Source organism: Kitasatospora sp. NPDC005751, from assembly GCF_040630835.1.
Classification (GTDB): Bacteria; Actinomycetota; Actinomycetes; order Streptomycetales; family Streptomycetaceae; genus Kitasatospora.
In genome coordinates this window covers 57,672-173,014 of sequence record NZ_JBEXYC010000002.1, presented here as the reverse complement: position 1 = coordinate 173,014, position 115,343 = coordinate 57,672, and the positions used below count along the sequence as shown (strand labels likewise).

The following is a 115,343-nucleotide window of genomic DNA, read 5'->3' as shown; positions in this document are numbered from 1 at the left end:
TCGGGATGTTCGGCCTGTTCCTGTTCCTCACCTACTACCTCCAGGTGATCAAGCACTTCTCGCCGGTGATGTCCGGCGTCTCCTTCCTGCCGATGACGGCCGCCATCGTGATCAGTTCGACCGGGTTCGCGGCCCGGCTGATGACCAGGGTGCCCTCGCGCAACCTGATCGGGCCCGGGCTGCTGCTGGCCGCGGCCGCGATGGCCTGGCTGACCCAGATGAAGGTGGACAGTCCGTGGGCCGGCATGGTGCTCCCCGCCGAGCTGCTGCTCGGCTTCGGGATGGGCCTGGTGTTCATGCCGGCGATGAGCCTGGCCACCCTGGGCGTCGCCCCGAACGAGGCCGGCGCCGCGTCGGCCACCATCAACTCGGCCCAGCAGGTGGGCGGTTCCGTCGGTACGGCGCTGCTGAACACGATCGCGGCCAGTGCCACCGCGACGTACCTGGCCACCCGGATCGCAGGAAATCCCCAGGTCCAGGCCCAGGGCGCGGTGCACGGGTACGTGATCGCGACCTGGGTGGCGATGGGCATCCTGCTGGCGGCGGCGCTGATCGCCTTCCTGATGATCAACCACCGCCCGGCACCCGGCGAGGCCACCGGGGAGACCGTGTCCGGGGCGGGCGCGCAGGCCGGCGCGACGGCCACCGCGGGGGCGGCGGCGCCGAGCCACCGGCAGCGCGCCCGATGAGCCGCGGCCCCGGTACCCGCGTCGACTGAAACATGCCCCGAGGTCCCGCAGTCGACCTCCGGCGCCTCCCCGCTCCCGGCCACCCCGGGAGCGGGGAGGCGCCGCCGTGCCGGGGGCGCCGGACCCGGGGTGACGCCTCGGGACCGACCGGCCCCGGGCCGCCGAGCGGAGGATTTCTCATCCGGTTCCCAGCCGGACATCACAGCCCTCCCAGCTCCCTGGGCCATAGTCGGACGGTACTCGCACCGACATCCAGGTCAGGAGGACCAGGCATGGGCCAGCACCGTCGCCTTCAGCCCCGACGCCGGCTTCTGGCCCCCACCCTCCTCACCCTGCTCTCGGTGCTCACCGTGGCGGCCGTCGTCACGGGCGCGCACGGCGTGACCTCGGAGGTGACGGCGGCGGGCAGCCCGACGGTGACCGCCCCGGCGGCCGCCACGTCGTCCCCCTCGCCCGCGCCCTCGTCCTCTGCCTCGGCGCCGGACGCGGCGGCGCACGCGGCGGCCCCGGCCACCACCGGGGCGCCCACGGACGGGGCCGGCGGCGAGGCCACCACCGACCAGGCCGCCGCCGAGGCGCCCACCGGCCCGGCCACCGCCGCCGTCGCCGTCCCGGGCCCGCTCGGCACCACCGCGGTGGCCCCGGCCACGCCCGAATCCGCCACCGTGGGAGCCCTGTTCAGCGGCAAGGTCACGGCGGGCGAGCACTTCTGCACCGCCAGCGTGCTGCACAGCACCACCAAGAACCTGCTGATCACCGCCGCCCACTGCCTCGACAGCGCCGCCGGCGTCACCTTCGTCCCCGGCTACCGCGACGGCGCCGCCCCCTACGGCACCTGGCGGGTCACCGCGATCCACACCACCACCGGCTGGTCGCGGGACGGCGACCAGGACGAGGACTTCGCCGTCCTGGAGACCGCGTCCGACGGCGGCCGCCGGATCGAGGACGTGGTCGGCGCCAACCAGCTCGGCACCGACGAGCCCTTCGGCGTCACCGTCCGCCTCTACGGGTACCCGAGCGGCACCGAGGCGCCGCTCCTGTGCGGCAACACCACCGGCCGCCAGGGCCCCTACCAGCGCGTCGTCGACTGCCCCGGCTACCCCGGCGGCACCAGCGGCGGCCCGTGGATCAGCACCACCACCGGCCATGTGGTCGGCGTCATCGGCGGCTACCAGGAGGGCGGCGACAGCCCCGACACCTCCTACAGCGCCGCCTTCGACCACACCGTGGCGGCCCTCTACGAGGAGGCGGTGGACGCGGCCTCCTGAGCCCGGCCCGGACAGCGGTTCGAACAGCGTTCTTCACATGAAACACTCTCCGTCGACGAAACCGACACACCCGGAGAGCCCCAACCGTGACCACCTCCCGCACCACCGCCCTGACGATCGCGGCGACGGCCCTGGCCCTCGCCACCGTGGCGGGGTGCAACGACGACACCGGGTCGGCCGCCCAGCCGGCCCCGACCTCCGCCGCGGCCTCCGCTTCCCCGACGGCCTCCCCGACGGCCACCGCCTTCTCGCCGGCCACCACCGCCCCGGCGCCCGCGAATTCGGCCGCCACCGCGTCCGCGAGCCCGGCCGCCGAGGGTGCCTTCGACCCCGAGCAGGCCCTGGCCGCGGCCGACAAGTCGCCCTACGCGGTCTCGGTGGTCATGATCACCGAGAGTGGCGGGGTGGCGCTGTCGACCATGAAGGGCCGCAGCAACCTCAACGGCGTCTGGACCGGCCGGATGGAGATGCGCACCACCGCGCCCGGTGTCGCCGAGCCGATCCTCTGGATCGAGAGCCTGACGACGGCCGACGCCAGCTACCTGCGCGACCTGTCCACGCCGGGTGACGAGTGGGCCAAGATGCCGCGCTCCACCGACAACGCGGTCGTCGACTACACCGACTACGCCAAGCTGCTGCTGGCCGCCGGCCCCGGTGCGCGCAAGGGCATGGAGACGCGTGACGGTGTCGCCGTCTACCACCTCACCGGCCACATCAGCACCGAACAGCTGAGCACCGTCGACCCGCGGACGTACAAGTCGCTGAAGGCGAAGGGCACCACCGGCTTCGACTTCGACCAGTGGATCGACCGCGCGGGCCGCACCCGCTACGCCGAGCAGCAGGTCGAGATGAAGGGCGTGAAGGCGGTCAACAAGGTCACCTTCTCCGACTTCGGCCCGGCCGAGACCTTCGCCGCCCCGGTGGCCGGCTGACCGCGAGCCGCCCGGAGCGCCGGGGCCGCCGTCCTTCCCGGGCGGCGGCCCCGGTCATGCCGCCCGCCCCGCCGCCGACATGACGAAGGCCCAGATCCGTGGATGAACTCCACTGATCTGGGCCTCTGTTGCACTTCTCGCGAAGTGCCCCCGGCAGGATTCGAACCTGCGCACCCGCCTCCGGAGGGCGGTGCTCTATCCCCTGAGCTACGGGGGCCTGCTTGGTGCTGTCGTCGCGTTCGCTTCGACGTGGAGAACATTACCAGGCCCGGGGCGTGGTCCGTGCACGGGTTTCCACCACCGGCCCGGCGGCGGGGAGCGGAGCTCGGCCGGAGGGGGAGCGGAAGTCCGGAAAGGCCGGACGGGGCGGCGGGCGCGCCGATACCCTCGGTGAGGTGTCGGGAGTGTCCGGGCGGGTCCTCGTGGTGGACGACAGCGAGGTGATCCGTCAGCTGATCAGGGTCAACCTGGAGCTGGAAGGCTTCGAGGTGGTGACCGCCGCCGACGGCGCCGAGTGCCTGGAGGTGGTCCGCCGGGTGCGGCCGGACGTGGTGACGCTGGACGTCGTGATGCCGCGGCTGGACGGCCTGCGGACGGCGGCCCGGCTGCGGGCGGCGCCGGTGACCAGCGGGCTGCCGATCGCGATCGTCAGCGCCTGCACGCCGGCCGACCTCGACCTCGGGGAGGCGGTCGGGGTGGACGGCTACCTGGGCAAGCCCTTCGACCCCGCCGATCTGGTGGCGCTGGTGTGGCGGCTGATGGCGCGGGCGGCGAGGCCGGACGGGTTTCGCCCTGAGCGAACAGAGCGCACGGATCGCGGCTGAGCACGGCGCGCGGGCGTCTCAACCGGCAAACCGGGTGGCGAGCGGGTACCCCGTCTCGCCTACGCTTGGCGTCGTGACCCCCGCAGAGCTTTCCCAGGCAGTCCAGGCCGCAGTGAGCGCCGCCGTCGAGGCGGGCGAGCTGGCCGTCGCCGTGCCCGAGCACGTGACGGTCGAGCGACCCAAGAACAGGGACCACGGCGACTACGCGACGAACGTGGCCCTCCAGCTCGCGAAGTCGGCCGGTCGGCCGCCGCGAGCCGTGGCCGACCTGGTGGCCGCCCGCCTGCGTGAACTGCCCGGGGTCGCCAAGGTCGACATCGCCGGGCCGGGCTTCCTGAACATCACGCTCGACGCCGCCACCCAGGGCGCGCTGGCGCGGAGCATCGTCGAGGCGGGCGAGTCCTACGGCCGCAACGAGGCGCTCAAGGGCCTGAAGATCAACCTGGAGTTCGTCTCCGCCAACCCGACCGGCCCGATCCACATCGGCGGCGTCCGCTGGGCCGCCGTCGGCGACTCGCTCGCCCGGGTGCTGCGGGCCACCGGCGCCGACGTCACCACCGAGTACTACCTGAACGACGCCGGCGTGCAGATCTCCAAGTTCGCCGGCTCGCTGAAGGCCGCCGCCAACGGGCAGCCCGTGCCGGCCGACGGCTACGTCGGCGAGTACATCGTCGACATCGCCAAGGCGATCGTGGACGGCGTCCCCGGCGTGCTCGACCTGCCCGAGGGCGAGCAGTTGGAGGTGTTCCGCACCGAGGGCCTCAAGCTCATGGTCGCCGAGATCCAGCGCTCGATGGAGGAGTTCGGCACCCACTTCGACGTCTGGTTCTCGGAGAAGTCGCTGCACGACTCCGGCGCCGTCGAGAAGGCCATCGAGCGGCTGCGCGAGCAGGGCCACGTCTTCGACCGGGACGGCGCGATCTGGCTGCGCACCACCGACTTCGGCGACGACAAGGACCGCGTCCTGGTCAAGGCCGACGGCGAGACCACCTACTTCGCCGCCGACGCCGCCTACTACCTCTCCAAGCGCGACCGCGGCTCCGAGGTCTCCGTCTACATGCTGGGCGCGGACCACCACGGCTACGTCAACCGCCTCAAGGCCATCTCGGCCTGCGCGGGCGACGACATGGACCGCAACATCGAGGTCAAGATCGGCCAGTTCGTGAAGATGCTTCGCGACGGCGAAGAGGTCCGCATGTCCAAGCGGGCCGGAAACATCATCACCATCGACGACGTGGTCGACTGGATCGGCGTGGACGCCGCCCGGTACACCCTGGCGCGCTCCTCCACCGACTCCACGATCACGCTCGACATCAACGTGCTGACCAGCCAGACCAACGAGAACCCGGTCTACTACGTCCAGTACGCGCACACCCGGATGTGCGGCGTCGCCCGCAAGGCCGCGGAGCTCGGCGTCGACAAGGGCCCGGCCGGGGACTTCAAACCCGAGCTGCTCGCCACCCAGTGGGAGAACGACGTCCTCGGCGCCCTCGGTGAGTTCCCGCGGATCCTGGCCACGGCCGGCGAGCTGCGCGAGCCGCACCGGGTCGCGCGCTACCTGGAGGACCTCGCGGGCAAGTACCACCGCCTGTACGAGAACTGCATGTTCCTGCCCAAGGGTGACGAAGAGCTCAACGACACGCACCGGGCCCGGCTGTGGCTGGTCGAGGCCACCCGCACGGTCATGGCCAACGGCCTCACGCTCCTGGGCGTGACGGCGCCCGAGCGGATGTAGGACCACCCCCAAGCGCACAGCGGGGGCGGCGGACGGTCAACGAGGACCGTCGCCGCCCCTCGCCATAAGCCAAGGAAGTAAGCAGAGATGAGCCGCTCCGCACACCCCGCAGGCCCCCGGCACGGCGACGTGCTGACCGAGGGCCACTACCAGGCGCCGCCGAGCGACCTGAACGCGCTCGACCCCAAGGTCTGGTCGAAGACCGTCGCCCGCGGTGCGGACGGCGTGGTCACCGTCGGCGGCCTCGACGTCAAGCGGCTCGCCGCCGAGTTCGGCACCCCGGCCTACGTCATGGACGAGGACGACTTCCGGGCCCGGGCCCGCGCCTGGCGCGAGGCCTTCGGCACCGGCGCGGACGTCTACTACGCGGGCAAGGCCTTCCTCTCCAAGGCGGTCGTGCGCTGGCTCCACGAGGAGGGCCTCAACCTCGACGTGTGCAGCGTCGGCGAACTGGCCGTGGCGCTGGCCGCCGGGATGCCGCCGGAGCGGATCGCGCTGCACGGCAACAACAAGTCGGTGGACGAGCTCGAACACGCGGTGAAGACCGGCGTCGGCCACATCGTGCTCGACTCCTACGAGGAGATCGAGCGGCTGGCCGCGATCGCCGGCCGGCAGGGCGTGCGCCAGCCGGTGCTGATCCGGGTCACGGTCGGCGTCGAGGCGCACACCCACGAGTTCATCGCCACCGCCCACGAGGACCAGAAGTTCGGGCTCTCGCTGAACGGGGGCGCGGCGGCCGAGGCGGTCCGCCGGGTGCTCGGCCACCCCGGCCTGGAGCTGCGCGGCATCCACTCGCACATCGGCTCGCAGATCTTCGACACGGCCGGCTTCGAGGTCGCCGCCCGCCGGGTGGTCGGCCTGCTCGCCGAGATCCGCGACGAACACGGCGTCGAGCTGCCCGAGATCGACCTCGGCGGCGGCCTCGGCATCGCGTACACCAGCGAGGACGACCCGCGCGAGCCGGCCGAGATCGCCGCCGCGCTGGCCGACATCGTCCGCCGCGAGTGCGCCGCCGCGAACCTGAGCGCCCCCCGGCTCTCCGTCGAGCCCGGCCGCGCGATCGTCGGCCCGACCGCCTTCACGCTGTACGAGGTCGGCACGATCAAGCCGCTGGAGGGTCTGCGCACCTACGTCAGCGTGGACGGCGGCATGTCGGACAACATCCGCACGGCGCTCTACGACGCCGAGTACTCGGTGGCCCTGGTGTCGCGCGCCAGCGCCGCCGAGCCGATGTTGGTCCGGGTGGTCGGCAAGCACTGCGAGTCCGGCGACATCGTCGTCCGGGACGCCTTCCTGCCGGCCGACCTGGCCCCGGGCGACCTGATCGCGGTGCCCGCCACCGGTGCCTACTGCCGCTCGATGGCGAGCAACTACAACCACGCCCTGAAGCCCCCCGTGCTGGCCGTCAAGGACGGTGCGGCCCGGGTGATCGTCCGGCGCGAGACGGAGGAGGATCTCCTGCGTCTCGATATCGGATGACGAAATTCTTGTCTCAGATCATGGAACGACCGTAGATCCGTACGGAAAGTCCCGGAGACTGGTACAGACCGAAGATCCGGCGGATCCCCGAAATACCGCCGGAAACCGAAGCACGAAGAATGCAGAGCGGAGTCGGATGATGCGTACGCGGCCGCTGAAGGTGGCGTTGCTGGGCTGTGGTGTGGTGGGCTCCGAGGTGGCGCGCATCATGACGACGGACGCCGCCGACCTCGCCGCGCGCATCGGCGCGCCGGTCGAGCTCGCCGGCATCGCGGTCCGCCGGGCCGGGCGGGTGCGCCCGGGCGTGCCGGAGCACCTGATCACGACGGATGCCGAGGCCCTGGTCAACCGGGGCGACATCGATGTGGTGATCGAGGTGGTGGGTGGCATCGAGCCCTCCAAACACCTCCTCCTGTCGGCGTTCCGCAACGGCGCCTCGGTGGTCAGCGCCAACAAGGCGCTGCTCGCCAAGGACGGCACCGAGCTGCACGCCGCGGCCGCCGAGGCCGGGGTGGACCTGTACTACGAGGCCGCGGTGGCCGGCGCGATCCCGCTGATCCGCCCGCTGCGCGAGTCCCTGGCCGGGGACAAGGTCAACCGGGTGCTCGGGATCGTCAACGGCACCACCAACTTCATCCTCGACAAGATGGACAGCACCGGCGCCGGCTACTCGGAGGCGCTGGAGGAGGCCACCGCGCTCGGTTACGCGGAGGCGGACCCGACGGCCGACGTGGAGGGCTTCGACGCGGCCGCCAAGGCCGCGATCCTGGCCGGCATCGCGTTCCACACCAAGGTCACCGCGGCGGACGTCTACCGCGAGGGCCTGACCGAGGTGACCGCCGCCGACATCGCCTCCGCCAAGCAGATGGGCTGCGTCGTCAAGCTGCTGGCGATCTGCGAGCGGGCGGCCGACGGCGCGTCCGTCACCGCGCGGGTCCACCCCGCGATGATCCCGCTCACGCACCCGCTGGCCTCGGTCCGCGAGGCGTACAACGCGGTGTTCGTGGAGGCCGAGGCGGCCGGCCGGCTGATGTTCTACGGCCCGGGCGCGGGCGGCGCGCCGACCGCCTCGGCGGTCCTCGGCGACCTCGTCGCGGTCTGCCGCAACAAGCTCGCCGGCGCCACCGGCCCCGGCGACTCGGTGTACACCCGGCTGCCGGCCAAGCCGATGGACGAGGTCGTCACCCGGTACCACGTCAGCCTCGATGTGGACGACCGCGCGGGCGTGCTCGCCCAGGTGGCGTCCGTCTTCGCCGAGCACGGGGTCTCCATCGACACCGTGCGCCAGCAGGGCCGCGACGGCGACGCCTCGCTCGTCGTCGTCACCCACCGTGCCACCGACGCCGCCCTGTCGGCGACGGTCGACAAGCTCCGCGCGCTGTACAGCGTGCGGGACGTGGCCAGCATCATGCGGGTCGAAGGGGAGTAGGAAGAGCCATGAACGCCGTGATCGCCAGAGGCGCGCACACCCACCAGTGGCGCGGGCTGATCGAGGAGTACCGTGACCGCCTGCCGGTCAGCGACACCACGCCCGTGGTCACCCTGCTGGAGGGCGGCACGCCGCTGGTGCCCGCCCAGGTGCTCTCCGAGCGCACCGGCTGCGAGGTCTACCTCAAGGTCGAGGGTGCCAACCCCACCGGGTCCTTCAAGGACCGCGGTATGACGATGGCCATCTCCAAGGCCAAGGAGGACGGCGCCCAGGCCGTCATCTGCGCCTCCACCGGCAACACCTCGGCCTCCGCCGCCGCCTACGCGGTGCGCGCCGGGATGGTGTCGGCGGTACTGGTGCCGCAGGGCAAGATCGCGCTCGGCAAGATGGGCCAGGCGCTGGTCCACGGCGCCAAGATCCTTCAGGTGGACGGGAACTTCGACGACTGCCTCACCCTTGCGCGTGAACTGTCCGAGAAGTACCCGGTGGCGCTGGTCAACTCGGTGAACCCGGTGCGGATCGAGGGCCAGAAGACCGCCGCCTTCGAGATCGTGGACATGCTCGGCGACGCGCCGGACATCCACGTGCTCCCGGTCGGCAACGCGGGCAACATCACCGCGTACTGGAAGGGCTACCGCGAGTACGCCGCCGACGGACTGTCCACCCGGACGCCGCGCATGTGGGGCTTCCAGGCCTCCGGTTCGGCCCCGATCGTGGACGGCGCCCCGGTGCTCAAGCCGCAGACCATCGCCACCGCGATCCGGATCGGCAACCCCGCCTCCTGGGACTACGCGCTCGCCGCGCGGGACGAGTCGGGCGGCCTCATCGACAAGGTGACGGACCGTCAGATCCTCTCCGCCTACCGGCTGTTGGCCGCGCAGGAGGGTGTCTTCGTGGAGCCCGCCTCGGCCGCCTCGGTGGCCGGCCTGCTGGCCAAGGCGGAGGCCGGCCTGGTCGACCCGGGCCAGCGGATCGTCTGCACGGTGACCGGCAACGGCCTCAAGGACCCGGACTGGGCGGTGGCCGGCGCGCCGCAGCCGCAGATCGTCCCGATCGACCCCGAGGCCGCCGCCCAGCGCCTCGGCCTGCTCGACTGACCGGAAGCCGTCCGACCGGAACCCGCTTGACCTGGCCGAATCACCGCCCCCGGACCAGGATCCGCCCAGCCGACCCGCCTTGAGCCGAGGGGGCACGTCGACGCCGTAGGGGCGGGAGAAGCGAGGACACTCCGAGCCGAACCCGCCCCGAGCCGACCCCGCCCCGAGCCGACCCCGCCCCGAGCCGAAGGGGCGCGCCGGTGCCGAAAGGGAGAAGCGAGGACGCCCCGAGGAACGAGGGGCGTTGGAGCGCCGACCGTCGGCACCGGGTCAAGCGCCCCGGAGGCGAGCGGGCGAGGACACTGGGCGCCGACCGTCGGCACCGGGGCCGAGCGCCCCGGAGGCGAGCGGGCGAGTAAGCAGTGGGCCGACCCCCCCTTTCGGGGGGCGGCCCACAGCCGTTCTCGGCTGACACTTTTGTGTCAATTCAGCCACGTATTCCGCTGCCATTCCGGCACGTATTCCGGCCAGAAACGGCAACACACCAGATCGAAGGCCCACGGGGTGTACCACTGTGGAACCTCTCTTCGATACTCTGGGTTCGGCCGTGTGGCACATGCCCCGGGTCCGACCCCTCCAGGGGTCGCGACGACGGCTGTGACCGCCCACCCCGATCGGGGCCCGCGGCCCCCTCCCACCCTCGCACCGACGCGCTTCGCGCCGCCCGATTTCCCCAGGAGAGTCCACCGCATGGCCGGTCCTGCGTTCCGTGCCGCCGCCGTCCGGGTCCGGGTTCCCGCGACCAGCGCCAATCTCGGCCCGGGCTTCGACGCCTTCGGACTCGCGCTGGGTCTGTACGACGACGTGGTCGTCCGGGTCGCCGACTCCGGGCTCACCGTCGACATCGCCGGTGAGGGCGCCGAGACGCTCGCCCGGGACGAGCGCCACCTGGTGGTGCGCGCGATGCGCGCCGCCTTCGACCGGCTCGGCGGCCAGCCGCGCGGCCTCGAAGTGGTCTGCGCCAATCGGATACCGCACGGCCGTGGCCTGGGCTCCTCCTCCGCCGCGATCTGCGCCGGCATCGTGGCCGCCCGTGCCGTCACCATCGGCGGCCCGTCCGCGCTGGACGACGACGCGCTGGTGGCCCTCGCCTCCGAGCTGGAGGGCCACCCCGACAACGTCGCGGCCTGCCTGCGCGGCAACTTCACGGTGGCCTGGACGGACGAGGAGTCGGCCAAGGCCGTCACCCTGGAGCCGTCCGACCGGGTCGTCCCGGTGGTCTTCGTCCCGGCGACCGAGGTGCTCACCGAGACCGCCCGCGGTCTGCTGCCCCGGACCGTCCCGCTGGCCGACGCCGCCGTCAACGCCGGCCGTGCCGCGCTGCTGGTCGAGGCGCTGACCCGCCGGCCCGAGCTGCTGCTCGCCGCGACCGAGGACCGGCTGCACCAGGACTACCGGGCCTCGGCGATGCCGGACAGCGCCGCCCTGGTGGGCGCGCTGCGCGCGGAGGGCATCCCCGCGGTGATCTCCGGCGCCGGCCCGACCGTACTCGCGCTCACCGACGAGGCGGGCGCCGACAAGGTGCTGGCCTTCGCCGAGGACGCAGGTCAGGGCGGTGCGGTGTTCGCCGCACACCGTCTGGAGCTCGACCGGGCCGGGGCCTCGGTGCTCCCGCTCGACGGCTGAGCACCGGTCCGGCGGCCCGGATCCGGCCGTGTCCGGGCCGGACCGTCCGGACACGATTGGCAAGCGCAAGGCTGGGGAATGTCTGAGGGGGTCGGTAGTGTTAACCTCATTGCTGCACCAGGTGCCCTCCGGGGCTCGGTGCGCCGCGTCCCGATCCCAGCACTCCGCCCAGGCGGAGTCCCGGCGATGTACGGGACGACGATTCTCCGGGAGCCCACCGCAGCGCGTACGCAGCCTGCCTGCGCGACTTGCGGCCGCATCCCGAAGCCGTGACGGCACCTGACTCCCACCCGCGGCCTCCCACCTTGAGGCAAGGACGGGCGGAGCGCGGGCCACCGTCACGCGACGGGGGCCCGGGATTCGCAGGCAGCGTGGGGGTACCACCCGGCCATGGCCGGCTGGGGGAGGGTCGGCATGCGACCGTCCCACCGCGCCCATCAGCACCACCGTGCATCACGCACCGCACCTCGCAGCTCTCCTCCGACTGGCTACCCGCCATCCGGGGGATCACCGCCTCGGACCGACGCAGTCGAGCGTTGGTCAGGACAGCACAACCGGTCGCCGAGCCAGACAGGCCGACGTCCGCTCCAGGGAAGGACCCTTAGTGAGCGACACCACCGATCTGATGGGCGCGCGCCCGGACGCCGAGGCGTCGGACGCAGCCGCCGCCCCCGCGGCCCCGGCCCGGCGCCGTCGCACCGCTGCCGCGGGCCTGGACGGCCTCGTCCTGGCCGAGCTGCAGAAGCTCGCCTCGACGCTCGGTATCAGCGGCACGGGACGCCTGCGCAAGAGCCAGCTGATCGAGGCCATCAAGGAGAAGAGCGGCGGGGACCCGCTGCTCGCCGCCGGTGCCGCTCCCGCCGCCGCTCCGGCCGCCAAGCGCACCGCCGCCAAGGCCGGCTCCGCCGAGCCGGCGGAGAAGCCCGCCCGCCGGACCAAGGCCGCCCAGGCCGAGGCCCCGGCCGCCGACGAGCAGGCCCAGATCGACATCCCGGTCCAGGCCGCCGCCGAGACCGCCGCGCCGGCCCGTGCCGAGCGCACCCGCCGCCGGGCCACCTCGGCCGCCGGCGCGCCGACCGCCGACGCGGTCGCCGAGGCGCCCGCCGCCGTCGCCACCGAGGCCAAGCAGGCCGAGGCCCGCCCGGCCGAGGCCCGCGGCTTCGAGGGCCGCGAGGAGGGTCGTACCGAGACCCGCCGGGACCGCCGGGACCGCCGCGACCGCCGTGAGGGCGGCGAGCGCGAGGGTCGCCAGGAGGGCGGCGACGCCCAGGCCGGCCAGGACGCCGACTCCCGCGAGTCGCGCCGTGACCGCCGCAACCGCCGGGACCGGGCCGACCGCCAGGGCGGCCAGGGTCAGGGCCAGGGTGGCCAGGGCCAGCAGCAGGGCGGTCAGGGCGAGAGCCAGCCGAGCCGCCAGAGCGGTGGCCAGCAGGCCCAGCCGCAGGCGCAGCAGGGCGGCTACGACGACGACGAGTTCGGCGACGGCCGTCGCGGCCGCCGCGGCCGCTACCGTGACCGCCGGGGCCGCGGCACCCGCCGCGAGGGCTTCGAGGTCGGCCCCGCCGAGCCGCAGGTCGGCGACGACGACGTGCTGATCCCGGTCGCGGGCATCCTCGACATCCTCGACAACTACGCGTTCGTCCGGACCTCCGGCTACCTGCCGGGCCAGAACGACGTCTACGTGTCGCTCGCCCAGGTCCGCAAGAACGGCCTGCGCAAGGGTGACGCCATCACCGGCGCGGTGCGCCAGCCGCGCGACGGCGAGCGCCGCGAGAAGTTCAACGCCATGGTGCGGCTGGACTCCGTCAACGGCATGGACCCGGAGAGCGGCCGCGGCCGTCCCGAGTTCAACAAGCTGACCCCGCTCTACCCGCAGGACCGACTGCGCCTGGAGACCGACCCGGGCATCCTGACCACCCGGATCATCGACCTGGTGTCGCCGATCGGCAAGGGCCAGCGCGGTCTGATCGTCGCACCGCCGAAGACCGGTAAGACGATGGTGCTGCAGGCGGTCGCCAACGCGATCACCCACAACAACCCCGAGTGCCACCTGATGGTCGTCCTGGTGGACGAGCGTCCGGAAGAGGTCACCGACATGCAGCGGTCGGTGAAGGGCGAGGTCATCTCCTCGACCTTCGACCGCCCGGCGGAGGACCACACCACCGTCGCGGAGCTGGCCATCGAGCGCGCCAAGCGTCTGGTGGAGCTGGGCCACGACGTGGTGATCCTGCTGGACTCGATCACCCGCCTGGGCCGCGCCTACAACCTGGCGGCGCCGGCCTCCGGCCGCATCCTGTCCGGTGGTGTCGACTCGACCGCGCTGTACCCGCCGAAGAAGTTCTTCGGTGCCGCGCGCAACATCGAGAACGGCGGCTCGCTGACGATCCTGGCCACCGCGCTGGTCGAGACCGGCTCGCGGATGGACGAGGTCATCTTCGAGGAGTTCAAGGGCACCGGCAACATGGAGCTCAAGCTCGACCGGAAGCTCTCGGACAAGCGCATCTTCCCGGCCGTCGACGTCGACGCCTCCAGCACCCGCAAGGAGGAGATCCTGCTGGGCAGCGAGGAGTTGGCCATCGTCTGGAAGCTCCGCCGGGTGCTGCACGCGCTCGACTCGCAGCAGGCGATCGAGCTGCTGCTGGACAAGATGAAGCAGACCAAGAGCAACGCCGAGTTCCTCATGCAGATCGCCAAGACGACCCCCGGGTCCGGCGACTGACCGCTGCCGAGCGGCTCGTGAGCACAGAACCCTGGTCCGCGCGAGCGGGCCAGGGTTCTCTGCTTGTTCCAGAGTTGGGACATTTGGAACCCTATGGATCATGTTGTCCGATTTACTCTGGACCGTATGGCCGACCACAAGAGGATCCCGAGCCGCCGCCGCACGGTCCTGCGGGTGGCCGCGTGCGCGTTCGCCGCGCTCGTCGTCCTCGGCGCCGGTGCGGCCGGGTACGCGTACTTCAAGCTGAACGGCAACATCAAGAGCGTCGACATCGACGCCCGGCTGGGCACGGCCCGGCCGCCGTCCGCCACCGACGGCTCGTTCAACGTCCTCGTCCTGGGCTCGGATTCGCGGGCCGGCGGGAACGGCGCGCTGGCCGGCGGGGACACCGGCGACACCGCCCGTTCGGACACCGCGATGGTGGTGCACGTCGACCAGGGCCACACCCGGGCCGACGTGGTCTCCATACCCAGGGACACCCTGGTCACCCGCCCCGACTGCACGGACGGCAAGGGCAAGACCGCCGCCGGCGCCAAGCGGGCGATGTACAACAGCGCGTACGAGACCGGTGGCGCCGCGTGCGCGGTCAAGACCACCGAAGTGCTGACCGGCCTGCGGATGGACCACTACATCGAGATCGACTTCGCCGGCTTCGCCCGGGTCGTCGACGCGCTGGGCGGGGCCACCGTGACCACCACCGTCCCGATCGACGACAAGGACAGCGGGCTGAACCTCGCGGCCGGCGAGCACCACCTCGACGGGCAGCAGGCGCTGGCCTTCGTCCGGACCAGGCACGGCGTCGGCGACGGCAGCGACCTCGGCCGGATCGAGCTGCAGAAGCAGATGGTGAAGTCGCTGCTCGGCCAGGCCGGCGGGATCGGGCTGTTCGGCAACCCGGTCAAGCTCTGGTCGGTCGGCGACACCCTGACCCGCAGCATCACCACCGACTCGGCGCTGGCCTCGGTGAACTCGCTGGTGGGGCTGGCCGAGGAACTCAAGGGCATCGGCCCCGACCAGCTCTCGATGGTCACCCTGCCGGTGGTGACGGCGCCCGGCGACGCCAACCGGGTGGTCGCCCAGCAGCCCCGGGCCGACCAGCTCTGGGCGGCTCTGAAGGCCGACCAGCCGCTCCCGCAGGCCGTCCTGGCCGAGCAGCCGCAGAACCCCGCCCAGGCCACCCCGGCGGCCCCCACGGCGGCCCCCCAGGCCTCCGGCAGGGCCTCCGCGCAGCCCGCCGCGGGTACCGCGGCGAGCCCCTCGCCGCGGCGCTGACCCGCCCGCCGACCGGCCGGCGGGCGGGCGCATGGCCGCCCCGTCGGTCCCGTCGGCCGGGCCCGGAATATCCCGGAACGCGACCCGGTTTGGGAAGAAGCGACCGGTCCTGGCAGACTGGTACGTCGGTCCCGGTTCACGTGCGGCATTCAAGCCGCCGACCCGGTGCCCTCCCGAACCTAGGAGATCCCCTTGAAGCCCAACGTTCACCCCGAGTACGTGGTCACCCATGTGACCTGCACCTGCGGCGCCGAGTTCACCACCCGCTCGACCGAGACCAGTGGCGAGATCCGCGCCGAGGTCTGCTCGCAGTGCCACCCGTTCTACACCGGCAAGCAGAAGATCCTCGACACCGGTGGCCGCGTGGCCCGCTTCGAGGCCCGCTTCGGCAAGCAGCACAGCGCGAAGGCCTAGCGCTCCCTCGGCGCCGGTTTCCGGTGCCCCCGTACTCGTTCCGGGGGCGCTGGAGACCGGCGCCGTTCGCGTCCCACGACTCGTCCGTGTCATCCCTCCACCGGTTCCCAGGGAAGAAGGCCCCTTCATGTTCGAGGCAGTCGAAGAGCTCCTCGTCGAGCACGCCGACCTCGAAACGAGGCTGGCCGACCCCTCCGTCCACGCCGACCAGGCCAACGCGCGCAAGCTCGCCAAGCGGTACGCCGAGCTGACGCCGATCACCCGGGTCTACCGGGCCTGGCGCCAGGCCGGCGAGGACATCGAGGCAGCGCGCGAACTCGCCGCCGAAGAGCCGGAGTTCCTCGCCGAGGTGAAGGACTCCGAGGCCCGGCGCGAGGAGCTGACCGAGGAGCTGCGCCTGCTGCTCGTCCCGCGTGACCCGAACGACGACAAGGACGTCATCCTGGAGATCAAGGCGGGTGAGGGCGGCGAGGAGTCGGCGCTCTTCGCCGGCGACCTGCTCCGGATGTACCTGCGCTTCGCCGAGCGGATCGGCTGGAAGACCGAGATCATCGACGCCAACGAGTCCGACCTCGGCGGCTACAAGGACGTCTCGGTGGCCGTGAAGACCAGGGGCAGCACCGAGCCCGGCCAGGGCGTCTGGGCCAAGCTGAAGTACGAGGGCGGCGTCCACCGCGTGCAGCGCGTCCCCGCCACCGAGTCGCAGGGCCGCATCCACACCTCCGCGGCCGGCGTGCTGGTCACCCCCGAGGCCGAGGAGGTCGAGGTCGAGATCGTGGCCAACGACCTGCGGATCGACGTCTACCGTTCGTCCGGTCCCGGCGGGCAGTCCGTCAACACCACCGACTCGGCGGTCCGGATCACCCACCTCCCGACCGGTATCGTGGCGTCCTGCCAGAACGAGAAGAGCCAGCTGCAGAACAAGGAGCAGGCGATGCGCATCCTGCGTTCGCGGCTGCTGGCCGCCGCGCAGGAGGAGGCCGAGCGGGAGGCCTCGGACGCGCGTCGCAGCCAGGTCCGCACGGTGGACCGCTCCGAGCGCATCCGCACCTACAACTACCCCGAGAACCGCATCTCGGACCACCGCACGGGCTTCAAGTCCTACAACCTGGACCAGGTCCTGGACGGCGAGCTGAACGCGGTGATCCAGTCCTGCGTGGACACGGACGCCGAGGCCAAGCTCGCCGCGGCCCAGCAGAACTGAGACCGGCCCCCGGGCCCGAATGCACCAGAGAAGCCGCAGCGCAGAAACAAGAGGTCGTTCGTGAACCTGCTGCTTGCCGAGGTGGCCCAGGCCACCCAGCGGTTGGCCGCGGCCGGCGTGCCGTCGCCGCGCTTCGACGCGGAGGAGCTGGCCGCGCACGTCCACAGCGTGAAGCGCAGCCAGCTGCACACGGTGAAGGACGCGGACTTCGACGCCCGGTACTGGGAGGCCGTCTCCCGCCGCGAGGCGCGTGAACCGCTGCAGCACATCACCGGCCGCGCGTTCTTCCGCTACCTGGAGCTGGCGGTCGGCCCGGGCGTCTTCGTGCCCCGCCCGGAGACCGAGTCGGTCGTGGAGTGGGCCATAGACGCCGTCCGCGACATGGACGTCGCCGAGCCGCTGGTGGTCGACCTCTGCTCCGGCTCGGGGGCCATCGCGCTCGCCCTCGCCCAGGAGCTGCCGCGCTCCACGGTGCACGCCTTCGAGCTGGACGAGGGTGCGCTGCGGTACACCCGGCGCAACATCGAGGCCAGCTCCGACCGGGCCCGGGTCACCCTGCACGCCGGCGACGCCACCAAGGCCTTCGAGGACGACCGTTCCTGGGACGGCCGCTTCGACCTGGTGATCTCCAACCCGCCGTACATCCCGCTCACCGAGTGGGAGTACGTCGCCCCCGAGGCCCGCGACCACGATCCGCAGATGTCGCTGTTCTCCGGCGAGGACGGGCTGGACACCATCCGCGGCATCGAGCGGGTCGCCGCCCGCCTGCTGCGCCCGGGCGGCGCCGTGGTGATCGAGCACGCCGACACCCAGGGCGGCCAGGTGCCGTGGATCTTCAACGAGGAAGGCGGTTGGACGGACACCGCCGACCACCGCGACCTCAACAACCGGCCCCGCTTCACGACGGCCCGAAGGGTCTCGCTGTGAACACCCGGTGCACCACCACCGGGCGCGGAGCCGCGCTGTGAACGCCGTCATGAGTCATCTCGGAAGGGGACCGCACCGATGAGCCGCCGCTACGACTGTGCCGATGCCGGAGACCGCGCCACCGGTCTGCGCGAGGCCGCCTCGGCCATCCGCCGCGGCGAAATCGTCGTGCTGCCCACCGACACCCTGTACGGGGTCGGCGCCGACGCCTTCTCGCCGGAGGCCGTCGCCGCACTGCTGGCCGCCAAGGGCCGGGGCCGCAACATGCCCTCGCCCGTCCTGGTGGGCTCGCCGACCACCCTGCACGGACTCGTCACGGACTTCTCCGAGCAGGCCTGGGAGCTCGTCGACGCCTTCTGGCCGGGCGGGCTGACCCTGGTCGCCAAGCACCAGCCCTCGCTGCGCTGGGACCTCGGCGAGACCCGCGGCACGGTCGCCGTCCGGATGCCGCTGCACCCGGTCGCGATCGAGCTGCTGAACGCCACCGGCCCGCTCGCCGTCTCCAGCGCCAACCTGACCGGCGGCCCGTCCCCCGCCACCTGCGACGAGGCCCAGCAGCAGCTCGGCGACGCGATCTCCGTCTACCTGGACGGCGGCCGGGCCGACCACGCCGTCGCCTCCTCCATCGTCGACGTCACGGGCAAGGTCCCGGTCCTGCTGCGGGCCGGCGCGATCAGCGCCGAGCAGCTGAGGGAGGTCGTCCCCGACCTGGAGGCCGGCAGTTGACGACCGCCTCCCTCCACTCCGGGCCCGGCATATCGCCGTACCTGAGCGTGGGCCCCAGGCCGCTGGACCACTTCCGCATCCTGTTCGTCTGCACCGGGAACATCTGCCGCTCGCCGATCGCCGAGCGGCTCACCCGGCGTGAACTGGACACCCGGCTCAGCCCCCGGGTGGCCGGCCGGATCCTGGTGGAGAGCGCCGGCACCTGGGGCCACGTGGGCGCGCCGATGGAGGACCACGCCGCCACGGTGCTGGACGAGTACGGCGCCGACAGCGGCGGCTTCGCCGGCCGCGAGCTGCTCGACGAGCACGTGGTCGAGGCCGACCTGGTGCTCACCGCGACCCTGGACCACCGCGCCCAGGTGATCTCGATGGGTCACGAGGCGGGGCTGCGCACCTTCACCCTGAAGGAGTTCACCCGCCTGGTCCGGACGATAGACCCGGGCACCCTGCCCGATCCGCGCCGCGGCGCCGACGTCACCGAGCGGGCCCGCGCCCTGGTCCGGGCCGCGGCCGCGCTGCGCGGCTGGCTGCTCGCCGCCAGCCCGGAGTCCGACGAGGTCCACGACCCGTACGGCGCGCCGATCGGCATGTTCCGCAACTGCGGCGAGGAGATATTCGACGCGGTGGACCCGGTGGTCACCGCCCTCACCGGCATGCCCTCCCCGCGCTCCGTGCGGTGAGCCGCCGCCGGCCCCCGGGCCGGCGCCGCCCGGGCGGGTGCATCGGGTCCGCGTCGGCAGGCCGCGGGCGGGGCCCGGTCCTACGCTGGAGGCACCTGCCCGACGCTGCCCGGGAGCTCCGCCATGACCGTCACCGATGCCGCGACCGGTTCCTCCGAGACGACGGGGCGGTGGGCGTCCGAAGCGCTGCGCCGGGCCGACCCGCAGCTGGCCGATCTGCTGGCCGCCGAGGCCGAGCGCCGCGCCGAGACGATCCAGCTGCTGGCGGGGGAGAACCTCACCGATCCGGCCGTCCTGGCCGCCCTGGGCGGCCCGCTGATCGACAAGTACGCCGAGGGCTACCCCGGACGGCGCCACCACACCGGCTGCGCCCTGGCGGACGCCGCCGAGCTGCTGGCGATCGACCGGGCCCGTCAGCTGTTCGCCGCCCCGCACGCCAACGTCCAGCCCCGCTCGGCCACTTCGGCGATGCTGGCGGCGTACGCCGCGCTGCTGCGCCCCGGTGACGTGGTGCTGGCGATGTCGCTGGAGCACGGCGGCCACCTGAGCTGCGGCTCGCGCGCCAACTTCTCGGGCCGCTGGTTCGAGTTCATCGGCTACGGGGTGCGCGAGGACGACGGCCTGATCGACCTCGACCAGGTCCGCGAGCTCGCCCGCCGGCACCGGCCGAAGGCCATCGTGGCCGGCTCGATCTCCCACCCCCGGCACCCCGACTGGGCGGCCTTCCGGGCGATCGCCGAAGAGGTGGACGCCTATCTGATCGCCTCGGTCGCCCAGACCACCGGCCTGGTCGCGGCCGGTGTGGCGCCGTCCCCGCTGCCGTACGCGGACGTCACCGTGGCCGCCACCCACAAGCTGCTCCGCGGCCCGCGCGGCGGCCTGCTGCTCTCCACCGCCGAGCTGGCCGAGCGGATCGACCGGGCGGTCTTCCCGTTCAGCCAGGGCGGCGCCGCGATGAACGAGGTGGCCGGCAAGGCCGTCGCCTTCGCCCGGGCGGGCACCCCCGAGTACCGCGCCTACGCCCACCGCACGGTCGCGGGGGCGCGGGTGCTGGCGGCGGGGCTCGCGGAGGCCGGGATGCGCCCGTTGACCGGCGGTACCGACACCCATCTGGTGACGGCCGACGTCCGACCGCTCGGGGTCAGCGGCGCCGAGGCCGAGCGCCGCTGCGCCGCCGCCGGTCTGCTGCTCGGCAAGTGCGCGCTGCCGTACGACTCCGCGCCGCCGTCCGAGGCCTCCGGGATCCGGCTCGGCAGCGGGACCGTCACCACCCAGGGCATGGGGGAGGCCGAGCTGGCCGAGATCGCCGCACTGGTCGGTCGCCTGCTCGTCGAGGGCACGGACGTCCGGATCGGGGCCCGGGTCCGTGAGCTGGCGGGCGCCTTCGCCGCCCCGGGCCGGGGGGCGTCGCACTCTCCTACCCGGTAGGGCGAACCGCGATGCACGCGCCGGGCGTCCGACTCAATAAGGTGTGTGCCGTGGCGACGCACCTCGAACCCCGGACAGGCACGGGAGTACCTTCGGTACCGACCCGTCGGACAGTGACGCAGGAGGCCAGTGGTGCGTGAGTATCTGCTGGTGCTGTTCTGCACTGCGGCCGTCACCTATCTGCTGACCGGCCCGGTCCGGAAGTTCGCGATCGCGGCCGGCGCGATGCCGCCGGTCCGCGCCCGTGACGTGCACCGCGAGCCCACGCCCCGGCTGGGCGGCATCGCCATGTTCGGCGGGCTCTGCGCGGGCATCCTGGTCGCCTCCCAACTGGACAACCTCAGCAAGGTGTTCTCGCAGGGCACCGACATCCGCGCGCTGCTCTCCGGCGCCGGGATCATGTGGCTGCTCGGCGTGCTGGACGACAAGTGGGGCGTGGACGCCCTGGTCAAGCTGGGCGGTCAGATGATCGCCGCCGGCGTGATGGTCTGGCAGGGCGTCACCGTGATCACCCTGCCGGTGCCCGGCGTCGGCGCGGTCGCGGTCAGCCCCACCCAGGGCATGGTCATCTCGGTCACCATGGTCGTCGTCATGGTCAACGCGGTGAACTTCATCGACGGCCTGGACGGTCTGGCCGGCGGCATGGTCTGCATCGCCGCGATGGCGTTCTTCCTCTACTCGTACCGGCTCTGGTACGGCTACACGATCACCGACGCGGCGCCCGCCGTGCTGTTCAGCGTGCTGCTGATCGGGATGTGCCTGGGCTTCCTGGCGCACAACCTGCACCCGGCGCGGATCTTCATGGGCGACTCCGGCTCGATGATGCTCGGCCTGATGCTGGCCGTCGCCGCGATCTCCATCACCGGCCGGGTCGACCCGGACCTCATCACCAGCGAGACCGGTTCGCAGACCGCCACCGTGCACGCCCTGGTCCCGATCTACATCCCGCTGCTGCTGCCGCTGACCGTCATCGCGCTGCCGCTGGCCGACCTGCTGCTCGCCGTGGTGCGCCGCACCTGGGCCGGCCAGTCGCCGTTCGCCGCGGACAAGCGGCACCTGCACCACCGGCTCCTCCAGGTCGGCCACTCGCACAGCCGGGCCGTCCTGATCATGTACTTCTGGGCCGCGCTGATCGCCTTCGGCACCGTGGCCTTCTCGGTCACCAACACCGGACGCACGGTCGCCCTCACGCTGGCCGGGCTCTGCCTGGTCGGCCTGGTGGTGCTGCTCACCCCGCGCTTCCGCCCGCGCGCGCCGCGGGCCGTGCAGGCCTTCGTGCCGCCGCGCTACCGGCGCCGCAAGCCGGTCCGCGCCGCCGCACCGGTCTCCGAGGGCGAGGCCCCGGCCGCCGCGGCCGCCTCGGAGCCGATGGCCGAGCTCTCCGCGAAGGACAAGGAGCTTCTCGGCGGCCTGGGCAAAGGGGGCTCGTCGGCGGTCGGCGGCCGGGGTCACGGCAGCGGTCGCGGCCACTAGTCCGAACGGCGGGTCCGACACCTGACACGTCGTCAAGGTGGTTCACCCGTACGGAGGCACCCCTGGGCCGTCAGTGTGACAGGTGCCACACAATCATGGTAAAGCTCTCATCAAATAGTTTGTGATACCGTTCACGAGTACCGAGAACACGCCGAAAGACCTGACAGGTGGAGGACTTCCGTCCCCGGTCGGTCTCCCTCGACGGACTCGCCGCAGAGCGGCCGGTCCACGGCGGTCCCTTGGTCGGTACCACCACCACGTTCTGTGCCCGTCCCCCTGCCACATCGACATGCCGCCGGAGCTGCCGACATGCCGTCCAACGACGCCCGGATCCTCCGAGGCGCCGCGATCCCCACTGCGGTCGCCGGAGTCATCGCCATGGCGATCTCATTCGCCGTCGCAGGTGGCAAGGGACTGCTCGGCGCCTTCTTCGGCGCGCTGCTGGTGGTGGCGTTCTTCAGCTTCGGCCAGGTCGCCCTCGACCGGCTGACCAGGTCGAACCCGCAGATGATGATGGCTGCGGGGCTGCTCGTCTACACCACGCAGATCCTGCTGGTCGGCATCGTCCTCGCGGTCTTCAAGAACACCGAACTCTTCAACCGGCAGGCGTTCGCCTTCACCCTGCTGGGCTGCGCCCTGATCTGGACGGGCTTCCAGGTGCGCGGCGCGCTCAAGGCCAAGACCTTCTACGTCGAGGCCGACGCCTCCGAAAACAAGGGCGACAAGCCCTCGGACTCGGGGCGTCAACAGTGACGAGGCCCGGCTGTCCCCCCAACGAGGGGGGCAGTGTTTATGCCGCACTGACGGACTGCTATCGTCCGTCGCAACAACGGAGTACGGGAAGAGGCCAGGTCTGTCCGCACGATGGACGGATCGCCCCCCGGATCCTTGCAGTCTTCGATGATCCCGCTGTGGTGCAGCGCACCGCCGTGCGGGATCGGCGAGAAACCCATCAAGTTCCAGTGCCGCACCGTGGCCTCGGGCCACGCCGACACACCGAGGTTGCCGTAACCATGCGTCACGACGAAGGAGTCCGTGGTGAGTGCTGAACTCACGTCTTCGCTCGCCTCAGGCAGTTGCCACTTCGGGGACGCTGGCTGCGGCTTCCCGGCCCCGGGCCTGAACGAGTTCCAGTTCGAGCCGATCTTCACGATCGGCAGCGTCGAGTTCAACAAGCCGATGCTGCTGTCGATCATCGTCTCGCTGCTGGTGGTCGTCTTCTTCTGGGCCGCCTTCGCCAAGCCGCGCCTGGTCCCGGGCAAGCTGCAGCTGGTCGGTGAGATCGGCTACGACTTCGTCAAGCGGTCCATCGTGCTGGAGACGATCGGCAAGAAGGGCGAGAAGTACGTCCCGATGCTCGTCTCGATGTTCTTCTTCATCTGGCTGATGAACATCATGTCGATCATCCCGTTCGCCCAGTTCCCGGTGACGGCCGCGATCGCCTTCCCGGCAGCCCTGGCCGGCGTCGTGTGGATCACCTACATGACGCTGACCTTCAAGAAGCACGGCTTCGTCGGCGGCTTCAAGAACCTCTGCTGGCCCTCGGGTATCCCCGGCTGGGTCATGTTCATCCTGGTGCCGATCGAGTTCTTCTCGAACATCTTCGTGCGTCCGTTCACGCTCGCGGTCCGAGCCTTCGCGAACATGTTCGCCGGCCACCTGCTGATCGTGATGTTCTCCATCGCCTCCTGGTACCTGCTCAGCCCGACCCTGGGCGCGCTCTACGGCTCGGCGTCGTTCATCGTCGCCGTCGCGCTGACCGCCTTCGAGCTGCTGGTCCAGTTCCTGCAGGCCTACATCTTCGTGATGCTGGCCAGCAGCTACATCGCCGGTGCCCTCGAAGAGGCGCACTGAGCCAGGGGGCCTCGGCCCCTCTCTGAACCAACCTCCCGGATCGCCCGGTGGCCAATCACCACCGGTTCACCACCCTGCAAAGGACAACTGCAATGAGCTTCCTCGCTGAGGGCACTGTCTACGGTTCCGTCGCTTCCATCGGCTACGGCCTGGCCGCGATTGGCCCCGGCATCGGCGTCGGTCTCATCTTCGGTAACGGTGTCCAGGCCATGGCCCGTCAGCCCGAGGCCGCCGGCCTCATCCGCTCCAACATGTTCATCGGCTTCGCGCTGACCGAGGCGCTCGCCCTCATCGGCATCGTCATGCCGTTCGTCTTCGGCAACAAGTAATCCCGCCGTAGACCCTTTCGAGGAAGGTCCAGATATGACCATCGCGGCTCAGTTCGCGGCTGAGGAGAAGATGAATCCTCTCCTCCCCGCGTGGCCCGAGATCATCATCGGCCTGCTCTGCTTCTTCATCGTCTTCGGTCTGCTCGGCAAGAAGCTCCTCCCCAGCATCGAGAAGGTGCTGTCGGAGCGTCGGGACGCCATCGAGGGCGGCATGGAGCGCGCCGAGGCCGCTCAGGCCGAGGCCCAGGCCCTGCTTGAGCAGTACCGCGCCGAGCTCGCCGAGGCACGTCACGAGGCTGCCCGCATCGTCGAGCAGGCTCGCGAGCAGGGCGCTGCCCAGCTCACCGAGATGCGCGAGGAGGGCCAGCGTCAGCGCGAGGCCATCGTCGCCGCCGGCCACGCGCAGATCGAGGCCGACAAGAAGCAGGCGACCACCGCCCTGCGCCAGGACGTGGGTTCGCTCGCTTCGCAGCTGGCCTCCCGCATCGTGGGCGAGTCCCTTGAGGACCACACGCGGCAGAGCGGCGTGATCGACCGGTTCCTGGACGAGCTGGAGGCCAAGGCCACCGTTGCTCCGGGTGCGGCCAAGTGATCGGCGCTAGCCGCGAGGCCCTCGCCGCCGGGCGGCAGAACCTCGAAGCCCTGACCGACTCCACCTCGGTGGACGCGGTCAGGGTCGCCGAGGAGCTCACCGCCGTCACGGTCCTCCTGGACCGTGAGGTGTCGCTGCGCCGCGTCCTGACCGACCCGTCCCGGTCCGGCCAGGACAAGGCCCAGCTGGTCTCCTCGCTGCTGACCGGGCAGGTCTCCGGCGAGACCATCGACCTGGTCTCCGGCCTGGTCCGCTCCCGCTGGTCGGGGTCGCGCGACCTGGTCGACTCGGTCGAGGAGCTGGCCGCGTACGCCGAGGTCATCGCCGCCGACAAGGCCGGTGTCCTGGACGACGTCGAGGACGAGCTGTTCCGGTTCGGCCGGGTGGTGAACGGCTCCACCGAGCTGCGCTCCGCGCTGACCGAGCCCAAGGCCGGCGCCGTCGCCAAGGCCGAGCTGATCAAGAAGCTGCTCGGTGGCCGCGCCAACGCGGGCACCGTCCGGCTGGTCACCGCCCTGGTGAACCACCCGCGTGGCCGTAGCCTGGAGCAGGGCCTCGAGTCCTACTCGAGGCTCGCCGCCGCACGGCGCGGGCGCGTGGTGGCCCTGGTCACCACCGCGGTGCCGCTGTCCGACAGCCAGAAGGATCGCCTGGAAGGCGCTCTCGGCCGGCTGTACAGCCGCCGGGTCCACCTGAACATCGACGTCGACCCCGAGGTCGTCGGCGGTGTCCGGGTCCAGATCGGCGACGAGATCATCGACGGCACCGTGTCGAGCCGCCTCGAAGGCGCTCGCCAGTCGCTCGAAGGCTGAGCACCGAAGAACATCCGACCCTCGGTCGGGAACCGGCTCCACCGGAGCCGGCAAATCGTACGGCCGGTTCGAGAGACCCGGCCGAGAGTCGAATACTTGCGGCCCTCAATGGCGGGCCGAGGATCGCAAACTAGGAGAGCAGGGAAGCCTGATGGCGGAGCTTACGATCCGTCCGGAGGAAATCCGGGACGCGCTGGCCGACTTTGTCCAGTCGTACCAGCCGGACGCCGCCTCGCGTGAAGAGGTCGGCACGGTCACTGACGCGGCGGACGGCATCGCCCATGTCGAGGGTCTGCCCTCGGTCATGGCGAACGAGCTGCTGAAGTTCGAGGACGGCACGCTCGGCCTCGCGCTGAACCTCGACACCCGTGAGATCGGTGTCGTCATCCTCGGTGAGTTCGGCGGCATCGAGGAGGGCCAGACGGTGCGCCGCACCGGCGAGGTCCTCTCCGTGCCGGTCGGCGACGGCTACCTCGGCCGCGTCGTGGATCCGCTGGGCAACGCGATCGACGGTCTGGGCGACATCGCCTCCACCGGCCGTCGCGCCCTGGAGCTGCAGGCCCCCGGCGTCATGGTCCGCAAGTCGGTCCACGAGCCGATGCAGACCGGTATCAAGGCCATCGACGCGATGACCCCGATCGGCCGCGGCCAGCGTCAGCTGATCATCGGCGACCGCCAGACCGGCAAGACCGCGGTGGCGATCGACACGATCATCAACCAGCGCGACAACTGGCGCTCGGGCGACCCGAAGAAGCAGGTCCGCTGCATCTACGTCGCCGTGGGCCAGAAGGGCTCCACCATCGCGTCCGTGCGTGGCGCCCTGGAGGAGGCCGGCGCGCTGGAGTACACCACGATCGTGGCTGCTCCCGCCTCCGACCCGGCCGGCTTCAAGTACCTCGCCCCGTACACCGGTTCGGCCATCGGCCAGGAGTGGATGTACGACGGCAAGCACGTCCTCATCATCTTCGACGACCTGTCGAAGCAGGCCGAGGCGTACCGCTCCGTGTCGCTGCTGCTCCGTCGTCCGCCGGGCCGCGAGGCCTACCCGGGTGACGTCTTCTACCTGCACTCCCGCCTGCTGGAGCGCTGCGCGAAGCTCTCCGACGAGCTGGGCGCCGGCTCGATGACCGGTCTGCCGATCATCGAGACCAAGGCCAACGACGTCTCGGCGTACATCCCGACCAACGTCATCTCGATCACCGACGGCCAGTGCTTCCTGGAGTCCGACCTGTTCAACGCCGGCATCCGCCCGGCCGTGAACGTCGGTATCTCGGTCTCCCGCGTCGGTGGTTCGGCCCAGATCAAGGCCATGAAGTCGGTCGCCGGCCGTCTGCGTCTGGACCTCGCCCAGTACCGTGAGCTGGAGGCCTTCGCCGGCTTCGGTTCCGACCTGGACGCGGCCTCCAAGGCCCAGCTGGAGCGCGGTGCGCGCATGGTCGAGCTGCTCAAGCAGGGCCAGTACCAGCCGTTCCCGGTCGAGGAGCAGGTCGTCTCCATCTGGGCCGGCACCACCGGCAAGCTGGACGACGTCCCGGTCGCGGAGATCCGCCGCTTCGAGCGCGAGTTCCTGGACCACCTGCGCCTTCAGCACAAGAACCTGCTGGCCGGCATCGTCGAGACCTCCAAGCTGGAGGACGGCACCATCGACGCGCTGACCTCCGCGATCGAGGCCTTCAAGCAGGGCTACACCACGGCTGACGGCAAGCTGCTCTCCGAGCAGGCCTGAGTCCGGTAGCGAGGGAAAGGACGTAACGACCCATGGGAGCACAGCTTCGGGTCTACAAGCGCCGGATCCGCTCTGTCACCGCGACGAAGAAGATCACCAAGGCGATGGAGATGATCTCCGCGGCGCGCATCGGTAAGGCGCAGCGCGCGGTGGCCGCCTCCACTCCGTACGCCGATGAGCTCACCCGGGCGGTGACGGCGGTGGCCACCCGGTCCAACGCCAAGCACCCGCTCACCAGCGAGAACCCGGCCGCCACGCGCGCCGCGGTACTGCTGATCACGGCGGACCGCGGTCTGGCGGGCGGCTACTCGTCCAACGCCATCAAGGCCTCGCTGGTGCTCGCCGAGCGCCTGCGCGGCGAGGGCAAGGACGTGGTGACGTACGTCGTCGGCCGCAAGGGCGTCTCGTACTACAGCTTCCGTGACCTCGCGGTCGCGGAGTCGTGGACGGGCTTCTCGGACAAGCCGACGTACGGCGACGCCAAGGCGGTCTCGGCCGCTCTGATCTCGGCCTTCACGGCCGAGACGGACGGTGTCGACGAGGTCCACGTGATCTCGACGCGGTTCGAGTCGATGCTGACCCAGACCGCGGTGGACGCCCGGCTGCTGCCGCTGAAGCTCGACGAGGTCGAGCTCAGCGACGAGTCGAAGGCCACGCACGAGATCTTCCCGCTGTACGACTTCGAGCCGTCGGCGGAGGGCGTCCTCGACGCACTGCTGCCGCGGTACGTCGAGAGCCGGATCTACAACGCCCTGCTGCAGTCCGCCGCATCGGAGCACGCCGCTCGCCGGCGCGCGATGAAGAGCGCGACGGACAACGCCGGAGAGCTCATCAAGTCGCTTACGCGGCTTGCCAACTCGGCCCGTCAGGCCGAGATCACCCAGGAAATCAGCGAGATCGTCGGCGGTGCCAACGCCCTCGCCGACGCTAGCCGCGGGAGCGAATGAGAATGACCACCACTGTTGAGCCGACCACGGCGACGGGCCGCGTCGCGCGGGTCATCGGCCCGGTCGTCGACGTGGAGTTCCCCGTCGACGCGATTCCGGAGATGTTCAACGCCCTGCACGTCGAGGTGGACAACCCCGACGGCTCGGGCAAGAAGGTCCTGACCCTCGAGGTCGCGCAGCACCTCGGCGACGGCATGGTCCGCGGCATCTCGATGCAGCCGACCGACGGCCTGGTCCGTGGCGCGCAGGTCTCCGACACCGGCTCCGCCATCTCGGTGCCGGTCGGCCAGATCACCAAGGGCAAGGTCTTCAACGCCCTCGGTGAGGTGCTGAACGTCGACAAGGCCGAGTTCGAGGCCGAGGTCAAGGTCCGCTGGCCGATCCACCGCAAGGCGCCGGCCTTCAAGGACCTCGAGTCCAAGACCGAGATGTTCGAGACCGGCATCAAGGTCATCGACCTGCTCACCCCGTACGTCACCGGTGGCAAGATCGGCCTGTTCGGTGGTGCCGGTGTCGGCAAGACCGTTCTGATCCAGGAGATGATCTACCGCGTCGCCGAGAACTTCGGTGGTGTGTCGGTCTTCGCCGGCGTCGGCGAGCGCACTCGTGAGGGCAACGACCTCATCCACGAGATGGTGGACTCGGGCGTTCTGGACAAGACCGCGCTGGTCTTCGGCCAGATGGACGAGCCGCCGGGCACCCGTCTTCGCGTCGCGCTCTCCGCGCTGACCATGGCGGAGTACTTCCGTGACGTCGAGAAGCAGGACGTGCTCCTCTTCATCGACAACATCTTCCGGTTCACCCAGGCCGGTTCCGAGGTGTCGACCCTGCTCGGCCGGATGCCCTCCGCGGTGGGTTACCAGCCGAACCTGGCCGACGAGATGGGCCTCCTCCAGGAGCGCATCACCTCGACCCGCGGTCACTCGATCACCTCGATGCAGGCGATCTACGTCCCCGCGGACGACCTGACCGACCCGGCCCCGGCCACCACCTTCGCCCACCTGGACGCGACGACCGTTCTGTCGCGCCCGATCTCGGAGAAGGGCATCTACCCGGCCGTCGACCCGCTGGACTCCACGTCCCGCATCCTCGACCCGCGGTACATCGCGCAGACCCACTACGAGACGGCCATCCGTATCAAGGGGATCCTGCAGAAGTACAAGGACCTCCAGGACATCATCGCCATCCTCGGTATGGACGAGCTGTCGGAGGAGGACAAGATCACGGTCCACCGTGCCCGTCGCATCGAGCGCTTCCTCTCGCAGAACACCTACGTGGCGAAGCAGTTCACCGGCGTCGACGGTTCGACCGTGCCGCTGTCGGAGACCATCGAGGCCTTCAACGCGATCGCGGACGGCAAGTACGACTCCGTCCCCGAGCAGGCCTTCTTCATGTGCGGTGGCATCGAGGACCTCGAGAAGAACGCCGCCGAGCTCGCGAAGAAGTAGTCGCGTCCGGTAGCAGCCGAGTGTGATCGTGAGGGGTGGGCCCCAGCCCTGGGACCCACCCCTCACGTCGCACCGGCTGTGATTCCGGTCAAATCCGTGCCGCCGGTTTCATGCCGGGGGCGCGGGCCCGTTATTCTTACCGAAACTCCCGAGTAATCGGGGGTTGCATGAGCCTAGGAGCCCACGTTGGCTGAGCTGCACGTCGAGCTGGTCGCAGCCGACCGCAAGGTGTGGTCCGGTGCGGCCACCATCGTCGTCGCCCGTACGGCCTCCGGTGACACCGGCATCATGCCGGGGCACACCCCGGTGCTGAGCGTGCTGGAGACCGGTCCGGTCACCATCCGCACCGTGGACGGCGGCACCGTGATCGCCGCTGTGCACGGCGGCTTCATCTCCTTCGCCGACAACAAGCTGTCTCTGCTCGCGGAGATCGCCGAGCTGGCGGACGAGATCGACGTCGCGCGCGCCGAGCGTGCACTGGAGAAGGCACAGTCGGACCTGGACGAGCACGCCGAGCGACGCGCCGAGGTGCGTCTGTTCGCGGCGCGCGGTCTCAAGGCCCACGCCTGAGTGCGCAGGACCCTCGCTTAGCGGGGTCGACCGACGGTCCCGGGGACGCGCGAGCGTGACCCCGGGACTGTCGTCTCAGTTGGTAGGTCAACGCGGTCGCCTGATACGACCGATACGGGGAACGCGGGTAGCGAGGAGGTAGGTGAGCATGGTCCTCGCCCTTGTGGTGTGCGCGGCGGTCGTTGCGCTGGGTGTGATCGGCCTGGTGGCGTTCGCGGTACGGCGCCGTGTGATCCAGCGGGTCGGCGGAACGTTCGACTGCAGTTACCGGCTCAAAATGCCCGCCGACGCCTCGACGCAGCCCGACCTCGACGAGAACGGCAAACCCACCTCGGCCCCGGTCCCCCAGACCGATGGCAAGGGGTGGGTTTTTGGTATCGGGCGCTACAGCGGTGACTCGATCGAGTGGTTCCGGGTCTTCTCGTACGCCCCGCGCCCGCGCCGGGTGCTCCCCCGCCGCGAGATCGAGGTGCTCGGCCGGCGCTACCCCGAGGGCCAGGAGGAGCTGGCGCTGCTCTCCGGCTCGGTCGTGCTGCGCTGCCTGCACAACGGCGCCCCGCTGGAGCTGGCGATGAGCGACGACGCCCTGACCGGCTTCCTCGCCTGGCTCGAAGCCGCCCCGCCCGGGCAGAGGGTGAACGTCGCGTAGCGACGACACGCTCGGGTTGGGGGCACCTCCCGGCCGGAGGCTGGGGGAGGGTGAACGTCGCGTAGCGACGACACGCTCGGGTTGGGGGCACCTCCCGGCCGGAGGCTGGGGGAGAGTGAACGTCGCGTAGCGACGAGCCCCTCGGGCCGGGGGTTAACGCGGCCTAACCCGGCTCGCTAGGCTGGGCTGCATGGTCAATCTGACGCGCATCTACACCCGTACCGGCGACGACGGCACCACCGCGCTCGGTGACATGAGCCGCACCACCAAGACCGACCCGCGCCTGATCGCGTACGCCGACACCAACGAGGCCAACGCCGCGATCGGCGTGGCGATCGCCGCCGGAGGCCTCGCCGAGGACGTCACCGCGGTGCTCGTCCGGGTGCAGAACGACCTCTTCGACGTCGGCGCGGACCTGGCCACCCCGGTGGTGGAGGACCCGAAGTACCCGCCGCTGCGGGTGCTGCAGTCCTACATCGACAAGCTGGAGTCGGACTGCGACCACTACCTGGAGTCGCTGGAGAAGCTGCGCAGCTTCATCCTCCCCGGCGGCACCGTCGGCGCGGCCCACCTGCACCTGGCCTGCACGGTGGTGCGGCGGGCCGAGCGGGCCACCTGGGCGGCGATCGAGGAGCACGGGGACACCGTGAACCCGCTGACCGCCAAGTACCTCAACCGGCTGTCCGACCTGCTGTTCATCCTGGCCCGGGCGGCCAACAAGGAGCGTGGCGACGTGCTCTGGGTGCCGGGCGAGAACCGCTGAGCCGACCGCCCCGCCGGTCGGCGGGGCGGTCGGGCGTCCGGCGGCGGGCCGCTACTGCTGCTGGGGGATCTTCCAGCCGACCACGTGCCCGTCCTCGACGATCGCGCCGGCCGGCGCCTCCTTGGGCCAGAGCGAGTAGCAGCCGGCCACGATCACGTTGATCCCGGCCGCCATGCCCAGCCGCAGGTACCAGCCGGTGAAGGTGCCGAAGTCGGCGGCGCCGTCGGAGAGCGGGACGAGCGCGGTGATCAGCGCCAGCGTGATGGCGGCCGAGACCACGGTGCGGCGGCAGAACTCCCACTCGTGGCGGGTCCGCGCGGGCCCGTACTTGGGGGCGCCCTTGGGCTTGGGGCCGCCGGCGAAGCGGTACAGGAAGTGCCGGTCGGCCCAGCGGACCAGGGACGGCCCGAAGCCGATCGAGAAGCCCGCGTAGCTCGCGGCCAGCGCGTGCGTCCAGCTCGCGGTGGCGCCGCCGCGAAGGTCGAGCACGGTGAGCACGAAGAGCGTGAGGTCCACCACCGGCAGGCCGACCAGCAGCGCGGTGCTCACCCCGCGCAGCCGCAGCAGGTAGCGGGTGGCGAGCCCGAGGGCGAGGAGCACCCAGAAGGCGACCTCGGCCCCGATGACGAGGGTGACGATCATGGTGACTCCCGGACTTCTCGGCGGTACCCCCCAGCCTTGCCGCCCGGGGCGCCCCCGTCGTCGTCGCCGACGCCGAACCGGGCCTGCACCTTTCGATGTACGGCGGCTCCTCCCTGGACCGGAGCCGGGGGCCGGCCGGGGATGATCTGATGGGGGAGTGCGCAGACCGACACTCACCCCGCGGCAGGAGGACCGGGCGATCGCCCTCTTCGGGGTGCTCGGCGGGCTTGTACTGATCGCGTCCAAGGTCTACGACCACTCCTCGACCGTGCCGCGCTGGCTGGTGCTGCCGCCGCTGCTGGTCACGGCCGCGCTGGAGCTGTTCCGGCGCACCCGCCCGATCCTGACGGTGACGCTCGGCGGGGCGGTCTTCGCGGCGAGCATCTTCAGCGGTGCGCTGATCGCGACCACCATCATGTACACCGACCTGCTCTACGCGGCGGTGGTCTACGGGCGCCCGCGGATGTCCCGCGTCCTGCACCTGTCCGGCGCCGCCTCGGTGCTCGTCCTGAGCAGCCTGTCCTTCCTGTACAGCGACGCCCCGACGGCGCTGGCCGTCGTGGTGCTCACCTCGCTGATCTTCCTCGGACCGGTGTGGACCGGGGACCTGGTGCGCAGGCACCGTGAGGAGGCGGAGAGCCAGCGGCTGCGCGCCGAGCAGACCGCGCTGCTCTCCGAGATGGACCGGCGCGAGGCGGTGGTCGCCGAACGGGCGCGGATGGCGAGGGAGTTGCACGACGTGGTGGCCAACCACCTGTCGGCCATCGCGATCCACGCCACCGGCGCCCAGTCGGTGGCCCGGCGCCAGCACCGGACGGCGGAGGATCCGCTGGTGGCGGCGCTGGGGGTGATCCGGGAGAACAGCGTGCAGGGACTGGCCGAAATGCGCCGCATGATCGGGCTGCTGCGCGACAGCGGCGGCGGCGAGGCCGACGCGTCGTACGCCGCGCCCGACCTGGGTGCGGTGGACGCGCTGCTGGCCAAGGCCGGGGACGCCGGGCGGGCCGTGGGGCTGGAGTTCGAGCTCGCGGAGCACGGCGAGCGCGGGGAGCCGGCGGTGCCGGTCGGGCTGGCGGCGTACCGGATCGTGCAGGAGTCGCTCACCAACGCGCTCAAGCACGCCGGCCCGGGCCGGGTGCACGTCCTGCTGGAGTACCTCCCGCAGGAGCTGCGGATCACCGTGGACAGCCCGTACCGCACCGACGTGGGCCGGGAGCTGCCCGGCGCCCGGGCGGGGATGGTGGGCATGCGGGAACGGGCCGGGCTGCTCGGCGGCAGCTTCGAGGCCGGTCCGGTCGGGGACCGCTGGACAGTACGGGCGGTGCTGCCGCGGGAGCCGGTGGCGGCGGAAGGGGAGCGGCGGGCATGACGATTCGGGTGCTGGTGGCCGAGGACCAGGCGGCCGTCCGGGCGGCGCTGGTGATGATCCTGCGGGCGGAGCCGGACCTGGAGGTGGTCGGGGAGGCCGCGGACGGCGAGGAGGCGGTGCGGCTGGCCCTGGAACTGCGGCCCGACGTCGTCCTGATGGACGTGCAGATGCCCCGGCTGGACGGCGTCTCGGCGACCGGCCGGGTGGTGGCCGCGGGGGCCGCCCAGGTGCTGGTGCTGACCACCTTCGACCTGGACGAGTACGTCTACGGCGCGCTGCGGGCCGGCGCGGCCGGCTTCCTGCTGAAGGACCTGGAGGCGGACACCCTGGTCGAGGGCATCCGCACGGTGGCGCGCGGGGACGGCATGCTGGCGCCGTCGGTGACCAGGCGGCTGATCGGCACCTTCGCCCGCCCCGGCCGCGCGGTCGGACCCGAGACGCGGGAGTCGGTGTCGGGGCTCACCCCGCGCGAGCGGGAGGTGCTGGCCTGCATCGGCGCGGGGATGTCGAACGGCGAGATCGCCGAGCGGCTGGAGATGGCCGAGGCGACCACCAAGACGCACGTCAGCCGGATCCTCGCCAAGCTGCGGATGCGCAGCCGGGTGCAGGCGGCGATCCTCGCGCAGGACCTCGGTCTGACGATCTGAACAACGGCCTTCCGGTATCGGGCCAGGTCAGTCGCAGATCACACTCCCGGATGACACCACGGCGGGCGGAAGGGCATTAGAGTCCGGCGCATGAGCGGCGCGGCTCATGAGCGGGTGACCCCTGCGCTGAGCCGCCTTCAGGGCCCGCCCGCAGGGCGGCGACGGCATCCGGGAGACCCAGCCATGAGCAACGCGTCCAGCAAGCAGATCGCCGTGATCGGTGCCGGCCTGATGGGTGCCGGTATCGCCCAGGTCTCCGCCCAGGCCGGACACCCGGTGGTGCTGCGGGACGTCACCGAGGCCGCGCTGCAGCGCGGTGTGGCCGGTATCCGGGCCTCGTACGAGAAGTTCGTCGCCAAGGGCCGGCTGACCGCCGAGGACGCCGAGGCGGCGCTCGGCCGGATCACCACCACGACGGACCTGGGCGCGGTGGCCGAGGCCGACATCGTGGTCGAGGCGGTCTTCGAGCAGCTGGACGTCAAGGAAGCCGTCTTCAAGGAGCTCGACAAGCTCGCCAAGGACGGCGCGGTGCTGGCCTCCAACACCTCGGCCATCCCGATCACCCGGATCGCCGCCGCCACCGGGCGCCCCGAGTCGGTCGTCGGCGTGCACTTCTTCTCGCCGGTGCCGCTGATGCGCCTGGTGGAGCTGGTGCGCGGCTACAAGACCAGCGACGAGACGCTCGCCACCGCGCGCGCCTTCGCCGAGGGGGTCGGCAAGGAGGTCGTGGTGGTCAACCGCGACGTGGCCGGCTTCGTCACCACCCGCCTGATCATGGCGCTGGTGGTCGAGGCCGCCAAGCTGTACGAGTCGGGCGTCGCCAGCGCCGAGGACATCGACACCGCCTGCCGACTCGGTTTCGGACACGCCATGGGCCCGCTGGAGACCGCCGACCTGACCGGCGTCGACATCCTGCTGCACGCCGCCCGGAACATCTACGCCGAGACCAAGGACGAGAAGTTCGCCGCGCCGGAGATCATGGCCCGCATGGTCACCGCCGGTGACCTGGGCCGCAAGAGCGGGCAGGGCTTCTACCCGTACCCGGCCAAGTGACCCGCCGGAGCCGCTGACCGACCGGGCCGTGCGGTCGCCGCACCGTACGGCCCACCTCGCCGGGGGCGGGTGAGTTTCCTCACGCCGGGTGCCGCAGACGGGTGATTTGGGCGGTAATCGAGCGTAGGTGTGGAGACTTCCTGCGTATATTCCCTCGGACGAGTGAAGTTGCTTCAGATCTGGCCGGAACCAGCAACCTGCGGACCTGGTTCACCGTCAGATGAGGGGGACCCGGCCCACGCCGACGATGCTGCGGCCGGCCCGGGCGCGGGGCTCCACGCCCGCCCGGTGGACACCCGATCCGGGCCCGCGCGGCCGGGGCGGAACGACCCGTACCAGTGACCGCCAGGCGGAGGAGGAGACCATGCGCATCACGGGCGACCAGACGGCGCTGGCCATCGAGGGCCGCCTCGACGTGCGCACCGCCGCCGACGCGCGGGTCCGGCTGCACCAGGCCGTCGACGGCGGTCGGGGCGACCTCGTACTGGACCTCACCCGGCTGGAGTTCTGGGACGCCACCGGCCTCGGTGTGATCATGGGGACCCACCGCCGGGCCGGCCGGATCGGCCGCCGGCTGGTGCTGCGCTCCGTCCCGGCGCAGCTCCAGCGCCTGCTGGTGGCCACCCGGCTGCACCGCATCCTCGCCGTCGAGGGCGTCGTCCCCGAGCCCTACGGCGCCACGCTGCCCGCCCTCGGCCCGGTGCTCTAGGGCTCCCGCGCGCCCTCCGGGGAGGGACCGCCCTGCGCGGTCCGGACCGGATGTGCAAGAGTCTGCCGTCAGAAGACGGCCGCCGGGGACAGGACCGGCTCCTTCCCGCCCCGGCGGGGTGGGGGTCCCCCCGGCCGGAGGCAGGGGCGCACCCCCGGTCCGGAACGGCCGTACCGAGTCGTCGGCCGACCAGGGGCGGAGCAGATCGTGGGACAGCCATCCGGTGAGTTCCGGCAGGAAGCCGTCCGCACCCGGGGCGGTGAGCTGGTCTCCGGGGCCCTGCTGGTGACCGTCGGCACCCCGGAGGGGTCCGAGGTCCGGCCCTGCCCCGAGGAGTGGCGGCCCCGCCCGCGCCGGATCGGGCGCACCGAACCCGCCCGCGGACCGGTCGGCGGCCCCGGCCGCGCGGTCGGACCGCTCGCCCTCGGCGCCGGCCCGGCCGACCTGCCGCTGCTCGACCGCGAGGCCGACATCGCCCACCTGCTCGGCCTGCTCGCCGAGGGGCGTTCGATACGCCTGGTCGGCCAGGCCGGCTCGGGTCGCAGCGCCCTGCTCTCGGCGGTCGCCGAGGCGGCGGGCGACCTCGCGCCCGGCGGCGTCGTCCAGCTCTGCGGTCACCGCCGCACCGGCGACGACCTGCTCCAGGACCTCTTCGCCGCCACCCACCAGGCCCCCGGCTTCCGGCCCGACCCGGGGCAGCTCGCCGAGCACCTCGCGCAGGTCGGCGCGGTCGTGGTCGTCGACGAGGTCGAACCGGTCGGCGCGGAGCTTGAGCGGGTGCTCGCCGCCGCCCCCGACTGCGCCTTCCTGATCTCCGTCGCGCCCGACAGCCCGCCGCTGTCCGCCGACTCCCGGCTGCGGGACCACCTGGTGGCCGGGCTCTCCCGGTCCGCCTGTCTCACGCTCGCCGCCCGGCTGGCCGGCCGGCCGCTGGACGCGGCCGAGAAGGCCTGGGCGGTCGACCTCTGGTTCGAGTCCGAGGGGCTGCCGCTGCGCTTCGTCCAGGCCGCCGCGCTGCTGCGTCAGCGGGACGTCGCCGTGGACGCGCTGGTCGCCGCGGAGGAGGACCGGCTGGACGTCTTCGGCGCGGTCGAGGAGCCCGACCGGCACCCCGACCCGGCGGTCCGTGAGAGCGAGCTGCGCGGGGCCGTCCCGCTGCCGTCGGTGGCCGAGAGCGCCTCGCCCGCCGTCCGGCTCGCCGAGGGCCTCAGCGAGCCGGCCCAGGCCGTGCTGAGGCTCGCGGTGGCGCTCGGCGGCGAGTGCCCGACCGCGCCGCACCTGCCCGCGCTGATCGACGTCGGCCAGGGCGAGAGCGCGCTGCACGAACTCGCCGACGCCGGGCTGGCGGTGTCCATCGGCGGCCACCACCGGCTCACCGCGGGCGCGCTGGACCTGCTCGCCCCGCACTGGCCGGCCCGCCGCAGCATCGACGGCGCCGCCCAGCACTTCGCCTGGTGGGTCGGGCACAGCTCGGTCTCCACGGAGCAGATCGCCGCCGAGGCGGAGGTGGTGATCGGGGTGCTGCTGGCCGACCGGGCCGCCGGCCGGCACGCGGCCGTCCTGCGGCTGGCCCGGGCGGCCGGCCCCGCGCTGGCCCTGGCGCTGCGCTGGGGCGCCTGGGAGCGCGCCCTGCTGCTCGGCCTGGAGGCCGCCCGCAACACCGGCTCCCGGGCCGACGAGGCCTGGTTCCACCACGAGTTGGGCGTCTACGCGATCTGCGTCCGGGAGCCCGGGCGGGCCGTCGCCGAACTGGAGTCCGCCCTCACCCTGCGGGCCGCGCTCGGCGAGCCGCGCGGGGCCGCCGGCGCCCGCCGGATGCTCGATCTGCTGCGCGCCGACGGCCGGCAGCTGCCCGCCGCGGCGACGACCGCCCCGGCGCCCGTCCGACGTCCCGTCATCCGGGCCATCGCGCAGGTGCCGTGGCGGTTCAAGACCACCCCCGGCACGGCCGGCGGCACCCGGCGCACGGTGATCGCCGCCTCGGCGGCCGTCCTCGCGCTCGGCGTGCTGGGGACGGCGGTCGGGCTGAGCGTCACCGGGCCGGACGAGCACCGCGGCAACGACCCGCTCAGCAGTACGGACGACGGCACCGGCCTGCCGGCGGGGCGGCCGGCGCCCCGGCCGAGCCTGAGCCCCGAACCGACGCTGTCCGACGACGCGTCGGGCTCGCAGGGCCCGCAGACCCCGCCCGCGCAGGACCCGGCGGGCCCGGAGTCGTCGGCGGGCGGCGGGACTTCGCACTCGCCCTCGGCGTCCGGGTCGGCGTCGAAGAAGCCGAGCAAGTCGCCGACCGCGACCGGCTCGCAGTCGCCGTCCCCGGGCCAGTCGCAACCGCCGGTGGTCCCGTCCGTGCCGCCGCCCGGCGGTTCGGGGCCGGGGGGTGGCGGTGGCAGCGCCGGCGGTCAGCCCGGGGGGAACAGCCCGACGGCCCCGGCTCCGACCACCACCTCGGCCTCGCCCTCGGCGACCGTCAGCCCCTCGAACAGCGCGACGCCGTCGGGCTCGACGAGCCCGACGGCGCCTCCGTCGTCGTCCTGACGGATCAGGGCGCGGCGGTCAGAACAGCTTGAGCTTGTCGTCGTCGATGCCGCGCAGTCCGTCGTAGTCGAGCACCACGCAGCCGATGCCGCGGTCGGTGGCGAGGACGCGGGCCTGCGGCTTGATCTCCTGCGCGGCGAACACGCCCTTCACCGGGGCGAGCAGCGGATCGCGGTTGAGCAGCTCCAGGTAGCGGGTGAGCTGCTCGACGCCGTCGATCTCGCCGCGGCGCTTGATCTCGACGGCGACGGTCGTGCCGTCGGAGTCGCGGCAGAGGATGTCGACCGGGCCGATCGCGGTCGGGTACTCGCGGCGGATGAGCGACCAGCCGGCGCCGAGCACCTCCATCCGGTCGGCCAGCAGCTCCTGGAGGTGTGCTTCGACACCGTCCTTGATCAGGCCGGGGTCCACCCCGAGTTCGTGGGAGGAGTCGTGGAGCACCTCCTCCAGCGTGATGATGAGCTTCTCGCCGGCCTTGTTGATCACTGTCCAGACCCCGTCGCCCACCTTGAGGGTGCACGGCGGGGACATCCAGTTGAGCGGCTTGTAGGCGCGGTCGTCGGCGTGGATGCTGACGCTGCCGTCGGCCTTGACCAGGATGAGCCTGGTGGCGGAGGGCAGATGGGCGGAGAGCCGACCGGCATAGTCGACTGAGCAGCGGGCAATTACGAGACGCACGGTCGACCACGCTAGCCCACCGGGGCCAGTTGATGCGATTCCGCGACGGCCGGGTGAAGAATCCGCGAACCCCGCGAACATGGAAGTTCGGCGATCCCGCGAATGCCTGTCGGCACTCTGGCGCCCATTCCCACGGGCAGCTACGGTGTGTGACGGCTTGCTTGCAGCGGAGCTGTCAACGGGGACGGAGACTTCAGATGAACGATCCAGCAGGATCCGGCCAATCTGGTGCAGCAAGGCGTATTTACGGAGCAATCCACAGGAATCCCCGGCCTCGCCCCCGATCGGCTGCCACGCTGTCCTGAGCGGCCGGTGCCCCCGACGCGTCCTCCGACGCGGCCTCGGCGCCGCCGCCTCCGCGCGGTGCCGGAAACAGCCGTCCGACGGCGTTCCGGACATCACGCGCGTTTCGCCCACCCTCACCCTCAGCTTGGACTACGCATCACCACCCGGGCGCCGCGCGGGTGGACCGCGAGAGGAGAATCCATGTCGCTCGACGTCTCACCGGCCCTGCTGGAAAAGGCCGAGCGGGGCGAGGTCGACGAGCGGGAATTCGTCGACTGCGTCCGCGTCTCCCTGCCGTACGCCTGGGAGCTGATCAGTTCGCTGGTCGCCCAGGCGAAGGTCGACGGCACCGACTTCGCCGACAACCACGTTCCGCCGCCCAGCGAGCAGGCCCGCGGCCAGCTCCTCCGGGCCCTCGCCAGCGACGCCATCCGGGGTGCGCTGCAGCGCCACTTCGGCGTCCGGCTGGCCTTCCAGAACTGTCACCGGGTGGCGGTGTTCCTGCCGTCGGACTCCAACGAGGCGCGGTTCGATCGCTTCACGTCCGTCCGGGAGCAGCTGCTCAACCAGTCTGAGGAACTCCGGGACTGCTGATCGCGCGGGCCGACCGTGCCGTTCGACGGCGCGGGGAACGCCGGTGCCGCCGCCGCGGCACCGGAACCGCCACCGGGCCGCCCCACTCCGCTCAGGGGAGGGGCGGCCCGGCGACGTCAGCCCAGCTGCGGCAGCACCTCGGAGCCGAGTCGGGCGATGTTCCGCAGGGTGGCCTCACGGTCGCCGCTGCCCTCGGCGAGGAGGGCGAAGCGCCGGATGCCGGTGCGCTCGGCGGTGGCCAGCAGCCGGTCGGCACACTGCTTCGGCGTTCCCACCGCGTGCAGGTCGCAGAGCAGTTCGGTGTACGCGTGCGGGTCGCGCATCTTGCGCTCCCGGCCGTCCACCGTGCGGTGGGCGCCGAGCCCGTACTCGAACCAGCCGGGCATCGCGCGCAGCAGCGTGGCCCGGGCCGTCGAGGTCCGGTCGTCGACCTGCGCCACCCCGGCCGCGACGTGCTGGCGGCCGATCCGGCGCAGCTGCTCCTCGCCGCGCCCGGCGGCCAGCCAGGCGGTGCGGTAGAGCTCCAGCATCCGCAGCTTGTCGTCGTCCCCGGAGTGCATGCCGAGCAGCATCGGCAGGCCGCGTTCGGCGGCGAGCCGGACCCCGCCGGGTGAGGTGCAGGCCACCACCAGCGGCGGGCCGGCCACCGGGCGCCCCGAGGCGGTGAGTTCGTCGACGGGCGCGTCCGCCTCCACCCGCTGGCGGGGGAAGCGCAGCAGCCCGGACTGGTCGCCGAGCCCGAGCCAGGCGCCGAGGTCGGGCCGGCGGGGCGGTTCGGTGGCACGCGGCACCACGGCCACCTCGGGGAAGCTGAACTGCGGGCCGTCCGCGCCCACCCGGGAGCCGCGCAGCCAGCGCAGCAGCAGGTCGAGCCGCTCCGGGAAGCCCTGCTCGAAGGCCTCCACCCCGCCGCCGAAGACATCGAGGTCGATCCACGGACCGCCGCGCCCCACCCCGAGCGTGAAGCGCCCGCCGGAGACCAGGTGCAGCATCGCGGCCTGCTCGCCGAGGGCCACCGGGTGCGCGGTGGAGAGCACGCTGACCGCCGTGCCGATCCCGATCCGGCGGGTGCGGCCGAGCAGCATCGCGGCGAGCGTGGCCGCGTTCGGGCAGACGCCGTAGGGGACGAAGTGGTGCTCGGCGAGCCAGACGCTGTCCAGGCCGGCCCGTTCGGCCTCGACGGTGGCCCGGACCGTCCGGTCCAGCGCCTCGCCGTGGGTCTGTCCGGGGAACTGGGCCGAGAGCAGGAAGGCACCGACCTTGACCGGTGCGGTGTCCGCGGGGCGTGCGGCGGAGCGCTGGGGCGCCGGCAGGGGGGCGCCGGTGGCGGTGGCCGGGCCGGCGGTCGTCGATGCCGGGCCGACGGTGGGCGGCCGGACTCCGACGGGTCGGCGGGTCTCGGCGCGGGCGCTGGTCTTGGTCATCCTTGGGCCTCCTCGGGTGCGCGCAGGGTCTGCGGGCCCCGCCTCTCCCCTTGTGAGTAACCGATGTCATGTGCCAATGGCACGCCGAACCACGAATTTCACAGAAGAACGGGTGGATATCACGGGAAACACCGAAGCGCCGGGCGGCGCCGTGATAGTGGCTTCGAGTGGTGCGCGCCGGCCGTAACCTGGAACGGTCACGAGCCCCCGTAGAGAGGTAGCCAGACGTGTCGCCCCGCCGCAACCGGATCAAGAGCGCAGCCGATCACGAGGACTCGGCGCCGGCCGCTCCGCTCGGCGGCGCGCTGCGCCGCACCGAGAGCTACCGGGGGGACGAGTGGGTGGTGCAGACGGTGGCCGGCACCGCCGGCCGGCACTACCGCTGCCCGGGCTGCGACCAGGAGATCCCGCCGGGCGTGGGCCACGTGGTGGCGTGGCCGATGTACGGGGCCGGGGTGGACGACCGCCGGCACTGGCACCGGGCGTGCTGGGGCGCCCGCGACCGCCGGGCCTCGAACATCCAGCGCGGCCGCGGCGCACCCCGGTACTGAGGGCGCCGCGGCCGCGTCGGCGAGCCGGTCAGGCGTCGCGGTTCTTCAGCACCAGCGCGCCGCCGACCAGCGCGGCCACCGTCCAGGCCAGGCAGATCGCGAAGCCGGCCCACGGCCCGTACGGCTGGTTGTGCTGCTCGTAGACGAGCATCATCCGCGAGCCCGCGTAGTCGGGGAAGTAGTGCGCCAGCGTCTTGACCTTCGGCACCGCCGAGAGGATCGGCGAGAGCAGGAAGAAGAACGGCACCAGCACGCCCAGCGCCAGCGTCTGGTTGTGCAGCATCGCGGTGACGCCGGCCGAGAAGAGGCAGAGCAGCGTCAGGTACATCGCCGCGCCGAACACCGCGCGCAGCACGTGCGGCTCGCCGAGGCTGGTGGAGTGGTCGCCGAGCAGCGCCTGGCCGACGAAGAACGTGATGAACGCGGTGACCAGGGAGACCGCGAAGGCCAGCGCGCCGAGCACCACCGTCTTGCCGGTGAGCAGGGTCCCGCGCTGCGGGACGGCCGCCAGGGTGACCCTGATCATCCCGCTGCTGTACTCGTTGCCGACCGCCAGCACGCCGAAGACGATGATGGCCAGTTCGCCGAGGATGATGCCGGAGAAGGCCGTCCCGGTGGCGTCGAACGGGCTGTCCGCGTCGCCCCGGAACTCCTCGAAGTTGTTGTTGGTGAGCAGCGACAGCAGGGCGCCGATACCGAGGGTGACCACGAAGGCCAGCGCGAGCGTCCAGACCGTCGACCGGACACTGCGGATCTTCGTCCACTCGGAGCGCAGCACCGCGGGGAAGGACGCCATCTCAGTTCTCCTTCTGCTGTACGGCCGCCGGCTCCTGCTGCGCCGCCGCGCCCTGCCAGTTCGCGCCCCAGGTGCCGGGCGCCCCGGCCGCGTCGCGGCCCTCGCCGCTCCCGGCGTGGTACTCCACCGAGTCGGCGGTCATCTGCATGAAGGCCTCCTCCAGCGAGGCCTGCTGGGGGCTCAGTTCGTGCAGCACCACCCCGTGGGCGGCGGCCAGGTCGCCGAGCGCGGCGAGCTCGCCGTCGACCACCTCGTAGGAGCCGTCCGGGCCCGGTTCGCCGCGCAGCCCGGCACCGGCCAGGACGTCCAGCAGCCGCTCGGGCTGGGGGCTGCGCAGGCGGACGGCGGTGCGGGAGTTGCGCCGGATGAACTCGGCCATCGGCAGGTCGGCGAGGAGCCGGCCCCGGCCGATGACGACCAGGTGGTCGGCGGTGACGGCCATCTCGCTCATCAGGTGGGAGGAGACGAAGACGGTCCGGCCCTCGGCGGCGAGGCGCTTCATCAGGTTGCGGATCCAGAGGATGCCCTCCGGGTCGAGCCCGTTGACCGGCTCGTCGAACATCACGATCTCCGGGTCCCCGAGCAGGGCGGAGGCGATGCCGAGCCGCTGGCCCATGCCGAGCGAGAAGCCGCGGGCGCGCTTGCGGGCGACCGGGGTGAGGCCGACCAGGGCGAGCACCTCGTCGACCCGCCCGGTGGGGATGCGGTTGCTCTGGGCGAGCCAGAGCAGGTGGTCGCGGGCGGTCCGGCCGGGGTGGACGGCCTTGGCCTCCAGCAGTGCCCCGATGTACTTCAGCGGCTCGCTGAGCTGCCCGTATCTCTTGCCGTCGATGGTGACGCGGCCACCGGAGGGCCGGTCGAGGTCCAGGATCATCCGCATGGTGGTGGACTTGCCGGCGCCGTTGGGGCCGAGGAACCCGGTGACCACACCCTGCGGCACCTGGAAGCTGAGCCGGTCCACCGCGAGCGTCTTGCCGTAACGCTTGGTCAGTTCGTGCAACTCGATCATTCGCGCTCCCTCACTCTCCGTCAGGCTATGACAAACCGGACAGGGTGGCCCGCTGAGTGGGCCCGCCGGGCGCACCGAACTACGGTGGGCGCATGACCCAGCTCCCCTCCGCATTGTCGGTCCGCGAGAGTGGTACCGGAATGCCCCTCGTGCTCCTGCACGCCTTCCCGCTCGATGCCTCGATGTGGTCCGCCCAACTGGACGGGCTGCCCGGGACGACCGGCCACGAGGCCCGGGTGCTCGCGCCCGACCAGCGCGGCTTCGGCAGTACCGAGCTGGGCACGGACGAGCCCTCGCTGGACGCGGTGGCCGACGACGTCGCCCTGCTGCTGGACGCGGCCGGGATCGACCGGGCGGTGATCGGCGGTCTCTCGATGGGCGGGTACGTGGCGCTCGCCTTCGCCCGCCGCCACCCGCGGCGGATGGCCGGTCTGCTGCTGGCCAACACCAAGGCGACCGCCGACACGGACGCCGCCCGGGCCAACCGCGAGCGGATCGCCGCCACCGTCCTGGCCCGGGACAGCGTCCAGCTGCTGCTCGACGAGCGGATGGCGGCGGGCCAGCTCGGGCCGGACTCCGGGCACCTGGTCGACCGCGTCCAGGGCATGATCGCCGCCGCGTCGCCGGCGGCGGTGGCCTGGGCGCAGCGGGCGATGGCGGCCCGGCCGCAGACCCTGGACGTGCTCGCCGGGGTACGGGTGCCGACCGCCGTCGTGGCGGGGGAGCTGGACGGCCTGATGCCGCTCGAAGAGGCCGAGCTGATGGTGCGGGCGCGGCCCGACGCCGAGTTGACCGTCATCCCCGGCGTGGGGCACCTGAGCGCGCTGGAGGCGCCGGAGGCGTTCGACGCGGCGGTGCGCGGGCTGCTGGCGCGGGTGACGCGATGAAGGAGGAGCGGGCGGAGACCGGCGGCTGGGACTTCTCGGCGCTGGAGGTGACCGGCCGGGTACCGGTCACCAACCGCGGGGAGGGGCTGCTCGAACTGACCCTGGAGCCGCTCGGCGAGGACTACTGGATGCGTCCGGGGGAGACCTTCATCGTCACCTCGTACGGCGACTACGGCTCCGGACACCCCTTCGAGGTGCAGTACTGGCGGGACTCGGTCTCGGTCTGGTGCACCTCGTGGTTCGGCACCGTCTCGGACGACGACGGCAACCAGCTGAGCTGTGGCCACCAGCGGCCCGACGGGGCCTATCCGCGGTGAACCCGGGGAGTGGGGAGTCGGGCCGGCCGACTTCCCGCTCCGGGCCGCCAGGGGCCGCCAGGGAGCCGCCCCGGGGCCGTCGCCGGGGGACAGCAGGACGGGCCCCCACCCGCAAGGGTGGGGGCCCGTCCTGCCGCGGCGTCAGCGCGACTGCTGGGCGGGCACGCCCATGGTGTCGTCGTTCGGCAGCGAGGCGGCGGCCACGGCCGCGCCGGTCAGCGTCGCCAGCATCTCGCGGACGTTGGTCAGCTGGGCGTTGATGCTGTCGCGGCGGTTGGTGAGCGCCGCCAGCTCGCGCTCGGACTCGCTGCGGATCCGGTCGGCCTTGGCGTTGGCGTCGGCCACGATGTCCTCGGACTGGCGCTGGGCCGTCTCCACCGTCTGGCGGGCGCGGCGCTCGGCGTCGGTGCGCAGCTTCTCGGCCTCCAGGCGCAGCTGCTCGGCCCGGTGCTCGATCTCGGCCAGGCGCTTCTCGGCCTTGGCCTGACGGGCGGCCAGGTCGCGCTCGGACTGCTCGCGGCGCTTGGCCAGGTTGGTCTCGAACTCCAGCGCGGCCTGGGCGGCCTTGGTGCGGGTCTCCTCGAAGAGGGCGTCCGCCTCCTCGCGCTTGTTCTGGGCGTCCTTGTTGGCCTCGGCGCGCAGCTGGGCGCTGTCGCTCTTGGCCTTGTCGACGATCCGCAGACCCTCGTCCTCGGCCTTGGCCTTGCGGTCCTTGGCGTAGTTCTCGGCCTCGGTGCGGACCTGCTGGGCGGCGGCCTCGGCGAGCTCGCGGTGCTGCTCGGCAGCGCGGTGCGCCTCGTCGCGCAGGTCCTTGGCCTCCTCCTCGGCGAGTCGCAGGATCTTCTCGACCCGGGCGCCGAGACCGGCGTAGGAGGGCTCCGCCTCGGTGACCGCCGCCTGCGCGGTCTGGGTCTCCAGGTGGAGCTCCTCGATGCGCTTCTCCAGCGCGCTGATCCGGGTCAGGGCACTGTCACGGTCGGCCACCAGCTTGGTGATCCGCTCGTCGACCTGGGCGCGCTCGTACCCACGGCGCACCAGGTCGAAGCCGTGAGGGGAGTGACTGTCGCTCATGGGGTTCTGGGCTTCCTGTCGTCAAACCGCTGAGGTGGTTGAGGGAATCCTGACACGGTACCGGAGTGTCGTCGGCGAAATGCCGTTGTCTTGCGGAGAATGTCCGCTCAATCGGGTGGTGCGCTGCCGGAACGATTGCCACCCGACCGGGGGGAGCCGACTCCGGCACCCGCCTTGGCCCCCCCGTCTTTCTTGCTCGTACTTCCCCCGTTTGCCTGCACGACCGGTGACGGTGCTTCGAACGCCTCCAGCGCGGACAGCACGTCCTGCACCCTGGAGATCTCGGTGTTGATGTCCTTGCGGCGGCGCACCAGCTCGTCCAGCTCGCGCCGGCCCTCGTCGGTGACCCGCTTCGCCTCGGTCCGTGCCTCGGCGAGCACCCGCTCGGCCTCCGCCTTCGCCAGCTCGATCTGCTCGTCGGCGGCCTCGTCGGCGGTCCGCAGGCGCTTCTCCGCCTCGGCCGCCGCCGTCTCGATCCGCTCCTCGGACTCCTCCTGGGCGGACTTCAGCTTGGCCTCGGCCTTGATGATCAGGGCCTCGGCGCGGTCGGTCGAGTCGGCCAGCTTGGTCTCGGCCTCCTTCAGCAGGCCCTCGGCCTTGCGGACGGCCGAGATCCGGACCTTGCTGGCCTCGGCGGACGCCTGCGAGTTCAGCTCGTTGGCGTGCTCCTCGGCGGCCGCGATCAGCGCCGCCGCCCGCTCCTCGGCCTCGGCGACGGCGGCCACCGCCTGCTCCTCGGCCTCGGTCAGCTGCTCCTGGGCGGCCGTCACCAGCGCGTCCACCCGCTCGCCGGCCGACTTCATCGCCTGCGCGTTCTCCTTGCGGGCGCGCTCGTGCAGGGCCTCCACCTCGGCGTCGGTGCGCTCGCGCAGCTCCTCGGCGCGCTCGCGGATCGCGGTGGCGTCCCGGCGGGCCTCGGAGAGCAGGGCGTCGGCGTCGGCCCGGGCCTTCTCGACCGCGGCCTGTCCGGCCGCCTCGCCGGCCGCGACCAGCCGGTCGGCCTCCTTGCGGGCGGCCGCGACCATCGCGTCCGCCTGCTCCTCGGCGGCGGCGGTGGTGGCCAGCGCGGTGGTCTGGGCGTCCTCGCCGAGCGCCTCGGCGTCGGCGAAGGCCCGCTCCAGGACGGACTTGGCCTGCTCGCGGGTGGCCTTGTCGAAATGCTCGGCGGCCTCGCGGATCTCCGCGTCGAAGGCGTCGGCGCGGGCGTGGGTGTCCGCGTCGTAGTCGTCCGCGAGGGACCGGGTGGCCAGCGCGTACTCCTCGGCCTCGGCCCGCAGCGCGGCGGCGAACTCCTCGGCCTCGGCGATCGTGGCGGCGGCCCGCTCCTCGCCGGCGGCCACCGTCCGGGCGGCCCGGTCCTCGGCGGCGGCGCGCTGCTGCTCGGCGTTCTCCCGGGCGGCGTGCAGTTCGGCCTCGGCCTCGGCGCGCAGCTGCTCGTCGTAGGCCTGCGCCTCGGCGCGGCGGCGGGCCAGCTCGGCCTCGGCGGCCTGGCGCTCGCCGGCCAGCTCCAGCTCGGTCTGCTCGCGCAGCGCGGTCGTCTCGGCGGCGGTCCGGGCCCGCAGGTCCGCGGTCTCCCGGTCGGCCAGGGCCCGCTGTTCGGCGGTCTCCCGGTCGGCGCTCTCGTGCTGCTCGGCGATCGCGCGGGCGGTGCGCTCGCGCAGCTCGGCGGTCTCCCGGTCGGCCAGCGCGCGCTGCTCGGTGGTCTCCCGCTCGGCGGTGTCGCGCAGTTCGGCGGCGGCCTGCTCGGCCTCCCGGCGGACCTCGGCGGCCTCGCGCTCGGCGGTGGCCCGCAGCTCGGCGATCTGCAGGGACGCGGCCTCGTGCATCCCGGCCACCGACTGGCGGACCTCGGCGGCCTCGTCCTCGGCGTTGGCGACCAGCTCGGCGGCCTCGGCCCTGGCCGCGGCCGTCAGCTTCTCGCCGTCGACGCCGGCCTGCTCCAGCACCGCCCGCGCCTCGGCGCGGATCGACTCGGCGGTGGCACGCGCCTCGGACAGCTCCCGGCCGGCCTCGGCCCGGACGGTCTCGGCCTGCTCGGAGGCCAGGGCCAGGTCGGCCTCGGCCCGCTCGCGCAGCGCCGAAGCGGCGGCCTCGGCCTCGGCCGTCCGCTGCTCGGCGGCGGCCCGGGCGGCCTCCAGCGCCTCCTCGGCCTCCGCCCGCAGACGGGCCGTCTCGGCGGCGGTGTACTCGGTGAGTTCGGCGGCGGTCCGTTCGGCTTCGGTGCGGAGTCGGTCGGCGTGGGCCTCGGCGGCTTCGCGGAGCGCGGTGGTCTCGGCGGCAGTGCGCTCGGTGAGTTCGGCGGCGCTCTGTTCGGCTTCGGTGCGGAGTCGGTCGGCGTGGGCCTCGGCGGCTTCGCGGAGCGCGGTGGTCTCGGCGGCGGTGCGCTCGGTGAGTTCGGCGGCGGCCGTCTCGGCCTGCTCGCGGGCGGTCCGGGCGGCGGCCAGCTGCTCGGCGGTCTCCTCGCGCTCGCGGAGCAGACCGGCGGCGGCCTCCTCGCGCTCGCGCCGGCTCTCCTCGCGCAGCGCCTCGGCGGCGGCGTCGGCCTCGGCCCGGGTCCGGGCCAGCTCGGCGTCGGCCTCGGCGCGCAGCCGCTCGGCGTCGGCGACCGCGGCGTCCAGCACGGCGGTGGCCTCGGCCTGCGCGTCGGCCCGGACGGCCTGCGCGTCGGCGTTCGCCCCGGCCCGCACCCGCTGATCGAACTCGGTTGCCTCGCGGCGCAGTTCGGCGGTCTCACGCTCGGCGGCGGAGCGGTTCTCGGCGGCCGCGGCCTTGGCCGCGGCGAGCGCGTCCTGGCCCTGCTGCTCGGCACCGGCGACGATCTTCTCGGCCTCGGCGCGGGCCCGGTCGAGGGTCTGCTCGGCGCGGCCCTGGGTCTCGGCGGCCTGCTGCTTGGTCTGCTCGCGCAGCCGCTCGATCTCGGCGGCCGCGCCGGCGCGCAGCTCGTCCGCGTCGGTCTTGGCCCTGGTCAGCAGCTCCTCGGCGGTCTTCGCCGACTCCTCGATCTGCACGACGGCCTGCCGGCGGGCCTCGCCGCGGACCCGGTCGGCCTCGGCGGCGGCCTGGGCGCGCAGCTCCTCGGCCTCGGCCCGCAGCCGGGCGGCCTCGTCCTGCATCTGCCGGACCCGCTCGCGGATGCCGGCCGCGTCGTCCAGGGCGGCGTTCTGGGCCTGCTCGACGGCGGCCTGCGCCTGCTCGCGCAGCCGCTCCGCCTCGGCGGCGGCCTCGGCGCGGATCCGCTCGGCCTCCGTGGTGGCCTCGGCCCTGGCGGTCTCGGCGTCCTGGTTGGCCCGGCCCAGCATCTCCTCGGCCGTCTTGGCGGCCTTGGCGAGGTGGACGGTGGCGTCCTTGGCGCCGGCCGCCCGGCCGGCCTCCTCGGCCTCGCTGCGCAGCTGCTCGGCGGCGGCCTCGGCCTGGGCCCGCAGCTCGGCGACGTCGCGCTCGGCCTGCGAGCGCAGCTCCGCGATGGCGGCCTCGGCCTCGGACCGCAGCTGGCCGGCGACCGACTCGGCGGTGGCGCGCAGCCGTTCGCTCTCCTCGGCGGCGGCCGCCTTGGCGGCCTCCGCCTCGGCCTGCTTGGTGGCGGCCTCGGCCCGGATGGCCTCGGCCTGCTTGGTCGCCTGGGCGACCATCCGGGCGACCTCGGCGCGGGCGGTCTGCGAGCGCTGCTCGCTGGCGGCCTCGCCGTCGGCGACCTTGCGGACGGCGGCGGCCTCGGCATCGGCCTGGAGCTGCTCGGCGGCGGCCTCGGCCTGGGCGCGGAGCTCGGCGGACTCCCGACGGGTGCGCTCGGCCTCGGCGATCGCCTCGGCGCGCAGCCGCTCGATCTCGGCCTGGGCGTGGGCGAGCGCCTCCTCGGCGCGGGCCTGCTCGGCGCTGGCGTGCTCCTTGAGCCGGCCGATCTCGGCCTGTGCGGCGGCGAGCTGCTGTTCGGCGGCGGCGTGCGCGGCGGCCAGCTGCTGCTGGGCCTCGCCGCGGGCGGCGTTCACGTCGGCGGCGGCCTGGGCGCCGGCCTGCTGGGCCTGCTCGGAGGCGGCGCGCAGCAGGCGCTCGGCGTCGGTCTGGGCACGGTGGAGGGCGGCCTCGGCGGCGGCCTGGGCCTCACCGCGGGCGGCGTCGACGTCGGCGGCGGTCTGGGCGCGGGCGTGGTCGGACAGCGCGGCGGCCTCGGCGCGGGCCGCGGCCATCATCCGCTCGGCCTCGGCGCGGGCCTCCTGGAGCAGGCGCTGGGCCTCCTGCTCGGTGCCGGCCCGGGTCTGCTCGGCCCAGTTGACGTTCTCGTTGACGTGCTGTTCGGCGCTGCGCCGCAGCTCGGTGAGCTCGTCCTCCAGCTGGCGGCGGCGGGCGGCCAGCTCGGCCTCCAGCCGGGCGGTGCGCTCGGCGGCCTCGGCCATCAGGCGCTGGGTGGCCTGCTGGGAGTCGCGCAGCTGCCGCTCGGCGTCGGCACGCAGCTGCTGGGCCTGCATCTCGGCGGTGCGGAGCAGCTGCTCGGCCTGGCCGGAGACGGCGTCGAAAGCACGCGGCTGGGCGAGCATGCGACGGGACTCGTGCAGCTTGGCCCGGAGCACCTCCACCTGGTAGGCGAGGTCCTCGGCATGCTCGACGGTCTTGTCCCGCTCCTTGCGAGTCCGATCCATCTCGGCCTCGAACTGGGAGAGGTGATCGTCAACCTCGTAGCGGTCGTAGCCCCGCACTCCGCGGTCCCATCCATCTCCTGGTCGCGTCCTCGACCCGGCCGCACCCCGGCTCCCGTGTCCGGGGCCCCGGTCCGACTGGTCCTTGCATCCGCAGCCGGTGGACGGCCCCTGTTCTGGTCGGGGGCGTCCGCCACGGTTGTCGAAGTCCTGGGCGTCGGAGCGCGGTCGTGCCGCGTTCCCCCGTCCGGGTGGACTCCTGGGCGAACTCTTGCCTTGTGGAGAATGGTGACAGATCCGAACTGCGACTGTTCAGCCGTGCCCGCGTAATGGACTCCCCTGCGACGGGCCGGTCCACCGCTGGGCGGACAGGCCTGTCATCGGCCGTGCCCGTCGCCTCCGTCGCCCGGAGTCTTCGCGCACCTGGGCATTGTAGTGGGAGCGTCCCACGGGGGAATGGCCGCGTAGGGGTTTTCCGGGCATCGGGCGACATTACTGACGGGTCATGAGGGCCGCGGGCCCCTCGGCGGGCTCTGGGCGGACCCCCGGCGGGTGCCGTCGGAACCCGACGGCACCCGGGTGCGGGTCAGTGCTCGTCGTGCTCGCCGGGCTCTGCGGCGGTGACCAGCTCGGTCAGCACACCGCCGCAGTCCTTGGGGTGCAGGAAGGTGATCCGGGAGCCCATCGAGCCGATCCGGGGCTGCTCGTAGAGGACCCGGATGCCCTTGGCGCGGATGGACTCGGAGTCGCCGTCCACGTCGGCGGTGCCGAACGCGATGTGGTGGACGCCCTCGCCGTTCTTCTCCATCCACTTGCCGACGGCGGAGTCGGGCCGGGTGGGCTCCAGCAGCTGGAGGTAGGAGGCGCCGCCGTCACCGGTGTCGTTGATCTTGAGCATGGCCTCGCGCACCCCCTGCTCCTCGTTGACCTCGCTGTGGAACACCTCGAAGCCGTAGGTGGCGCGGTAGAACTCGACCGTCTTGTCGAGGTCTCGGCAGGCGATGCCGATGTGGTCGATGCGGGTGAGCACGGTGGCCTCCGGGTCTGGGCGGGCTACGGGACGGCAACAGTGCAGCGCATGCGGCCGGGGTGCGCCAGCGATCCGGGTGCGAGCCTGCTCACACGGGCGGGGTTCACCCGGACCGGGTTGACACGGTGTTGACTGGATCGTGCCAGTGCGCTCGATCACACCGTCGGTCCGGTGACGGACGGGTAGCAGGTCAGTACATTGAGCGGAATCCTCACCTGGCCACGACGTGCGAAGGGGCTCGTCCCATGACCAACACCACCTCTGTGATCGTTGCCGGTGCGCGGACCCCGATGGGTCGCCTGCTCGGTTCGCTCAAGGGTTTCTCCGGCGCCGACCTCGGGGCCGTCGCGATCAAGGCCGCCCTGGAGCGGGCCGGCGTCGCGGGGGACCAGGTCCAGTACGTGATCATGGGCCAGGTGCTGCAGGCCGGCGCCGGCCAGATCCCGGCCCGCCAGGCCGCCGTCAAGGCGGGCATCCCGATGAACGTCCCGGCGCTCACCATCAACAAGGTCTGCCTCTCCGGCCTGGACGCCATCGCGCTGGCCGACCAGCTGATCCGGGCCGGCGAGTTCGACATCGTGGTGGCCGGCGGCCAGGAGTCCATGACCAACGCCCCGCACCTGCTGCCGAAGTCCCGCGAGGGCTACAAGTACGGCGCGATCGAGCTGCTGGACGCGATGGCGCACGACGGCCTCACGGACGCCTACGAGAACATCCCGATGGGCGAGTCCACCGAGAAGCACAACACCCGCCTGGGCATCCCGCGCGACGTCCAGGACGAGATCGCCGCCGCGTCCCACCAGCGGGCCGCCAAGGCCCAGCAGAACGGCGTCTTCGAGGCCGAGATCGCCCCGGTGGAGATCCCGCAGCGCAGGGGCGAGCCGCTGGTCTTCAGCCAGGACGAGGGCATCCGGGCGGACACTACCGTCGAGGGCCTGGCCAAGCTCCGCCCGGCCTTCACCAAGGACGGCACGATCACCGCCGGCACCTCCTCGCAGATCTCCGACGGCGCCGCCGCGGTGGTCGTGATGAGCAAGGCCAAGGCCGAGGAGCTGGGCCTGAGCTGGATCGCCGAGATCGGCGCGCACGGCAACGTCGCGGGCCCGGACAACTCGCTGCAGTCGCAGCCGTCCAACGCGATCAAGCACGCGCTGGCCAAGGAGGGCCTGGAGGTCGGCGACCTCGACCTGATCGAGATCAACGAGGCGTTCGCGGCCGTCGCCCACCAGTCGACCAAGGACCTGGGCGTCTCCTCCGACATCGTCAACGTCAACGGCGGCGCGATCGCGCTCGGCCACCCGATCGGCATGTCCGGTGCCCGCGTGGTGCTGCACCTGGCGCTGGAGCTCCAGCGGCGCGGCGGCGGCGTCGGCGCGGCCGCGCTCTGCGGCGGCGGCGGCCAGGGCGACGCGCTGATCGTCCGCGTCCCGAAGGAGCAGGCCGCGAAGGCCTGATCATCCGACTTACCTCAGGGGCTGCGGACCGCCACCAGCGGTCCGCGGCCCTTCGGCGCTAGGAGCTCCTGATGATCGATGTCGCGACCCTGGTCGAGCAGGCCCGCGCGGGCCGGCCGCGTGCGGTGGCCCGGCTGATCTCGCTGGTCGAGAACGCCGCCCCGCAGCTGCGCGAGGCGATGGCGGCGCTGGCCCCCTACACCGGCCGGGCCTACACCGTCGGGCTGACCGGCTCGCCCGGCGTGGGCAAGTCCACCTCGACCTCCGCCCTGGTCACCGCCTACCGGCGGCTCGGCAAGCGGGTCGGGGTGCTGGCGGTGGACCCGTCCTCGCCGTTCTCCGGCGGCGCGCTGCTCGGCGACCGGGTCCGGATGCAGGACCACGCCACCGACCCCGAGGTGTTCATCCGCTCGATGGCCACCCGCGGCCACCTCGGCGGCCTCTCCTGGTCGGCCCCGCAGGCGCTGCGGGTGCTGGACGGGGCCGGCTGCGACGTGATCCTGGTGGAGACCGTCGGCGTCGGCCAGTCCGAGGTGGAGATCGCCGCCCAGGCGGACACCACCGTGGTGCTGCTCGCCCCCGGGATGGGCGACGGGATCCAGGCCGCCAAGGCCGGGATCCTGGAGATCGGCGACGTCTTCGTGGTGAACAAGGCGGACCGGGACGGCGCCGACGCGACCGCCCGGGAGCTCAACCACATGCTCGGCCTCGGCGAGAGCCGCGAGGCGGGGGACTGGCGGCCCCCGATCGTGAAGACCGTGGCGGCCCGCGGCGAGGGCGTCGACGAGGTGGTCGAGGCGCTGGAGAAGCACCGCGCCTGGCTGGAGGAGCACGGCGAGCTGGCCGTGCGCCGCCGCCGCCGGGCCGGCGACGAGATCGAGGCGATCGCGCTGGCCGCGCTGCGCTCCCGGATCGGCGACCTGCACGGGGACCGCCACCTGGCCACCCTGGCCGAGCGGGTGGTGGCCGGGGAGCTGGACCCGTACGGCGCCGCCGACGAACTGGTCGCCGGACTCACCCAGGGCTGAACACGACGAGGGGCCCGGTCACCCGTCGCACCGACGGCCGACCGGGCCCCGGCACAACCGGCCCACTCCGATCCCGCCCTGCCACCCACCCGACCCTCCGCGAGCCGAAGGGGCGCGCCGGTGCCGGCCTTCCGTAGCCGCGCCACCCACCCGACCCGCCCCGAGCCGAAGGGGCGCGCCGGTGCCGAAAGGGAGAAGCGAGGACGCCCCGAGGAACGAGGGGTGTTGGAGCGCCGACCGTCGGCGCCGGGTCAAGCACCCCGGAGGCGAGTGGGCGAAAGTACAGCGAGCGGGCGAAGTTACGCCCGGCCGCGGAGGTCCCGCAGGTGTTCGGCGACGGGGGCCAGGGCCTGGTACATCGCGTCCAGCTGCTCGGGGCTGAAGCGGTCGATGAAGTGCGTCCGGACGCTGCGCACGTGGTCCGGGGCGACCTTCTGCATGGTCTCCCAGCCCTGCTCGGTGAGGTGGGCGTAGAGGCCGCGCCGGTCGCCCGGACACTCCTGCCGCAGGACCAGCCCGGCCGTCTCCATCCGCGTGATCTGGTGCGAGAGCCGGCTCTTGGACTGCAGGGTCGCGGTGGCCAGGTCGGTCATCCGCATCCGCCGCTCGGGTGCCTCGGAGAGCACGACCAGGATCTCGTAGTCGTTGATCGCGAGGTTGTGCGGCTGGAGTTCGCGGCTGAGCTGGTAGTCCAGCAGCTTGGAGACCTCCAGGTGGGCGCGCCACAGCCGCTGCTCCCGGGCGCTGAGCCACGGAGTCCCCTCCTCCGGCTGCGAGGGGGGGACGTCGGCGGCGTCGATCGTGCGCGTATCCATGGTGCGAGCATACCGCATTTAGTTCAATCTTGTACGACTTTACAGGCCGAAACGCCGCCCGAGGTCGCCCAGGTTACCGAGCCCGGGCACGTTGAGGTTGCCCCCGCCGTGGCCCGCGGCCGCGGGCTGCGACGGCACCCCGCCCATCGGCACGCCCGCCTCGGCGTGCACCTGGCCGACGTTGCGGTCGGCCATCAGCACCTCGGTCGACTGCAGCAGCACCTGGCCGGCGCCGATGAACTCGAACTGGTGCTCCTCGCCGGACGCCCCGCCCAGGCCGGTCAGCCGGCGGATCCCGCCGATCACCCCGTGCATGTAGTCGTGGTCGTAGTGGTGGCACGGCGCCGGGCAGTCCGCCCAGCCGACCAGCGCCTGCGGGTCCACCCGGATCGGCGGCTCGACGAAGTGCACCGGCCCGTTGGACGCGGCCACGAACTTGCCGCTGCCGATCAGCGTGAGGAACCCGGGGATGATCGACTGCTTGAGCCGCAGCGTGGGCTCGTACGCCAGGAGGTTGCCCGAGCGGACGGTCAGGTTCCCCTCCTCCAGGTCGTAGGAGTTGAGGTCGAAGGCGCGGTCGGCCAGCAGCAGCTTGCCCCGGCCCTCGGCGACCACCCAGTCCGCCGCGTGCATCGGCGAGTTGAAGTGCTGACCGAGCATCCGGTCGATCGCCCCGGCGCCGACGCCCTTGAAGGAGATGTCGCCGTAGTAGGCGATCATCTTGCCCTTCTGCAGGAAGTACGACCCGTTCAGGTCGACCGAGAAGGCGTACGGGTTGACGTTGTCGTTCGCCGGCAGGCTGTGCACGTCGTGCACCACCGGGCCGGAGCCGTCCGGTGCCTTCGGCAGCGGGGCCTGGGCGCCCCCGTACTGCTCCTGGGCGTACTGCTGCGGCGGGTAACCCTGCTGCGGAGGCGGCGGGTAGCCCTGCTGCGGGTAGCCCTGCCCGGGCGGCGGGCCGTAGCCGGGCGGCGGCGGGGCGGCCGGGTAGCCGGGCTGGGTGGGCTGGTTGTACGGCGACGGCTGGCCGTACGGCTGCGGCTGGCCGTACGGGTCGTGCGGCTGCCCGTAGGGGGGCTGCGGCGGGTAGGACATCAGAGCTTCTCCTCGCTCGCCTGCACGAACACCGTGCCGTTCCCGGACAGCTCCAGCTGGAAGGCCTCGCCGGAGCCGCGTCCGATCATGTCGCGCCACCCCAGCGCGGTGGACAGCTTGTTCTGGACCTGGCCGCGGTGCGCGACGTAGGCCTGGGGGTCGACGTGGACCGGCTGGTGCGGGGTGATCGGCAGTTCGAAGACGCCGCCGTGCGCCATCACCGCCACCGCGCCGTGGCCGTCCAGCTTGGTGGTGAACAGGCCCTGCCCGGTCACCTGGCCGCGGACCATGCCCATCACGCCGCCCTGCGACCCCATGAACATCGTGGACTGCTGCAGCGAGCCCTCGAAGGCCAGCAGCCGGTCCGCCTCGACGTACAGGGTGTCGCCGGCCAGGTCGATCACGTGCACGTGGTGGCCGCCGTGGCCGAACATCACGGTGCCCTGGCCCTCGACGGTCATCAGCGGGGTGTCCTCGTTGGCCACCCGGCGGCCGATCATCGACATGACGCCGCCCTGGCCGCCGGTGAGGTTCGGCGTGAACCGGACCTCGCCGGTGTACGCGAGCATCGCGCCGCGCTGGCTGAACATCCGCTGCCCGGGGACGACCCGGGCCTCGATCATCTTGTTGTTGATCCTGGTGAACGGCATCAGACGTCGCCCCCGATGGTGATCTTCTCGGACGGCTGAACGTAGACCAGGCCCTCGCCGGAGAACTCCACCTGGACCGCCTCGCCGCCGCCCTCGCCGATGAAGGTCGACCAGCCGGCGCCCGACTTGAGGCTGCGGCTGAGGTTGCCGGTGTGCGCGACGTACGCCCCCGGGTCCACCCGCAGCGGCATGCCCTGGGAGACCCGCAGGATGATCGCCGGCCCCTTGGAGGTGAGCGCGGCCCAGCCGTGGCCCTCCACCTTGGTGGTGAACAGGCCGTTCCCGGAGGAGATGCCGTTGAGCCCGGTGAAGCTGGTGCCGGTCTTCAGCGTGCCCTCGGTGCAGAGGAGGTTGTCCGACTCGACGTAGAGCGTCTCGCCGTTCAGCCGGACCAGGTTGATTTCGGTGGCTCGGTCGGCGAAGTAGCAGGTGCCCTGCCCCTTCACCTCCATGACCGTCATCTGCTCACCGGTCAGCCGTCGGGTCACGACGCCGCGAAGCCCGTCACCGCCGCCGCTGAGCTTCTTGAAGTTCATCTGGCCGGTGTACGCGACCATCGAGCCGTTTCTGGCTTTCACGCCATCGCCCGTCATGTCGACGGCGAGCGTCTTGGACCCTTGGAGTCGAAACTGTGCCACCGCCGCAATGTAGCGGGATCCGGCAGCTCGGGGGGAGGGGGCGGGGTCGTTCTGGTACCTGTCTGCGACAAAACCGGCCCGTCGGACACCGGCTGTACCGGCTCCGTATCCCCTGCGTGTCCGCCGCCGGACCCCGGGCCCGTCGGCGCCGCACCCCGGGAGCGGGGTCGGACATGTGCTCGGTGATAATGGCGGGGATGCTTGTGAGCCGGTTCACAAGCGATCTTCGACTCCTGACTGAGGTGCCCATCGTGAACAGCAGTGCCGTCCACCGCCTGCGTCTGGTCTCCGGCCCCGAGGGCCTCTCGTTCCTCCTGCTGCTGGTCTGCTCGGTGCTCAAGCGCACCACCAGCTTCGACGCGGTGCCGGTGATGGGCATGATCCACGGGATCCTGTTCGTCCTGTACGTGGTGTTCTGGATCATGGCCTGGCAGGCGCAGAAGTGGGACGCCAAGCGCGGCATCCTGCTGTTCGTCCTCTCGGTGCTGCCCACCGGCGGCTTCTTCGCCGAGCGGACCCTCGCCAAGGAGGAGCGCGGCGAGCTCGCACCCGCCCGCGAGCCCGCCACCGCCTGATCGCCGCCCGAACGACCGCGGGCAGGCCGACAGGCTGCCGGGGCCTCCTCTCCCAGTGGGCCCCGGCAGCCTGTCGCCGTTTCCAGGTGTGGTTCCGGTGGTGACTAGTTGACGTTCACCGCGCTCCAGGCCGCGGCCACCGCCGCGTACTGGGTGCTGGTGGTGCCGTAGAGGTCACCGGCCGCCTTCAGGGTCGCCGTGCGGGCGGCCTTGTAGTTGGTGGTGGAGGTGAAGTAGACGGTCAGCGCGCGGTACCAGATCGCGGCGGCCTTGTCCCGGCCGATGCCGGTGACGGTGGAGCCGTTGGAGGTGGGGCTGTTGTAGCTGACGCCGTTGATGGTCTTGGCGCCGCTGCCCTCGGCCAGCAGGTAGAAGAAGTGGTTGGCCACGCCGGAGGAGTAGTGGACGTCCACGTTGCCGACCCCGGAGTACCAGGAGTCCTTGGACGCGCCGTCCTTCGAGGGCTTGTCCATGTAGCGCAGCGGGGTGCCGTTGCCGTTCAGGTTGAGCCGCTCGCCGATCAGGTAGTCCGGCACGTCCGAGGGCAGGTTGGCGTACCACTCGACCATGGTGCCGAAGATGTCCGAGGTGGCCTCGTTGAGGCCGCCGGACTCGCCGGAGTAGACCAGCCCGGCGGTGGCGGAGGTGACGCCGTGGGTCATCTCGTGGCCGGCCACGTCGATGGCGGTCAGCGGGTGGGTGTTGCCCGAGCCGTCGCCGTACGTCATGCAGAAGCAGGAGTCGTTCCAGAACGCGTTGACGTAGTTGGAGCCGTAGTGCACCCGGCTGCTCGCGCCGACGCCGTTGTTCTTGATGCCGCTGCGGCCGAAGGTGTTCTTGTAGTAGTCCCAGGTCGCGCCGGCGCCGTACTGGGCGTCCACCGCGGCGGACTGGGTGTTGGAGGCGAGCCCGTTGCCCCAGACGTTGTCCGCGTCGGTGTACAGCGCGTTCCCGCTGGCGGCGTTGCCCGTCCACTGGTTGCCGCGGGAGGCGTCCTTGAGCTGGTAGGTCGAGCCGCTCTGGGTGGTGGTCAGCGGGACGCTGCCGACGAAGACGCCCTTGCCGCTGCCGTTCGCGGTCTGGAACTCCTCGTGCGTGGAGAGCACCTCGCCGGTGGCCGCGTCGGTGACCAGCCGCTGGCTGCTCGGCGTGCCGTCGGCCCGCTCGCCCTTGACGACGGTCTGGTACGCCAGTCGCGGGTTGCCGTCGGCGGCCCAGACCACCAGGGTGGCCGTGCCCGCGCCGTCGACCCGGCTGATCGCCGACTCGTCCTTGTCCGCGGCGATGCCGACGGTGGCCCGGACGGCGCCGAGCGCCTGGGCGCCGGCCTTGTCGGCGGAGAGCGCCGGGGTGAGGCTCGGCAGCGAGAGCTGCCCGCCGAACGCCCGGTCCACCGAGGTGATCGCGCCGTTGGCCTTCTGGTGCACCACCAGGTCGCCGCCGAGGACCGGCAGGCCGCCCAGGGTCCGCTCGTAGCGCAGGTGACGGGTGCCGTTGGCGTCCACCACGGCGTCCTTGGCGACCAGCCGCTCCTGGTCGCCGAGGGCGAGCGCCTGCGCCACCGGCGCGGCCTCGCTGCCGGCCAGCGAGATCAGCGCGTCGTGCTGCTGCACCACCGAGGGCGCGGCGGCCTGGGCGGGGGCGGCGGCGACCTGGATGGCGCCGGCGAGCAGGGCGGTGGCGGAGAGTACGGCTCCGGCTGTCAGCTTTCGCTTCACGTACGGGGTTCCTTCCACGAAACCGCGTGTGCGCGGTCACGCCGCGTACCGGGGCGCCGGGGTTGGCGCCGTGGGGCGGTAGGGCGCTGACGTGCTGCTCCCGTGCGGTTCCGACGGCCGGTCGGTGGGTGGGGCGACAGCCGTCGAACGGGGCTTTGGTCAGAAGCATGACAACCGCAGGTCGTGAAAGGACAGGGCGCCGCCGGCGATTGGCCAGGTCTCGCCAGCCGTCGGGTACGGGTGGTTCCGGTGTGCCGGGTGACCGGTTCGGGGCGTTTCGTCCCGCTGGCGGGATCCCGCCAGCGGCCGCCCTTGTCGCCCGCCGCGGCCCTTGCTACGGCGCCGCTCCGGCCCTCCCCGGCCCGGCGCGGACGCGCGAACGCCCGGGGCCTCCCCTCCCAGTGAGGCCCCGGGCGCTGTCGAGCGGACGTCAGCTGACGTTGACGCCGCTCCAGGCCGCGGCCACCGCCGCGTACTGGGTGCTGGTGGTGCCGTAGAGGTCACCGGCCGCCTTCAGGGTCGCCGTGCGGGCGGCCTTGTAGTTGGTGGTGGAGGTGAAGTAGACGGTCAGCGCGCGGTACCAGATCGCGGCGGCCTTGTCCCGGCCGATGCCGGTGACGGTGGAGCCGTTGGAGGTGGGGCTGTTGTAGCTGACGCCGTTGATGGTCTTGGCGCCGCTGCCCTCGGCGAGCAGGTAGAAGAAGTGGTTGGCCACCCCGGAGGAGTAGTGGACGTCCAGGTTGCCCACGCCGGAGGACCAGGAGTCGGCCGAGCCGCCGTCCTTGGAGGGCTTGTCCATGTAGCGCAGCGGCGTCCCGTCGCCGTTGATGTCGATCTCCTCGCCGATCAGGTAGTCCGGCTTGTCGGTCGCGAGGTTGGCGGAGAACTCGACCATGGTGCCGAAGATGTCCGAGGTGGCCTCGTTGAGGCCGCCGGACTCGCCCGAGTAGTTGAGCCCCGCGGTGGCGGAGGTGACGCCGTGCGTCATCTCGTGGCCGGCCACGTCGATCTCGGTCAGCGGGTGGGTGTTGGCGTCACCGTCGCCGTACGTCATGCAGAAGCAGGAGTCGTCCCAGAACGCGTTGACGTAGTTCTTGCCGTAGTGGACCCGGCTGGTGGCGCCGACGCCGTTGTTCTTGATGCCGTTGCGGCCGAACGCGTTCTTGTAGAAGTCCCAGGTGGCCGCCGCGCCGAACTGCGCGTCCACCGCCGCCGACTGGGTGTTGGAGGCGAGGCCGGTGCCCCAGGCGTTGTCCGCGTCGGTGTACAGCGTGCCCGAGCCGGAGGTGCGGCCCTTGAGGTCGCTGGTGGACTGGTTGCCGCGGGAGGCGTCCTTGAGCTGGTAGGTCGAGCCGCTCTGGGTGGTGGTCAGCGGGACGCTGCCGACGAAGACGCCCTTGCCGGTGCCGGTCGCGGTCTGCACCTGCTCGTGGGTGGAGAGCACCTCGCCGGTGGCCGCGTCGGTGACCAGCAGCTGGCTGCTCGGGGTGGAGTCGGCGCGCAGGCCCTGGACGACCGTCTGGTACGCCAGTCGCGGCTTGCCGTCGGCGGCCCAGACCACGAGCTTGGCGGCGCCGGCCTGGCGCACCTCCCGCAGCGGCGCCTCGTCCTTGTCGACGGCGATGCCGACGGTCGACTGGACCGCGCCGGAGGCCTGCGCGGCGGCCTTGTCGGCCGGGATCTGCGGGGTGAGGCTCGGCAGGTCGATGGTCGCGGCGACGGCCTTGTCCACGGCCTCGACCGAGCCGTTCGCGGCCTCGTGCACCACCAGGTCGCCGCCGAGGACGGGCAGGCCGGCGAAGGTGCGCTCGAAGCGGAGGTGGCGGGTGCCGTCGGCGTCCACCACGGCGTCCTTGGCGACCAGTTGCTCCTGGCCGCCCAGGGCCAGGGCCTGCGCCAGCGGGCCGGTCTGACCGCTCGCCAGGGCGATCGCCGCCTCGCGCTGCTGCGCGGCCTGCGCCTGCGCGGCGGGGGTCGGGGCGGCCTGGGCGGCGGTGGTGCCCACCTGGATGACGCCGGTGAGGAGGGCGGTGGCGGAGAGTACGGCGCCGGCTGCGAGCTTTCGCTTCACGTACAGGTCCTTCCAGGGAAACCGCGGATGTGCGGTTGCGCCGCGTCCCGGGGTGCCGGGGTTGGCACCTGAGGGGCGGGACGGGCGCTGACGTGCTCCTGCTCCGTGCGGTCGAGCGGCGGTGCCACCGGTGAGTGGGGCGGTGGCTGCCGAACGGGGCTGGGCGAAAGCATGACAATCCAACAAGTGAAATGACAGGTCTTGTTCATCGATTGGCCAGGTCTCGCCAGCCCGGCGGAAGGTAAACGGGGCGACAAATCCGGTCGAACCACCCCGCCTTGCAGCGGGTTACCGCCCGAACCGAGGCCTGACTACGGGCCGAACGCCGGATCGGCGGCCAACCGGCGGCCGGCGGCGGGCGATTGGCGGTGGTTCACACCCCCGCAATGTGCTGGTACGGACCTGTGCGTCCCACTGGCGTGATCCCGCCACGTGTCGCGCTTGTCCACCATCAGGACGCCTGGTAACACCCTGGCCACCCGCCGGTACGGTAAGGGGCGTGGCCAAGCCCCTCGCACTCGACTTCGACCCGATCGCCCGCGCCGACGAGCTCTGGACCCGCCGCTGGGGCGGAGTCCCCTCGATGGCGGCGATCACCTCGATCATGCGCGCCCACCAGATCCTGCTCGCGCGGGTGGACGCCGTGCTCAAGCCGTACGGGCTGACGTTCGCCCGGTACGAAGCGCTGGTGCTGCTCACCTTCAGCCGGACCGGCGAGCTCTCGCTGTCCAAGATCGGCGAGCGGCTGATGGTCCACCCGACCAGCGTGACCAACACCGTCGACCGCCTGGAGCGGGCCGGTCTGGTCGGCCGCCGGCCCAACCCGCTGGACGGCCGCGGGGTGCTCGCGGCGATCACCGCCCGCGGCCGCGAGGTCGTGGAGGAGGCCACCCGGGAGCTGATGGCGATGGAGTTCGGCCTGGAGGAGTACGGCCCCGACCAGTGCCGTCAGGTGTTCGACCTGCTGAGGCCGCTGCGGGTGGCCGCCGGGGACTTCGCCGAGCCGGACGCGGAGCCCGCGGAGTAGGGCGCTGCACGGCCCACCCGTAAGCGGCGGCTACCCTCGTGGGGAGCGGTGCGCGGATCCGGGCGTACCGGCCCATTCCGGCGAGCGAGGCGATGAAGAGTATGAAGGCGAACCCCCTGCTGGGCTGGTACCGGGCCCTGGCCATTGCGACCGGTGTGGCCCTGCTCGTGTTCTGCGGCTTCATGGTCGCGAAGTACGGCTTCGACACGGCCGAGGACCTGACCACCTACGTCGCGATGCTGCACGGCTACCTCTACGTCGGGTACTTCGTGGTGACCTTCCTGCTCGGCCAGAAGCTCAAGTGGCCGCTGGGCCGGATGCTCCTCACGCTGGCCGCCGGCTGCATCCCGTTCGCCTCCTTCGTCGCCGAGCGCCGGGTGGTCCGCGAGGCCGGCGAGCGGCTCCCCGCCGGCGCCGCCCGGCAGGCCGCCGGCGTCTGAGCCACGCGCCGTCCACCGCGCCTTCGAGGGCGCCCCTCCCCGCGCCGGGGAGGGGCGCCCTTCGCTTTCCGGAGCCACGAACCGGCCCTTCTCGTGCCCGAACCGGCCCTTTTCGGCGTTTTCCGGCGCGTTCGCCCCCGGCCGGGCCCCGGCTCCATCGACAATTACTAGGACGTCCGAGTAAATTGATAGGACGTCCTAACAGTTGTGCCGTCCACGTGCCGTGGCGGCCGTACGGAGCGGAGTTCGGGGTCATGGACGCCGAGGAGATCGAGCGCGGACGGCAGCGCTGGCAGCAGCGGTACGACAGCTCCCGCAAGCGGGACGCGGACTTCACCACCCTCTCCGGTGACGAGGTCGAGCCGGTCTACGGCCCGCCCGCGGGCCAGCCGGTCGAGGGCTTCGAGCGGATCGGCTGGCCCGGCGAGTACCCGTACACCCGGGGGCTGCACGCCACCGGCTACCGGGGGCGGACGTGGACCATCCGCCAGTTCGCCGGCTTCGGCAACGCCGAGCAGACCAACGAGCGCTACCGGATGATCCTGGACTCGGGCGGCGGCGGCCTCTCGGTCGCCTTCGACATGCCCACCCTGATGGGGTACGACTCCGACGACCCCAAGTCGCTCGGCGAGGTCGGCCACTGCGGCGTGGCGATCGACTCGGCCGCCGACATGGAGGTCCTCTTCAAGGGGATCCCGCTCGGCGACGTCACCACCTCGATGACCATCAGCGGCCCGGCCGTCCCGGTCTTCTGCATGTACCTGGTCGCCGCCGAGCGCCAGGGCGTCGACCCGGCGGTGCTCAACGGCACCCTGCAGACGGACATCTTCAAGGAGTACATCGCGCAGAAGGAGTGGCTCTTCGCGCCCGAGCCGCACCTGCGCCTGATCGGCGACCTGATGGCCTACTGCGCCGAGGGCATCCCGGCGTACAAGCCGCTCTCGGTCTCCGGCTACCACATCCGCGAGGCCGGCTCGACGGCCGCGCAGGAGCTGGCGTACACGCTGGCGGACGGCTTCGCCTACGTCGAACTCGGCCTCTCCCGGGGCCTGGACGTGGACGTCTTCGCGCCCGGCCTCTCCTTCTTCTTCGACGCGCACCTCGACTTCTTCGAGGAGATCGCCAAGTTCCGCGCCGCGCGCCGGATCTGGGCCCGCTGGATGCGCGACCGCTTCGGCGCCCGGACGGACAAGGCGCAGTGGCTGCGCTTCCACACCCAGACCGCCGGGGTCTCGCTGACCGCCCAGCAGCCGTACAACAACGTGGTCCGCACCGCGGTCGAGGCCCTCTCGGCGGTGCTCGGCGGCACCAACTCGCTGCACACCAACGCGCTGGACGAGACCCTGGCGCTGCCCTCGGAGCAGGCCGCCGAGATCGCCCTGCGCACCCAGCAGGTGCTGATGGAGGAGACCGGCATCACCAACGTGGCCGACCCGCTGGGCGGTTCCTGGTACGTCGAGGCGCTCACTGACCGGATCGAGGAGCAGGCCGAGGCGATCTTCCAGCGGATCCTGGACAAGGGCCGCGAGGACCATGAGATCGGCCCGATCACCTCCGGCATCCTGCGCGGGATCGAGGACGGCTTCTTCACCGGCGAGATCGCCGAGGCGGCCTTCCAGTACCAGCAGGGCGTCGAGAAGGGCGAGAAGCGGGTCGTCGGCGTCAACTGCCACCCGCGCAGCGTCACCCCCGAGCTGGAGATCCTCCGGGTCAGCCACGAGGTCGAGCGCGAGCAGGTGCGCGTGCTGGCCGCGCGCAAGGCCGGCCGGGACGAGGCGGCGGTGCGGGCCGGGCTGGACGCGATGCTGGCGGCGGCCCGCTCGGGCGCGTCGATGATCCCGCCGATGCTGGACGCCGTCCGGGCCGAGGCGACCCTGGGCGAGATCTGCAACGCGCTGCGCGACGAGTGGGGCATCTACCGGGAGACCGCCTCCTTCTGACGAACGGGGCAGCCCCCTGGACGCCGAGAACCGCCCCGCGCAGTCGCGCGGGGCGGTTCTCGGCGTCCGCTCAGCCGGCGAGGAGCCGCGGGAACGGTCCGAGCAGCAGCTCGGTGAAGCGGCGGATCCACTCGGCGGTGATCGGCTCGCCGCTGACCAGCACCCGGTGCTCGACCGTCCCGGCGATGATGTCGAAGATGATGTCGATCTCCTCGGCGGCCGCCGCCGGGTCGCCGTCCGGGGCGAGTTCGCCGCGCGCCTGGGCGGCGGCCCGGCCCTGGCGGACCAGGCGCTTCTGCGGGTCCACGATCGCCTCCCGGATCCGCCGCCGCAGCTGCCGGTCCCGGGTGCCCTCGGCGAACAGCGCGAGCAGCGCGGCCTGCGTCTCCGGGCGGACCAGCAGACCGGCGAACTGGGCCACCACGGCCTCGATGTCGGCCCGGAGGCTGCCGAGGTCGTGCATCACCAGCTCGTCGAAGAGGCTCGCGACGGCGTCCACCACCAGCTCGTTCTTGGAGGGCCAGCGGCGGTACAGGGTGGTCTTGGCGACCTTGGCGCGGGTGGCCACGTGGCCCATGGTCAGCCCGCCCCAGCCGAGTTCGGCCAGTGCCTCGCGGGTGGCGTCGAGGATGGCGGTGTCGGCGGCCGCGCTGCGCGGGCGGCCCTTGGCCCGGGCGGTGGTGCTCTCGGCGCCGTCCGGGGCCTGTGGGGGGTCTTCACGGCCCGCCGGGCACGCCGGGGTCGCGGGGGGCTGGGGGGCCGGCACCGGGCCTCCTTGCGATGTACTGGTAAGTAACATGGGTGGGGCAGGTAACGGTAGCGACTGTTCCCCGTCGGGGTCAGCGGATGCGGGCGGGAAAGTGGGGCAGCTCACGTCCCGGGACGCCGGGATGGGGTTGCGGCGGGGGGCCTCGGTCCAGTTACGCTACGACTCGTAGCGAAAGCAGTGACGACCAGGCGCCGTGACCCCGTGGGACGGGGACGGCGCGGGCGCGGATGGGGATCCGCGCCGAACGGTTCAGGTTACCGGGGGACGGGCCGTCCACCTGGGGAATCGCCGCCGCGCAGCCCGCGCGGTGCGACTTTCCGGAGGTTGGTGCCCGTCAGCGGCGCGGACGGGGGAGGATAGTGCCATGCAGCCACGGAATTCGCGTCTCAACAGCTCCGCCCTGCGCGGTGCGGTCGACCTCGCCGCAGTGAAGGCAGCCGGCGAGGCCGCCCAGAAGGCCGAGCAGGCCAGGGCCGAGCGGGCCCGCCAGGCGGCGGCCGCCGAGGCGGCCGGGGTCGCCCCGGCCCAGCCCGCGTACCCGCTCGTCATCGATGTCACCGAGGACACCTTCGAGACCGAGGTCGTCCAGCGCTCCACCGAAGTGCCGGTGGTCATCGACTTCTGGGCCGAGTGGTGCGGTCCGTGCAAGCAGCTCAGCCCGATGCTGGAGCGGCTGGCCGAGGAGTACGCCGGCCGGATCGTGCTCGCCAAGATCGACGTCGAGGCCAACCAGCTGCTCACCCAGCAGTTCGGCATCCAGGGCGTCCCGGCCGTGATGGCCGTGGTGGCCGGCCAGCTGGTGCCGCTGTTCCAGGGCGCCGAGAGCGAGGCCAACGTCCGCAAGGTGCTGGACCAGCTGATCCTGGTGGCCGAGCAGCGCTTCGGCGTGGTCGGCGGGGCCGGGGCACCGGCCGAGGCGTCGGGCGAGGCCGAGACGTACCTGCCGGAGGACCCGGCCCTGGCGGCCGCGCACGAGGCGCTGGACCGGGGGGACCTCGGCGGCGCCGTCCAGGCGTACCGGAACGTGCTGGTCGACGAGCCGGGCAACACCGAGGCCCGGCTCGGCCTGGCCCAGGCGGAGCTGCTGCGCCGGGTGGAGGGTCTGGACCTGGCGGGCGTCCGCGCGGCGGCCGCGGCCGACCCGAAGGACGTCGCTGCCCAGCTGGACGCGGCCGACCTGGACCTGGTGGGCGGTCACGTCGAGGACGCCTTCGGGCGCCTGGTGGCCACCGTCGGGCGGACCTTCGGCGAGGACCGGGACACCGTCCGGCTCCGGCTGCTGGAGCTGTTCGAGGTGATCGGCACCGACGACCCGAGAGTGACGGCGGCGCGCGGCGCGCTGGCCCGCGTGCTGTTCTGAGGACCGTCCAACGGCCGGTTCTGGCACGGCGGATGACCTGCGGTGTCGCTGACGATTTGGCGACAATCCGGTCATCGGTCCAGAGGTTTACCAAATCTTGACAACACCCGTGGGCGGTCACTTCAGGTGACCGCCCACGGGTGTTTCGCTGGTGTTTCCGGCGGATTTCGTCCTCACCGTTCCTTCAATTCATCACTCTGGGTGTGCGGGCGGCCATTTCCATGATCGCCGCCGTCCGATGTTGGATTACCCGTCAGTAATGAACCCCTTGTGCTTCGCCCGGGATTCAAGCAGCATCGGCGACGCCCGGTCCCAGCGTTCAGCCCCCCGACAGCCGGTCGGTGGGCGGAGCCAGGGATCCCCACCGGGTGAGCCGCCGGCCGAGGCCGGCGGTGGGAGGGCAGGGGGGTATCCGCGGTCCCACGGCGGTTCCTGTCCTTCGAACCGGCCGCGCGGCCCGCGCGGTCGCTGGTTGTCGCTCGGGGGTGATCGCCGATGTCGTCGGTCCTGCCCGCCGCCCCGCAAGGGCGGTCGGTGAAGGGACGGGAGTGCCGCTGTGTGCCGGCCGCTCCCGCGTCCGACGACGCCAACGGCGCTCTCCGCTACCGAGGACGTAGCTCTCTCCCATCCCAGGCCCCCACCGGTGCGCGACGCACCGCCGGGGAGCCGGAGATGTACGTCCTAGAAGGAGGACTCGCATGTCCCAGACCTACGGCAAGACCCGCTGGAAGCGCTTCGCCCTGGTGATGGTGCCCAGCCTCGCTGCCACCGCCGCGGTGGGCGTCGCACTGGCGAACAACGCGCTTGCGGCTTCGTTCAGCGTCTCCGGCCAGAGCTTCAAGGTCACCACGGCCGAGCTGCACGGCACCAACTTCGCGCAGTTCGGCTCGATCGACGCGGAGACCAACGGCACGCCGCACCCGGTGGCCATCTCGGCCTTCGACTCGGCCACCATCAAGAGCCTCTGCCAGTCCGTGGTGACCGACCCCAACGTCATCCCCGGCCTGCCGTGGAAGCTGCCGAAGATCACCCTGCGCCTGGAGGCCGGCCAGAGTGACGACCCGGCGAAGCAGGTCACTGCCAAGAACCTGCTGATCGACCTGGAGCAGCTGAACGCGGACGCCGAGTTCACCAACATCAACATCGGCCAGGACGCGTCCACCCTGAAGGGCACCGCCACCCAGGGCTGGAAGTCCAAGCTCGGTACCGGCCTGCCCTCCGGCGCCACGGGCTTCGCCCAGGCCGCCGACAAGGCCGACCTGTCCAACGTGCAGCAGACCGCCTGGGCCACCTCGGCCGGCACCTTCAAGCTCCAGGGCCTGAAGCTCAACCTGCACACCGACGGCGGGCACGAGTGCTACTAGGCCGTTGAGCGGCGGCGGGCCCCGGCCCGCCGCCGACCGCGGTACCCGGGGGGTCGGGGGCGGTGCGTGCGCCGTCCCGGGCCCTCCCCCTCCCGTTTTTCGCCTCGTTCACACCATCGAGGAGCTGCATCGTGTCCAGCGCCCTTGCCGAGTTCCGGCCCGCCGAGCACGAGAACCCCGCCCAGTGGGTGCGTCGGGTGTTCCGTAACTTCCGCCGGTCCCGGCCGTTCTACGGCGGCTTGCTGGCCATGATCGCCGGCGTCCCGATCATGTACTTCCCGTACGCCAAGCTGGCGTTGAACGGCATGACCGTCACCATGGCGACCACGGCCGGTGCCGGGTCATTGATCATCGGGGTCCTGCTGATCGTGCTGGGCCTGACCGCCTGGTTCCAGCCGGCCGTCCGGTTCTTCGCCGGCATCGCCACCACGCTGCTGACCCTGATCTCGATCCCGGTCTCCAACCTCTCCGGTTTCGGCATGGCGCTGCTGCCCGGTCTGATCGGCGGCGGGCTGATGCTCTCCTGGGCGCCGAACCCGGCCGCGCCGACGACCGAGGCGGTCGCCGCCGGCGCCGGCGGCGCCAAGACCCTGCCGTCGACGGCGTCCGAGGAGCCCGGCACCGCGGAGTTCGCCGCCGAGGAGCCCGCCACCGCGCCGCTGCCGGCCGTCCCCGCGCAGGCCGCCCCGGCCGACGGCGGTACCGCCGGGGCCGGCGTTCCGTCGCAGCACACCGGTGACCAGAAGGAGGCACGGTGAGCGGGTCCCAGGAGCCGCGGGCGGAGCAGCGCTCCGGGCGGCACGCGGCGCCCCGCACGCCCGTCCGGGTCCGGCTCAGAGGCCGCGCGCTGGCGATGGCCGCGGTGCCGACCGCGCTGCTGATGGCCGCCGCCTACACGCCGAACGCCGCGATCGCCGAGACCTCGGCGGGCAAGCCCTGCGCCACCGCGCCGGACACCGCGCCGCCGGTGGTGGCGGAGACCCCGGTGCCCAAGAGCGAGCTGCCCCCGCCGCTGCCCGGTCCGTCGGTGCCGCTCCCGGAGAGCCCGGCGACCACCCCGGCGGGCACGCCGACCGGTGCGCCGACCAGTGCGCCGACGAGCACGCCCACCACGGTGCCCGCCACCCCGGCCCCCTCGTCCTCGCCGGCCTCGGCCCCGGTCCGGTCCGCGACCACCGGCGGGTCCGGCGGCGGCGTCGTCCAGGCCGGGCTGATCGACGACATCGTCGGTGGGATCACCAACCTGATCCACCCGAGCGCGTCGGCGAGCCCGTCCGCCTCCGCCACCACGGCCGCTCCGGCGCCGACCCAGGCCCCGGTGACCGCGCCCGCCGCGGGAAACCGCGCGGTGGCCCCGGCCGCCGCCACCCAGGCGCCCGCCGCGCCCGCGCCGTCCGCCGCCACGACGCCCCCGGTCGCCGGGTCGGGGACGCCGAGCCCGGCGGCCACCACGCCGGGCGCCAAGGCGAGCACGCCGGGTGCCAAGGCGAGCGGCAAGCCGTCCGCGGGTGCGAAGGCCACCGGGTCGGCCACGCCGTCGGGCCCGGCCACGCCGTCCGCCTCGGGCACGCCGAGCAAGGACCCGAACTGCCTGGTCCCGATGAAGGGCCTGGCCGCCGGGGAGAAGACGGACAACGCGATCCTCGTCCCGGACCAGAACTGGACCCTGCAGACCAGCCGGCTGACCCTCAACCACGCCGTCCTGATGGGCGTGGTCAAGGTCCAGACGCCGACCGGCACCAAGCGGGTGCTGAAGTTCGTGGTCGACAGCGTGGACATCGAGAACCTCGACATGTCGACCCTTGAGGGCAACGGCAAGACCTTCCACGTCAAGGGCGCCCCCGGCTCGGTCTCCACGATGCGCAAGGGCCCGGTCACCATGTACGTGGAGAAGCTCTCCGGCCACCTGTCCAAGGTGCTCGGCCTGCCGATCCCGATCGACCTGGGCGAGCTCACGCTGACCCCGGACGGGCCGCTGCCGCAGTGGCTGTACGACCTGATCGGCAAGCTCGAACTGCCGCTCTGGCTGGAGATGACCGGTGTCACCGCGGTCCAGTCCGGCCAGTTCGGCGGCACGCTGAAGATCCCCGGCATGCAGCTCTACAACGACGACAAGCCGTACGTCGGCAGCCAGTAGCGGCGGCGAGAACGCCCGTGGGGCGGCCCCTCCGACGAGGAGGGACCGCCCCACGGGCGTGTTCGCGGGCGGGTGCTACGCGCTCCGGGTGCCCAGGTGGTGCACCTGGACCATGTTGGTGTTGCCGGGGACGCCGGGGGGCGAGCCGGCGGTGACGATGACGGTGTCGCCCTCGTCCAGCTGGCCGATCTTGAGCATCTCGCGGTCGACCTGGGCCACCATCTCGTCGGTGGAGCCGACCTGCTCGGTGACGTGCGCCTCGACGCCCCAGCTCAGCGAGAGCTGGTTGCGGGTGGCGTTGTCCGGGGTGAACGCGATCACCGGGATCGGCGAGCGGTAGCGGGAGAGCCGGCGCGCGGTGTCACCGGACTTGGTGAACGCGACCAGCGCCTTGCCGTTGAGGAAGTCGCCAAGCTCGCACGCGGCGCGGGCGATCGAACCGCCCTGGGTGCGCGGCTTGCGGCCCGGGTTCAGCGGCTGGAGGCCCTGCGAGAGCAGCTCCTCCTCGGCCTTCTCGGCGATCCGGCTCATGGTGCGGACCGTCTCGACCGGGTACTTGCCGACGCTGGACTCGGCGGAGAGCATGACCGCGTCGGTGCCGTCCAGGATCGCGTTGGCGACGTCGGAGACCTCGGCGCGGGTCGGCCGCGAGGCGTGGATCATCGACTCCATCATCTGGGTCGCGACGATCACCGGCTTGGCGTTGCGGCGGGCCAGCGTGATGAGCCGCTTCTGGACCAGCGGCACCCGCTCCAGCGGGTACTCGACGGCCAGGTCGCCACGGGCGACCATGATGGCGTCGAAGGCGAGGACGATCTCCTCCATGGCCTCGACGGCCTGCGGCTTCTCGATCTTGGCGATGACCGGCACCCGGATGCCGACCGCGTCCATGACCTCGTGAACGTCCTTGATGTCGTCCGCGTTGCGGACGAAGGAGAGGGCGACCATGTCGACGCCCAGCTCCAGGGCGAAGCGCAGGTCGTCCTTGTCCTTCTCGGACAGCGCGGGCACGTTCACGGCCGTGCCGGGCAGGTTGATGCCCTTGTTGTTCGAGAGCACACCGCCCTCGACGACCACGGTCTTCACCTGCGGGCCGTCGACGCTGACGACCTCCAGGGCGATGACGCCGTCGTTGATCAGGATCGGGTCGCCGGGCTTCACGTCGCCCGGCAGGCCCTTGTAGGTGGTCCCGCAGATGTGCTGGTCACCGGGGACGTCCTCGGTGGTGATGATGAACTCGTCACCGTTGTCGACGGTCACCGGACCGTTGGCGAAGGTGGCCAGACGGATCTTGGGGCCCTGGAGGTCGGCAAGGACGCCGATGGCCTTGCCGGTGTCCTCCGAGACCTGGCGGACCTTGTGGTACCGCTCCTCGTGGTCCGCGTGGGTGCCGTGGCTCATGTTCAGTCGGGCGACGTTCATGCCCGCCTCGACGATGGCCTTCAGCTGTTCGTAGGAGTCCGTCGCCGGACCCAGGGTGCAGACAATTTTCGCTCGGCGCATATGGATCAGTCTATCCGTTCGTGTTATAGGTGCATTCGGCACGAAACGTGAGGAATCGTCGACGAAGGATCCCGAGGGGCGAGACGACGACGGCTCAGCCCCCGGACCGCCGGTGCACCAGGGCGAAGGCCTGACGCGCGATCTCCAGTTCCTCGTCGGTGGGGACCACGGCGACCGCGACCCGGCCGTACGCGGGCGAGATGATCCGGGCCTCGCCGGAGCGGACCGAGTTCAGCTCGGGGTCCACCGCGATGCCCAGCTCCTCCAGGCCGGCGGTGGCCGCGGCCCGCACCGGAGCCGCATTCTCGCCGACCCCGGCCGTGAACGCGATCGCGTCCACCCGGCCGAGCACCGCGTAGTAGCCGCCGATGTACTTGCGCAGCCGGTGGACGTAGGCCCGGAACGCCAGCTCGGCGTCGGCGTCCCCGCCCTCGGCCCGCCGCATGATCTCGCGCATGTCGTTGTCGCCGCACAGCCCCAGCAGGCCGCTGCGGCGGTTCAGCAGGTCGTCGATCTCGTCGATCGAGAGACCGCCGACCCGGTGCAGGTGGAACACCACGCCCGCGTCGATATCACCCGAACGAGTGCCCATCACCAGGCCCTCCAGGGGGGTCAGCCCCATCGAGGTGTCCACGCAGCGGCCCCCGGAGACGGCCGAGGCGGAGGCGCCGTTGCCCAGGTGCAGGACGATCACGTTCACCTCGGCCGGGTCCTTGCCGAGCAGCCGGGCGGTGGCCCGGGAGACGTACTGGTGCGAGGTGCCGTGGAAGCCGTAGCGGCGCACCCGGTGCTCGTCCGCGACGGCCTTGTCCACCGCGTACCGGGCCGCGTACTCGGGCATCGAGGCGTGGAAGGCGGTGTCGAAGACGGCGACCTGCGGCAGGTCCGGGCGCAGCGCCCGGGCCACCTCGATGCCGGTGATGTTGGCCGGGTTGTGCAGCGGCGCGACCGGGATCAGCCGGCGGATCTCGGTCAGCACCTCCTCGGTGATCACCGTCGGTTCGGTGAACCGCAGCCCGCCGTGGACCACCCGGTGGCCGATCGCGGCGAGCTCGGGGGAGTCCAGCCCGGTGCCGTCGGCGGCCAGCTCCTCGGCGACGGCCTTCAGGGCGGCGCAGTGGTCGGGGAAGACCTGGAGCGCCTCGCGCCGCTCCCCGGAGCGCGGGGCGTGCACCAGCCGGCCGTTCGCCTCGCCGATCCGCTCGACCAGGCCGGAGGCCAGCCGGGCGCCGTCCAGCATGTCGATCAGCTGGTACTTGACCGACGAGGAGCCGGCGTTCAGGACCAGGACGCGGGTGCCTTCACTCATGCCCGGACTCCTTCGGTGCGGTCCTGCGAGGGGGTGGCCGGGCCCTGCGGCCCGCCGTGTTCCTGCGACTGGATGGCGGTGATCGCGACGGTGTTGACGATGTCCTCGACCAGCGCGCCGCGCGAGAGGTCGTTGACGGGCTTGCGCAGCCCCTGGAGGACCGGGCCGACCGCCACCGCGCCGGCCGAGCGCTGGACCGCCTTGTAGGTGTTGTTGCCGGTGTTGAGGTCCGGGAAGATCAGCACGGTGGCCCGGCCTGCCACCGGCGAGCCGGGCAGCTTGGTGGCCGCGACATGGGCGTCCACCGCCGCGTCGTACTGGATCGGGCCCTCGACCAGGATGTCCGGGCGCAGCGCGCGGACCAGCTCGGTCGCCTTGCGGACCTTGTCGACGTCGGCGCCGGAGCCGGAGGTGCCGGTGGAGTAGGAGAGCATCGCGACCCGGGGCTCCACGCCGAACTGGGCGGCGGTGGCGGCGGACTGGATGGCGATGTCGGCCAGCTGCTGGGCGTCCGGGTCGGGATTGACCGCGCAGTCGCCGTAGACCAGCACCTTGTCGGCGAGGCACATGAAGAAGACCGAGGAGACGATCGCGGCGCCCGGCGCGGTCTTGATCACCTCGAAGGCGGGCCGGATGGTGGCGGCGGTGGAGTGCACCGCGCCGGAGACCATGCCGTCGGCGATGCCCTCCTGGACCATCAGGGTGCCGAAGTAGCTGACGTCCGTGACGACGTCCAGCGCCAGCTCCACGGTCATACCCTTGTGGGCGCGCAGCCGGGCGTACAGCTCGGCGAACTGGCGGCGCAGCGGGCTGGTCGCCGGGTCGACGATCCGGACCTGGGCGCGGTCGGCCGCCGGGTCCTCCTGCGGGAGGTCGATGCCGAGGGCGGCGGCCTTGCGGCGGACGGTGTCGGGGTCGCCGAGGAGGGTGAGGTCGCAGATGTTGCGGCGGAGCAGCACCTCGGCGGCGCGCAGCACCCGTTCCTCGGCGCCCTCCGGGAGGACCACGTGCCGGCGGGCGCCCCGGGCCCGCTCCAGCAGCGCGTGCTCGAACATCATCGGGGTGACCCGCTCGGACCGGCCGACCTCGATCCGGTTGGTCAACTCGGCTGTGTCCACGTGGAGTTCGAAGAGTCCCAGGGCGATCTCGGCCTTCCGCGGGCTGGCCGAGGTGAGCTTGCCCTCCAAATGGGTCAGTGCGGCGGCGGTGATCCAGCTGCCCTCGGGGACGACGGCGACCGGAGTGCCGGGGGCCAGCCGGGCGGCCAGCGCCATCACGTTCGGGCCGGGGTGCTGGCCGAGCGTCAGCAGCACGCCGGCGATCGGCGGGGCGCCGGCGGCGTGCGCGGCCAGCGAGCCGATCAGCAGGTCGGCGCGGTCCCCGGGGGTGACCACCAGGGCGCCCTCGGTCAGCGCGTCCAGGAAGGTCGGCAGCATGGCGCCGCCGAAGACGAAGCCGCGGACGTCCCGGGCCAGCCCGGCCGCGTCCCCGGTCAGGACCTCGGCGCCGGTGGCCTCGACCAGCTGGGCGACGGTCGGCGCGGCCAGCGCCGGCTCCTCGGGGATGACGTACGCGGGGATCGGCAGCTTCTCGCCGAGGGTGCGCTGGATCCGCTGCTTGGCGCCGGGCGCGACCCGGTTGGCGACCATCGCGAGGGTCTCGCAGCCGAGGTCGGTGTAGGCGCGGTGGGCGTTGCGGACCTCGGCGATCACCGCCGCCGGGTCCTCGGAGTGGCCGCCGACCACCGGTAGCACGGCGGCGCCGAACTCGTTGGCGAGGCGGGCGTTGAAGGCCAGCTCGTCGGGGATGTTGGTGTCCGCGAAGTCGGTGCCCAGCACCAGCACCGCCTGGCAGCGCCGCTCCAGCGCCCGGAACCGGTCGACGAGGGTGGAGACCAGCTCGTCCTGGCCCTGGGCGGCCTGCAGGGCGGCCGCCTCCTCGTAGGTGAGCCCGTACAGCTCGGCGGTGGGCAGGTCGACCCGGTAGCGGGTGCGCAGCAGCTCGACGACGTGGTCGGAGCCCCGCTCGCCGGGCGCGTGCGCGTGCACCAGCGGCCGGAACACCCCGACCCGGTCCACCTGGCGGGTGAGCAGTTCCATGACCCCGAGTTCGACGGCCTGCCGGCCGTCCCCTCGGTCGATCCCGGTCACGTACACGCTGCGCGCCACGTGGGTCTCTCCGTCCCGTCGTCTCAGAGGATGGTCATATCGACCATACCTTCGCACCGGGAACGGACGTCCGCGAGCAGAGGGCCCCGGCCGGGGCAAGGGACGAAGGTCACGTCGGGACGGGCCGGGGTCAGCCCGCGACGGGTTGGAGCCGCGGTAGCCCTCGGCCTCCGGCGGGGAGCCTGGTGGCCGGTCGGTGCCGGGCGTGACGGCCCGGCACCGACCGGGCGTGCTCAGGCCGGGCGGAGCCAGACGGTGGCGAGGGGCGGCAGGACGAGTTCGGCGCTGCGGGGCTGGTCGTTCCAGGGGACGGACTCGGTCTTCACCGGGTGGGAGTTGCCGACGCCGGCGCCGCCGTAGGTCTCGGCGTCGGTGTTCAGCACCTCCTCCCAGAGCTGCTCGCGGCCGTCGAGGGCGGGCAGGCCGACCCGGTGGCCGTGCCGCACGACGGGGGAGAAGTTGCAGACCGCGACGAGCGGGGAGCCGTCGGCGGCGTACCGGACGAAGGAGAGCAGGTTGTCCTCGGCCGCGCCGCCGTCCAGCCAGCGGAAGCCGTCCGGCGTGGTGTCCTGCTCCCAGAGCGCCGGGGCGTCGAGGTAGCGGCGGTTGAGGTCGCGGACCAGCCGGCGCATCCCGAGGTGCTCCCCGGCGGCCGGCCAGGACTGCTCGTCGAGCACCCACCACTGCGGGCCCTGTTCGTGGTCCCACTCCGACCCCTGGGCGAACTCCTGCCCCATGAAGAGGAGTTGCTTGCCCGGGTGGGCCCACATGAAGCCCAGGTAGGCGCGCTGGTTGGCGCGCTGCTGCCACCAGTCGCCGGGCATCTTGGAGACCAGCGCCTGCTTGCCGTGCACCACCTCGTCGTGCGAGATCGGCAGCACGTAGTTCTCGGAGTAGGCGTACACCATCGAGAAGGTGATCTCGTTGTGGTGGTACTTGCGGTGCACCGGCTCCTTGGACATGTAGACCAGCGAGTCGTGCATCCAGCCCATGTTCCACTTCAGGCCGAAGCCCAGGCCGCCGCTGTCGGTGGGCCGGGTGACGCCCTCCCAGGCGGTCGACTCCTCGGCGATGGTGAGCACGCCGGGGCAGCGCCGGTAGACGGTGGCGTTCATCTCCTGGAGGAAGGCGGCCGCGTCCAGGTTCTCCCGGCCGCCGTACTGGTTGGGCGTCCAGGCGCCGCCCTCGCGGGAGTAGTCGAGGTAGAGCATCGAGGCGACGGCGTCCACCCGCAGGCCGTCGATGTGGAACTCCTCGCACCAGTACACCGCGTTGGCCACCAGGAAGTTGCGCACCTCGGTGCGGCCGTAGTCGAACTCCAGGGTGCCCCAGTCGGGGTGCTCCGCGCGCAGCGGGTCGGCCGGCTCGTACAGCGGCTCGCCGTCGAAGCGGGCGAGGGCGAAGTCGTCCTTGGGAAAGTGCGCGGGCACCCAGTCGACGATCACGCCGATGCCGTGCCGGTGCAGGGTGTCGACCAGGTGGCGGAAGTCGTCGGGGCTGCCGAGCCGGGCGGTGGGGGCGTAGTAGCCGGAGACCTGGTAGCCCCAGGAGCCGCCGAAGGGGTGTTCCATCACCGGCATGAACTCCACGTGGGTGAAGTTCAACTCCTTGAGGTAGCCGGGTAGTTCCTCGGCGATCGCCCGGTAGCTGGTGAGGTCGGGCCGCCAGGACGGCAGGTGCAGCTCGTAGACCGACATCGGCGCCCGGTGGTGCGCGGCGCGGGCCCGGCGCTCCATCCACTCGTCGTCCCGCCAGCGGTAGGAGGAGGAGGTGACGACCGAGGCGGTGCCCGGCGGGCACTGCGCGGCCCGGGCCAGCGGGTCGGCCTTGTCGAGCACCCAGCCCTGCCGGGTGTGGATCTCGTACTTGTACTGGGTGCCCTCGGCCAGGCCCGGGACGAACAGCTCCCAGACGCCGGAGGAGCCGAGCGAGCGCATCGGGTGCGCGGTGCCGTCCCAGTGGTTGAAGTCCCCGATCAGCCGGACGCCCGCCGCGTTCGGCGCCCAGACCGCGAAGGCGGTGCCGGGCACCCCGTCGACGGTGCGCACGTGCGAGCCGAGCGCCCGCCAGAGCTGCTCGTGCCGGCCCTCGGAGATCAGGTGCAGGTCCAGCTCGCCGAGGGTGGGCGCGATGCGGTAGCCGTCGTGCTGGCTGAGCGGCTCGCTGCCGGGGTAGCTGACCAGCAGCCGGTAGTCGGGCACCTCGGTGCCGGCCAGCAGGCCGGTGAAGAGGCCGCTCTGCTGGTGGGTGAGCTCGGCGGGGCCGTGCGCGGTCTCCACCACCACCCGCTCGGCGAACGGGCGCAGCACCCGGATCGCGGTGCCGCCGTGCACCGGGTGGGCGCCGAGCAGGCCGTGCGGGTCGTGGTGCATGCCGCCGACCAGCCGGTCCACCTCGCTCGGCGGCAGCGGTGCCTCGGGCAGCCGCAGCGCCCCGGGCGGGGCGGCCGGTCCGTCGGGGAGGCCCTCCGGGGGGGCGACGGGGGCGACGGGGGCGGCAGCGGCGGCGGGGGTTCCGTCGGGGGCGCTCCCCGCGGCGTCTGCGGCAGCGTCGCCGGCGGTGTTGCCGGCCGGGTCCGTGGCCGGGTCCGTAGCCGGGTCCGTGGCCGCCCGGGCGGCGGCGCCGTCCGGGCCGCCGTCGGGCGCCGGGCGGCGCGGTTCGGCCCGCCGGGCCGCCGAGGGCTCGCGCTGGGCGGAGTCCGGGCCCGCCAGGAAGGTGGCAGGCACGGTACGGGGGGTGCGGCCGGGCGGGTCGAGCGGCGTCACGGCGTGGTCCTCCTGCGGGATCGGGGTGGCCGGGGGCGTCGGTGGCGGGCGGGCGTTCTCGGGGGCGGGGGCGGGTGCGGAGCCGGTCTGGCGGGCCCTCAGACGGTCAGGGCCAGCCGGTTGATCGCGGCCAGCGGGATCGGCAGCCAGCCGGGCCGGTGGCGGGCCTCGTAGACCACCTCGTACACCGCCTTGTCGATCTCCAGGGCGCGCATCAGCTCGGGCGAGGCGGCCGGGTCGGTGCCGCCGCCGGCGGTGTAGCCGGCGCAGAAGGCGGTGCGGTTGCGCTGGGCCCAGGCGGCGGCGAGGTGGGCCAGCTCCGGGTCGGGCGGTGCGCCGGCCAGCAGGTGGGCGGCCGCGTAGTCGAAGGAGCGGAGCATCGCGGCGACGTCGCGCAGCGCGGTCTGCGGTTCGCGCCGCTCGGCGACGGACTTGGCCGGCTCGCCCTCGAAGTCCAGCAGCACCCAGCCGTGCGGGGTCCGCATGGCCTGTCCGAGGTGGAGGTCGCCGTGGATCCGCTGGACCGGCATGCCGTCCGGATGGGCGTCGGCGAGCTGCTGGAAGGCGGCGCGCAGGGCGGGCCGGTAGCGGAGCAGCCCGGGCACGGCGGCCACCGCGCTGTCCAGCCGGTCGGCCATCGCGGTCGCCAGCTGCCGGGTCTGGGTGCGGTCCAGCCGGGCGACCGGCATCGAGCGCGCCAGGACCCGGTGGACCTCGGCGGTGGCCCGGCCGAGCCGGTGCGCCTCGATCGCGAAGTTGCCGGGGGACGGGTCGCCCTTGAGCCGGCCGACCTGGTCCAGGGCCAGCTCCCAGCCGTCCTCGGCCTCCGGCAGGTAGCGCTGGAGCAGGCCGAGAGTGGCCGGTTCCGCGCGCTCCAGTCGGCTCTCGAACCAGGCCGCGACCCGGGGGATCCGGGTGGAGCCGGCCCGCGAGAGCGCCAGCGACAGCTCCAGGTCGGGGTTGGTGCCGGGGTGGATGCGGCGGAAGAGCTTGAGGATGTACGCGGTGCCGTAGATGACCGAGCTGTTGGACTGCTCCGCGGTGGAGGCGCGACCGGGCAGGTTGGTGGGCAGCCCGGAGCCGGGGGTGCGGCGGAACGACAGCGAGCCGAACCGGTCGCCGGTGGCCAGGTGCTCCAGCAGCCGCCCGGTCAGCTCGGGATCGTGCACCGCGTCGTAGAGCGCCGCGCCGTCGTACGGGCCCTGGCTGAGCCGGCCGAGGACGGCGCTCGGCTCGATGTCGGCCGTCCCCGCGGAGCGGATGCCGAGCAGCAGCTGGTAGATGTCCCCGTGCGGTGCGCCCGCGGTGGTGGCGTGCTCGACCCGCAGCAGCAGGTGCAGCAGGGCCGGGTCGCCGACCTGGAGCGGGGTGCCGACCACGGGGGTGAGGCCGGTGATGGGCCGTCCCTTGCCGGCGTACCAGCGCTGGGTGGGGAGCCACTCGGCGATCAGGGGCAGGGCCGCCTGGACGAGTTCGCTGACCCCCAGAGCGGTTCTCCGGGCCGCGGCGCCGCGGGAGCCCACCGGCGCGGGGCCGGTGGGGGTGTCGCGGTGCAGATCGGCTTGAGAACGGGAGGTTTCGGACATGACTCCCTTTCCCCGGAAGCGGGCGGACTGCCCGACGGGTCTGGCCGGGTCCGTCAGTCTTCCGGATTTCGGCGGCGCGGCGGCGACGGCACGCGAGCGGTGCTCAGGTGTCACGCCTTCGTGTAAGTGGCCGTTGGGCTGTTCTCCGTACGCGGCGGTGCAGAGACCTCCGGGGGCGCGGGGTGTTCAACTCTCGCGCCCCCGGAGGGTTTGGTGGAACGGGTGCTCCTGGCGGATCGTTACTTCGATCGCCTGGCGCTGCTGAGGCGCGGGGGCTGCCGGAGCTGGAACCAGTAGAAGCCGTGCCCGGCGAGGGTGAGCAGGTACGGCCACTCACCGATCGAGGGGAAGCGCACCCCGCCGATCAGCTCGACCGGGTACCGCCCTCCGAACTGCCGCAGGTCGAGTTCGGTCGGCTGCGCGAACCGCGAGAAGTTGTTCACGCACATGACCAGGTCGCCCTCGTGCTCCCGCACGAAGGCCAGTACCGCGGGATTGCTGGAGGGCAGCTCGGTGTAGGTGCCGAGGCCGAACGCCGAGTTGAGCTTGCGGATCTCGATCATGCGACGCGTCCAGTGCAGCAGTGAACTCGAACTGCTCTGCTGCGCCTCGACGTTGGTCACCTGGTAGCCGTACACCGGATCCATGATGGGCGGCAGACTGAGCCTGCCCGGGTCGGCGGACGAGAAACCCGCGTTGCGGTCCGGGGTCCACTGCATCGGCGTGCGCACGCCGTCCCGGTCACCCAGCCAGATGTTGTCGCCCATGCCGATCTCGTCCCCGTAGTAGAGCACCGGGGAGCCCGGCAGGGAGAGCAGCAGGGCGGTGAACAGTTCGATCTGGTTGCGGTCGTTCTCCAGCAGCGGGGCGAGCCGGCGGCGGATGCCCACGTTGGCGCGCATCCGGGGGTCCTTGGCGTACTCCGCGTACATGTAGTCGCGCTCCTCGTCGGTGACCATCTCCAGGGTCAGCTCGTCGTGGTTGCGCAGGAAGATGCCCCACTGGCAGCCGTGCGGGATGCGCGGGGTCTTGGCGAGGATCTCCGACACCGGGTAGCGGGACTCCCGGCGGACCGCCATGAAGATGCGCGGCATCACCGGGAAGTGGAACGCCATGTGGCACTCGTCGCCGCCGGAGGCGAAGTCGCCGAAGTAGTCGACGACGTCCTCCGGCCACTGGTTGGCCTCGGCGAGCAGCACGGTGTCGGGGTAGTCGGCGTCGATCTCCTTGCGGACCCGCTGGAGGAACTCGTGCGTCTCCGGCAGGTTCTCGCAGTTGGTGCCCTCGCGGGCGAACAGGTACGGCACGGCGTCCAGCCGGAAGCCGTCGATGCCGAGGTCGAGCCAGAACCGCAGCCCGGCGATCATCTCGTCCTGGACGCGGGGGTTGTCGTAGTTGAGGTCCGGCTGGTGGGAGAAGAACCGGTGCCAGAAGTACTGCTTGCGCACCGGGTCGTAGGTCCAGTTGGAGGTCTCGGTGTCGACGAAGATGATCCGGGCGTCCGGGTACTGCTTGTCGTCGTCGGCCCACATGTAGAAGTCGCCGTACGGGCCGTCCGGGTCCTCCCGGGAGGCCTGGAACCAGGGGTGCTGGTCGCTGGTGTGGTTCATCACGAAGTCGATGACCACGCGCATGCCGCGCAGGTGCGCGGCGTCGACGAACTCCATGAAGTCGGCGAGGTCGCCGAACTCCGGCAGGACCGACTTGTAGTCCGCGACGTCGTACCCGCCGTCGCGCAGCGGCGAGGCGAAGAACGGCGGCAGCCAGAGGCAGTCGACCCCGAGCCACTGGAGGTAGTCGAGCTTGGACGTGAGCCCCCTGAGGTCCCCGACCCCGTCGCCGTTGCTGTCCTGGAAGGACCGCACCAGCACCTCGTAGAAGACCGCACGTTTGAACCACTCGGGGTCCAGGTTCTTCTTCGAGGTCTCGGGGAAGGTGTCGGGGACGGGCTCGTTCACTGTCACGCTGGGTTCCTCCGAACCGTGAGGAGGTGAGCCGGCTCGGCTGAGGGATCGAGCCGGACGTAGTTGTGCCGGCCCCAGGTGTAGGCGGCGCCGGTGAGCTCGTCGTGCACCGCGAACGGGCCGTCCCCGTCGAGGGTGACGGTGGCCTCCTGGGCGTGGTGCGGGTCGAGGTTGACGACCGTGATGACGTGGTCGGTCAGGCCCTCGGTCGTGGTGGCGGTCTTGGAGAAGGCGAGTACCTGGTCGTTGTCGGTCGGGTGGAAGCGCAGGCCGCGCAGCTGCTGGAGCGAGGGGTGCCGGCGGCGCAGCCGGTTCAGCACGGTGAGCAGCGGGGCCAGGGAGTCGGTGCGGGTCCAGTCGCGGGGTCGCAGTTCGTACTTCTCGGAGTGCAGGTACTCCTCCGAGCCCGGGTGGGCCGGCTCGTTCTCGTACAGCTCGAAGCCGGCGTAGACGCCGTAGCTGGGGGAGAGGGTGGCGGCCAGTACGGCACGGATCGCGAACGCCGCCCGGCCGCCGGTCTGCAGGTACTCGTGCAGGATGTCCGGGGTGTTGGCGAAGAAGTTGGGCCGCATGTAGGAGGCGGCGTCGCCGGCGAGCTCGGAGAGGTATTCGGTGAGCTCCTGTTTGGTGGTGCGCCAGGTGAAGTACGTGTACGACTGGTGGAAGCCGATCTTCCCGAGGGTGTGCATCATCGCCGGCCGGGTGAAGGCCTCGGCCAGGAAGACCACGTCCGGATCGGTGCGGGCGATGTCGGCGAGCACCTTCTCCCAGAACAGCACCGGCTTGGTGTGCGGGTTGTCGACCCGGAAGATCCGCACGCCGTGGCTCATCCAGAACCGCAGGACCCGGAGGGTTTCCTTGACGATTCCGTCCATGTCCTGATCGAAGTTGATCGGATAAATGTCCTGGTACTTCTTCGGGGGGTTCTCGGCATAGGCGATGGTGCCGTCGGCGCGGTGGCTGAACCACTCCGGGTGCTTGTTGACCCAGGGGTGGTCCGGCGAGCACTGCAGCGCGAAGTCCAGGGCCACCTCCAGGTGCAGCGCCGCCGCCTCGGCGACGAAGTGGTCGAAGTCCTCGATGGTGCCGAGGTCCGGGTGGACGGCGTCGTGGCCGCCCTCCGGCGAGCCGATCGCCCAGGGTGAGCCGACGTCGTGCGGACCGGCCGTCAGGCTGTTGTCCGGCCCCTTGCGGAAGGCTCGCCCGATCGGGTGGACCGGCGGCAGGTAGACCACGTCGAAGCCCATCGCGGCGACGGCGGGCAGCCGCTCGGCGGCGGTGCGCAGGGTGCCCGAGCGCGGCGGCTCGACGCCGGAGGGGTCGACCACCGCGCCCTCCGAGCGGGGGAAGAACTCGTACCAGGAGCCGTACAGCGCGCGCTCGCGGTCCACCTGGAGCGGCAGCGGGCGGGAGGCGCTCACCAGTTCGCGCAGCGGGTAGCGGGCCAGCAGGTCGAGCACCTCGGGCGCGAGGGCCGCGGCCAGCCGGGACAGCGGCGGCAGGCCGGCGTCGCGCAGGGCGTCCACCGCGGCCAGGATGTGCGCCCGGCCCTCCTTCTTCGGCACGCCGCCCGCGGCCCGCTCCAGCAGCAGCGCGCCCTCCTCCAGCACCAGCGCGGTGTCGATCCCGGCGGGCAGCTTCACCGCGGCCACCTTGCGCCAGGTGGCCAGCGGGTCGCTCCACGCCTCCACCAGGTAGGACCAGCGGCCGGGCGCGGTCGGAGTGACCTGCGCGCCCCAGCGGTCGGTGCCCTCGGCGAGTTCGCGCATCGGCGTCCACGGACCGCTGCGGCCGCGCGGGTCGCGCAGGACCACGTTGGCGTTCACCGCGTCGTGGCCCTCGCGGAACACGGTGGCGGTGACCGCGAAGGTCTCGCCGACCACCGCCTTGGCCGGGCGACGGCCGGCGTCGACGAGGGGGCTGACGTCCAGGACGGGGATGCGGCCGATCACGGTGTCGCTCTCTGTCGTCTTGCGGGCGGCTGGCTTGCGGGCTGGGGTCTTGGCGGCGGTCTTGGCGACCGGCTTGGCGGCGGGTCCGGTCGCGGACCCGCCGGCGGCCGTGGTGCGGGCGGGTGCCCGCCGGGGCGCCGGGCCGGCCTTCGCGGCGGCGCCCGTTCCGGAGCCGGCGATCGACCCGGTGCCGGCGGTGGTGACCTCGGTGCCGGTGGCGGCGGTGCGGCGCGTGGTGGTGCGCCTGCGGGGTGCCGCCGGCCGGCTCTCCTCGGTCCCGGGTTGTCGGGCCGGTTCGGACGGCTGCTCCGGACGGTCGGCCGCGGCGCCCCGGGGTCCCGGCATCGCCGCGTCTGTCCGAGTGTCAGAATCCATCCGTCCGGCGGATTCCGCGACCGCTGCGTCGTGGCTTTCGGCCACCGGTGTGGACTGGTCCCGCGTGTCGCCGTGCATGCCAAACTCCTGCCCGAGATCGGCGGCAGCTCCCGCGGGCCGGGCCGGCCGGGGGGAGTACCGGGAGGATTGCTGGGTGGGGAGGACGTGCGACCGGAAGCCTGCCCGCGCCGCCGTCCCCGGCAACCTGCCCCGCTCCCGCCGAGCCCCTGGCGGGGCGCCCGAGAGCCCGCGCGCGTCCCGGCGCACGCCTCTCGGGGCACGCCCCTGGGCGACCCAACCCACCCGTGAACGAGCAGGCCGAGTCCCAGGACACGCGGCGGCGCGCGGTGAGCGCCGAATGGGCTAAGGAGGTTGGGAATCGATCAACGCGAAAAGGATTCGGACGTGCTGCTTCAAGGAGGGCGCCACCCGTCGCCGCACTCCCCGCAGCATCCACGACCTTGGTTCATAGTCGCACCGGCGACCGGACTTTTGCAGCGGTACGACAGTAGTTTCGGGCTTTGTCCGGGGCGGCTCCGCCGGTGGAAATGGATCTGTTCCGCAATGTTCACGCATTGGTAGCGCGATCCGACGGAACGTGCGCCGCGCGCGCCCCCTCTGCAGCCCAATGCGCCGAATGCGATCTCATCAATAGCCCGAACGGAGGCTCAATAGCCCACTTGACGCACCCTCATGACAGCCGCCGGGGCTACGCTTCACGCCGTGAAGGCAATCCGCAGATTCACCGTCCGCACTGTCCTGCCCGAACAACTCCAGCCGTTGCACGAGCTGGCCCTCAACCTGCGCTGGTCCTGGCATCCCGAGACCAGGGACCTCTTCCGGTCCGTGGACCCGGAGGTCTGGGCGGCCACGGGGGAGGACCCGGTGCGCCTGCTGGGCGAGGTCCCGGCCGCGCGGCTCGCCGCGCTGGCCACCGACCGCCGGTTCCTGCGCAGACTCGGCGACCTCGCCGACGACCTGCGGGAGTACCTGGCCGGACCGCGCTGGTACCAGGCCGCCCAGCACGGCCTCGACCAACCGGTCGCCGATGCCGCGCAGCCCACCGCCATCGCCTACTTCTCGCCCGAGTACGGCATCGCCGCGGCGCTGCCCCAGTACTCCGGCGGCCTCGGCATCCTGGCCGGCGACCACCTCAAGGCGGCCAGCGACCTCGGCGTGCCGATCATCGGCGTCGGGCTGTTCTACCGGCACGGCTACTTCCGGCAGTCCCTCAACCGGGACGGCTGGCAGCAGGAGCGCTACCCGCTCCTCGACCCGGACGAACTCGCCGTCACGCTGCTCCGGGAGAGTGACGGCACCCCCTGCCGGATCGACCTCGCGCTGCCCGGCGGCCGCACCCTCGCCGCGCACGTCTGGCGGGCCCAGGTCGGGCGGGTGCCGCTGCTGCTGCTCGACTCCGACATCGAGGCCAACTCGGCCGCCGAGCGCGACGTCACCGACCGCCTGTACGGCGGCGGCAGCGAGCACCGGCTGCTCCAGGAGATGCTGCTCGGCATCGGCGGCGTCCGTGCGGTGCGCGCCTACTGCCGGCTCACCGGCCACCCCGCGCCCGAGGTCTTCCACACCAACGAGGGCCACGCCGGCTTCCTCGGGATCGAGCGGATCCGCGAGCTGATCACCGACGGTCCGGCCGAGCCCGGTCTGGACTTCGCCGCCGCCCTGGAGGCCGTCCGGGCCGGCACCCTGTTCACCACCCACACGCCCGTCCCGGCCGGCATCGACCGCTTCGACCGGGACCTGGTCGCCCGCCACTTCGGCGGCGACGCGGCACTGCCCGGCGTCCCGGCCGACCAGGTGCTCGCGCTCGGCGCCGAGACCTGGCGCGGCGGGGACCCGAAGCTGTTCAACATGGCGGCGATGGGCCTGCGGCTCGCCCAGCGCGCCAACGGCGTCTCGACCCTGCACGGCGAGGTCAGCCGGTCCATGTTCAACGGACTCTGGCCGGGATTCGACGCCGCGGACGTCCCGATCACCTCGGTGACCAACGGCGTCCACGCGGCGACCTGGATCGACCCGGCGGTCGTCCGGCTCGGCGCCGCCGAGATCGGCGCCGACCGCGCCGAGGACGCCATGACCACCGGGGACGCCAAGCGCTGGACGGGCCTGGAGCGGATCGGCAACAGCGAGATCTGGGAGCTGCGCCGCAGCCTGCGCGCCCAGCTCGTCGACGAGGCCCGCCACCGGCTGCGCGCCTCCTGGCGCCAGCGCGGCGCCGGCGAGGCCGAGCTCGGCTGGGTCTCCTCGGTGCTCGACCCGGACGTGCTCACCATCGGGTTCGCCCGCCGGGTGCCCTCCTACAAGCGGCTCACCCTGATGCTGCGCGACCAGGAGCGGCTGCGCGCCCTGCTGCTGAGCCCGACCAGGCCGGTGCAGATCGTGGTCGCCGGCAAGGCCCACCCGGCCGACGACGGCGGCAAGCGGCTGATCCAGCAGATGGTCGCCTTCGCCGACGACCCGGCCGTCCGGCACCGGATCGTCTTCCTGCCGGACTACGACATGGCGATGGCCCGCCACCTCTACCCGGGGTGCGACGTCTGGCTGAACAACCCGCTCCGCCCGCTGGAGGCCTGCGGCACCTCGGGGATGAAGGCCGCGCTGAACGGCTGCCTCAACCTGTCCGTCCTGGACGGCTGGTGGGACGAGTGGTACGACGGCCAGAACGGCTGGGCGATCCCCACCGCCGACGAGAGCGCCGGCGTCCTCGACCCGGAGAGCGGCGAGGCCGAGCGGCGGGACGACATCGAGGCCGCCGCACTGTACGACCTGATCGAGCACCAGGTGGCCGCCCGGTTCTACGACCGGGGCGCGGACGGGCTGCCGCACCGCTGGATCGCCATGGTCCGGCACACCCTGGTCACCCTCGGGCCCAAGGTGCTGGCGGGGCGGATGGTCCGCGAGTACGTCGAGCGGCTGTACACCCCGGCGGCGCTGGCCCAGCGGGAGCTGGCGGCGGCGGTGCCCGGCGGGCCGGTGACCGGCCCGTACGCGGGGGCCCGTGAGCTGGCCGGCTGGAAGGCCAAGGTCCGGGAGGCCTGGCCGGCCGTCCGGGTCGAGCACGTCGAGGCGGAGTGCCCGGACGAGGCGCAGGAGCTGGGCAGCTCGCTGGCGCTGCGGGTGCAGGTCGCGCTCGGCGCGCTGGAGCCCGGTGACGTGGAGGTGCAGGTGGTCTCCGGCCGGGTGGACGAGTCGGACGGCATCTCGGACGCCTGCCTGCTCGCCCTCAAGCCGGTCGGCGGGCCGGACCTCGACGGGCGCACCCGCTACGAGGGCTCGCTGGAGCTCTGCCGGACTGGCCCGTTCGGGTACACCGTCCGGGTGCTGCCGGCCCATCCGCGGCTGGCCTCGCCGGCCGAGCTGGGCCTGGTGGCGCTGCCGCCGGAATCCACCGGGATGGACGCGGGGCTGCTGCGCTGAACGGGTGGGGAGGGCCGGTCGGTCCGGCTCTCCCCACCCCGCCCGGCCGGGCGGGGGCCTAGCGGACGGCGGCGACCAGGGAGTCGGTGACGGAGCGCCAGGCCACCCCGGCCTCGCGGAACCCGGTCTCGACGAGCCGGGCGGTGTGCCAGTCGGCGGGGTGCACGGCGCCCTGGGCGTGCGAGCCGTAGAGCGCGTTGCGGGCGGTGACCTCCTCGGCGAGCAGCGGGTCGGCCGCGGCCGCCGCCCACCATCCGGCCCAGTCGAGCACGCCGTCGGCCCGCTCGCGTTCCTGGCGCCGCTGCTGGAAGGCCTCGTCGGCCGCGGTGAGCAGCGGGATCGTCGACTCGGGGGTGTGGTCGGCGTTGAGGAAGACGCCCCCGGGGCGGACCAGCTCGGCGAGGTCCCCGTACAGCCGGACGAGGTCGTCGGTGGGCAGCCAGTGCAGGGCGGTGGCGGTCACCACGGCGTCGAACGGGCCGGGCGGGAGCCGGGTGGCCCAGTCCGGGTCCTTGAGGTCGGCGGTCACCAGGGTGAACCGGGGCTCGTCGGCGAAGACGCCGCGGGCGATGGCCATCAGCGCCGGGTCCTGGTCGACGCCGACGCTGACCGCGCCGGGCAGCCGGGCGAGCAGTCGTTCGCTGATGCTGCCGGTGCCGCAGGCCAGGTCGAGGACGCGCGGCTCGGGGCCGGCGACCGCCTCGACGACGTCCAGCATGGCGCGGAACCGCTCCTCGCGGTCGGGCAGGTACCACTCCTGCTGGCGGTCCCAGCTGCGCTGCCAGTCCTGCCAGTGCGTCCGGTCGGTCACGTCCGCTCCCTAGGTCGTCGGCCTGCGGACCGGTGCGGCCCGGTGCGGCCCGGTCGGTCCCGGGGACGACTCTAGGCCCTTTCGGTAATGGATGAAAGGGCCTAGAGGCTATTACCCGCGCGGGCGCGGTCAGACCAGGCTGTCCCGCCAGGCCTGATGCAGCTCGGCGAAGCGGCCGGAGCCGTCGATCAGCTCCTGCGGGGTGCCGTCCTCGACGATCCGGCCCTGGTCCATCACCAGGACGCGGTCGGCGATCTCGACGGTGGAGAGCCGGTGGGCGATGATCACGGCCGTCCGCCCGGCCAGCACGGTGCGCATCGCCCGCTGGACGGCCTGCTCGCCGGGCACGTCCAGCGAGCTGGTCGCCTCGTCCAGGATCAGCACCGCCGGGTCGGCCAGCAGGGCCCGGGCGAAGGCGACCAGCTGGCGCTGGCCGGCCGAGATCCGGCCGCCGCGCTTGCGCACGTCGGTGTCGAAGCCCTCCGGCAGCGCGGCGACGAACTCGTACGCGCCGATGTCCCGGGCGGCCTGCTCGACCTCCGCGCGGGAGGCACCCGGACGGCCGATCGCGATGTTCTCGGCGACGGTGCCGGAGAACAGGAACGACTCCTGCGTCACCATGACCACCCCGCGCCGCAGTTCCGGCGTGGCGAGGTCGCGCAGGTCCACCCCGTCGAGGCTGATCCGGCCGTCGGTCGGGTCGTAGAAGCGGGCCAGCAGCTTGGCGACCGTCGACTTGCCCGCCCCGGTCGCCCCGACCACGGCCACGGTCTGGCCGGCCGGCAGCACCAGGTCGAACGCGGGCAGCACCTCCTTGCCGGAGCGGTAGCCGAAGGCGGTCTTCTCGAAGTGCACCTCGCGCCCCTTGGCCGCGGCGGTGGACCGCTGGGCCGGGAGCTCCTTCGGCTCGGCGGGCTCCGCGACGGTCGGCTCGTGGGCGAGCAGGCCGGCGATCTTCTCCAGGGCGGCGGCGGCCGACTGGTAGCTGTTCAGGAACATCGCGAGCTGGTCGATCGGGTCGAACAGGCGGCGCAGGTAGAGCACGAAACCGGTGAGCACACCGAGCTCCACCGCGCCGTCGGTGACCAGGAAGGCCCCGAGCAGCACCACACCGGCGCTCCAGACGTTCGCGGTGGCGCGGGAGAGGCCGACGTAGCGGGCGATCTCCAGCAGGCCGTCCGCCGTGGCGGCGGCCGACTGCCGGTTGACCACGGAGAACGCGGCGTCGTTGGCCCGCTCGCGGCGGAAGGCCTGGACGGGGCGGATGCCGTTCATGGTCTCGGTGAAGCGCACGATCAGCGAGGCGGCCGAGGTGCGCGAGCGGCGGTAGACCCGGCGGGAGCGGCTCCGGAACGAGCGGGCGATCAGGAACAGCGGGACGAACGACGCCAGCGAGACCAGGCCCAGCCGCCAGTCCATCACCAGCAGCAGCACCGAGATGTAGAAGACCGAGAGGAAGACGGTCAGCAGCTCCTGGAGGCCCTCGGAGAGCAGCTCGCGCAGCGCGTCCACGTCGGAGGTGGCGCGGGAGATGATCCGGCCCGAGGTGTACCGCTCGTGGAAGTCCAGGCTGAGCCGCTGGGCGTGCCGGAAGATCCGGCCGCGCAGCTCCAGCAGGATGTCCTGGTTGATCCGGGCGCTGATCTTGATGAACGCCCACTGCAGCACGGTGCTGATCAGCGCGCAGGAGAGGTAGGCGGTGATCACCGCGACCAGCGGGCCGGCGTCGTGGTCGCGCAGTGCCGGGATGCCCCGGTCCATGGCGATCGCCACCAGCAGCGGACCGGACTGCAGTGCCGCCTGCTGGAGCAGGATCACCACCATCGCGACGGTGATCCGGGCCCGGTGCGGGCCGAGCAGCGCGCGCAGCAGCGCCCGGGGCGCGCCCGGCGGGACGGGGATGTCCTCCTCGTCGGCCGGGGGCGCGGGCAGCTCCTCCTCCGGCGCGGCCTTCGCCGCCGCCGTGGACTTCGCCGACTTCTCGGCGGGTTCGAGCGTGGTGGTCATCGGGCGGCGCCCCTCTCCGGTACCAGGGCGGCGTCGCCCGACATCAGTTCGCGGTAGCGCGCCGAGCTGCGCAGCAGCTCCTGGTGGGTGCCGACGGCCTCGATCCGGCCGTCCGAGAGCACCGCGACGCGGTCGGCGAGCAGCACGGTGCTCGGCCGGTGGGCCACCACCAGCGCGGTGGTGGAGCCGAGCACCTGCCGCAGGGCCCGCTCGACGAGCGCCTCGGTGTGCACGTCCAGCGCGGAGAGCGGGTCGTCCAGGACGAGGAAGGCCGGGGCGCCGACCACCGCGCGGGCCAGCGCCAGCCGCTGGCGCTGGCCGCCGGAGAGGCTGAGGCCCTGTTCGCCGACCTCCGTCCCGGCGCCGTCGGGCAGCTTCTCGACGAAGCCGGCCTGGGCGGTGGCCAGCGCGGCGGCGAGCTGCTCGGGGCCGGCGCCGGGCGCGCCCATCAGCACGTTCTCCCGGACGGTGGCGGAGAACAGGGTCGGCTCCTCGAAGGCGACCGAGACCAGCTCGCGCAGCCGCTCGCGGGACAGCTCGCGGATCGGGCGGCCGTCCAGCGTGATGGTGCCGGCGGTGGCGTCGTACAGCCGGGGGAGCAGCGCGGTGAGCGTGGTCTTGCCGCTGCCGGTGGCACCGACCAGGGCCATCGTCTCGCCGCTGCGGATGTGCAGGTCGATGCCCCGGAGCAGGTCGGGGGTGTCGGGCGGGGCGTCCGGGTAGCGGAAGCGGACGCCGGTGAGCCGGATGCCGTCGGGGGCGGCGCCCGGCGTCGTGGCCGTGGCCGTGGTGTCGGCGGCGTCGGCCGGGGCCGGCTCGGTGTCGTCGTCCGGCAGCGGCTCGTCCAGCACCTCGAAGAAGCGGTCGGCGGCGGTGGCGGCCTCGTTGGCGTAGGCGAGCAGCCAGCCCAGCGACTCGACCGGCCAGCGCAGCGCGAGCGCGGTGGAGAGGAAGGCGACCAGGGTGCCGGTGCTCAGCTCGTCGTGCGCCACCAGGTAGCAGCCGACCGCGAGGGCGCAGCCGAGGGCGAGCTCGGGCAGGCCGACGATGACCGCCCAGAGGTTGGCGAGCAGGCCGGCCTTGCGCAGCTCGGTCCGGCGCAGGTCGTGCGTCCGGGCCCGGAAGCGGTCGGCCATCGACCGGTGGCGGCCGAAGGCCTTGAGGATGCGGATGCCGAGGATGGACTCCTCGATGACGGTGGCGAGGTCGCCGTTCTGGTCCTGGGCGAGCCGGGCGGCGCCGGAGTAGCCGGCCTCGAACCTCCGGGTCAGCACCATCAGCGGGACGGCGGGCGCCAGCACGATCAGGGCCAGCCGCCAGTCCTGGGTGAACATCAGGGCGGTGCCCGCGAGGAAGGTCGCGGTGTTGACGATCAGGAAGACCAGCGGGAAGGCCAGGAACAGCCGCATGGTGTACATGTCGGAGGTCGCCCGGGAGAGCAACTGGCCGGAGCCCCAGCGGTCGTGGAAGGAGATCGGCAGCCGCTGCAGCCGGGCGAAGAGGTCGCCGCGCATCGCCGTCTCCACCCCGGCCAGGGGTTTGGCGAGGATGACCCGGCGGGCGTAGAACAGGGCCGCCTCGAAGAGCCCGAGCGCCAGGAGCAGGCCGATCAGCGGCCAGAGCGCGCCGACGTCGTGGTCGGTGATCGGTCCGTCGACGATTCGGCCGAGAACGATCGGGACGAGCAGCACGCTGAGCGCGGCGAACAGCGCGGCGGCGACCGAGGCGGTCAGCCGCCAGCGGATCGCGCGGGCGTAGGGCCACAGGCGCAGCAGCGAGCGGACCGTCGACCGGTGGGCGGACGTGGGGGCGGGGGCTTGGTTCTCGGCCATCGCCGTGAGCGTAGGTCGGGCCCGCGTCATTTCTCATCAGGTTTTTCGCACCTGTCGTCGAGAACCGGCCACCGGTGGCCGGGACGCGTGGGGTGCGGGGGTCAGCGAGGGGCGGGTGCGCGCAGCAGGCGCAGCGAGTGCCCGCCGAGCAGGGCGGTGTCCGGGGAGGGGAGCGGGCCGTTCTCCTCGCTCGCGGTGTCCAGCACCGTCTCGTACCGCGCGTCCGGCGCGGCCCAGGGTTCGCCGGGCAGCGTGAAGGCCACCGGGTCGGGGCCGGTGTTGAGCAGCAGCAGGAAGCTGTCGTCGCGCAACGGGCGTCCGTGCTGGTCGCGTTCGGACATCGCGGTGCCGGAGAGCAGCATCCCGAGGCAGGCCGTGGGGGCGAACCAGTCGGCCTCGGTCATCTCCTTGCCGCGCGGGGTGAACCAGGCCAGGTCCGGCTGGCCGCCGGGGGTGGCGGCCCGGCCGGAGAAGAACGCCCGCTGCCGCAGCACCGGGTGGGCGCGGCGCAGCCGGACGAGGCGGGCGGTGAGGTCGCGCAGCCCGGCCCAGTCGCGGTCCGCCAGCAGGGACCAGTCCAGCCAGCTGATCTCGTTGTCCTGGCAGTAGGCGTTGTTGTTGCCGCGCTGGGTGCGGCCGAACTCGTCCCCGGCGGTGATCATCGGGACGCCGGTGGAGAGCAGCAGGGTGGCCATCAGGTTGCGCAACTGGCGCAGCCGCAGGGCGTGGACGGCCGGATCGGCGGTCTCCCCCTCGGCGCCGTGGTTCCAGGACCGGTTGTCGTCGGTGCCGTCCCGGTTGGCCTCGCCGTTGGCCTCGTTGTGCTTGCGGTCGTAGGAGACCAGGTCGCGCAGGGTGAAGCCGTCGTGCGCGGTGACGAAGTTGACCGAGGCGTAGGGGCGCCGGCCGCCGCGCTGGTAGAGGTCGGAGGAGCCGGAGAGCCGGTAGCCGAGCTCGCGGACGTCCGGGCGGGCGCCGCGCCAGAAGTCCCGCACGGTGTCGCGGTACTTGTCGTTCCATTCGGCCCACAGCGGGGGGAAGCCGCCGACCTGGTAGCCGCCCGCGCCGACGTCCCAGGGCTCGGCGATCAGCTTGACCCGGCTCAGCACCGGGTCCTGGGAGACGGCGGCGAGGAAGGGGTGGTCCATCTCGACGCCGTCGCTGCCGCGGGCGAGCGCGGCGGCGAGGTCGAAGCGGAAGCCGTCCACGCCCATCTCGGTCACCCAGTACCGCAGCGAGTCGGTGATCAGCCGGATCACCTGCGGCCGCCGGGTGTCCAGGGTGTTGCCGCAGCCGGTGTAGTCGGCGTAGCCGCGCGGGCGGTTCAGCGGCAACCGGTAGTACCCGGCGTTGTCGATGCCCCGCAGCGAGAGGGCGGGGCCCAGCTCGGCGCCCTCGGCGGTGTGGTTGTAGACCACGTCGAGGACGACCTCTATGCCGGCGGCGTGCAGCGCGCGCACCATCCGCTTGAACTCGCCCACCTGGCCGCCGCGGCTGCCGGAGGAGGAGTAGCCGGCGTGCGGGGCGAAGAAGCCGACGGTGTTGTACCCCCAGTAGTTGCCCAGGCCGCGGGCCTGGAGGTGGTCCTCGCTGGCGTACTGGTGCACCGGCAGCAGCTCGACGGCGGTGACGCCGAGCCCGGTGAGGTGGGCGATCGCGGCGGGGTGGGCGAGGCCCGCGTAGGTGCCGCGCAGCTCCGGCGGCACCTCGGGGTGGCGCATGGTGAAGCCGCGCACGTGCAGCTCGTACAGCACGGTCTCGGCCCAGTGGGTCTTCGGGCGGTGGTCGTCGTACCAGTCGTCGTCGTCGTGGACCACGACGGACCTGGGCACGTAGCGGGCCGAGTCGCGGTTGTCCCGGACGGTGTCGGCGACGTCGGCCTCGGGCCAGTTGCGGACGGCGGAGCAGACCGCGTCGTGGGAGGTGTAACAGCCGTCGACGGCCCGGGCGTACGGGTCGAGCAGCAGCTTGGCCGGGTTCCACCGGGCGCCGGTCCACGGGTCCCAGCGGCCGTGGACCCGGAAGCCGTACCGGGTGCCCGGGCGGACGCCGGGCAGGAAGCCGTGCCAGGTCTGGAAGTTCTGCTCGGTGAGGCGGTGTCTGCTCTCCTGGCCGTCCTCGTCGAAGAGGCAGAGGTCGACCGCCTCGGCGCCGGCCGCCCAGAGCGCGAAGTTGGTGCCCTGGCGGCCCTGGGCATCGGTGCGGAAGCGGGCGCCGAGCGGCTGCCAGCTGCCGGGCCACGGTGGCTCGGTGCCGGTACCGCCGCGCGGCCGCACTCCGGCTTCCAGCTCCTGCCCTGACGCCATGGCCCTACCCTCCCTGGGCGGGGTGTCCCGGACCCCGTTCACCTTCTCTTTCCCTGATCCTGCTGATCGGAAGCCGCTGAACGGTGGCTTACCGGCGGATGGCGGCCGGGGGCCGCGCGCCGCGGGGGCGGTTCGGGCACGCCGCCCGGGCCCGAACCGGGGCCACCACCGGGCCGCCGGCCGCCCGGTGGTGGGCCGCCGGAGTGAGGTTCACCCGGCGGTCCGCGTGTCCTGCCGGGATTGCCCTCGTTGTCCGGGGTATCGGACGGAAACGGCGGGAGGCCCCGGAATGCGGCCCCGAGTACTGGTGTGGGCGCGCCGTGCGGCGGCGCTGGGGTGGAGCCTGGCGGTGCTGACGGGGTGCGCCGGCGGGGGCGGTCCGGCGGCCGGCCCGGCCCAGGACGCGGCGGCCCCGGGGCACACGGCCCCGCCGGCCCCCTCCCGGGCGGCGATCACCGCGCTGCCCGCCGACGGCGCCGAGGACGTCCCGCCGGACGGCGCGGTCCGGGTCTCGGTGGCCCAGGGCCGGCTGGTCTCCGTCCGGCTGGCCGATGCGAGGGGCACCGAGGTGGCCGGGACGCTCTCCCCGGACGGTGCGAGCTGGGCGCCGAACGGCCCGCTGCCGCTCGGCACCGCGTACACCCTGGACTCGGTGGCCGAGGACGACCAGGGCCAGAAGGCGAACCAGCACACGGACTTCTCGACGGTGGCCCGGGCGCACACCTTCGTCGCCTTCTTCACCCCGGAGGACGGCTCCACGGTCGGCGTCGGCATGCCCGTCTCGCTGCGCTTCAGCCGCCCGATCACCGACCGGGCGGCCGTCGAGCGGGCGGTGACGGTGACGGCCGACCCGCCGGTGGAGCTGGCCGCGCACTGGTTCGGCACCCAGCGGCTGGACGTCCGGCCGAAGGCCTACTGGGCGGCCGGCACCAAGGTCGCGGTGGCGCTGCGGCTCAAGGACGTGCAGGGGGCGCCGGGCGCGTTCGGCACCCAGACCAAGGACGTCCGGTTCACCGTCGGCCGGGCCCAGGTCTCCACGGTGGACCTGGACGCCCACACCCTGACCGTGCGGGCCGGGGCGGGCGGCAAGGTGGTGCGCACGCTCAAGGTGTCCGGCGGGGACCCGAAGCACACCACCTACCGGGGCGTGCTGGTGGTCTCCGAGAAGTACCGCACGACCAGGATGAACTCGCAGACCGTCGGGATGGGCGACGAGTACGACATCAAGGACGTCCCGCACGCGATGCGGCTGACCACCTCCGGCACCTTCATCCACGGCAACTACTGGGCCGACCCGGCGGTGTTCGGCGCGGCCAACACCAGCCACGGCTGCATCGGCCTGGCCGACGCCAAGGGCGGGACGAGCAAGGACACCCCGGCGGGCTGGCTGTTCGAGCACACCATCCCCGGGGACGTGATCGAGGTGAAGGCGGCCACCGGGGACGCCGTCCCGCCGAGCAACGGGTTCAACGGCTGGAACCTGCCCTGGGCCCAGTGGGTCGCGGGCAGCGCGATCGAGCGCTGAGCCACCGGCCCCTGGCCCCGGCTGCGCGGCGGTGACCCTCCCGCCGGTCTTCACCGCTGTTCCACCTGTGATTCACCGCACTCCCCCCGGGGTTCACTCATTCGGCCCAGCTATCCTGCTTGCCGCGCCGAAGACCGGCGCGGAAGATCGCCGGTCCGGTGCAACCCGTCCGGGCGAACACGCGTCCATCTGGATGGACACCGGGAGGGGAGAAACCGTGAAGCCGGTTTTGGCGGACGACGCCGCGATAGGGACCACCAGCCGTCGGATGCGCCGCGGCGCAGTGGCGCTCGCGATGGGCGGGGTGCTGCTGCTCACCGCGGCATGTGGGGACGACAAGGGCAGTGACGGGGGCAGCGGCGGGGGTGACGCGGCCGCCACGGCGGGTGCCAACGGTGGGGGCGCTCCGGCGCCCGGCCAGAGCTCGGCGGCGCCGAAGACCTCGGCCGCGGTGCTGACCGTCGAGCCGAAGGACGGTGCCCAGGACGTCTCGCCGACCAACGCGCTGGCCGTCTCGGTCGCGAGCGGCAAGCTCACCACCGTCGAGGTCACCGACAAGGAGGGCAAGCCGGTCGCCGGGGCGATCACGCCGGACGGCTCCGGCTGGAAGCCCAGCGCGCCCCTGGCCGTCGGCATGGTCTACAAGGTGAGCGCGCAGGCCCAGGACGCCGAGGGCCTGGTGACGGCGTCGACGACCTCGTTCACCACGCTGACCCCGGCGAAGACGATCTCCACGAACGACAACATCGCCGACAACGCCACCTACGGCGTCGGCATGATCGTCTCGGTGGTCTTCAACAAGGACGTGAAGAACAAGGAGGCCGTGGCGAAGGGGATCACCTTCGAGACCAGCGACGGCGCCGCCACCGAGGTGAAGGGCCACTGGTTCGGCACCAAGCGGCTGGACTTCCGCCCGGCCGAGTACTGGAAGCCGGGGACGAAGGTCACCATCCACTACCGGCTGAAGAACGTCGAGGTCGCCCCCGGCATCTACGGCGACGTGGACAAGGACGAGCCGTTCACCATCGGTCGCTCCCAGGTCTCGACGGCCGACTCGGCCGCCCACACGATGACGACCGTCCGGGACGGCAAGAGCACCACGGTGCCGGTCACCCTCGGCGCCGACGCGACCCCCTCCTGGGGCGGCACCATGGTGATCATGTCCAAGGAGAAGGTCACCCGGATGAACTCGCAGACCGTCGGTCTCGGCGGCGAGTACGACATCCAGGACGTCCCGCACGCGATGCGGCTCACCACCTCCGGCACCTTCGTGCACGGCAACTACTGGGCCAACCCCTTCGGCAAGTCCAACGCGAGCCACGGCTGCGTCTCGATGGCCGACGAGAAGGGCGGCAGCGACACCTCGGTGGCGGGCAAGTTCTTCAACGACTCGCTGGTCGGCGACGTGGTGAAGATCGTGAACACCAAGGAGAAGACCGTCGCGCCCGACAACGGCCTCGGCGGCTGGAACATCGGCTGGGCCAACTGGTAGGTCCGGCGACACACGCTCTACCCCGGCGGCAGCCCCGGTAGTCCCGGTTCGACGACGACCGGCCCGATCCTCACTCGTTGGGGTCGGGCCGGTCGTCGTTCGTGGCGTGATCGTCGCCCGGATGGCGCAACCTTTCCGGTGGATGGCGCGTGTATCTGTCGAGTCCCCTCGTGGTCGAGCGGGATCAACGGGAGGAGTCGACATGAGGTCGATACGGACAGTGGTGGCCGCCGGTCTGATGGGCGGCGCGCTGGTGCTGACCAGCGCGTGCGGCGGGGGCGACGGCGCGGCCGGTGGGAGCGCGGCCAGGGCGGACCTGGGGGGCGCGGCGGGCGTCGCGGCGACCGCCTCCGCGCCGGCGTCCGGAGCGGCACCGGCGTCCGGAGCGGCACCGGCCTCCGGGGCGGCACCGGCCTCCGGGGCGGCGCCGGCCGACGCCCCCGCGTCGACCCCGGCGGCGCCGAAGGTGTCGGCGGCGGTGCTGGACATCCAGCCGAAGAACGGCGCGGTGGACGTGGCCCCGAGCGGCGCGCTCAAGGTCGCGGTGGCGGGCGGCAAGCTCACCACGGTCAAGGTGAGCGACCGGACCGGCAAGGAGGTCGCCGGGACGATCGCCGCCGACGGCGGCAGCTGGACGCCGACGGCCGGCCTGGCGGTCGGCACCGCCTACCAGGTGAGCGCGATGGCGGCGGACGCCAACGGCGTGGTCGCCTCGGCGGACAGCGGCTTCACCACGCTGACGCCCGAGCGCGAGGCGAAGGCGAGCGACAACGTCGAGGACAACGCCACCTACGGGGTCGGCATGATCGTCTCGGTCGACTTCGACAAGGACGTGAAGAACAAGGAGGCGGTCGCCAAGGGCATCACCTTCGAGTCCGACAACGGCACCGTGGTGAAGGGCCACTGGTTCGGCAACCGCCGGCTGGACTTCCGCCCCGAGGCGTACTGGAAGCCGGGGACGAAGGTCACCGTCCACTACCGGCTGAAGAACGTGGAGCTCGCCCCCGGCGTCTACGGCGGCGTGGACCGGGACGAGCCCTTCACGATCGGGCGATCGCAGGTCTCGACGGTTGACGCGAAGACGCACAGGATGACGGTGGTCAACGACGGCAGGAGCTCCGTCGTCGACATCACCTCCGGCTCCTCGGAGCACCCCACCTGGAACGGCACCATGGTGGTGATGTCCAAGGAGGGCGTGGTGCGGATGCAGTCCAGCAGCATGCCCGGGATGACCGGGGACCCGTACGACCTCCAGGTGCCGCACTCGATGCGGCTGACCACGTCCGGCACGTACGTACACGGCAACTACTGGAGCAGCGCCTTCGGCAAGGACAACGTCAGCCACGGCTGCGTCGGCCTCAAGGACGTCAAGGGCGGCGGCGACGGCACCTCGGCGGGCAGGTTCTACGACGGCTCGCTGATCGGCGACATCGTGACGGTGCAGAATTCCGCGCGCGGCACGGTGGCTCCGGACAACGGCCTCAGCGGCTGGAACCTGGCCTGGAGTGCCTGGTAGGAGGCGGTTTGCGGCAACCCGGGCTTGACGCGCACCCGGCCCGGGTTGCACCCGGCATATGCCGAGCGGGTAGTGATCGTTTGCTCATTGTCCGTACGCGGCCGCTTGCGTTCCGCAATGATGGACCGCATGGCGGGTTGGGGCGAAACAGATCAGTCATCACTTCCTGGGTCGAGCTTGGTCGCTGAGGCATCGTGGATGTGCTTCCAGGACGCGCTGGCGGCCCTGGAGCGGCTCAGCTCCGAGGAGCTGGAGCGGATGTACTTCGGCAGGCTGTGCGACCAGTCGGCACCGGGCGAGATGCGGTTGCCGTCGAGGCCGGAGTCCGGGCCGCTGGCCCGCCGGCTGGTGCTCTCGGTGCTGGAGTCCTGGGAGCTGCACCAGCAGTTGGAGGTCGGCGAGCTGCTCACCAGCGAGCTGGTGGCCAACGCGGTGCGGCACGCGGCCGGGCGGACCATCGGCGTCCAGGTGTCGCGCAAGCCCGGCTGGCTGCGGGTCGAGGTGCGGGACTCCTCGCGGGCGCTGCCCTGTCTGATCATGGCCGAGCCGCTGCCGATCAACGAGTACGGGCGCGGGCTCAAGGTCGTCGACGACCTCGCCGACCGCTGGGGCGCCGATCTGCTGCCGCGCGGCAAGGGCGTCTGGTTCGAGCTCAAGGTGCGCGAGCGCCACTGAGGCGTCGCGGCGGCACTCGCCGTGGCCGCGCCGCAGCCGTGGCCGTGCCGCAGCCGTGGTCGCGCCCGGAAAACGCGCAGGGCCCCCGATCCACCGTGTTCCGGTGCGTGGGGGCCCCTGCAAGTCATCGCGCGGCCAAGGGGGTGCGTGCCGACACGATGGGCGACGGCCGTGCCAGGTCGGGCGGGCCGTAGTCTCGGTGTCCTCGGCGGGTCGTCGTCGTTCGCCGCCGGACATCTCGACTATCGCACGGATCTCAGCATGTGGGCAAACCGGCTGGCTTTGATTTCAAGGTTTGTAACCTAGTTCACCTTTGGATTTTGCATAGGTTAACGCTGTCGCCTGAGATTATTCATGAGCGAGCCGTGTAGACCCTGTGACGAGGCTCTGTGACGAGGCCCTGTGACGAGGCCCTGTCGGGGTCGGCGGTCCGAGCGCTAGCGGACGCCCTGCCCCGGGCCGCGCAGCGAGAGCAGCGGGGTGTCGACGCCGAGCTTGGTGGCGCTGCCCTGGAGGGCCTCCCGCAGGTACGGGTAGAGCACCGTCACGCCGATCCGGTCGACGAACAGCTGCTGCAGTTCGGCGGGAAGCTCGAACGGCGCCCCCAGCGAGAAGGCCGCCGCCGCGTCCACCACGAAGTCGGCCTGGGCGCTCCCCAGTTCCAGCCGGCAGCGCACCTCCAGGGTGGTCCCGTCGTCGCCCTCGCGGAGCCAGACCGCGAGCGTGGTCCGGTTCTCCGCCTCGCTGCGCGGCTCCTGCTGGTCGAAGAGGCGCCGGCCGGACACCTCCAGGAAGGTGACGTCCTCCAGCTCGGTGGCGGCGGAGAGCTCGTCGAGGGTGGCGAAGCGCCGGACCCCCCGGCGGGCGGGCGAACCGGCCATCAGACGGTCACCGACCGCTGCGCGTCGTCGCCCCAGGCGGTCGGCCGGGACCGCGCCCCGCGCTCGCGGACGGCCACTCGGACCTGCACCTCGACGGGCGCGGGCTTCCAGGCGGGCGTCAGGTCCGCGGCGGTGTGGTCGACCAGGCTGTACAGCCGGGCGTCGACCGCGCGGGCGTACCGCTGGAGCGTGGAGTAGCGGGCGTCGCCGCCCACCCGCTCGAACTCGGAGATCGTCGACTGCGACGTCCCCATCAGGTCCGCCACCTCGCGCTGGGTCAGACCGCGCTTCTTGCGGGCCACCACCAGGGTCTCCACGAGTTCGGCGTAGGCCTGCGCGTCGGCCAGGCTCGCGGCGACGCGGGGATCGTCCGGGTCGAGGTCGAGTAGATCGTGCAGCGTGGGTGCCATGGCCGCCTCCCCTCAGAGTGCTTCAACATTATCGCCCGAAGCCGATATCGAGAACCGGGAACTCAGCCCGCCGACGGCCGGTTCCGCCACTCCCTGAGCCGCCGCTCCGCGGCGCCGCGCTCGTTCGGCGGGGTCTTCTGGGACTTCTTCTGGAAGAACGACAGGGCGAGCAGGACCAGGCCCTCGCCCTCCTCCGCGAAGAGCAGCCGGAAGGTGCGGTGATCGCCGGTGAGCCGCACCTCCAGGAGGTCGTTGCCGAGGTCCTTGACGTCCCCCGGCAGGGTCTGCCGCTCCTTGACCCGGTTCATCAGGACGAACAGCCGGGCCCGCTCGTGGGTGGCCAGCCGGGCCTTCTGCAGGTCCTTGACCAGGGGCGTCGAACCGTCCGCGCCCTCGTAGAAGGACCACTCCCGTGTGTTCAACGCCCACCCCCTCGGCCCGTGCGCCGGTCGGCAGTCTAGGGGGGAGGGGGTGAAGGGGAGATCAATGCGGATGCCGTGCGGACGGGTTGGGGCGGACCGAGGCGCGGACCCGGGCGGCGTGCCGGTGCACGGCCTGGGGCGAGAGCCGGGTGCGCGGTGGCGGGGCGTCGGAGGCGCCCGCCCGGCAGGCCCGGCAGAGGCCGCCGAGGAGGGCCTGCGGCCGGCTCGGGGTGCGGCAGTCGGTGCACTCCAGGACGCGGGTGACCGGCGCCGTCGGCTCCCCGGTGCGTTCGGGCGGCATCTTGTCGGCCAGGCGGCGGTGGACGAAGGCGGCCGGGCTGTGGACGGCCGGCGGGAGCCCGGCTGTCAGCGCGGTGGTGAGGTACGCCGTACCGGCCCCGCGCGCGAGCCACTGGGCGGCGAGCGGTTCGAGGGAGTCGCAGTCGCGCGCCGAGAGCGCGAGCCGGGGGTCGGCGAGCCCGAGGGCGGCGAGGGCCCGGTAGGCGGGTGACCTGTCCACGCGGGGGTGGGGTCGCTCGTCCGGGTGAACCTGCGCGGGGCCGATGTCGGCACTGCCGTCCGTGTCGCCGACGGTCAGGAAGCGGGACCACCAGGCGTCGTCCCGGGGCGTCCGGGAGAAGTAGGTGCGGAACACCCACTGCGTGCGGTCGCCGTCGACCCGCTCGCGGACGCGGCGCAGGTGACCGGCGACGGAGAGCCGGTTGAGCGCGCTGCGGACGGCCTGCTGGCCGTAGTGCGGCTGCTCGCGGGCGAGGGTCTTGGTGTCCATCGCGGCGCCCTCGGGCAGCCGGTCGACCAGCCGCGCCAGGTAGGCCTCACGGGCGGCCAGCTGCGCGAAGTCGTCGGCGTGAGGGGGATTTTGGCCCGGCGCGGAACGCTTTCCGTAGCCGGGGGACGCCATCGGGGGCAGGGCAGGGCTAAAGTCGTGGGTAGCCACAGGATCGACTGCTTTCGATCGTGTCGGTCAGACCCCCGTTCGGTGTTGGTGCACCGGCGGGGGTTGATTCGTTGGTGCGCACGCTACACGGCGTGCGCAGCCCGTGGCGACCGGTGACGATTAGTCATACGGGCTGGCTACAGCGGTGGTTGGGAGGGCGGGTGGGGGGTGTTCACCCACCCGTTCCGCTAGGAAGTCACTCGACCCCCGACACCTGAGCTTCAGCCGCGAAGGCGAGGAACGCGGCCCAGGCGGCGGGCGAGAAGGAGAGCTGCGGCCCGGCCTTGTCCTTGGAGTCCCGGACGTGGACGGTGAGGCTGGAGGAGGCGACCTCGACGCAGTTGCCGCCCTCGGTCCCGCTGTAACTGGACTTCATCCAGGCGGTGGCGACCTCGATGCAGGCGCCACCTTGGTCGTTGCTGTAGCTGGACTTGACCCATGCGAGTTCGGCGCTCATAGCTCTCCCGCCATTCTTCGGACGAACGCGACAGACTCATCGGCTCCGAGGGCCTGCATGCGGATCATTCCATAGCGCTGGGTGAGTGTGCTCACCTTGTTCGGGTCGCTGTAGAGCGCTCCGGTGTCCTGGGCTTCGACATAGGCGAGCTGTTCGTGATCAGGTCCTTCCAGCAGTACTAGTGGTCCACTGAGCCCTGCGTATGCGGCCCGATCGATGGGCAGAACCTGGATGGAGACGTTGCGCAGATTGTTGACCTCAACGATGTGTTGCAGCTGCCGTCGCATCAGATCCGCATCGCCCACCACGGCTCGCAGAGCAGCTTCGTAGATCACAAAGCTGAAGAGCACGGTCGGAGAGTTCCTCAACTTCTCCTGACGCTGGATCCGTGCTGTGACACGAGCCTCGACTGTCTCGTCATCCAGCGGTGGACAGCTGTGACTGATCAGCTCTTTGGCGTAATCCTCGGTCTGGAGAAGTCCAGGGATGAGCAGGCCTTCGTACCAATGGATTGCGATGGCCTCGCGTTCGGCCTGCGTGTATCCCCGCGAGTAGGAGGGGAACTTCTCTGGCTTCAAGAAGTCCTGGGCCCCGAGCAGCATCCCTCGCGCATTGCACAACTCGTCGGCTGCGGAGAGCAGCTGCATCGACGGCTTCCTTCGGCCAGCCTCCATCGAGCGCACGCTCTCGATGTCGTAGCTGGCCGCCTGGCTCAACTGCTCCCTCGTCACGCCGGATTGCTCGCGCCAGCGCTTGATCTGATCGCCACAGTACTTCCAAGCCATCGGCGGCTGTGCGGGCGCGCTCATCACCGGACCCCAATCCTCACGCGGTCGACCTGCGGGTCATTCCCTCGCTGAACCGCCGGCGTCACTACTGAGGCTATGCCTGAAGGCCGAATCCTGGGACGTGAAATGGCCGATCTCCGCTCCTGTGGGTGACGCCAAAGGCTCTCCGCGTCAAGGACACTGATGATCACTCAGCCCGTCGACATCGAGTGGATGTTCCCCCGCCACCCCCGCAGTGTCGGCCACGCCCGCGTGCAACTCCTCCGGCAGGCCTACGCCTGGCGGGTGCCCGACGGGACCACCGAGACCGCCCTGCTCCTCCTCAGCGAACTGGTCACCAACGCGTGCCGCCACGCCCGTGGCCCGCGCGACCGCCTCATCGGCGTCCGGTTCGCCGTCACGGAATGCGGTGCGCTCCGGGTCGAGGTCGCCGACGCCAATCCGGACCTGCCCGAGCCCCGTCAGGCCGGCCCCGAGGACGAGGGCGGTCGCGGGCTCGAACTCGTGGAGGCCCTCGCCGCCTCCTGGGGCGCCCGGCCCCGGGGTCCGGGGCACGTGGGCAAGATCGTCTGGTTCGAGCTCAAGCCGGAGTAGTGGAAAGTCGACCGGTCCGACTTCCTGCTCCGGCCCCTTCCGGGACTCCCGCCACTACCCTCACTTCGGCCACTTCAGCGCTGCGACCTGCCCTGGTTCGTGCCCTGATAGCCCTTCGCTCAGCGCACTTGTGTCTGTATATATGATTTTCGGTGCACGGCTTCGGGGGCGCCGTGGCCAACCGAACGGAGTGCGATGTCCGACATCACCACCGAGGAGTCGCGCCGTGACGGCGTCGATCCGATCGTCCTGGCGCTGGCCGCGGCAGCCGCGGTGCTGGCCGCGCTGACCGTCAGGATCCTCCTGCTGGACAGTGAGTCGTCGGACTACTACTACTTCCTCGGTCCGTGGTACCGGTACATCGCCGAGAACGGCGGCTTCAACGCGCTCAGCCATGCGGACTTCTCGGACTACAACGTCCCGTACCTCTACCTCATGGCCGCGCTCACCTACCTCCCGGTGACGGCGCTCGCCGGGATCAAGTGGGTCTCGATCCTCTTCGACCTCGCCCTGGCGTCCTACGTGTTCCGCATCGTGGAGCTGCGGTGGCCACAGCGGCCGTGGCGCGCCCTCGGTGCCGCGGTGGTCGTGCTCTTCCTGCCCACGGTCGTCACCAACAGCGGCTGGTGGGGCCAGGCCGACGCGATCTTCACGACCTTCCTGGTGGGCGGCGTCTACCACCTGCTCCGGGACCGGCCCACCTGGGCGTGCGCGTTCTTCGGGATCGCGCTCGCGTTCAAGCTCCAGGCCGTCTTCCTGTTCCCCGCCCTGCTGGTGCTCGTCCTGGCGAACCGGATCCCCTGGCGGAGCCTGTTCGCCGCCGTGGCCGCGTACGTGGCCCTCGACATCCCCGCCTTCCTGCTCGGCGCGGACCCGTGGCAGCTGCTGACCGTCTACACCCGGCAGCCGGACACGTACAAGGACCTCACGCTCTACGCGCCGTCGGTGTACCAGTTCGTCTCCGTCCCGCAGGACGCCCAGGACACCGCGCGGGGCATCGGCGTCGTGGTCGCCGGCGTGGTGGTCCTGGCGCTGGTGGGGCTCGCGGTGCGGGCCCTGCGGCAGGCCGGCGCCGCCGCGGCCGGCCAGGCGGGGCGGCGGGTGCTCACGGACACCCGGATCCTGCTGCTGGCCACCGCCTCCGCGATCGCGGTGCCCTTCCTGCTGCCGTCGATGCACGAGCGCTACTTCTACATAGCCGACGTGCTCAGCGTGATCGTGGCCTTCCAACTGCCCCGGCAGCTCTGGTACCTGCCGGTGCTGGTGCAGCTGTCCTCGTTCGGCAGCTACCTCAAGTTCATCAACCGCGACGTGGACCCGTACCTGTCGATGCCGGCCCACGGCGTCCTGATGCTGTTCGCCCTGATCGCCGTCCTCCGGGTCACGGTCGCCGACCTCCGCCACCGGCCCACCGTCTCGCTGCCGCACCAGGCCGACGGGGGCGAGGCCCCGCCGACCCCGGCGCCGATCCCCCGGGCGACCCCGGCCACCTGACCACCCGCCCCGTAGTCGGTCGAGCTTCTCGAACGCCGCCAGGGCATTCCTGGCGGCTGAAGGCCCTCGGCCAGTGGCTCAGGTGACGGTCCGCCCAGCGGTCGTGCAGCACCTGCGGTCTGGTGACCGGGACGACGGTCAGTAGCCCGTCGAGGCCCTGGAAGTCGTCGGGATTCGTCGTGAACAGAGGAAGGCCCTCGGCAATGGCGATGGCGGCGATCATCAGATCCGCCACGCGTCGGCGAGGCTTGCGGCCGCTGCTGATGACGGCAGCGCAGACGCGGCCGTGGATGCGGGCCGCCTCCGTGTCGAACGGACTGGGGTCGAACTCGTTCTCCGCACGTTGGAGCACGTCGAGTCGTCGGGCACGTTCGGCGTGCTCGTCGTAGTCGTTCTGCTCCTCGTTCCTGCGGACCTCATGCGGTCCCGAAGAGAGCTCGGCCAGCGTGATCGCCGTGATGGCCATCTCTGCGGGTAGCTCGTCCGGGTCCACCCACTTGTGCAGGATCATGATGTCGGTGTCCAGGATGCCTTGTGGGATGTCACCGGCCATAGGGGTCATCCGTCCGCTGGTCGGCCAAGGCGTCCTGGTCGGCGCGGAAGGAATCCAGGGAGATGTCCGGGGCGCTGCGTGACATGGCGGTGAACTCGCTCCGTGGGACGAATCGTCGCCGCCTTCGTAGCGGGATCAGCTCGCCGATCCGGTGCCCGTCAGGTGTCACCGTGAAGGGGTGGCCTGCCTGAACGGCGTCCATGATCTCCTTCGACCGACTTCGCAGATCTCTTTGAGTGATCTCGGGCTGCACTGACATGAGTTCAGTGCATTCCCGCTGCGCCACCGTGTGCTGCCGCGTGCCACGGGACTCGGAACGCCCTTGGCGCAGGCGGCCCGCCGCCGCCGGCGGTCAGCGCGGGCCGGGGAGCCGTAGGGCCAGGCCGTCGAGGATGACGTTCAGGCCGTAGGTGAACTTCTCGTTGCGCAGGGCCACCGGGTCGACGCCGATCGCCGCCGCGTACGCGGCGGAGAGGTGCTCGGTGTCGGCCGCCGCCTCCTGGGCGGCGGGGATCAGCCCCTCGATGAACTCGGCCTCGGTCTGGCCGGAGCGGGCCACCGTGGTCAGCCAGGCCGTCTCCGTCGTGCTCATCCCGATCACGTAGGTGATCACGGTCTCGATCGCGCGCTCCGGCTCGGGGAACCCGGCGGTGACGAACAGGGCGGCGACGCGCTCGGAGTAGGCCTTCAGGTTGGGGCCGAGGTAGGCGAGCCCCGCCTGGCCGAGGACCGAGGCGAGCCACGGGTGCCGCAGCGCGGTCGCGCGGAAGGACTCGGCGGCCTCGGCGACGGCCTCCCGCCAGTCGGGGCTGTCGGCGGGCGGGACGGTGCTCTCGCCGAAGACCTCGTCCACCGCGAGCTCCATCAGCTCGTCCTTGGTGGCCACGTGCCGGTAGAGGGACGTCGCGCCCGCGTTCAGACGGGCGCCGAGTTTGCGCATGCTGAGCGCGTCGATGCCGTCGGCGTCCAGCACGGCGATCGCCTCCCGGACGATGGCGGCCCGGTTGAGCGCCGGCTGCTCCGCCTCCCGCTGCTGCCGTGCCCAGACGGACGGGGCCGGGTTCGCCTTGGTGGCCATGAGGTTCTCCTCTTCACATCTTCCTGCGTACGCCGTGCGCATCCAGCGTACAGGTGCAGTGGTTGCGCACACTGTTCCGTTCTGCGTACAGTGTGCGCAGCGAAGGAACAGTGTGCGCAACTCGGAGGGACAACCCATGGAAACCCGCAACCCACGTCGTTGGTGGATCCTCGTCGTGCTCTGCCTCAGCACGCTGGTCCTGGTGATCGACGGCATGGCGCTCACGGTGGCGGTGCCGTCGATGACGGAGTCCATCGGGGCGAGCGCCCAGGACACCCAGTGGATCCTCGACTCCTACATCCTGGTCTTCGCCGGGCTGCTGCTCACCTCGGGCAGCCTCGGGGACCGGTTCGGCCGCCGCAAGGTGATGATCATCGGCCTGCTGCTGTTCGGCGCCGCCTCACTGGCCGCGACCTACTGCACCAGCCCTGGCGAGGTCATCGCGGCCCGCGTCGCGATGGGTGTCGGCGGTGCGCTGATCATGCCGTCCACCCTCTCCATCCTGATCACCGTCTTCGACGAGGACGAGCGCAGCAAGGCGATGGCGGCCTGGGGCTCGGTGTCGATGCTCGGCCTGGTCGGCAGTCCGGTGCTCGGCGGCGTCCTGATCGACCACTTCTCCTGGCACTCGATCTTCTTCATCAACGTCCCGGTCGTCGTCCTCGCCGTCGTCGCCGCCCTGACCCTCATGCCGGAGTCGAAGGGCCCCTGGCAGAAGGCCGACCCGCTGGGCGCGGTGCTCTCCGCCGTCGGCATGACCGCCATGATCTGGTGGATCATCGAGATCCCGCAGCACGGTGCCTTCGACGGCCGCTCCGCCGTCACCCTGATCGTCGCCGTCGTCGCCCTCGGCGGGTTCGTGGTCTGGGAGAACGTCACCTCCGAGCCGATGGTCCCGCTCGCCCTGTTCAAGCACCGCAACTTCAGCGGCGGCTCGCTCTCGCTGACCCTCGTCCAGATCGGCAACGGCGGTCTGCTGCTCGTCCTCACCCAGTACCTGCAGTTCGTGCTCGGGTACTCCCCGGTCAAGGCGGGCCTCGCCTTCGTGCCGCTGGCCGTGGCCGCGCTGATCGGCAACGGCGCCGGTGCCGGGCTCGCCGCGAAGATCGGCAACCGCCTGCTCGTCCTGGTCGGCATGCTGCTCATGGCCGCCGCCTTCGGCCTCCTGAGCACGGTCTCCGCCGACGCCGGGTTCACCCTCCCGGCCGTCGCCCTCGGCCTGCTCGGCCTCGGCGCCGGGCTGGCGATGCCGGCCGCCATCGGCGCCCTGATGGGCACCATCCCCGCCGAGAAGGCGGGCGTCGGCTCCGCCCTGAACGACACCATCCAGCAGGCCGGCAGCGCGCTCGGCATCGCCATCCTCGGCTCCCTGCTCTCCAGTCGGTTCGCCCGGGAGATGCCCGCCGACAGCTCCGCGCAGGCCAAGCGCTCGATCGGCGACGCCCTGGCCGCCGCCGGCGGGGACGCCGGACTGGTCCACTCCGCCCGGGAGGCCTTCACCTCCTCGATGTCGACCACCTTCACGATCAGCGCGGTCGGCGTCCTCGCCGCGGCCCTGCTCGCCACCCTGGTCATGCGGGACAGGAAGGCCGCGCCGGCCGACGCCCAGGCGGAGGAGGCCACGCTGGCCGCCTGACGCCCCGCCCGTCCGCCGGGAAGGCCGCCCACCCGCTCCGGGTGGCCGGCCTTCCCGACGCGTGGGCGCGGCCCGGGGGTCAGTCCTCGGTCGAGGTGGGGGTCCAGCCCACGCGGTCGTCCTGGTAGAAGTAGCCCGGTGCGCCCTTCAGGCCCATGGTGCGGAAGGGCTTGTCGTTGGCGTCCTTGACGGTCTGGGTGCCGTGGCTGCTGCCGCTGCTCCACTCCAGCTCCAGGTACCAGCTGACGTCCTGCCCGGCGGTCCCGGCCTCGACGTTCAGCACCTGGGGGTCGGTGGCCGAGACCCGGTAGGGGAAGTCCGAGACGGTCTTGGCCTTCACCTCGCCCTCCTGGGCGGGGACGGCCACCGGCCGGGGGGCCGCCGCGTCGAGGTCGACCGAGAAGGCCGCCGGGGTGATGCTGCCGCCGCAGCCGGAGCCCATCATGTACGCGTTCCACTTCGGGGCCGGGCGGGTGCTGACCACGTGCACGTAGAGGGCGTGCAGGACGACCGGGACGGCGGAGTCGCCCTGCGCCGTCACCTGCAGCCGCAGGTGCCCGGCGGGGACGGCCTCCTGGGCGGCCGCCCAGGAGGCCGTCCGCTTGGGGCTCGGGGGCGCGGGCACCGAGCGCGGCGCCTTGGCGGTCAGGAACCACTGGCCGCAGGGGCTGCCCCAGTTGTCGGTCAGGACGGTGACCTGGAACGGGGCCGGGGTGGCCGCGCCCGTCGCGGCGGGGGCCGCGGCAGGGGTCGCGTCGGACGCCGGAGCGGACGCCTGCCCGGCGACCGGGGCCGGGGCCGCCGGGGTGGAGGGGGCGTCGGCGGCGGTCGGGGACGGGGGAGCCGCCGACGGGGTGCCGCCGTGCCCGCTCGGGACGAGGAGCGGGATCGCGGCGGCGACGAGGGCCACGGCCGCCGCGCTCAGCAGGATCCGCGGGTACGGGAGCCTGCGGCGCCGGGTCTCGCCGTCGGCGGGGTCGCCCTGGGGGCTGCGCGCGGAGTGCAGGGCGTCGACGGGCGGCAGCGTCGCCTCCTGGGCGGTCGCCGGAAGCGGGGCGTCGGGGGCTTCAGGGGCCACGGTGACCACAGGGGTCGGCTGCGGCTCGGCGGGCTCCGGCCGGACCGGTTCGCGGGCGGGCTCACGGCGCCGGGTCGCGTCCGCCAGGATCCAGCGGCGGTGCAGTTCGACGAGCTCGTCCGCGCCCGCCCCGCAGACCCGGGCGAACCGCTCCACCGGCGCGTACTCGTTGGGGACGGCGGCGCCGTTGCAGTAGCGGTGCAGCGTGGACGTGCTGACGTGCAGCCGGGTGGCGAGCGTGCCGTAGCTGCGGCCCGAACGGTCCTTCAGCTCCCTCAGCATCGACGCGAACTCGTCGGTCTCCACGCTCATCCGGCGCCCCCCTCGTTCCGGTCCGGCGTTCCAGGCGGCACCGAATCCGCAGATCACGGTACCTGTCGCCGTTCCAGCGTCCCGAACTCCCCGGGGGGTCTGGCGGCCGGGACGCCTTCCGGGCCACTGTGCGGTGCGGCGGCGGTCCGTCCTTCGGCCGAGGGGGTCCGCCCGTACCGACCGAGTCCTCAGCGGAGAAGAGCAGCCACGTGTCCGTCCACCTCCACCGAATCCTGATCACCTGCGCGCTGCTCCTGCTCGGGGCGGGCGCCCTCCGGGTGCTGCTCCGGCGGCCGGGCCCGCGCCGGGCCGGTGCGGACGGGGGCCGCCCGTTGGCCGATCGGCCGGCGCCGGGCGGTGGCGCCCGGCGCTGCTCCGGTCGGGTGGCGCGGACCGGGGGCAACTGCCGCGGCCCGGTCCGTCCGGTGCCCCGCCGCTGCCGGCTCACCGGGCCGGGGGCCGTGCGGCACTGACGGGCCGCCCGTCGGCCGGGGTGTCAACGCGGTGGCTCCCCGCGCCACTTTCGGGTCCGGGCGCCGTGCCGGCCGCCCCCGTCAGGGCTTCTGCCCGCCCACCCGCCGCCGGTGCCCGGACCGCGGGCCCGGGATCCGCGGTGGGAGCCGATCGTGGGTACCGGAACCGCGAGCGCCGGTGCCCTTTCGACCCTCTGCCCCTTCGCCCCTTCGCCGTGACCACCTTCGCCCCTTCGCCGTGACCACCTTCGTCCCGACGACCTCCGCCCTGAGCGATCCGCCCGAGAGAGATGCGAGCCCGCCCGATGCGCAAGCCGTACCGACGCCCGTTGACCGTCCTGCTGGCCTCCGCCGCCCTGGTGGCCGTCGCCGCCACCCCGGCCGCCGCCGTCCACGGGGGCACCGACACCACCACCGCCGCCAACCCGTTCGTCGTGGCCCTGGAGACGGCCGGCGGCGAGCAGTGGTGCACGGGTGCCCTGATCGCCCCCACCAAGGTGCTCACCGCCGGCCACTGCGTGGCCGAGGCCGACGACCCGACCACGCTGCGGGTGATCGCCGGCCGGACCGACCTGACCGGCCACGGCGGGCAGGTGCGGCGGGTACGGAGCGCCGCGGTCGACCCCCGGTACACCTCCGCCCTGGACCACGACTCGGCCGTCCTCACCCTGGACCGGCCGCTGAACGCGCGGACCGTCCGGGTCGCGACGAACCGGGACGAGGCGCTGTACCGGTACGGCCGCACGGCGACCGTCTACGGCTTCGGCCGGACGGGCGACGGCGGCCCGGGCACCCACCTGAAGAAGGCCGCGCTCACGCTCTCGCCGCTGTCCGGCTGCGAGCCCTACACCGGCCCCGGCGACTCCCCGCGGCTGAAGGTCTGCGGCAGCCCCCGGCCCGGGACGGCCGACAGCATCTGCAAGGGCGACTCCGGCGGGCCGCTCGTGGTCGACGGCGTGGTGATCGGCATCGTCTCGACGGGCAACAAGTACTGCGACACCCAGTACCCCGTCTCGGTCTTCACCCGCGCCACCGACGTACCGGCGCAGCTCCTCCGCTAGCTCCGGCCGCTCCGGTCGCGCCCCCTTCGGCTGCCCCCCCTTAGGCTGCCCCGCGGGTCAGCCGGCCGGTCGGGTGACCTGCTGCTCGGCCAGCCGGCGGTGGGCCTCGGGCCAGCCGACGGGGAGCTGCTCGACCGGGGCCTGCCAGTAGGTGAACACGGACTCCCGCATGGTCGAGCGCAGGCCGGTCATGATCGAGCGGTGCGGCTCGGCGCGGGCGAAGTCCTGGAGTGCCTGCTGGCTCTCCCAGGCCGACAGCGTGTAGAAGGTCCGCTTGGTCGGGCGGGCGATCAGCGAGGCGCCGAGCGCGCCGGGCGCGGACTGGATCTGGCGCCAGACGGCGTACGACTTCAGGAGGAAGCGCGGGACGTCGCCGAGCGAGTGGACCTCGAACCGGGAGGCCATCACGACGGCCTGCGTGCCGGGAGTGGCCGGGTGCGGGGTGATCCAGGGAATCGTGGGCATGGCTGACGCGCCTCCGTTATTGGGTAGTGGCACTATCTATGTTAGACAGTAGAGGTATCCAATAGCTAGGGGAAAGCGGAGCACCGTGCGCATCTCGGAGTTGAGCCGTCGCAGCGAGGTCCCGATCGCGACGATCAAGTACTACCTGCGCGAGGGCCTGCTGCCGCCCGGCCGCTCCACCTCCGCGACCCAGGCCGAGTACGACGAGACCCATCTGCGCAGGCTGCGGCTGGTCCGGGCGCTGATCGGGGTGCGGGGGCTCAGTGTGAGCGCCACCAAGGAGGTGCTGGGCGCGATCGCCGCGCACGGCGGCGAGCAGCACCAGGTGCTCGGCCTGGCGCTCGGCGCCCGGCCGGCCGACGAGGACGCGGCCCGGCCGGCCACCGCCCCGGGCGCGGCGGAGGTCGACGCGCTGATCGCGGAGCTGGGCTGGGAGGTCTCGCCGTACGCGCCGGCCCGGGCAGTGCTGGGGGAGACCCTGGAGACCCTCCGCTCGCTCGGCGAACCCGTCGACCGGCACACCCTGCTCCCCTACGCGGAACTCGCCGCGCGCACCGCCGTCCTCGACCTCGACCAGCTCCGGACCAGCGACGACCCCCTCGAACAGGCCGAACGCGCCCTGCTCCTGACCGTCCTGCTGGAGCCCGCCCTGCTCGCCCTGCGCCGGCTGGCCCAGGAGAACGAGTCCGCCCGCCGAAACGCCTGAGCCGATCAGGTCGCGGGCGAGGCAGGGGGACGGGCGTTCGAGCGTAGGCGGAGGCGAGCTTGTCGCTGGTCGTCACCAGCGGCCGCCGGATCCGCCGCATCGAGCTGCGCGAGGCCACCGCGGCGGGCTCGGACGCGGAGCACCGCGAGGAGGACTTCCGGTGAACTCCGCCACCGCGTGACCCTCGTCCACCGCGGTCCTCTCGGAAGGCCAGGTCAGTCCGGGGCCCCGGTGGCCCGGAGGCGGCGCAGGGCCAGGATCAGATTGCCGCTGCCGAACGTCGCGAGCGCGGCGACGCCCCACAGGGTCGCCGCCACACCGGCCCGGTCCAGCACGGCGCCCGCGGCCAGGAAGCCCAGCGGCCCGGCCAGGGCGCTGATCGTGACCACGGCCTGCAACACCTTGGGCCCGAAGCCGTCCGGCAGCCGGGCGGAGAGCAGTCCCATCAGCGGCGCGTTCGCCAGGGGCGCGGCGGCCGCTGACAGGCCGACGGCGACGACGAGCACGCCGGCCGACACGGGCACCAGGAGCGTCCACAGGGGCAGCGCGACGCAGACCAGGGCCGTACAGGCGAGTCGTACGGGGGCGACCCGTGCCGCCAGCACATAGGCCGCCACCGAGCCCACCAGGCCGCCGGCGCCATGGGCGGCGACCAGCAGGCCGCCGACCCTGGCGTCCCCGTCGAACCGGGCGAACGCCAGCACCGGCATGGTGATCATCAGGGTTCGCAGCATCAGCCCGAACACCACGGTGGACAGCATCGCCCGGCTCAGGAACCAGTCGCCGCACAGGTGCCGCACCCCCGCCCACAGGCCTTGGGGCCCGGCGGCGGACCCTCCGGCCCCGCCGCCCCCTGCCGGGACGCGGCGCAGCAGCAGCAACCCGGAGAAGGCGAACGAGGCCGCGTCCAGCCACACCACCGATGTGGTCCCCACCAGCGGGATCAGCGCGCCCGCGAGCGCCGGTCCGGCGAACGCCGAGCCGTTCTGCACACCTGCCAGCGCGCTGTTCGCGCGGGCCAGAGAGCGGGCGTGCGGGCTCAGCAGTTCCATCGCCAGCACCCGCTGTGCCGCGTGGTACGGAACGGCCAGCGCCCCGAGCGCCGTGACGATCGCCACGATGACGGCCAGATTGAGCGCGCCCAGGGTCTGCAGCAGCGGGATCAGCGCCACCACCGGAGCGCGGGCGAGATCGGAGACGACCATGGTCCGGCGGGCGCCCAGGCGCTGGATGACCTCTCCGCCCGCGAAGCCGAGCAGCGCCATGGGCAGCACCTGGGCCGCGAAGACCAGGCCCGCCCTGGTGGCCGAGCCGGTGCTCTCCAGCACCAGCCAGGGCAGCGCGAGCATGGTCATCTGGGTGCCCAGCGCCGTCACCGCGCCCGCGACATAGACCGCCGTCAGCGCACGGCTCGGCCTGCCACCCGCTGTGCCGTTCGGCGCTCCGCCGGGTGGGACGGGGGCTGCGTCGGGCCGGGTCGCCGCGATCGTCATCGGGTCGCCCCTCTCTCCTCGGTGGGTCCGGGCCATGTGGTCGCCCAGCACCCTGTCGCCCGCCCACCGTCCGGTGCCAGGGAAGGACCGGCAGCAGCCCACTGTCGGTGCCGCTGCGCCTTCTTCCCTGCCACGCAGCCCGCCCGAGCGGCAGTGTGATGGCCGTCGGAGCCCACCACAGCCAAGGCCACCGGCGGCGGAAGCGGACACCGACGAAGGGAGGGACGGCGATGAGCGGCGGTATCGGAACGGCGGTGCACGTCCCGTCCTTCGCCGCCCGCGACGGACGGCGAGCGGTCGAGACCCGGTATGTGGACGGTCTCCCGCAGATCGTGGCCT

General features: G+C 72.4%; 96 protein-coding genes, 1 tRNA gene and 1 pseudogene (2 of these 98 cut by a window edge). 59 read left to right on the top strand and 39 right to left on the bottom strand.

From position 1 onward, the window contains the following. The 3 genes from ABZ497_RS03475 to ABZ497_RS03465 all read left to right on the top strand — a co-directional run. Positions 1-689, top strand: partial view of an MFS transporter gene (locus ABZ497_RS03475; protein ID WP_359803163.1) — the final stretch only. It extends 859 nt beyond the left edge of the window; 689 of the gene's 1,548 nt are visible here — the last part of the coding sequence; its start codon lies off the left edge, out of view; the stop codon is at positions 687-689. A 272-nt stretch (positions 690-961) separates the two neighbouring features. After that, positions 962-1,957: a serine protease gene (locus ABZ497_RS03470; protein WP_359803162.1), complete on the top strand. Its 996-nt coding sequence runs from the start codon at positions 962-964 to the stop codon at positions 1,955-1,957. Positions 1,958-2,043: 86 nt separating this feature from the next. Further along, complete coding sequence (locus ABZ497_RS03465; RefSeq protein WP_359803160.1) at positions 2,044-2,889, top strand: LppX_LprAFG lipoprotein; 846 nt, start codon at positions 2,044-2,046, stop codon at positions 2,887-2,889. A 145-nt stretch (positions 2,890-3,034) separates the two neighbouring features. Here the strand turns inward: ABZ497_RS03465 and ABZ497_RS03460 are convergent. Then, a tRNA-Arg gene (locus ABZ497_RS03460) sits at positions 3,035-3,106 on the bottom strand. A gap of 187 nt (positions 3,107-3,293) precedes the next feature. Here ABZ497_RS03460 and ABZ497_RS03455 point away from each other — a divergent pair. The 26 genes from ABZ497_RS03455 (at position 3,294) to ABZ497_RS03330 (ending at position 31,612) form a co-directional block, all read left to right on the top strand. Further along, entirely contained in the window at positions 3,294-3,713 is a 420-nt protein-coding gene (locus tag ABZ497_RS03455; protein WP_359803315.1) for a response regulator, read from the top strand. 73 nt (positions 3,714-3,786) lie between these two features. Then, entirely contained in the window at positions 3,787-5,448 is a 1,662-nt protein-coding gene (gene argS, locus ABZ497_RS03450; protein ID WP_352289355.1) for an arginine--tRNA ligase, read from the top strand. Between the two features lie 87 nt (positions 5,449-5,535). Further along, complete coding sequence (gene lysA / locus ABZ497_RS03445) at positions 5,536-6,927, top strand: diaminopimelate decarboxylase (protein ID WP_359803158.1); 1,392 nt, start codon at positions 5,536-5,538, stop codon at positions 6,925-6,927. A gap of 136 nt (positions 6,928-7,063) precedes the next feature. Beyond that, on the top strand, positions 7,064-8,356 hold the full coding sequence (locus ABZ497_RS03440) for a homoserine dehydrogenase (protein WP_359803156.1): 1,293 nt from the start codon (positions 7,064-7,066) through the stop codon (positions 8,354-8,356). Between the two features lie 8 nt (positions 8,357-8,364). Continuing rightward, positions 8,365-9,453 carry a threonine synthase gene (thrC, locus tag ABZ497_RS03435; protein WP_329489603.1) on the top strand — a complete coding sequence of 363 codons (1,089 nt, stop codon included), beginning with the start codon at positions 8,365-8,367 and terminating at the stop codon, positions 9,451-9,453. Positions 9,454-10,143: 690 nt separating this feature from the next. Next, positions 10,144-11,079 (top strand): homoserine kinase, encoded by a 936-nt coding sequence (gene thrB, locus ABZ497_RS03430; protein WP_359803155.1) that lies wholly within the window; start codon positions 10,144-10,146, stop codon positions 11,077-11,079. 604 nt (positions 11,080-11,683) lie between these two features. After that, entirely contained in the window at positions 11,684-13,798 is a 2,115-nt protein-coding gene (gene rho / locus ABZ497_RS03425) for a transcription termination factor Rho (RefSeq protein WP_359803153.1), read from the top strand. Positions 13,799-13,924: 126 nt separating this feature from the next. Beyond that, positions 13,925-15,070 (top strand): LCP family protein, encoded by a 1,146-nt coding sequence (locus ABZ497_RS03420; RefSeq protein WP_359803152.1) that lies wholly within the window; start codon positions 13,925-13,927, stop codon positions 15,068-15,070. Between the two features lie 192 nt (positions 15,071-15,262). After that, entirely contained in the window at positions 15,263-15,484 is a 222-nt protein-coding gene (gene rpmE, locus ABZ497_RS03415; protein WP_329489607.1) for a 50S ribosomal protein L31, read from the top strand. A gap of 127 nt (positions 15,485-15,611) precedes the next feature. Beyond that, on the top strand, positions 15,612-16,688 hold the full coding sequence (prfA, locus tag ABZ497_RS03410) for a peptide chain release factor 1 (protein WP_329489608.1): 1,077 nt from the start codon (positions 15,612-15,614) through the stop codon (positions 16,686-16,688). 60 nt (positions 16,689-16,748) lie between these two features. Continuing rightward, the gene (gene prmC, locus ABZ497_RS03405; protein WP_329489609.1) at positions 16,749-17,615 is read left to right on the top strand and encodes a peptide chain release factor N(5)-glutamine methyltransferase; all 867 of its coding nucleotides are present in this window, start codon (positions 16,749-16,751) and stop codon (positions 17,613-17,615) included. A gap of 78 nt (positions 17,616-17,693) precedes the next feature. After that, on the top strand, positions 17,694-18,341 hold the full coding sequence (locus ABZ497_RS03400; protein ID WP_329489610.1) for an L-threonylcarbamoyladenylate synthase: 648 nt from the start codon (positions 17,694-17,696) through the stop codon (positions 18,339-18,341). Positions 18,342-18,370: 29 nt separating this feature from the next. Next, positions 18,371-19,021 carry a protein-tyrosine-phosphatase gene (locus tag ABZ497_RS03395; RefSeq protein WP_329492247.1) on the top strand — a complete coding sequence of 217 codons (651 nt, stop codon included), beginning with the start codon at positions 18,371-18,373 and terminating at the stop codon, positions 19,019-19,021. Between the two features lie 123 nt (positions 19,022-19,144). Beyond that, complete coding sequence (locus ABZ497_RS03390; RefSeq protein ID WP_359803150.1) at positions 19,145-20,449, top strand: serine hydroxymethyltransferase; 1,305 nt, start codon at positions 19,145-19,147, stop codon at positions 20,447-20,449. 132 nt (positions 20,450-20,581) lie between these two features. After that, positions 20,582-21,922 carry an MraY family glycosyltransferase gene (locus tag ABZ497_RS03385; protein WP_359803149.1) on the top strand — a complete coding sequence of 447 codons (1,341 nt, stop codon included), beginning with the start codon at positions 20,582-20,584 and terminating at the stop codon, positions 21,920-21,922. A gap of 309 nt (positions 21,923-22,231) precedes the next feature. Beyond that, entirely contained in the window at positions 22,232-22,675 is a 444-nt protein-coding gene (locus ABZ497_RS03380) for a hypothetical protein (RefSeq protein ID WP_329489613.1), read from the top strand. Between the two features lie 285 nt (positions 22,676-22,960). Beyond that, the gene (gene atpB, locus ABZ497_RS03375) at positions 22,961-23,776 is read left to right on the top strand and encodes a F0F1 ATP synthase subunit A (protein WP_359803148.1); all 816 of its coding nucleotides are present in this window, start codon (positions 22,961-22,963) and stop codon (positions 23,774-23,776) included. A gap of 92 nt (positions 23,777-23,868) precedes the next feature. Beyond that, entirely contained in the window at positions 23,869-24,105 is a 237-nt protein-coding gene (atpE, locus tag ABZ497_RS03370; RefSeq protein WP_148642913.1) for an ATP synthase F0 subunit C, read from the top strand. A gap of 34 nt (positions 24,106-24,139) precedes the next feature. Continuing rightward, on the top strand, positions 24,140-24,697 hold the full coding sequence (locus ABZ497_RS03365; RefSeq protein ID WP_359803146.1) for a F0F1 ATP synthase subunit B: 558 nt from the start codon (positions 24,140-24,142) through the stop codon (positions 24,695-24,697). Then, on the top strand, positions 24,694-25,509 hold the full coding sequence (locus ABZ497_RS03360; protein ID WP_359803144.1) for a F0F1 ATP synthase subunit delta: 816 nt from the start codon (positions 24,694-24,696) through the stop codon (positions 25,507-25,509). Before ABZ497_RS03365 ends, ABZ497_RS03360 begins: the two co-directional genes overlap by 4 nt. A gap of 151 nt (positions 25,510-25,660) precedes the next feature. After that, on the top strand, positions 25,661-27,235 hold the full coding sequence (gene atpA / locus ABZ497_RS03355; protein ID WP_329489617.1) for a F0F1 ATP synthase subunit alpha: 1,575 nt from the start codon (positions 25,661-25,663) through the stop codon (positions 27,233-27,235). Between the two features lie 32 nt (positions 27,236-27,267). Continuing rightward, a complete protein-coding gene (locus tag ABZ497_RS03350) occupies positions 27,268-28,182 on the top strand; it encodes a F0F1 ATP synthase subunit gamma (protein ID WP_329489618.1) in 915 nt (304 codons plus the stop codon). A 2-nt stretch (positions 28,183-28,184) separates the two neighbouring features. Then, positions 28,185-29,630: a F0F1 ATP synthase subunit beta gene (atpD, locus tag ABZ497_RS03345; RefSeq protein WP_329489619.1), complete on the top strand. Its 1,446-nt coding sequence runs from the start codon at positions 28,185-28,187 to the stop codon at positions 29,628-29,630. A gap of 186 nt (positions 29,631-29,816) precedes the next feature. Then, positions 29,817-30,200, top strand: a complete 384-nt coding sequence (locus ABZ497_RS03340; RefSeq protein ID WP_148642910.1) for a F0F1 ATP synthase subunit epsilon — start codon at positions 29,817-29,819, stop codon at positions 30,198-30,200. Between the two features lie 148 nt (positions 30,201-30,348). Further along, positions 30,349-30,849 carry a DUF2550 domain-containing protein gene (locus ABZ497_RS03335; RefSeq protein ID WP_329489620.1) on the top strand — a complete coding sequence of 167 codons (501 nt, stop codon included), beginning with the start codon at positions 30,349-30,351 and terminating at the stop codon, positions 30,847-30,849. Between the two features lie 190 nt (positions 30,850-31,039). Then, a complete protein-coding gene (locus ABZ497_RS03330) occupies positions 31,040-31,612 on the top strand; it encodes a cob(I)yrinic acid a,c-diamide adenosyltransferase (protein WP_329489621.1) in 573 nt (190 codons plus the stop codon). Positions 31,613-31,663: 51 nt separating this feature from the next. Here ABZ497_RS03330 and ABZ497_RS03325 read toward each other — a convergent pair whose 3' ends face one another. Further along, on the bottom strand, positions 31,664-32,254 hold the full coding sequence (locus ABZ497_RS03325; RefSeq protein WP_359803140.1) for a hypothetical protein: 591 nt from the start codon (positions 32,252-32,254) through the stop codon (positions 31,664-31,666). A gap of 157 nt (positions 32,255-32,411) precedes the next feature. On the opposite strand from ABZ497_RS03325, the gene ABZ497_RS03320 reads away from it, so the two are divergent. The 5 genes from ABZ497_RS03320 to ABZ497_RS03300 all read left to right on the top strand — a co-directional run bounded on the left by ABZ497_RS03320 (position 32,412) and on the right by ABZ497_RS03300 (position 38,570). After that, entirely contained in the window at positions 32,412-33,623 is a 1,212-nt protein-coding gene (locus tag ABZ497_RS03320; protein WP_359803138.1) for a histidine kinase, read from the top strand. Then, a complete protein-coding gene (locus ABZ497_RS03315) occupies positions 33,620-34,270 on the top strand; it encodes a response regulator transcription factor (RefSeq protein WP_329489624.1) in 651 nt (216 codons plus the stop codon). The genes ABZ497_RS03320 and ABZ497_RS03315 overlap by 4 nt, the downstream gene beginning before the upstream one ends. A gap of 183 nt (positions 34,271-34,453) precedes the next feature. Beyond that, positions 34,454-35,323, top strand: a complete 870-nt coding sequence (locus ABZ497_RS03310) for a 3-hydroxyacyl-CoA dehydrogenase family protein (protein WP_359803136.1) — start codon at positions 34,454-34,456, stop codon at positions 35,321-35,323. A 364-nt stretch (positions 35,324-35,687) separates the two neighbouring features. Continuing rightward, positions 35,688-36,032, top strand: coding sequence for an STAS domain-containing protein (locus ABZ497_RS03305; RefSeq protein ID WP_329489626.1), 345 nt, complete (start codon positions 35,688-35,690; stop codon positions 36,030-36,032). Positions 36,033-36,239: 207 nt separating this feature from the next. Continuing rightward, complete coding sequence (locus ABZ497_RS03300) at positions 36,240-38,570, top strand: ATP-binding protein (RefSeq protein ID WP_359803134.1); 2,331 nt, start codon at positions 36,240-36,242, stop codon at positions 38,568-38,570. Positions 38,571-38,588: 18 nt separating this feature from the next. Here the strand turns inward: ABZ497_RS03300 and nucS are convergent, their stop codons facing one another. Next, a complete protein-coding gene (gene nucS / locus ABZ497_RS03295; RefSeq protein WP_329489628.1) occupies positions 38,589-39,248 on the bottom strand; it encodes an endonuclease NucS in 660 nt (219 codons plus the stop codon). Between the two features lie 486 nt (positions 39,249-39,734). On the opposite strand from nucS, the gene ABZ497_RS03290 reads away from it, so the two are divergent. Continuing rightward, a complete protein-coding gene (locus ABZ497_RS03290) occupies positions 39,735-40,127 on the top strand; it encodes an SCO5389 family protein (RefSeq protein ID WP_329489629.1) in 393 nt (130 codons plus the stop codon). Between the two features lie 116 nt (positions 40,128-40,243). Here the strand turns inward: ABZ497_RS03290 and ABZ497_RS03285 are convergent, their stop codons facing one another. Beyond that, a complete protein-coding gene (locus ABZ497_RS03285) occupies positions 40,244-41,551 on the bottom strand; it encodes an LLM class flavin-dependent oxidoreductase (protein WP_359803131.1) in 1,308 nt (435 codons plus the stop codon). Positions 41,552-41,778: 227 nt separating this feature from the next. On the opposite strand from ABZ497_RS03285, the gene ABZ497_RS03280 reads away from it, so the two are divergent. Next, entirely contained in the window at positions 41,779-42,102 is a 324-nt protein-coding gene (locus ABZ497_RS03280) for an ATP/GTP-binding protein (protein WP_329489631.1), read from the top strand. 28 nt (positions 42,103-42,130) lie between these two features. On the opposite strand, the gene ABZ497_RS03275 is transcribed toward ABZ497_RS03280, so the two are convergent. Together ABZ497_RS03275 and ABZ497_RS03270 are read right to left on the bottom strand one after the other, a co-directional pair. Continuing rightward, complete coding sequence (locus ABZ497_RS03275; RefSeq protein WP_359803129.1) at positions 42,131-42,898, bottom strand: ABC transporter permease subunit; 768 nt, start codon at positions 42,896-42,898, stop codon at positions 42,131-42,133. A 1-nt stretch (position 42,899) separates the two neighbouring features. Beyond that, positions 42,900-43,907 (bottom strand): ATP-binding cassette domain-containing protein, encoded by a 1,008-nt coding sequence (locus ABZ497_RS03270; protein ID WP_352289400.1) that lies wholly within the window; start codon positions 43,905-43,907, stop codon positions 42,900-42,902. Positions 43,908-43,999: 92 nt separating this feature from the next. Between ABZ497_RS03270 and ABZ497_RS03265 the strand changes: the two genes are divergently transcribed. Together ABZ497_RS03265 and ABZ497_RS03260 are read left to right on the top strand one after the other, a co-directional pair. Continuing rightward, positions 44,000-44,794, top strand: coding sequence for an alpha/beta hydrolase (locus tag ABZ497_RS03265; protein WP_359803127.1), 795 nt, complete (start codon positions 44,000-44,002; stop codon positions 44,792-44,794). After that, positions 44,791-45,111: a hypothetical protein gene (locus tag ABZ497_RS03260; RefSeq protein WP_329489635.1), complete on the top strand. Its 321-nt coding sequence runs from the start codon at positions 44,791-44,793 to the stop codon at positions 45,109-45,111. The genes ABZ497_RS03265 and ABZ497_RS03260 overlap by 4 nt, the downstream gene beginning before the upstream one ends. Before the next feature lie 141 nt (positions 45,112-45,252). On the opposite strand, the gene ABZ497_RS03255 is transcribed toward ABZ497_RS03260, so the two are convergent. From ABZ497_RS03255 to mce, 3 genes are all read right to left on the bottom strand, one after another. Beyond that, on the bottom strand, positions 45,253-46,182 hold the full coding sequence (locus tag ABZ497_RS03255; RefSeq protein WP_218201876.1) for a cellulose-binding protein: 930 nt from the start codon (positions 46,180-46,182) through the stop codon (positions 45,253-45,255). Positions 46,183-46,289: 107 nt separating this feature from the next. Continuing rightward, on the bottom strand, positions 46,290-50,873 hold the full coding sequence (locus ABZ497_RS03250; protein WP_359803124.1) for a hypothetical protein: 4,584 nt from the start codon (positions 50,871-50,873) through the stop codon (positions 46,290-46,292). A 526-nt stretch (positions 50,874-51,399) separates the two neighbouring features. Beyond that, positions 51,400-51,843 carry a methylmalonyl-CoA epimerase gene (mce, locus tag ABZ497_RS03245; RefSeq protein ID WP_329489637.1) on the bottom strand — a complete coding sequence of 148 codons (444 nt, stop codon included), beginning with the start codon at positions 51,841-51,843 and terminating at the stop codon, positions 51,400-51,402. Between the two features lie 245 nt (positions 51,844-52,088). On the opposite strand from mce, the gene ABZ497_RS03240 reads away from it, so the two are divergent. Together ABZ497_RS03240 and meaB are read left to right on the top strand one after the other, a co-directional pair. Next, positions 52,089-53,297: an acetyl-CoA C-acetyltransferase gene (locus ABZ497_RS03240; RefSeq protein ID WP_359803122.1), complete on the top strand. Its 1,209-nt coding sequence runs from the start codon at positions 52,089-52,091 to the stop codon at positions 53,295-53,297. 71 nt (positions 53,298-53,368) lie between these two features. After that, positions 53,369-54,325 carry a methylmalonyl Co-A mutase-associated GTPase MeaB gene (gene meaB, locus ABZ497_RS03235; protein WP_359803120.1) on the top strand — a complete coding sequence of 319 codons (957 nt, stop codon included), beginning with the start codon at positions 53,369-53,371 and terminating at the stop codon, positions 54,323-54,325. A gap of 299 nt (positions 54,326-54,624) precedes the next feature. On the opposite strand, the gene ABZ497_RS03230 is transcribed toward meaB, so the two are convergent. The 4 genes from ABZ497_RS03230 to ABZ497_RS03215 form a co-directional block, all read right to left on the bottom strand. Beyond that, the gene (locus ABZ497_RS03230) at positions 54,625-55,140 is read right to left on the bottom strand and encodes a MarR family transcriptional regulator (protein ID WP_329489640.1); all 516 of its coding nucleotides are present in this window, start codon (positions 55,138-55,140) and stop codon (positions 54,625-54,627) included. 39 nt (positions 55,141-55,179) lie between these two features. After that, on the bottom strand, positions 55,180-55,989 hold the full coding sequence (locus ABZ497_RS03225) for an AIM24 family protein (RefSeq protein WP_329492249.1): 810 nt from the start codon (positions 55,987-55,989) through the stop codon (positions 55,180-55,182). A 245-nt stretch (positions 55,990-56,234) separates the two neighbouring features. Then, a complete protein-coding gene (locus tag ABZ497_RS03220) occupies positions 56,235-56,885 on the bottom strand; it encodes an AIM24 family protein (RefSeq protein WP_329489641.1) in 651 nt (216 codons plus the stop codon). Next, entirely contained in the window at positions 56,885-57,523 is a 639-nt protein-coding gene (locus ABZ497_RS03215) for an AIM24 family protein (RefSeq protein ID WP_329489642.1), read from the bottom strand. The genes ABZ497_RS03220 and ABZ497_RS03215 overlap by 1 nt, the downstream gene beginning before the upstream one ends. Positions 57,524-57,765: 242 nt before the next feature. Between ABZ497_RS03215 and ABZ497_RS03210 the strand changes: the two genes are divergently transcribed. Continuing rightward, positions 57,766-58,098, top strand: coding sequence for a DUF3817 domain-containing protein (locus tag ABZ497_RS03210; protein ID WP_329489643.1), 333 nt, complete (start codon positions 57,766-57,768; stop codon positions 58,096-58,098). A 104-nt stretch (positions 58,099-58,202) separates the two neighbouring features. On the opposite strand, the gene ABZ497_RS03205 is transcribed toward ABZ497_RS03210, so the two are convergent. Then, positions 58,203-59,816 carry a M4 family metallopeptidase gene (locus ABZ497_RS03205; RefSeq protein WP_359803117.1) on the bottom strand — a complete coding sequence of 538 codons (1,614 nt, stop codon included), beginning with the start codon at positions 59,814-59,816 and terminating at the stop codon, positions 58,203-58,205. 430 nt (positions 59,817-60,246) lie between these two features. After that, positions 60,247-61,887, bottom strand: coding sequence for a M4 family metallopeptidase (locus ABZ497_RS03200; protein ID WP_359803115.1), 1,641 nt, complete (start codon positions 61,885-61,887; stop codon positions 60,247-60,249). A 499-nt stretch (positions 61,888-62,386) separates the two neighbouring features. Between ABZ497_RS03200 and ABZ497_RS03195 the strand changes: the two genes are divergently transcribed. From ABZ497_RS03195 to ABZ497_RS03185, 3 genes are all read left to right on the top strand, one after another. Continuing rightward, positions 62,387-62,914, top strand: a complete 528-nt coding sequence (locus ABZ497_RS03195) for a MarR family transcriptional regulator (RefSeq protein WP_359803113.1) — start codon at positions 62,387-62,389, stop codon at positions 62,912-62,914. A gap of 101 nt (positions 62,915-63,015) precedes the next feature. Further along, entirely contained in the window at positions 63,016-63,354 is a 339-nt protein-coding gene (locus tag ABZ497_RS03190; protein ID WP_359803111.1) for a DUF3817 domain-containing protein, read from the top strand. A gap of 254 nt (positions 63,355-63,608) precedes the next feature. Beyond that, positions 63,609-65,294, top strand: a complete 1,686-nt coding sequence (locus ABZ497_RS03185; RefSeq protein WP_329489648.1) for a methylmalonyl-CoA mutase family protein — start codon at positions 63,609-63,611, stop codon at positions 65,292-65,294. A 70-nt stretch (positions 65,295-65,364) separates the two neighbouring features. On the opposite strand, the gene ABZ497_RS03180 is transcribed toward ABZ497_RS03185, so the two are convergent. Then, complete coding sequence (locus tag ABZ497_RS03180; protein WP_359803109.1) at positions 65,365-66,060, bottom strand: TetR/AcrR family transcriptional regulator; 696 nt, start codon at positions 66,058-66,060, stop codon at positions 65,365-65,367. A 367-nt stretch (positions 66,061-66,427) separates the two neighbouring features. Here ABZ497_RS03180 and ABZ497_RS03175 point away from each other — a divergent pair, with 367 nt between their 5' ends. The 4 genes from ABZ497_RS03175 (at position 66,428) to ABZ497_RS03160 (ending at position 70,924) form a co-directional block, all read left to right on the top strand. Further along, a complete protein-coding gene (locus ABZ497_RS03175) occupies positions 66,428-67,423 on the top strand; it encodes a tetratricopeptide repeat protein (RefSeq protein ID WP_359803107.1) in 996 nt (331 codons plus the stop codon). A gap of 698 nt (positions 67,424-68,121) precedes the next feature. Then, positions 68,122-68,787 carry a DUF6230 family protein gene (locus ABZ497_RS03170; protein WP_359803105.1) on the top strand — a complete coding sequence of 222 codons (666 nt, stop codon included), beginning with the start codon at positions 68,122-68,124 and terminating at the stop codon, positions 68,785-68,787. Between the two features lie 131 nt (positions 68,788-68,918). Then, positions 68,919-69,545 carry a DUF6114 domain-containing protein gene (locus tag ABZ497_RS03165; protein ID WP_329489652.1) on the top strand — a complete coding sequence of 209 codons (627 nt, stop codon included), beginning with the start codon at positions 68,919-68,921 and terminating at the stop codon, positions 69,543-69,545. Next, complete coding sequence (locus ABZ497_RS03160) at positions 69,542-70,924, top strand: hypothetical protein (protein ID WP_359803102.1); 1,383 nt, start codon at positions 69,542-69,544, stop codon at positions 70,922-70,924. The genes ABZ497_RS03165 and ABZ497_RS03160 overlap by 4 nt, the downstream gene beginning before the upstream one ends. A 75-nt stretch (positions 70,925-70,999) precedes the next feature. On the opposite strand, the gene pyk is transcribed toward ABZ497_RS03160, so the two are convergent. The 7 genes from pyk to ABZ497_RS03125 all read right to left on the bottom strand — a co-directional run bounded on the left by pyk (position 71,000) and on the right by ABZ497_RS03125 (position 84,171). Next, positions 71,000-72,427, bottom strand: coding sequence for a pyruvate kinase (gene pyk / locus ABZ497_RS03155; RefSeq protein WP_329489654.1), 1,428 nt, complete (start codon positions 72,425-72,427; stop codon positions 71,000-71,002). Between the two features lie 94 nt (positions 72,428-72,521). Next, positions 72,522-73,736 (bottom strand): acetate kinase, encoded by a 1,215-nt coding sequence (locus ABZ497_RS03150; RefSeq protein ID WP_359803100.1) that lies wholly within the window; start codon positions 73,734-73,736, stop codon positions 72,522-72,524. After that, entirely contained in the window at positions 73,733-75,904 is a 2,172-nt protein-coding gene (gene pta / locus ABZ497_RS03145; RefSeq protein ID WP_359803098.1) for a phosphate acetyltransferase, read from the bottom strand. The genes ABZ497_RS03150 and pta overlap by 4 nt, the downstream gene beginning before the upstream one ends. Before the next feature lie 233 nt (positions 75,905-76,137). Next, positions 76,138-78,669, bottom strand: coding sequence for a 1,4-alpha-glucan branching protein GlgB (glgB, locus tag ABZ497_RS03140; protein WP_359803096.1), 2,532 nt, complete (start codon positions 78,667-78,669; stop codon positions 76,138-76,140). Positions 78,670-78,767: 98 nt separating this feature from the next. Continuing rightward, entirely contained in the window at positions 78,768-80,255 is a 1,488-nt protein-coding gene (locus ABZ497_RS03135; RefSeq protein ID WP_359803094.1) for a phosphotransferase, read from the bottom strand. A 239-nt stretch (positions 80,256-80,494) separates the two neighbouring features. After that, positions 80,495-82,219 carry a maltose alpha-D-glucosyltransferase gene (treS, locus tag ABZ497_RS03130; RefSeq protein WP_359803092.1) on the bottom strand — a complete coding sequence of 575 codons (1,725 nt, stop codon included), beginning with the start codon at positions 82,217-82,219 and terminating at the stop codon, positions 80,495-80,497. Continuing rightward, a complete protein-coding gene (locus ABZ497_RS03125; RefSeq protein ID WP_359803312.1) occupies positions 82,216-84,171 on the bottom strand; it encodes an alpha-1,4-glucan--maltose-1-phosphate maltosyltransferase in 1,956 nt (651 codons plus the stop codon). The genes treS and ABZ497_RS03125 overlap by 4 nt, the downstream gene beginning before the upstream one ends. A gap of 1,098 nt (positions 84,172-85,269) precedes the next feature. Between ABZ497_RS03125 and glgP the strand changes: the two genes are divergently transcribed. After that, positions 85,270-87,981 (top strand): alpha-glucan family phosphorylase, encoded by a 2,712-nt coding sequence (gene glgP / locus ABZ497_RS03120; RefSeq protein ID WP_359803090.1) that lies wholly within the window; start codon positions 85,270-85,272, stop codon positions 87,979-87,981. A 58-nt stretch (positions 87,982-88,039) separates the two neighbouring features. Here the strand turns inward: glgP and ABZ497_RS03115 are convergent, their stop codons facing one another. The 4 genes from ABZ497_RS03115 to glgX form a co-directional block, all read right to left on the bottom strand. Continuing rightward, positions 88,040-88,792 (bottom strand): class I SAM-dependent methyltransferase, encoded by a 753-nt coding sequence (locus tag ABZ497_RS03115; protein WP_359803088.1) that lies wholly within the window; start codon positions 88,790-88,792, stop codon positions 88,040-88,042. 129 nt (positions 88,793-88,921) lie between these two features. Further along, entirely contained in the window at positions 88,922-90,799 is a 1,878-nt protein-coding gene (locus ABZ497_RS03110; protein WP_359803086.1) for an ABC transporter ATP-binding protein, read from the bottom strand. Beyond that, positions 90,796-92,631, bottom strand: a complete 1,836-nt coding sequence (locus ABZ497_RS03105) for an ABC transporter ATP-binding protein (RefSeq protein ID WP_359803084.1) — start codon at positions 92,629-92,631, stop codon at positions 90,796-90,798. Before ABZ497_RS03105 ends, ABZ497_RS03110 begins: the two co-directional genes overlap by 4 nt. A gap of 101 nt (positions 92,632-92,732) precedes the next feature. Then, positions 92,733-94,937: a glycogen debranching protein GlgX gene (glgX, locus tag ABZ497_RS03100; RefSeq protein ID WP_359803082.1), complete on the bottom strand. Its 2,205-nt coding sequence runs from the start codon at positions 94,935-94,937 to the stop codon at positions 92,733-92,735. A gap of 289 nt (positions 94,938-95,226) precedes the next feature. Here glgX and ABZ497_RS03095 point away from each other — a divergent pair, with 289 nt between their 5' ends. From ABZ497_RS03095 to ABZ497_RS03080, 4 genes are all read left to right on the top strand, one after another. Next, the gene (locus ABZ497_RS03095; RefSeq protein ID WP_359803080.1) at positions 95,227-96,462 is read left to right on the top strand and encodes an Ig-like domain-containing protein; all 1,236 of its coding nucleotides are present in this window, start codon (positions 95,227-95,229) and stop codon (positions 96,460-96,462) included. Positions 96,463-96,679: 217 nt separating this feature from the next. Continuing rightward, a complete protein-coding gene (locus ABZ497_RS03090; protein ID WP_329489666.1) occupies positions 96,680-97,954 on the top strand; it encodes an Ig-like domain-containing protein in 1,275 nt (424 codons plus the stop codon). A 202-nt stretch (positions 97,955-98,156) separates the two neighbouring features. Next, positions 98,157-99,470 carry an Ig-like domain-containing protein gene (locus tag ABZ497_RS03085; protein WP_359803077.1) on the top strand — a complete coding sequence of 438 codons (1,314 nt, stop codon included), beginning with the start codon at positions 98,157-98,159 and terminating at the stop codon, positions 99,468-99,470. Positions 99,471-99,668: 198 nt separating this feature from the next. Further along, positions 99,669-100,145, top strand: a complete 477-nt coding sequence (locus ABZ497_RS03080) for an ATP-binding protein (protein WP_329489668.1) — start codon at positions 99,669-99,671, stop codon at positions 100,143-100,145. Positions 100,146-100,582: 437 nt separating this feature from the next. Here ABZ497_RS03080 and ABZ497_RS03075 read toward each other — a convergent pair whose 3' ends face one another. The 6 genes from ABZ497_RS03075 to ABZ497_RS03050 form a co-directional block, all read right to left on the bottom strand. Beyond that, positions 100,583-101,026, bottom strand: coding sequence for a hypothetical protein (locus ABZ497_RS03075; RefSeq protein WP_352289468.1), 444 nt, complete (start codon positions 101,024-101,026; stop codon positions 100,583-100,585). After that, positions 101,026-101,436 (bottom strand): helix-turn-helix transcriptional regulator, encoded by a 411-nt coding sequence (locus ABZ497_RS03070; protein WP_359803075.1) that lies wholly within the window; start codon positions 101,434-101,436, stop codon positions 101,026-101,028. The genes ABZ497_RS03075 and ABZ497_RS03070 overlap by 1 nt, the downstream gene beginning before the upstream one ends. A 62-nt stretch (positions 101,437-101,498) precedes the next feature. After that, positions 101,499-101,858 (bottom strand): type II toxin-antitoxin system RelE/ParE family toxin, encoded by a 360-nt coding sequence (locus tag ABZ497_RS03065; protein WP_359803073.1) that lies wholly within the window; start codon positions 101,856-101,858, stop codon positions 101,499-101,501. A gap of 61 nt (positions 101,859-101,919) precedes the next feature. Continuing rightward, entirely contained in the window at positions 101,920-102,780 is an 861-nt protein-coding gene (locus tag ABZ497_RS03060; RefSeq protein WP_359803071.1) for a hypothetical protein, read from the bottom strand. Positions 102,781-103,012: 232 nt separating this feature from the next. Next, positions 103,013-103,273, bottom strand: coding sequence for a DUF397 domain-containing protein (locus ABZ497_RS03055; protein ID WP_359803069.1), 261 nt, complete (start codon positions 103,271-103,273; stop codon positions 103,013-103,015). Continuing rightward, on the bottom strand, positions 103,270-104,082 hold the full coding sequence (locus tag ABZ497_RS03050; RefSeq protein ID WP_359803067.1) for a helix-turn-helix transcriptional regulator: 813 nt from the start codon (positions 104,080-104,082) through the stop codon (positions 103,270-103,272). Before ABZ497_RS03050 ends, ABZ497_RS03055 begins: the two co-directional genes overlap by 4 nt. A gap of 162 nt (positions 104,083-104,244) precedes the next feature. Between ABZ497_RS03050 and ABZ497_RS03045 the strand changes: the two genes are divergently transcribed. After that, the gene (locus ABZ497_RS03045; protein WP_359803065.1) at positions 104,245-104,655 is read left to right on the top strand and encodes an ATP-binding protein; all 411 of its coding nucleotides are present in this window, start codon (positions 104,245-104,247) and stop codon (positions 104,653-104,655) included. A 195-nt stretch (positions 104,656-104,850) separates the two neighbouring features. After that, a complete protein-coding gene (locus tag ABZ497_RS03040) occupies positions 104,851-106,149 on the top strand; it encodes a glycosyltransferase 87 family protein (RefSeq protein ID WP_359803063.1) in 1,299 nt (432 codons plus the stop codon). A 97-nt stretch (positions 106,150-106,246) separates the two neighbouring features. Here the strand turns inward: ABZ497_RS03040 and ABZ497_RS03035 are convergent. The 3 genes and pseudogenes from ABZ497_RS03035 to ABZ497_RS03025 form a co-directional block, all read right to left on the bottom strand. Continuing rightward, positions 106,247-106,702 (bottom strand): annotated as a pseudogene (locus ABZ497_RS03035) (type II toxin-antitoxin system VapC family toxin); the annotation flags it as partial. Further along, entirely contained in the window at positions 106,692-106,961 is a 270-nt protein-coding gene (locus ABZ497_RS03030) for a type II toxin-antitoxin system prevent-host-death family antitoxin (protein WP_359803061.1), read from the bottom strand. The gene ABZ497_RS03030 and the pseudogene ABZ497_RS03035, both read right to left, overlap by 11 nt. A gap of 93 nt (positions 106,962-107,054) precedes the next feature. Further along, positions 107,055-107,780: a TetR/AcrR family transcriptional regulator C-terminal domain-containing protein gene (locus ABZ497_RS03025; protein ID WP_359803059.1), complete on the bottom strand. Its 726-nt coding sequence runs from the start codon at positions 107,778-107,780 to the stop codon at positions 107,055-107,057. Between the two features lie 136 nt (positions 107,781-107,916). Here ABZ497_RS03025 and ABZ497_RS03020 point away from each other — a divergent pair, with 136 nt between their 5' ends. After that, positions 107,917-109,416: an MFS transporter gene (locus ABZ497_RS03020; RefSeq protein WP_359803057.1), complete on the top strand. Its 1,500-nt coding sequence runs from the start codon at positions 107,917-107,919 to the stop codon at positions 109,414-109,416. A gap of 79 nt (positions 109,417-109,495) precedes the next feature. Here the strand turns inward: ABZ497_RS03020 and ABZ497_RS03015 are convergent, their stop codons facing one another. Beyond that, positions 109,496-110,806, bottom strand: a complete 1,311-nt coding sequence (locus ABZ497_RS03015; RefSeq protein ID WP_359803055.1) for a helix-turn-helix domain-containing protein — start codon at positions 110,804-110,806, stop codon at positions 109,496-109,498. Positions 110,807-111,608: 802 nt separating this feature from the next. Here ABZ497_RS03015 and ABZ497_RS03010 point away from each other — a divergent pair. Further along, positions 111,609-112,340 carry a trypsin-like serine protease gene (locus ABZ497_RS03010; protein ID WP_359803053.1) on the top strand — a complete coding sequence of 244 codons (732 nt, stop codon included), beginning with the start codon at positions 111,609-111,611 and terminating at the stop codon, positions 112,338-112,340. A gap of 57 nt (positions 112,341-112,397) precedes the next feature. On the opposite strand, the gene ABZ497_RS03005 is transcribed toward ABZ497_RS03010, so the two are convergent. Continuing rightward, positions 112,398-112,805, bottom strand: coding sequence for a DUF3291 domain-containing protein (locus tag ABZ497_RS03005; RefSeq protein ID WP_359803051.1), 408 nt, complete (start codon positions 112,803-112,805; stop codon positions 112,398-112,400). 85 nt (positions 112,806-112,890) lie between these two features. On the opposite strand from ABZ497_RS03005, the gene ABZ497_RS03000 reads away from it, so the two are divergent. Continuing rightward, a complete protein-coding gene (locus tag ABZ497_RS03000; protein ID WP_359803049.1) occupies positions 112,891-113,511 on the top strand; it encodes a MerR family transcriptional regulator in 621 nt (206 codons plus the stop codon). A gap of 215 nt (positions 113,512-113,726) precedes the next feature. Here ABZ497_RS03000 and ABZ497_RS02995 read toward each other — a convergent pair whose 3' ends face one another. Further along, positions 113,727-115,004, bottom strand: coding sequence for an MFS transporter (locus ABZ497_RS02995; RefSeq protein WP_359803047.1), 1,278 nt, complete (start codon positions 115,002-115,004; stop codon positions 113,727-113,729). 230 nt (positions 115,005-115,234) lie between these two features. Between ABZ497_RS02995 and ABZ497_RS02990 the strand changes: the two genes are divergently transcribed. After that, on the top strand, positions 115,235-115,343 hold the beginning of the coding sequence (locus ABZ497_RS02990) for a prolyl oligopeptidase family serine peptidase (RefSeq protein WP_359803045.1). 1,823 nt of this gene lie beyond the right edge of the window; the window shows 109 of its 1,932 coding nt (coding positions 1-109); it begins with the start codon at positions 115,235-115,237; its stop codon lies beyond the right edge, outside the window.

Excerpts from the sequence above, each read along its gene's own strand:
- ABZ497_RS03470 (WP_359803162.1), top strand. The coding sequence starts at position 962 with ATGGGCCAGCACCGTCGCCTTCAGCCCCGACGCCGGCTTCTGGCCCCC.
- lysA (WP_359803158.1), top strand. The coding sequence starts at position 5,536 with ATGAGCCGCTCCGCACACCCCGCAGGCCCCCGGCACGGCGACGTGCTG.
- ABZ497_RS03440 (WP_359803156.1), top strand. The coding sequence starts at position 7,064 with ATGATGCGTACGCGGCCGCTGAAGGTGGCGTTGCTGGGCTGTGGTGTG.
- thrC (WP_329489603.1), top strand. The coding sequence starts at position 8,365 with ATGAACGCCGTGATCGCCAGAGGCGCGCACACCCACCAGTGGCGCGGG.
- thrB (WP_359803155.1), top strand. The coding sequence starts at position 10,144 with ATGGCCGGTCCTGCGTTCCGTGCCGCCGCCGTCCGGGTCCGGGTTCCC.
- ABZ497_RS03420 (WP_359803152.1), top strand. The coding sequence starts at position 13,925 with ATGGCCGACCACAAGAGGATCCCGAGCCGCCGCCGCACGGTCCTGCGG.
- prfA (WP_329489608.1), top strand. The coding sequence starts at position 15,612 with ATGTTCGAGGCAGTCGAAGAGCTCCTCGTCGAGCACGCCGACCTCGAA.
- ABZ497_RS03400 (WP_329489610.1), top strand. The coding sequence starts at position 17,694 with ATGAGCCGCCGCTACGACTGTGCCGATGCCGGAGACCGCGCCACCGGT.
- ABZ497_RS03390 (WP_359803150.1), top strand. The coding sequence starts at position 19,145 with ATGACCGTCACCGATGCCGCGACCGGTTCCTCCGAGACGACGGGGCGG.
- ABZ497_RS03380 (WP_329489613.1), top strand. The coding sequence starts at position 22,232 with ATGCCGTCCAACGACGCCCGGATCCTCCGAGGCGCCGCGATCCCCACT.
- atpE (WP_148642913.1), top strand. The coding sequence starts at position 23,869 with ATGAGCTTCCTCGCTGAGGGCACTGTCTACGGTTCCGTCGCTTCCATC.
- ABZ497_RS03365 (WP_359803146.1), top strand. The coding sequence starts at position 24,140 with ATGACCATCGCGGCTCAGTTCGCGGCTGAGGAGAAGATGAATCCTCTC.
- atpA (WP_329489617.1), top strand. The coding sequence starts at position 25,661 with ATGGCGGAGCTTACGATCCGTCCGGAGGAAATCCGGGACGCGCTGGCC.
- ABZ497_RS03350 (WP_329489618.1), top strand. The coding sequence starts at position 27,268 with ATGGGAGCACAGCTTCGGGTCTACAAGCGCCGGATCCGCTCTGTCACC.
- atpD (WP_329489619.1), top strand. The coding sequence starts at position 28,185 with ATGACCACCACTGTTGAGCCGACCACGGCGACGGGCCGCGTCGCGCGG.
- ABZ497_RS03335 (WP_329489620.1), top strand. The coding sequence starts at position 30,349 with ATGGTCCTCGCCCTTGTGGTGTGCGCGGCGGTCGTTGCGCTGGGTGTG.
- ABZ497_RS03330 (WP_329489621.1), top strand. The coding sequence starts at position 31,040 with ATGGTCAATCTGACGCGCATCTACACCCGTACCGGCGACGACGGCACC.
- ABZ497_RS03325 (WP_359803140.1), bottom strand. The coding sequence starts at position 32,254 with ATGATCGTCACCCTCGTCATCGGGGCCGAGGTCGCCTTCTGGGTGCTC.
- ABZ497_RS03315 (WP_329489624.1), top strand. The coding sequence starts at position 33,620 with ATGACGATTCGGGTGCTGGTGGCCGAGGACCAGGCGGCCGTCCGGGCG.
- ABZ497_RS03310 (WP_359803136.1), top strand. The coding sequence starts at position 34,454 with ATGAGCAACGCGTCCAGCAAGCAGATCGCCGTGATCGGTGCCGGCCTG.
- ABZ497_RS03305 (WP_329489626.1), top strand. The coding sequence starts at position 35,688 with ATGCGCATCACGGGCGACCAGACGGCGCTGGCCATCGAGGGCCGCCTC.
- ABZ497_RS03290 (WP_329489629.1), top strand. The coding sequence starts at position 39,735 with ATGTCGCTCGACGTCTCACCGGCCCTGCTGGAAAAGGCCGAGCGGGGC.
- ABZ497_RS03285 (WP_359803131.1), bottom strand. The coding sequence starts at position 41,551 with ATGACCAAGACCAGCGCCCGCGCCGAGACCCGCCGACCCGTCGGAGTC.
- ABZ497_RS03275 (WP_359803129.1), bottom strand. The coding sequence starts at position 42,898 with ATGGCGTCCTTCCCCGCGGTGCTGCGCTCCGAGTGGACGAAGATCCGC.
- ABZ497_RS03270 (WP_352289400.1), bottom strand. The coding sequence starts at position 43,907 with ATGATCGAGTTGCACGAACTGACCAAGCGTTACGGCAAGACGCTCGCG.
- ABZ497_RS03265 (WP_359803127.1), top strand. The coding sequence starts at position 44,000 with ATGACCCAGCTCCCCTCCGCATTGTCGGTCCGCGAGAGTGGTACCGGA.
- ABZ497_RS03260 (WP_329489635.1), top strand. The coding sequence starts at position 44,791 with ATGAAGGAGGAGCGGGCGGAGACCGGCGGCTGGGACTTCTCGGCGCTG.
- ABZ497_RS03255 (WP_218201876.1), bottom strand. The coding sequence starts at position 46,182 with ATGAGCGACAGTCACTCCCCTCACGGCTTCGACCTGGTGCGCCGTGGG.
- ABZ497_RS03240 (WP_359803122.1), top strand. The coding sequence starts at position 52,089 with ATGACCAACACCACCTCTGTGATCGTTGCCGGTGCGCGGACCCCGATG.
- meaB (WP_359803120.1), top strand. The coding sequence starts at position 53,369 with ATGATCGATGTCGCGACCCTGGTCGAGCAGGCCCGCGCGGGCCGGCCG.
- ABZ497_RS03230 (WP_329489640.1), bottom strand. The coding sequence starts at position 55,140 with ATGGATACGCGCACGATCGACGCCGCCGACGTCCCCCCCTCGCAGCCG.
- ABZ497_RS03220 (WP_329489641.1), bottom strand. The coding sequence starts at position 56,885 with ATGCCGTTCACCAGGATCAACAACAAGATGATCGAGGCCCGGGTCGTC.
- ABZ497_RS03190 (WP_359803111.1), top strand. The coding sequence starts at position 63,016 with ATGAAGGCGAACCCCCTGCTGGGCTGGTACCGGGCCCTGGCCATTGCG.
- ABZ497_RS03185 (WP_329489648.1), top strand. The coding sequence starts at position 63,609 with ATGGACGCCGAGGAGATCGAGCGCGGACGGCAGCGCTGGCAGCAGCGG.
- ABZ497_RS03175 (WP_359803107.1), top strand. The coding sequence starts at position 66,428 with ATGCAGCCACGGAATTCGCGTCTCAACAGCTCCGCCCTGCGCGGTGCG.
- ABZ497_RS03170 (WP_359803105.1), top strand. The coding sequence starts at position 68,122 with ATGTCCCAGACCTACGGCAAGACCCGCTGGAAGCGCTTCGCCCTGGTG.
- pyk (WP_329489654.1), bottom strand. The coding sequence starts at position 72,427 with ATGCGCCGAGCGAAAATTGTCTGCACCCTGGGTCCGGCGACGGACTCC.
- ABZ497_RS03150 (WP_359803100.1), bottom strand. The coding sequence starts at position 73,736 with ATGAGTGAAGGCACCCGCGTCCTGGTCCTGAACGCCGGCTCCTCGTCG.
- ABZ497_RS03135 (WP_359803094.1), bottom strand. The coding sequence starts at position 80,255 with ATGTCCGAAACCTCCCGTTCTCAAGCCGATCTGCACCGCGACACCCCC.
- ABZ497_RS03110 (WP_359803086.1), bottom strand. The coding sequence starts at position 90,799 with ATGACCACCACGCTCGAACCCGCCGAGAAGTCGGCGAAGTCCACGGCG.
- ABZ497_RS03105 (WP_359803084.1), bottom strand. The coding sequence starts at position 92,631 with ATGGCCGAGAACCAAGCCCCCGCCCCCACGTCCGCCCACCGGTCGACG.
- glgX (WP_359803082.1), bottom strand. The coding sequence starts at position 94,937 with ATGGCGTCAGGGCAGGAGCTGGAAGCCGGAGTGCGGCCGCGCGGCGGT.
- ABZ497_RS03095 (WP_359803080.1), top strand. The coding sequence starts at position 95,227 with ATGCGGCCCCGAGTACTGGTGTGGGCGCGCCGTGCGGCGGCGCTGGGG.
- ABZ497_RS03085 (WP_359803077.1), top strand. The coding sequence starts at position 98,157 with ATGAGGTCGATACGGACAGTGGTGGCCGCCGGTCTGATGGGCGGCGCG.
- ABZ497_RS03080 (WP_329489668.1), top strand. The coding sequence starts at position 99,669 with ATGTGCTTCCAGGACGCGCTGGCGGCCCTGGAGCGGCTCAGCTCCGAG.
- ABZ497_RS03075 (WP_352289468.1), bottom strand. The coding sequence starts at position 101,026 with ATGGCCGGTTCGCCCGCCCGCCGGGGGGTCCGGCGCTTCGCCACCCTC.
- ABZ497_RS03070 (WP_359803075.1), bottom strand. The coding sequence starts at position 101,436 with ATGGCACCCACGCTGCACGATCTACTCGACCTCGACCCGGACGATCCC.
- ABZ497_RS03060 (WP_359803071.1), bottom strand. The coding sequence starts at position 102,780 with ATGGCGTCCCCCGGCTACGGAAAGCGTTCCGCGCCGGGCCAAAATCCC.
- ABZ497_RS03055 (WP_359803069.1), bottom strand. The coding sequence starts at position 103,273 with ATGAGCGCCGAACTCGCATGGGTCAAGTCCAGCTACAGCAACGACCAA.
- ABZ497_RS03050 (WP_359803067.1), bottom strand. The coding sequence starts at position 104,082 with ATGAGCGCGCCCGCACAGCCGCCGATGGCTTGGAAGTACTGTGGCGAT.
- ABZ497_RS03045 (WP_359803065.1), top strand. The coding sequence starts at position 104,245 with ATGATCACTCAGCCCGTCGACATCGAGTGGATGTTCCCCCGCCACCCC.
- ABZ497_RS03040 (WP_359803063.1), top strand. The coding sequence starts at position 104,851 with ATGTCCGACATCACCACCGAGGAGTCGCGCCGTGACGGCGTCGATCCG.
- ABZ497_RS03030 (WP_359803061.1), bottom strand. The coding sequence starts at position 106,961 with ATGTCAGTGCAGCCCGAGATCACTCAAAGAGATCTGCGAAGTCGGTCG.
- ABZ497_RS03025 (WP_359803059.1), bottom strand. The coding sequence starts at position 107,780 with ATGGCCACCAAGGCGAACCCGGCCCCGTCCGTCTGGGCACGGCAGCAG.
- ABZ497_RS03020 (WP_359803057.1), top strand. The coding sequence starts at position 107,917 with ATGGAAACCCGCAACCCACGTCGTTGGTGGATCCTCGTCGTGCTCTGC.
- ABZ497_RS03015 (WP_359803055.1), bottom strand. The coding sequence starts at position 110,806 with ATGAGCGTGGAGACCGACGAGTTCGCGTCGATGCTGAGGGAGCTGAAG.
- ABZ497_RS03005 (WP_359803051.1), bottom strand. The coding sequence starts at position 112,805 with ATGCCCACGATTCCCTGGATCACCCCGCACCCGGCCACTCCCGGCACG.
- ABZ497_RS02995 (WP_359803047.1), bottom strand. The coding sequence starts at position 115,004 with ATGACGATCGCGGCGACCCGGCCCGACGCAGCCCCCGTCCCACCCGGC.